Origin of the sequence: Lacinutrix sp. MedPE-SW (assembly GCF_001874145.1) — a bacterium.
Lineage (GTDB): Bacteria > Bacteroidota > Bacteroidia > Flavobacteriales > Flavobacteriaceae > Lacinutrix.
Window position 1 is genome coordinate 57,672 of record NZ_MPCX01000003.1, and the last position, 115,343, is coordinate 173,014.

Sequence of the window (115,343 nt, forward strand, 5' to 3'; positions counted from 1 at the left end):
TGGAAAATATTCTTTTAGATTATAGTGATTCAAGAATAAGTACTTTTTTTAGACCATTTGCAAATTCAAATTCAGAAGAATTTAATGGGCTAATTAATGGTATTGATGCCTCTTCAACCTCTATTGCTTTAGCCGATTATTCTTTAGCAGGAACAGCTTTTAGAGAAGATACTTCGGTTTTAGATGCTAATTTTATTACCGCCTGGGAAGTACAATTTGCACTTGCCGAAGCTGCCCAAAAAGGATTAATAACAGCCAACGCAGAAGAATTATATAATAACGGAGTCGCTCTTGCTTTTGAGTATTGGCAAACCGAAATGCCTACAGATTATTTAACAGGAAATGCTGCATTTAATGCTCCAGGAACAACGCCGCTACAACAAATTATTACTCAAAAATGGATTGCCAATTTAATAAATGGTTACGAAGGTTGGATAGAATATCGCCGTACAGGATTTCCAGAACTTAACCCAATTTCGGCAAGTTTAAACAACAATTTAATTCCGGTAAGAATGCCTTATCCTGCAGAGGAAGAAGCTTTAAATGCAGAAAACTACCAAGCAGCAGCAAGCGCAACAAACGACAACAGTATTAACTTCCCAGTTTGGTGGGACGAAAATTAAAATATGAGTACAGAAATATGGCAATGGGTTTTAGTAGTAGGATCAAGTTTAATCTTGTTCCTACTTTCGCCATTGGCAAAAACCAGCGACTCTTTTTTTAAAGCAAACCATAATAAAAAATCACCAAATGTATTAGTACTTACTGGAAGTTTAATTATCTCATGGATTTTTGCCAAAAGTATTACTAATGCTGCTAATTTAGGTTTAGACTTTGGTTTAGTTGGTGGTATTGCTTACGCTGGTTATTACTTAAGTTTTGCAGTTGCTGGTGTTTTAATTTATAAACTAAGAACTAAAGGTGGTTTTAATAGTATTCATGAATTTTTAACCAGTAAATATGGGCGTCGTGCAGTTGCATTATTTTCAATATTAATAATCATTCGTTTGTTTAATGAAGTTTGGAGTAATACTATGGTTATTGGCTCATACTTTGGTGTGCAAGGTTCTACACCTTACTTTACTGCTATTATTGTATTTACATTATTAACATTAGCCTATGCTATTAAAGGAGGTTTAAGCAGCTCTATTTTTACAGATGTTATACAAATGGTGTTGTTTTCAATTTTATTAATAATTATTTTATATAGTATTTTTTCTGTAGAAAATTTTTCGGCAAGCCAAGTAATTTCATCAGGAACTTGGAGTTTTGAGTTAGGCTTAAACCTCTTTTTTGCAGCCATTTTACAATCGTTTAGCTATCCTTTTCATGATCCTGTTTTAACAGATCGTGCATTTATAAGTACACCTAAAGTGACTTTAAAAAGTTTTCTTTGGGCAAGCGTTCTAGGTGGTTTGTGTATTATATTATTTAGCATTATTGGTATTTATGCGCAAACACAAGGTTTTAAAGGTCAAGCCGCTGTAGAGGTTGGCAAAGCTTTTGGTGTTGTTATTTTATTAGTTATTAATTTTATAATGATAACTTCTGCTGCATCAACATTAGACTCTACATTTTCATCATTTTCAAAATTATTAGCAGTAGATTTAGGCTTCGGAAAAAACATTTCTTTTGGTAGGCTAGCCATGGTAGCAATTGCTATTTTAGGTACTATTCCAATATTTTTTAATGCCGAAATCCTTTCAGCAACTACAATTTCAGGAACAATGGTTATTGGCTTAACTCCAATATTTCTGTTTTGGAATGTAAATGTTCCAAGGTTAAGCTTCTATTTAAGTGTGGTTTGTGGTCTTGTTTTTGGTTTTTTATTAGTATTTAATGCTTTTCCAGAATCTTTAATTTTTACAACAGGTAAATATGCACAATTATTGTGGGTAAATATTTGGGGTATTTTAAGTTGTATCGTATTATACTTTTTGCCAAAAGCTTTTTTAAAATAATAAACTTTCTGTTTTATAGCAGAATTATATATGAATAAAAAAATAAACAACATAGGAACATTAAAAGGTAAAGTATTACTTTTTGGTGGCGTTTACAGTAATCTTCAAGCACTTGAAGCATTAAAAGCAATTGCCGAAAAAGAAGAAATTCCTGCCGAAAACTGTATTTGCACAGGAGATATAGTTGGCTATTGCGCACAACCTGAAGAAACCGTACAGTTATTTAAACTTTGGAAAGCTAATAGTATTTTAGGTAATGTAGAAATACAATTAATTGAAAATGCTGAAGATTGTGGTTGCGATTTTACCGAAGGCTCTCGATGCGATGGCTTTTCAAAATTATGGTATCCTTACGCACAAAGTTTACTTTCTAAAAGTTCTATAAACCATCTTGAAACTTTCCCAGATCACATTGTTTTTGAATATGCTGGCAAAAAAATCAGCGTTGTACATGGTGATTACTTTAATGTTTCGGAATTTATATTTAAATCTACTTCTTGGCAAAAAAAAGAAGAGACCTTTAATGCAACCCAAAGCGATGTTATAGTTGCTGGACACTGTGGTTTGCCTTTTTATCATGAAGAAAACAATAAGTTATGGCTAAATCCAGGTGTTATTGGTATGCCTGCTAACGATGGTTCGCCTCAAGTTTGGTATGCTATTTTAGATGACACTAACGGAGATTTGAAATTTAAACACCATAACCTCGACTATAATTATAAGCTTACTAATAAGCTTATGCAAAACGGTTTATTACCAGAAGAATATGCCCGAACTATTGTTACAGGAATTTGGGATAATACCGAAATTTTACCAGCAGTAGAAAGTGGTTTGCAAGGTTTTGGCATCACACTTTAATTGATTAAATTACAGTACCATGAAACACGTTATACTTATACTAATTGCTTTATTTTCTGTAGAATTATCTGCACAAAAAACTATAGACGATTTGCTAAAACAGTACAACGATAATGGTGTACCATATATAAGTGTAGAAGAATTAGCAATGCCTAAAACCAATGCTATTATTTTTGATACACGTGAACCAAAAGAATATGAAGTCAGCCATTTAAAAAATGCTGTTTGCGTTGGTTACGATAATTTTGATTTGGCTTCAATTGAAAAAAAATACCCTAATAAATCCGAAAAAATAGTAGTCTATTGTTCGCTTGGTATTCGCTCTGAAACTATAGGCGAAAAACTAAAAAAAGCAGGATACACAAATGTTTATAATTTATACGGTGGTATTTTTGAATGGAAAAATAAAGATTTTACTGTTATAGATTCTCAAAATAACGAAACAGAAAACATACATACTTTTAGCAAAACGTGGAGTAAATGGCTTAAAAAAGGTAAAAAAGTGTTTAAAAAAGATGAAAAACAACCTAAAAACTCTAAAAAGCAATAAAAATGCGTAAGAATCTTATAATAACCTTTACACGTAATCCAGAGTTAGGAAAATGTAAAACACGTTTAGCAAAAACTATTGGAGACGAAGCAGCATTACGAGTTTACAAATATCTTTTACAGCATACAGAACAGGTTATTAAACAAGTTGATGCAGATAAAGCAGTCTATTATTCTGTAAAAATTAGAGAGAACGATTTATGGGATGCTTCAGTATTTCAAAAATACCAGCAAGTTGGAGACGATTTAGGTATTAGAATGCAAAACGCATTTAAAAATGGATTTGACAACAACTACCAAAAAATAGTAATTGTTGGTAGCGATTTATTTCATTTACAACCGCAACATATAGAAGACGCTTTTAAAGCCTTAGATAGTAATGATGTTGTAATTGGTCCAGCAGAAGATGGCGGTTATTATCTATTAGGCATGAAAACATTACACACTTCGGTTTTTAAAAATAAAAATTGGGGAACAGAAACTGTTTTTAGCGATACAATTTCTAACTTAACAAACCAAAAAATTCATTTATTAGAAACATTAAATGATATAGATTTATACGAAGATTTAGAACATATTAAACCACTACAAAATATTATAAAAAACAATGATTAAATACATAAAAAAAACAGTAGAATACTTAAAAGAGAAAGGTTTTAATAATCCTGAAGTTGGTATTATTCTAGGTACTGGTTTAAGTAAAATTACAGATGAGCTTGAGGTTATTGAAGAGGTAAGTTACAACCACATTCCACATTTTCCAACTGCTACTGTAGAGTTTCATAAAGGAAAACTTATTTATGGTAAACTAGAAGGTAAAACTGTAATTGTTATGCAAGGTAGGTTTCATATTTACGAAGGTTACACCTTACAAGATGTAACATATCCTGTGCGTGTAATGGAAAAACTTGGCATAAAAACGCTGTTAGTTTCAAACGCATCTGGTGCAATAAATTTAGACTTCAAAAAAGGTGAATTAATGTTAATTGACGACCATATTAACTTACAAGGTAGTTCGCCATTAGCATTTAAAGGTGTTGAAAAACTTGGAGAACGTTTTACAGATATGAGTGCGCCTTATGATGCAGAAATAAATTCAAAATTTGAAGCCATTGCAAAAGCCAATAATATTAAACTTCATAAAGGTGTTTATGCTAGTGTTGTTGGACCTCAACTTGAAACCAGAGCAGAATATAGAATGCTAAAAATTATTGGTGCAGATGCTGTGGGCATGAGTACGGTTCCCGAAATTATTGTTGCCAACCATTTAAACTTAAAAGTTGCTGCCGTTTCTGTATTAACAGACGAGTGCGACCCTGAAAACTTAAAGCCAGTAAATATTGAAGAGATTATTGCTATGGCAACAAAGGCAGAACCTAATATGATTACATTATTTAAAGAATTAATTAAAAGCTTGTAAGTAGATAGACATAAATGCGTCGAAACTAACACAGCTTAATTTGCTATGATCTTTAGTGATATATGAAAAGATATATAGATATAATAAAAAATGCGTATTCTGGTTATTGGAATTATCTTAAAAACGAGATTATAACCATTAACCATTGGGATAACTTTTTTTATGGCCTAATTGTAATTTCAATTCTAGTTTGGATATTAGAAATTGCATTTCCATGGCGTAAAGACCAATCTATTTTTAGAAAAGATTTTTGGTTAGATACGTTCTATATGTTCTTTAACTTTTTTCTTTTAAATTTAATAGTACTCATCGCATTAACAGATACTGCTGCAAACTTTTTTGATGATATTTTAGGCTTAGTTGGACTCTCTATTGCTAACTTTCAATTGTTTGATGTAGACGAGTTACCATTGTGGTTAGGCTTACTTATCTTTTTTATAGTTAGCGATTTCACACAATGGAATACGCATAGACTACTGCATCGTGTTCCGTTTTTATGGAACTTTCATAAAGTACATCATAGCGTAAAAGAAATGGGCTTTGCTGCACACTTACGCTACCACTGGATGGAGCCAATAGTTTATAAATCTTTACTCTACATACCAATTGCAATAATTGGTGGTTTTGACGCTAAACACGTGGCTATTGTTCACTTTTTTAGCATAACCATTGGACACTTAAACCATGCTAATCTAGGTTGGGATTATGGTGTTTTAAAATACGTATTTAATAACCCAAAAATGCACATTTGGCATCACGCAAGAGAATTGCCTAAAAAAGGAAGTTACGGTGTGAATTTTGGCTTAACTTTAAGTCTATGGGATTATTTATTTAACACAAATTACGTACCTTATAATGGTAAGGATATTGAGTTAGGATTTCATGGAGATGAAGACTTCCCAAAGGATTTTGTTAGTCAGGAATTGTATCCTATAAAATTTAAAAAATAAATCTATTTATGAAAAAGTTACTTTTTTTAGCTTGTGTTGCTTTAACCTTAAACAGTTGTTTTTCGGCTAAAGGTTTACCAGTAAAAACAGTGGATACTGTAAGTAAAAATTCACAAACAGAAAGCACAAAAACTACACAAACAGTAGATCATGCTCAGTTTGATGCTTTGCTAAAAAAATACGTCGCTAAAATTGGCGATGTAGATTACAAAGGTTTTAAAAATGATAGCGATAAATTAAACAGTTATATTAATTACCTGGAACAACAAACACCGTCTAAAGCTTGGAGTGTAGAAACACAACTAGCTTATTTTATTAATGTTTACAATGCCAATACCATAAAACTTATAATAGAAAACTATCCTACAGAAAGCATTAAGGATATTGACAAACCATGGTTAAAAAACAGATTTAAAATAGGTGATAATGAATTTTCTTTAGCGGGATTAGAAAATGGAATTTTACGTAAAATGAATGAACCTAGAATACATTTTGCTATTAATTGCGCATCAACCTCATGCCCAAAATTATTAGATGAAGCTTATACTGAAGCTAATGTCATGGCATTAATGGAGCGTGCCACAAAAGAATTTATAAACAACAATTCTAAAAACCAAATAGCTTCAGATAGCATTAAAATTTCTGAAATATTTAAATGGTATAAAAGTGATTTTACTGAAAATGGTTCTGTTATAGACTATATCAATAAATACAGTGATACCAAAATAAACGCCAATACCAAAGTAGAGTATTTAGATTATGATTGGAGTTTAAATGAACAAAACTAAACAGCTAATTATTTCGTAAATGATTCTATGATTAGCATAGTAATTCCTATTTTAAACGAAGCAGACAATATTGAAAATTTACTTTTTCATTTAATTGATAATGCTTCATTACAAAACATTCAAGAAATAATTGTTGTCGATGGTGGCAGTACAGATGGTTCTCAAGAAATTGTAAGAAACCTTGATTTAAAGGTAAAGCTTATAAACTCTGAAAAAGGAAGAGCCAAACAAATGAATACTGGAGCAAAAATGGCTTCTGGTGAGATTTTGTACTTTTTACATGCCGATTCTTTTCCGCCAACACATTACGATAAATATATTATAGAAGAAGTAAAACAGAATAACCAAGCTGGTTGTTTTCGCTTAACTTTTAACAACAACCATTGGTGGTTACGTTTAGCAAGTTGGCTTACACAATTTAAATGGCGTGCTTGTCGTGGTGGTGACCAAAGTCAATTTATAACAAAAGCCTTGTTTGAAGATATTGGTGGTTTTGATGAAAGCTATATTATTTATGAAGATAATATTTTAATTAATGAACTTTATAAACGCAACGAATTTGTTGTGATTAATAAAAAAATTGAGACATCAGATAGGTTATACAAACGTCACGGTATTTGGAAATTACAATACCACTTTTGGGCTATTTATGTAAAAAAATGGTTTGGTGCTAGTGCCGAAGATTTATGTGCGTATTATAAAAAACACATTGCTTAAATATTTAGCATAAAAAACTAGTGCGAATCGTTAAAAGATTTTGGGTTTCTTCCTTTTTCATTAGCATACATTTTTTGCACCTCATCACTTTGTATTACAGCTTTTGTATCTAAATTTATAGCAGAAACTTTTCCTGTAAAAGCAGCGCCTGTATCTACATTCCACACATTTATAGCTTGCATTGGTTCTGTAGAATTAAATCGGGTTGTTGGTGTATGCCCAATATAAATTTCTTTGTAGTGTTTTAATCTGTTTGGATAAAGTGCTGAGTCTTCTTTTATACGCTTATCCATAACTAAAGCCATTTCCCAAAGTGTTCTATCTGTATAAAAACTTTTTTCAAAAACTTCTTTTTCTACACCATGCATAGAAGTAAAACCAGCATGTAAAAATAAACGGTTGTTATGGTCTATAAAATAAATTTTCATGTCTTGAAAAAACTCAAGATGTTTCTGTTTTTCTTTTTCCGAAAAACCATTATAACTCTCCACAGTATCTTTTCCTCCATGCATTAACCAAGCGTCATTAGTAGCTCCAGATTTTAACCATTTTTCGCACCAAACATCATGATTTCCTTTTATAAAAACACAATTATATTTTTCAGAAAAATTAATTAAATATTGAATAACTTGAGCCGATTCGCTCCAACCATCTACATAATCTCCAAGAAAAATAAAGTGATCGTTCTCTTGTATTTCAATACGCTCTAATACTTGTTTTAAAGCTTTTAAACCGCCATGAATATCTCCAATGGCAAATGTTCTATGTAATTTCATAATTATAATTTATAACAAGTTATAAATATTATCATTCTAATACTAAAAACAAAAAATGAAAGATTAAGAAAATTTATAGAAAAGGTTAATTAAAAATATTGCCCAATGCCAAAAACCAAGCCTTGTGTATCTCCTTTAGTTACGCCATAACCGTAATCTATTCTAAAAATAGCATTAAAAATACGTTTATGTATAAATCGCAAACCAACGCCTGGATAAACTCTAATATTATCGGCTTGCCCAAAGTCACCTAAATCGCCTCCAGGATTTCGCCAAGATCCAGCGTCTAAAAAAGCATTGCCTTGCAAAGCAAACCAGTTTTTCTCGTATAACGTGTAACGGTATTCGGTATTTAAAACTATAGCTCCAGTACCTCTATCTATGGTATTACCTACACCACGAATATTAATATTATTATCTACCGAAAACGGAGCAAAAGGTGTGTCGCTATTAGTTGCAAAACCTATACGTAAACGCGATGCCCAATTGCCTTTACTTAGCACTTTTTTATAATAATTAAAATCGTTCCAGCCTATTACAAACTCTGGTAAATCTTCATTTCTAGATGTTACATATTGAAGGTTTAATATGCTTTTAAAACCTTCTACATATTGGTAATCGTAATCTAAATCACTAAACTCGTAAATGGCTTTATAAAGCAACTTTTTTACATTTAAATTTAATGGTACGTTGGGATTTGTAGCTCCAAATTTATATTCATAATCTTCAGTAAAATAGTTTACACCTAATTCTATCCTGTTATTAAAATTAATCTCATATAATCCTAAAATTTCAAAAGCTTTATTTCTGTATTTATAATCGGCAGTAGTATTATCGAAAAAAACAGGTTCTTGAGTTGTTAAATCTTGATGGTTTATTGCCAGACCAAATTGTCTACTAAATAAGTATGGTGCTCTAAAATTTATACCATAAGAACTGTAAATATCTTTTTGGTAAAATCCGCCAAAAGTTATATTTCTTCCTAATAAATTAAATTCGTACAAACCTATTCTATAGGCAAATTCATCATCATTAGTTGTATAAAAATTTACCGATGGTATGATTGTGAAATTTTCTTCAATATTATAAAACACATTATAGGTTTCGCCATGACTTTTAAATACTTGATAATAGGCATGTGCTACTGCTGGTAATCTTTTTAAACGTTTAATATCTTCTTCAAGTATTGTAGAATCTAACACTGTTCCTGCTTTTGCTCTAGAAATTTTTACAACAAATGAGCTTTTTATTTTTTTATTGCCTTGCACTTTAAGATCTAAAATGGTTTGACTTTGAGCTAAAAGTAAACCAGATAAAATAATACTTAATGTTAGTGCAAAGGTTTTCATTTGTGTGATTTAAAATGGTTTTTTATTATGGCTTCTACTGGTTTATTTTGAGGCGTAAATTGGCTGTCGTTTTCACCGCCAACCTCATCATGGGCGTGAAACCATTTCCAAATAAAACCACCAGCAAACCAATCTTCTTTCCAAAAGGTTTCAAACAAAGCTTTAGTGGTATTATTTTGTGCTTCTAAATTTACAGTGTTCATACTACGGTCTGAAACCCAAGGTTGTTTACCTGCATAATCAACACTTCTATAACCATATTCTGTAAACAAAATTGGTTTTTGGTAAGTATCATAAAACGATTTAATTGTTGTTTTATGTGTTTTCCAACCTTTTAAACATTCTTCAACTGTTGGTGTTTTACTATCGCTTACAGGAAAATAAGCATCAATACCAATATAGTCTAACTGTTTCCAAAATGGTGTACGTTTATACTCGTCCCAATTTGCGGCATAGGTTAATTTTCCCTTATATATTTTTTTAATTTCAGTAATTAAGTTACTCCAATATTCTGGTCTATTGGCTACAAATTGTTCTAGTTCTGTTCCAATACATAGAATTTCTGCGTTTATTTCTTGGGCAGCTTCAGCGTATTCTAAAATAAAACTGGAGTAAGAGGTTTCTAGAGTTTTCCAATCGGCTTCTGTTTTCATTTTCAAATAGCCTGTAAACTCACCATTTCTAATCCATATTTGTGGTTTTACCATAATTTTTATGCCTTTAGCCTGAAGACTTTTGCCATATTGCTTAACGCCAGCTCTGGTTTCACCAAACCATTGTCTATTAGAATTATGTATTATCTCTGGATTTTCCAGACTTTTTGTAAAACCAAATGGCATAATAGCTGCATAATTTGCATGTACATTTACTACTGGATTTGTATGAACATCTGTTACTGGTATGCCTGACGCTACAAAGCTTACACCATTAATTTTTTCTTGACCGTTACATGATTGTAACAGTACTATTAATGATAAAAAAAGGAGCTTAATATATTTCATTATTTCTACTTATAATTAAACTCCTAATTTACTATTAATTAATTTTAAAATAATGCTCTTAAACCTAAACTGTATGTATTACCTAAACCTTGAAAACTATGACCTCTTACTATTTTACCGTAAGACGCTTCAATATTTAATGTTTGCGAAAGTTGGTATTTACCACCAAATCCTAATTGTGTGTAGTTTTGAGAAAAATCGTTTCCTAAGTCTATTAAAAAGGCTTGTTGTGCATTTACAAATACTGTAGATTTTCCTGATGGAAAATAACTTAAAAAAGCACTTACTGGTAAAAACATACTGTTATTAGCAAAACGCTCACCAATATTTACTTCCTCTGGGTTAGCTTCGCTTGCCTTTTCTCCAAAATTAAAACCAAAATCGGCTTCTGTAAATATTTGCCAATCGCCACCACCAAATGTTTTGTCATAGAAAAATTTTGTCTCCCAAAACACACTTCGCTTGTCTAAATATCTTGCTCCAGGTTCGTCTTTAAATATTGGTAAATACACAGAACTTGTAAACGAAAAATTAGGAATATTTGCAAAAGGCTGCACTCTAATTGATGGTGCAATTGTTGTTAAACCACTTCTGGAATCTATGCCATTATTTTCGAAACTAAATACGCTAAACGCATCTTGACCATTAAATGTATTGGCTCTAACCTGCAAAATTAAACCAACATTTATTCTAGAATTATTACTAACTCCTGTATAAATCTCGGTCGTGTTTGTAAAAAAGTTTTCTCTTAATATATCCTGCGCATCACTACCAGCATCTGTTTGTTTGGTTTGCGTATATAGACTATTAAAAAACTTGATATCCCATTGTCCTTTGTTTAATAATTTTGATGGTGTATACGTTTGTATATTACTTTCTGTTTGTTCTTCTGTTTCTTGAGAAAAGCTCAAAAATCCTGTAGCTAAAGCTATAAATAGTAAGGTTGTTTTTTTCATTTAAAGGTGATTTTTAGTATTAGTTAGGGAATTTATGCGTTAGCAACATGTTGTTATTGCTTGTTTATATTCCAATTATATTCAAAATAAGAAAGCTTATAGTCTGTTGGAATTTTAGCAGTTCTAAAACTGTTTAGGTATTCTATTTCAGACTTGCCATTTACAGTAAAATCTTCTTTATACCATTCTAATATTTTAGAACCGTTTACCTGCTTTTTTTTATTATTTACCTTAATAAAATAATCGCCATTAATGGCTAATGTTGCTTGCTTTTGTAGTTGTGCTTCTAATGTAATTGGCAAATAAGCTTTATTAATTAATGGCGGACAACCAACAGCACCACACACTAAAACAAAATGAAAACGGGCATCTTTAAACTGGGCTCTTAACAAATCGTTTTCTATGCTATTTAAGGTTACTTTTTTTCCTGCTAAATTGTATTTTGTTTTATCAAAAAAACCTTTGTCGTTTAAAGGCGAGCTTGTTGGATAATTATCAACTAAACCTTTAATAACCGAAAGATTATAAGCATTTATCCAGAAGGCTTGATAGTTTTTAGCATCGGTTTTAGATACTGTAATACCTTCAGCTGTTTTTAAAACTTCATTTAATGTAGAAGGTTCTTTTTTTATTTCAGAATAAGCGACTCTTCCATTTTTTACATAAGTTTTAAAAAAAGAATCTGCTTGTTTAAAAAAGGTTTCTATAGTTTGCGCTTCCGCAGAAAAACCTCCCAAACTCATTAATATTATTACTATTATTTTTTTCATAAAACAAAATGTTAAAATGTTTACAATTAAAAATTAAGTCTGAAACATTTTTAAAAACTTTCAAAAACTGAAAAAAAATTCTTTTTAAACGTTATTCGCAATTTATATTTATTCTAAATACCACTTCACGATTAAGTTTTTATCTTTAGTCACGACCTAACAAAAAACAAAACTTAAAACATGGAGCATATTGTTATTATTGGCAACGGAATTTCTGGCGTCACTACTGCAAGACATATTCGAAAAAATTCCGACAAAAAAATTACAATTGTTTCTGCAGAGTCCGATTATTTTTTCTCGCGTACTGCACTAATGTATATTTATATGGGTCACATGACCTACGAGAATACTAAACCTTATGAGGATTGGTTTTGGAAAAAAAATAGAATCGAACTTAAAAACGGTTATGTTAAAAATGTAGATACGGCTGTTAAAACATTACATTTTAATAATGGTGATACTTTACAGTATGATAAACTAGTTCTAGCTACAGGAAGTAAACCAAATAAGTTTGGTTGGCCTGGACAAGACTTAGATGGTGTACAAGGCTTATATAGTAAACAGGATTTAGAAACTTTAGAAGCAAACGCACCAAATAATGAAGTATGCAATAGAGCAGTAATTGTTGGTGGTGGATTAATTGGTATTGAGTTAGCCGAAATGCTAATGACAAGAAATATTCCTGTTACTTTTTTAGTACGCGAAAGTAGTTTTTGGAACGGTGTTTTACCAAAAGGTGAAAGCGCTATGATTAATAGACATATTGAAAGTCACCACATAGATTTACGCTTATCTACAAATTTAAAAGAAATTAAAGCTGATGAAAATGGCCGTGTAAAGTCTATAATTATCGAAGAAACTGGAGAAGAAATCGCTTGTAATGTTGTAGGCTTAACTGCTGGTGTAACACCAAATATAGATTTTTTAAAAACCTCTAATATCGAAACTGATAAAGGTATTTTAGTAAACAAATATTTAGAAACAAATATACCAGATGTTTATGCTATTGGCGATTGTGCACAACAGCACGAAGCTATTGGGCAACGCAGACCAATTGAAGCAGTTTGGTATACAGGACGTATGATGGGAGAAGTTTTAGCACAAACAATTTGTGGTAATAAAATGGCATATAATCCAGGACACTGGTTTAATTCTGCAAAATTTTTAGATATCGAATACCAAACTTACGGTTGGGTTTTTAGCGAAAGAAATAAAAAAGATAACGAGTCTCATTTTCACTGGAAACATGAAGACGATACAAAGTGTATAACTGTAGCTTATAACAATACTACAAATACATTTTTAGGTATAAATACTTTTGGTATTAGAATGCGACATGAAGTTTTTAACCGTTGGCTTACCGAAGAAAGAGACATTGACTATGTGATTAAAAATTTAGCAACAGCTAATTTCGATCCAGAGTTTTTTAGTCATTTTGAGAAAGACATCATTAAAGCATATAACCAACAATTACAAACAGCCTAACCTAACAAGATGAGTAATAAATTAAATCACAATATGTCTTTAGCAAATGCAAAAGACTTATCTACAAAACAAAAAATAGCTTCTGGAATAGGTGTTCTAGGGCTTTTTATATTGGTTTTAGCCTTTTTAAATGTTGGTTTCACCAACAAAGTGTTATGGCTTTCTTTGTCTCTTGGACTTATAACTGCTGGTACCATTTGGTTTACAAACCTTGCTTATTTAGGTAAAAGTAAAGGCATAAAAAACGATGGTGTTTGGTTTAAATCTATATCGTCTCGAGGCATTATTGGCTGGATAACCGGTGTAGTAATGACTGCTTTTTATATAGTACTTTATTTTAAAGCTGGTTGGTTAGGTCTTGGTACAGATGGCGCTCCAAACACTGGTTTGGTTGCACTTTTCGATCCTTTAAGTAAAGTATTAAGTGGTAATCCTGCGAGCCAATGGTTTGTTTATGGAACACTTTATACCGTTGCTATTTTAGTTTTTGGTTATAAATTTTTAATGAAATACCGCCATAATCGTTACGAACAAATTAGAACAGGATCTGTCATGTTTTTTCAGCTTGCATTTGCCTTTTTAATTCCCGAATTTATGGCGAGATTAAATTCCGATAGTTTTAAATTACCTTACTACGACCTTAAAAATATCTGGCCACTTAATTATTATAATTTTGAGCAATATAGAGTAGACGGGTTTATTAGCGCAGGAACTGTTGGTACCGCGTTACTAATATTTGGTATACTTTCTATATTTGTAATAACTCCTATTTTAACTTTTAAATACGGTAAACGTTGGTATTGTTCATGGGTTTGTGGTTGTGGTGGTTTAGCTGAAACTGCTGGAGATCCTTTTAGACACTTAAGTAACAAAAAACAGTATGCTTGGAAGATAGAACGTTGGGTAATACATAGTGTTTTAGTATTTGTAGTGTTAATGACAACTGCTGTTGTGTACTCATACTTAGGTGATGATTCTAGCAAATATTGGCTTACAAAAAACGTGTTTTTATTTAGCGTTGCAGGAATACTAACATTAGTATTTGCATTAACCATGATTTTTAAACGCCAAGAACTTGGTAAAGACGCTAAGCTAGGAGCCATAGGTTACTTTGCAATAATTATGGCATTAATTGGTATGCACTTTTTTAGTGGTAACAGTAATGTGTTTTTATTTGAGGCCGAAACACTTCGAAGCACATATGGCTTTTTAATTGGCGCTATATTTTCTGGAGTTATTGGTACAGGCTTCTACCCTATTTTTGGAAACCGTGTGTGGTGTCGTTTTGGATGTCCAATGGCAGCAATACTAGGATTTCAGCAACGCCTTTTTTCAAAATTTAGAATTACAACTAATGGTGGACAATGCATCTCTTGCGGTAATTGTTCTACCTATTGCGAAATGGGAATAGACGTTCGTGCTTATGCACAAAAAGGGGAAAACATTGTACGTTCTAGCTGTGTTGGTTGTGGTGTTTGTAGTGCTGTTTGTCCACGTGGTGTTTTAAAATTAGAAAATGATAGTATGGATGGCAGAATTAATCCTAAAGAAATTCTATTAGGAAACGATGTTAATTTAATGGATTTGTTAAACAACAAATAAAATGAAACGCTAAGCTTTTTAAAAATGAAAGTCACCATTTACATATTTGTTTTTTTATTCAGTTTTAACGCTTCCGCAGAAAAAATATATAATAAAACTTTTTATGATAACGGAAACATTAAAGCTGAAGGTTGGACAGAAAATAATTTAAAAACAGATTATTGGAAATTTTACCACAGTAATGGTAACCTAGAAAGCGAAGGCCATTTTAAAAACAATAAACCCGTTAAATATTGGTACTTTTACACTTTTAACGGAAAGAAAAAAAGCGAAGGCCATTATTTAAAAGGCATAAAAGTTAATTGGTGGTTGTTTTACGATAAAAACGAAAACATAAACCATAAATGCCAATTAAAAAACAATGTAAAAAATGGCTACTGCTTAATGTACAAAAACAACAAGCTTATTGCTGCTGCAAAGTTTTCCGAAGGAAAAAAAATAAAAGAATGGAGAGACTTTTCATCCTTTAAAAAAGAAAATAAATTGAGCGATCTTAAATGACCAATATAAAAGTCATCATTCCTGCTTATAACGAGCAAGATTCTATTACAAACGTAATAAACGACATCCCTAACATAGTAAATGAAGTTATTGTAGTAAACAATAATTCTACAGACCTAACCGCTGCAAATGCAGAAAAGGCAGGAGCAACAGTACTTACCGAGAATAATCGTGGGTATGGTTATGCCTGTTTAAAAGGTATGGACTATATAGCAAAACTTCAAATTAAGCCAGATATAATTGTATTTCTTGATGGCGATTATAGTGATTACCCAGAAGAGTTAACCAAAGTTGTTGCACCAATATTAAATGATGATATCGATTTTGTAATAGGATCAAGAGTTAAACGACTTAGAGAAGGTAACTCCATGACACCACAACAAGTATTTGGTAATTGGTTAGCAACCTTTTTAATGCGATTATTTTTTGGAGCAAAATTTACAGATTTAGGACCGTTTAGAGCCATAAAATACAATAAGCTTGTAGCATTAAATATGGAAGACAAAACCTATGGTTGGACTGTAGAAATGCAGCTAAAAGCTTTAAAGCAAAAACTAACTTATGTAGAAATACCTGTGCGTTATAAACAAAGAATAGGTGTTTCTAAAGTGTCTGGAACCGTAAAAGGTACTATATTTGCTGGCTTTAAGATATTAGGTTGGATTTTTAAATACAGTTTTAAAAAGTGATTTATTTAAATACATTTATTATAATTATTTACTCTGTAGCATTAGTGCTTATTTTTATGTACGCATTAGCACAGTTAAATTTGTTGTTCAATTATATTTCTGCACAAAAGAAAAAAGTAAAAACACCTTATTTAGATTTTAATAATCCAGAGCAAGTACCACATGTAACCATACAACTTCCTGTGTATAACGAAGAGTATGTAATGGAGCGTTTATTAGAAAATATTGCTTTAATAGATTATCCAAAAAACAAATTAGAAATTCAGGTATTAGACGACTCTACAGACGAAACAGTAGAATCTACAGCCATAAGAGTACAAATGCTAAAAGACCAAGGTTTAGACATTGTACATATTTGCCGTACAAATCGTGAAGGCTTTAAAGCAGGAGCTTTAAAAGAAGGTTTAGAAGTTGCAAAAGGCGAATTTATTGCCATTTTTGATGCCGATTTTCTACCAAAAAAAGATTGGCTTAAAAAAACCATTCCACATTTTATAGACCGTAATATTGGTGTTGTACAAACACGTTGGGGACACATAAATAGAAACTATTCTACTCTAACAAAAATACAAGCATTCGCTTTAGATGCCCATTTTACATTAGAGCAAGTAGGCCGTAATTCTAAAGGACATTTTATTAATTTTAATGGTACCGCAGGCGTTTGGCGCAGACAATGTATTATAGATGCAGGAAATTGGGAAGGCGACACATTAACCGAAGATTTAGACTTAAGTTACCGCGCACAATTAAAAAACTGGAAATTTGAATACCTTGAAGATGTGGTAACTCCAGCCGAATTACCTGTTGTAATTAGTGCAGCGCGCTCACAACAATTTCGTTGGAACAAAGGTGGCGCAGAAAACTTTAGAAAAATGATGACTAGAGTTTTAAAAAGCAAAAACATTTCGCCAAAAACAAAACTGCACGGTTTACTTCACTTACTTAACAGTACCATGTTTTTAAACGTACTAGTAGTAGGTATTTTAAGCATACCAATGCTTTATATTAAAAACCAATATGCACACCTAAAACCATACTTTTATGTTATGAGTTTCTTTGTGTTAAGCACCATTATTTTCTTTGTTTGTTATTGGTTTATGTATAAACGATCTTATGGTGGTGGCTTTAAAAACTTTATTCGCTACATAGGTATGTTTTTCACCTTTTTCTCAATAGCAATGGGCTTTAGTTTACACAATTCTATAGCCGTATTAGAAGGTCATTTTGGAAAACGAAGCGAATTTGTACGCACACCAAAATTTAATATAAGTACTATAAAAGACAGCTGGCAAGGCAATAAATATTTAAGAAAAAACATCTCTAAAAACGTAATTTTCGAAGGGCTTTTAATGCTCTATTTCGCCTTTGGAATGTATAGCGCATTTGTAGTTGGCGATCAAGGTGGCGATTTTGGTTTATTTCCATTTCACCTTATGTTATTTTTAGGTTTCGGTTTTGTATTTTTTAAATCATTAACCTCAAAAGCATAGTATAAAAATATTTTGGGCGTTACCTAAAGGTCGCGCTTTCACTACTCGCTCTTTTTGTAAAAAAAACAAAAAGCAGCTTAAACAAACCGTTCAATCGCTAACGCATAGCCATGTTTAATTCTGCAGTATTTAAAGCTAACAAACTCCCAATTTTACTTACCATTGTTAGTGCTGTTTTATATTTTACATTTGCCTATAACTTAGAAAGAACAGCACACGTTAAGCTTGTTTCTATTTATGTAATACTATTTACAAGTTTTTATTTTTTAATAAAAAGCAATAAAGTAAATACTAATTTTCTAACAGCAATAGCCTTTTTATTTCGGGCTATATTTATACTATCCATACCTAATTTATCGCAAGATTTTTATCGTTTTATTTGGGACGGACGCTTAATACTGCAAGGTATAAATCCATATTTATACACACCAGAATCCTACATCTCTCAAGCACAATATCCTGTAGCACAAGCACAAGAACTCTACAATGGTATGAGACAACTAAATGCAAGCCATTTTACAAACTATCCACCAATAAACCAGTTATGCTTTATTATAGCAGGCGTATTTGCAGGAAAAAGTATTATTGGCTCTGCTATGGTATTAAGACTATTAATTATTGTTGCCGATTTTGGAATTCTCTATTATGGAAAAAAGCTTTTAAAACAATTAAAAATCCCAGCACGCAATATATTCTGGTATATATTAAATCCGTTTATAATAATAGAACTTACAGGCAATCTGCATTTTGAAGGTGTAATGATTTTCTTTTTAATTTGGAGTTTATATCTTTTACATGCTAGAAAATGGAAATGGGCAGCAGTTGTTTTTGCTTTATCTATTGCCACTAAATTAGTACCACTTATGTTTTTACCATTGTTTTTCTGGTGGTTTTTAAAAAAGCAAACAATTAAAAATTTTATAAAACTCATTACATTTTATACCATCGTTTTAGTTACAACACTATTGCTATTTGCTCCATTTTTCTCATCACAATTTATAGACAATTATGCCAAAACTGTTGGACTTTGGTTTAGTAATTTTGAGTTTAATGCTAGTATTTATTATATAGCAAGAGCTATTGGCTATTGGTTTAGAGGTTATAATGAGATTGCTGTAATTGGTAAAGTTTTACCAGTTATTACAGTACTTTTTATTCTTTACATATCGTTTTTCAAGAAAAACACAAGTTTAAAAAAACTAATTACCGCTATGCTTTTTAGTTTTACAATCTATTTGTTTTTAAGTACAACTGTACATCCATGGTACATTGCAACTATACTTATGCTAAGTGTATTTACAAATTACAAGTTTCCATTGGTGTGGAGTTTTATTGTAATTATAAGTTATCTCGCTTATGCAAATACAGATAACACCGAAAATCTCTGGATTATTGCTTTAGAATATGTAGTTGTTTTTAGCGTATTTATTTGGGAGCTATTAAAAAAAAGAAATAAAACAGTAATTGAAGCTGTTTAACTTTAAAACATATTATATAAATAAGTTACAATAACACCTTTACCTTCTTCAAGAGTAATACGTAACATCTCGGTTTTTTTCTCAATTTTTAAATTAAACGGAGAAGCTAATAAATCTATTCCGCTTTGTTTTTTTAATCTTGTGCCTTGACCAGAAATTATATCTTTATTTGGTACAAAAGCTTCATCTGGTAAATGCTCTGTAATAATTACATATTTATAATTGCTTAATTTATTTGCTATATTTTCAACTTCTTTATTAGATAAGTGCTGTAAAACCTGCCTAATTAAAACACAATCTCCTTTTGGTAAATTATCTTTTGCAATGTCTAAACACTTAAACTCTAGATTAGGTAATTTAAAATTATCTTTATTATAGTGTATAAGATCTTGTACAATATCTATAGCATAATATTTTTTTGAAAACGCTACTAATTGTCTACCAATATTAAAATCACCACATCCTAAATCGCAAATAACAAGTGGTGTTTTAAAAGCTTTTAAAAAAGCTGTAACAACTTTTATATAAGGTTCTATAATTTCTGGTTTATGCGAACCTTCACCAGAGTAAAAAGCAGAATTATTATTTCCCCAAAGATTCATTTTATACACTTGGTCCATTGCATCTTTAGTTGGCCAAGCTTTTTTATTTTTCTTTGGTTTTGGTGTTTTCACTTTCAATTAAAAATTAAAATCTATTTATACTTTAATTTGTAAAATTAACTAAAAGTCTATTACAAAAAAAAGCCACCTTAACGGTAGCTTTATCTCATTCTTCTTTTTCTTTTTCAATATATTTTAAGCACTTACTTGAACCGATTTTATTACAGCATGCGTACTCACTAATTCTGGGCGTTTAGCTGTTCTAATTTCAGAGAGTTGGTTCATTAACATTTCGTAAGCGATTTGAGAGTAAGATCCAGATCTAACAATTTGCATATAGTTATAATGATGATCTTGATCTATTTTTTTACTTTCTTCTAATAACATATTAGTATTATAATCTAAAACTGATGATTTAACATCAAACCATAATCTTGAAAGTCCACCATTTACAGTTCCTTTTTCTTGAGGTAAAACACCTATTTCCATAAGTAAATCTGATATATCCTCAGAAAATTGGTTAAACATACTAATACGCTCTTTAATAAAATCTTTTATAGCGGTATTATTAGATTTTTGTAATAATTGCTCGTATCCAAATTCTGCATCGTGGCAAGCTTTAAGTGCATTTTGTAATGACTCGGCTCCAACTTGATAGGTGATTGTATTACTCATAATAATCCTTTTTTGTTTAACTTAATATTATAAAGATATAAACAGTCATTTAACATTTTTCTTAAAAAAATTATAATTAGTACACCTTTAACATTTAAAGGTTTATTGAAAATCTAAATTTATTTTTATACTAAAAAAAAGCCACATAAAACTATGTGGCTAAAAAATATTTAAAATTTAAATTGTTATTTAATTTTCTCTAACTTAATGATTGTTAACACTTCAACCTCATCATCAAATCCATCTTCATCTGTTTCTGTTACTGTTGTAGATGTGTAAGTTACTTTAAAATTTTCTCCTATTAATTCATCAGACTCTAAATCGAAACTTGCTAACACATCGTCTTTTATTTCTTGAAAAATAATAGTTCGCTCATCTCCTTCACTATTTGTATGTATAAAATTATAACCATAATCTTCTACACCATCATACACTGCTTTAATTGTTAAAGTATCTTGTGTAATACTTTTAAAACTAGATAGAGTTAATAATAAAACACCTACCAATACTAACGTTATTTTGTTTTTTGCTTTCATTTTTTTTTGTTTTTATTATTTATTAATATTTAAATCACAGCACTTTACTGTTTGCTTTTGGCTATTTAATTATTTTTAGGAGCAACATATCAAACACTTCAATTACAATTAAGATTATAATAATCCACTCTAATCTACTGCTTTCTTTATGGTCCATTATGTCTTTAAAAAGCTCTAAGTTTTCTTTAATAATTTCTATGCGCTCCTGAATTAAGCGGTATCTATCTTTTAAATCGAATGTTTTTTTAAGTTCGATATTTAGCACATTTAACTCTTCTACTTCCCATGTAATTTCTGGAGAGTCGAATATGTAAAGGTTCTCTGAGATTCTATTTTTAATGTTAAGAGTCTTGCCTATAAATCGCTTAAGTTTATTTCCAGAAATATCTAACTTTCCTTTTTCTTCTAGGTATAATGTATGCTTGTTGGTTTCTACTAAAAGTGTTTCGGTAATTTCAGAATAACGGTTTAATGCTACAGATTGAGACGTGTTTAGCATTACTAAACGAATCATTTCTTCATTTAGCGCTGGTAACTCTACGTGACTAAACTGTACTTTTAATGTTTCTGGTTTTATAATTACTTCTGTTTCTTCAGAAAGTTTTTGAGAAAAATAATTTGTACAAAAAGGTTTAATTTTTGTTAAGCAGCTTTTTATTATTGTTTCTTCAACATTAAAAAAACTTACAATTCCATATTGAAATATATAGATAAAACTATCTTGAGATGTTTTATAATATAGCTCGTCACTATCTTGAAAAAGCAACTGCCATGACAGTTGCTTTTGGCTTTCTTTTATATTGATAGTACTTGCAACCTGGTAGGCTACGACGTTATACATTAGAAATCATTACTATTTTCGTCCATTTCTGGATCTTGTATCGCTTCTGGATCATTATCATCAAAATCTTCATAATCGTCTTCATCATAATTTTCCATTGTAGCCTCTAATTTGGTACTTACTTTTACTAAATACTTAGTGTCTTGGGTAATTAGTTCTACAGCTTCTACTAGCTCGTTTTTTGCATTTTTAAAAGCAACTATATGTCTATCGTCATAACCGTCTGGAAATTTCTCTACCAACATGGCTAAAATTTCTGGTGTTAATTTTTTAAAATCTACAATAACGCGTTTTAAATGTTCGTGTCTGTTTTTCATAATTATTGGTTTAATAAGTATGCAAAAATTAACGGTGCTACAATAGTAGCATCACTTTCTATTATAAATTTTGGTGTGTCTATATCTAGTTTTCCCCAAGTAATTTTCTCATTTGGTACTGCACCAGAGTATGAGCCATAACTTGTTGTAGAATCACTAATTTGACAGAAATAACTCCAAAATGGTGTTTCTGGTCTTTCCATGTCTTGATATAACATTGGTACTACGCAAATAGGAAAATCTCCTGCAATTCCGCCTCCAATTTGAAAAAAGCCTATTCCATTTTCTGAATTATCTGTATACCAATCTGCTAAAAAAGTCATGTACTCAATACCAGATTTCATTGTACTTGCTTTAAGCTCGCCTTTAAGCACGTAGCTTGCAAAAATGTTTCCCATTGTACTGTCTTCCCAACCTGGGCAAACTATTGGCAGGTTTTTTTGGGCCGCTGCATACATCCAAGAATCTTTTAAATCTATTTCGTAATACTGCTCTAAAACTCCAGATAATAACATTTTATACATATACTCATGCGGTAAATAACGTTCTCCATTAGCTTCGGCATCTTTCCAGATTTTTACAATATGTTGTTGTAGCCTCCTAAATGCTTCTTCTTCTGGAATACAAGTATCTGTTACACGATTTAAACCTTTTTCAAGTAAATCCCACTCATCTTGTGGTGTTAAATCGCGATAATTAGGTACACGTTTGTAATGAGAATGTGCTACTAAATTCATAATATCTTCCTCAAGGTTTGCACCTGTACAAGAGATTATTTGAACTTTGTCTTGTCTTATCATTTCGGCAAAACTTTTACCAAGTTCTGCCGTACTCATTGCACCTGCTAATGATACTAACATTTTAGCTCCACTTTCTAATTGTGCTTCGTAACCTTTTGCTGCATCAACTAATGCTGCTGCATTAAAATGCAAATAGTGTTTTTCTATAAATTGAGAAATTGGTCCTTTAGTATTCATCGTCTTCGTTGTATTTAGCACTATTATTTTTTTGTTTTACATTCTCGTAAGCATTGTCGTAATCTGCTTCGGCATCATCATTTTCAAATTTATAGCTTAGCATTTTGTAGTATAATTTTGCTGCTAAAAAATCTGAAGATTTATCAATTTTATTTGGGCATAACTCGACAATATCAAAACCTACTACATTTTTCTCTTCGAATACTTGCTTTAAAAATTCTAATGTTTCATACCATAATAAACCGCCAGGTTCTGGTGTTCCTGTACTTGGCATTATTGAAGGATCAAATGCGTCTAAATCTATAGTGATAAATACATTCTCTGTCATTTGATCTACTGCACTATCCATCCAAGTATCATCTATAGCCATTTCATGAGCAAAGTACGTTTTCTCTTTGTCCATTACTGTAGTTTCAATAACATCCATAGAACGAATACCTACTTGAATTAAGTTAGTCGTTTGGCTAGCTTCGTAAACAGCACAAGCGTGGTTACATGTTGAGCCTTCGTATTCTTTACGCAAATCTGCATGTGCATCAAGCTGTAATACAGTTAAGCTTGGATACATTTCATTAAAGGCACGAATAGTACCAATAGAGATTGAATGTTCTCCTCCAAATATGGTAACAAACTTATTTTTTTTAATGTATTTTTTAGTTTCTTTATGCACAGCATCTACCATTGCTTCTGGCGAGCTGTTTTCAGTCACAGCTTCTGCTAGATAAATACCTTGTTTGTAAACTTCGGTTTCTGTTTCAATGTCGTATAGCTCCATATTTTCTGAAGCATTTAAAAATGCATCTGGACCTTTATCTGCGCCTTTTTGCCAAGTACTTGTACCATCGTAAGGCACAGGAATTAAAACAATTTTTGATGTTTCTAGCTTAGAGAACTCTTCTCCAATACCAGCATAAGTTTTAGTTTGCATAACCTAAAATTTTAAGTAAGTCTTCACTTTTTTGTTGTTCGCTAAATAGTTTTGTTGTAATGTTTCCGTCTTTATCTTTATTTATTAAAATGTGTTTTGGCGACGGTATTAAGCAGTGTTGCAAACCTCCAAAACCGCCAATAGTTTCTTGGTAAGCACCTGTATTAAAAAACCCTATATATAAAGGTTTGTCTTTATTATATTTTGGTAAATAAATGGCATTCATGTGTTGTTCACTATTGTAATAATCATCACTATCGCAAGTTAAACCTCCAAGTAAAACACGCTCATAACTAGACTCCCATCTATTTATTGCTAGCATTACAAAACGCTTATTTATAGCCCATGTATCTGGAAGAGTTGTTATAAACGATGAATTTATCATGTTCCATTTCTCACGATCGTTTTGTTGCTTTTGGTATAACACCTCGTAAATTGCGCCACCACTTTCTCCTACTGTAAAACTTCCAAATTCTGTAAATATATTTGGTACATCTACTTCTTCTTCCTCACATGTAAGTTTAATTTGGTTTACAATCTCGTCTACCATATACTCATAGTCAAAGTCGAATGCTAATGAGTTTTTAATAGGAAATCCACCACCAATATTTAAGCTATTTAAGCTTGGACATATTTTTTTTAAGCTTGTATATACTTTTAAACATTTTTGTAATTCATTCCAGTAATAAGCATTATCACGAATACCTGTATTTATAAAAAAGTGTAACATTTTAAGGTTAACCTTTTCATTGTTTTGAATTTTATTTTTGTAAAAAGGAACAATGTTTTTGTAGCCAATTCCTAAACGTGATGTATAAAACTCGAACTTAGGTTCTTCTTCTGATGCTATACGAATACCAATGTTGTAATTACCTTTTATTTCTGCAGACAACAAATCTATTTCTTCGTAATTATCGATAATTGGAATACAGTTTTTTTGTCCGTTATTAATTAACCTTGCAATGTTTGTTACATACTGTGCACGTTTAAAACCGTTACTTATAACAAATGTTTCGTTTGTTATTTTGCCTTCTGCTTTTAGGTTCTCTACAATATCAATATCGAAAGCAGATGATGTTTCTATATGAATATTATTAGTTAATGCCTCGTTTAAAACATGCTTAAAGTGTGAGCTTTTTGTACAATAGCAATAATTGTAAGTTCCTTTATAATCATGTTTTTCTATAGCATTTGCAAACCATTGTTTTGCTCGCTGTATATTATTTGATATTTGTGGCAAATAGGTAAACTTTAAAGGCGCACCATATTCTTCTACCAATTTCATAAGATCAATATCATGAAACTGAAGTTGATTTTTTTCAAGTTTGAATTCTTCTTGAGGAAAATCAAAAGTTTGATTGATTAAATCAATATATTTTGTATTCATTATAATTTTTAAAAAACGTTAAGATTTAGTTTAAAAAACAACATTTAATGCTGTTGAAAATAAATTAAAACGTTCCTCTCAAACTTGTATAATTAAGTCTGTTGTAGGTACAAAGCCATAGTAGTGTTGGCTTGCAACTATTGAAGTAAAAGCGGAAGTTAGCTCTAAAATTCGGTTACTTAAACGATAAGCTGCTTTTGAGAATGACTTCCTATTGCTCAAAAACCCGAACATATAAACACGGTTCAATTTGTTCAGCTATATTATATACTTGTTAAAGTAATAATATTATAACGATGCAAATGAAATACTTTTTTTTGAATTTCAAATTAATTTTATATTATTTTTTAATTTATTTCTTAATTACTTGATTTACTGATTGTTTAAGCCGTAATAATTTGTAGATTTAAGGTTAAAACAACACTATGAAGCCATATTATTTTATCATTTTTTTTATTTTTTTTCAATGTAAAAGCGACATTGAAAATAATTCTATACAAGATAATACTGTTGAAAATTCGGTGAATACAATGTGGAATAATTTTACTAAAGCAAATCCTGAATATAAAACTGAAGCTGTTCCAGATTCTTGGTTTTTTCATGACAATAAAAGTGATGCAAATAGGTTAGCACAGCTTACTTTAAATGGAAAAAAAAGAGCCAGTTCTGGTTTATATTTATGGTACAAAGAGGCAAATGCAAGTTTACCTAAGGTTGGAACAAAACAAATAGTTACCAATTATAACGGGCGTGCCATTGCTATAATTGAAACTAAAAAAGTAGATACTATACCATTTAGTAATATCACTAAAGCTTATGCTGCGTTAGATATGGGAACTACTATAGAGCCACTTAAAAAGTGGAAAAATGCACATTGGGCATTTTTTACAAATGCACTAAAAGAAAGTGGCAAGCACCCTACACAAAATATGCTAGTGGTTTGTGAGGTTTTTGAAACTATTTGGCCAATAAAAAAGTAATTATATAAAGAGAAAGCTTTACATCATCATAAGCGTTTGCACTTCTTGCTCTGTTAAAATTTTCCAATTTCCTCTTGGAATATCTTTTTTAGTTAAATGAGCAATTTGTACGCAGTCGATTTTTACTAATTCGTATTTAAAATAATCGAAAATAGTATGTAAAATAGTATTTCCTGTATTTTTAATTTTAATACCTATTTCGTTTTTTCTATTATCTACGTAATCTATTTCTTCAACATTTATTTGTTTGCCTTCAATACGTAAACCTTCACGAATTTTCTTTAAATCTTCTAATCTTAAATTTTTGTCTAATTCTAAATGAAATAAACGCACAACACCTTTATTAGAGTTTGTAAACCTATCTACAACTTTATCGTCGTTTGTAAATAATAAAAGACCAGTAGAGTTTCTACCTAAACGACCAATTGGCTTTATACGAGAACTTGTTGCATTTGCAACCAAATCCATAACCGTTTTACCTTTGTACTCACTTGTTGTTGTAGCAAAGCCTTTAGGTTTGTTTAATAAAACATAAGCCTTTTTTTCTGGATTTATTCGAGCACCATCGTAACGTACCTCATCTTCTAACTTTACTTTATAACCCATTTCTGTAACTACTTTACCGTTTACAGTTACTAGGCCTGTTGCAATATGAACATCTGCATCTCGACGAGAACAAATACCGGCATTAGCTACATATTTATTTAAACGAATCTCGTTAGAGTTACTCGCTTTTTTTGGTGAAGATTGCTTTTTAATTGGAGCATTACCACGAGCAAAACTTTTACTTTTAACATTTCCTGCACCTCTACCAGAAGATTTGCTATTTCCAGATGCTTTAGATTTTCCTTGACGTTGTCCGCTTTGTTTACTCATGACTTAATAATTTAATACTCAACAATTTTTGAGGATGCAAAGATAGTTTATAATTTGAGAAATTTATATAAATTCTCATGAGATTACAAGACTGCTTTACAAGCTAAAGTTAAGCAATATTAATCTTTATATTCTACTGTAGATTGCCTTTCTCTATTTACAGTTAATTTGGTAACGTCTGGCCTTGAATAATGACCAACAGGATCGAAATTTTGGCGTTCTTCGTATACACGATTAAAATCTATAGTTTGTATAATTAACGCTTCAGTATTAATAACTGGTTCTATAATCCATTCGCCATCTGGTCCTGCAATACAACTACCACCATTAGCCAATGTTTCTGGGCAATTTTCTAATATTTTATCTCGATGTGGTATTTGTTTTGGAAATCTATCTTTGGTCATTATACTAGATACCGAAACTACAAATGAGCGCGATTCTCTAGCAATAAAACGCGTAATATCTCTAGTATTATGGTCACTTCCAGGCCAAACTGCTATATGTAAATTTTCTCCTAAACCATATAATGCCGTACGTGGCAATGGCATCCAGTTTTCCCAACAGTTTAAACCTCCAACTGTAAATTGTTTTAGTTTATGTACTTTTAAGCCATTGCCATCGCCTGGAGACCATGTTAATCTCTCATCGTAAGTTGGTTGTAGTTTTCTGTGTACAGACTGTATTTCTCCATGTTCGTTAATGTAAACCAAAGAGGCGTAAATTGAATGCCCGCCACGGTTTTTAGCACGCTCCATAATACCTAGGTATACTGCTATTTTATGTTGTTTTGCTAACTTGCAAATGGTATCTAATTCGCCATCTTCAATTTGAACAGCGTTTCTAACATACTCTGCATGTAATTCTTTATTCACTTTTGTATTCCATTCTGCTCCACCAGTTAATGCCAACCAAAACGGATAACCTGGTACTAAAGCTTCACCAAAAACTATAAGTTCGCATTTTAATTTTGCAGATTCTAATATTCTACTTTCTACTTTTTTAAGTGTTTCAACTTTATTTAATAGCACAGGAGAAATTTGTGCCATCGCTATTTTTAAAGTGTTTTTCATACTACAAAATACGTTTTAAAACTAAATCTATATCTATTAATAAAATACTAAAAACTCCTGCAACAATGATAATTTTTAAAATATTATGTAGAATCACATAATGTATTTTAGTTGAAGATTTCCATAGAAAAATTAAAAAAATTACTAGTAAACTAATTGCCAAATAAAAGTAATAATACATAAAACCAATTTCATATTTATTAATTAATAAATACAATGGAATTAAAGATATTAAGATTAAAAAAGTTATCATTTTTTTAGAAACACCTTCGCCATAGACAACCGGTATAGTACGGTAATTTAATGCTAAATCACCTTTCATATTCTCCAAATCTTTGGCTAATTCCCTTATAGCAACAATTAAAAATAAAAATGATGCGTGTACAAAAATTACAGTATCGAAGTTTTTGTAATAGATAAAAATGGCAAAAAAAGGAGCTATTGTTAATATTGCTGAAACTAAATTACCAATTATAGGTCTTCTTTTTAATTTGTGAGAGTAAAACCAAATAGCAAATATATAAACAGAAAAAAACACAACTGCTCTAAAAGACACATAACTAGCCATTACTATAGCAGAAAAATTAAGAACGAAATAAAAAGATAATTTGGTGTTTTGACTCACCAATTTATCTAACATTGTTTTATTGGGTCTATTAATTAAATCTTTCTCTGAATCGTAAAAATTATTAATTATATAACCCGCAGCTACTACTGCTGCAGATGCTAAAACAAGCATAAGTAAGTTTATATCTAATAAAACTTTTTTTGCTGGAATATCGTGGGCAAAAATATATACAGATGTTAGGTATTGAGCAATTACAATAATTAGAATATTATAACCTCGAACCACAGAAAACATACTAAAAAACTTAAGTAAAATGTGTTTCTGTTTTCTTGTTAACATGAAGTAATTTAAATTACATTTTTAAATATTATTTAAATAGGGTTTAAATCGTTTAAATGATTTAAAACAAAAAATAAGATAAATTAAAAATTATAAACAACCTCTAATTTATAATCTTTAAGAGATTTTTGCGCTTTAGTAAAGTCTTGAGTAAAACCTAAAATATAGCCACCACCACCAGAGCCACATAGTTTAAGGTAGTAATCGTTAGTTTCAATTCCTTTTTTCCAAAGTTCATGAAATTGTTTAGGTATCATTGGTTTAAAATTATTCAGAACTATTTTAGATAATTGCTTGGTATTATTAAAAAGCGACTTTATATCTCCTTTTAAAAAATCTTCAACGCAAGCATCTGTATGTTTTATAAATTGGTTTTTTAGCATACTACGAAAACCGTCTTGTTTCATATTTTCCATAAATATACTTACCATTGGTGCTGTTTCTCCAATAATACCACTATCTAATAAAAATACGGCTCCTTTTCCAGAAGTACTTTGTGTTGGAATTCCAGTAGCTTCTATATTATCTTTAGAATTAATTAAAATAGGTAAACTTAAGTAACTGTTTAAAGGGTCTAAACCTGAAGACTTACCGTGAAAAAAAGACTCCATTTTAGAAAATATAGCTTTAAGCTGAAGTAATTTTTCTCTTGTTAGATTTTCTAAAACTGTAATTTTATTTAGAGCATATTTATCGTAAATAGCTGCAACTAAAGCACCGCTACTTCCAACACCGTAACCTTGTGGTATTGAAGAGTCAAAATACATACCTTTATTTACATCTTCTTTAAGCTTATCTATCTCGAAGGTTACAATTTCACTACTAATATTTTCTAAATAGTCTGTGAACTTCTTTAAACTTTCGTTAGATTTTTTTGCTTCAGCAGAAGTAATGTCTTCGGTTTTTAAAGCTCCATTATAGAAATTGTAAGGAATTGATAATCCTTTAGAATCTTTAATAATACCGTATTCACCGAAAAGTAAGATTTTTGAGTAAAAAAGTGGGCCTTTCATAACAATAGATTTGAGTATTTAGTCGCTATACATTTGTTAAAGTTACATTTTTTTTGCTCCTAAACCTACACTATCACAAATATAGTGACCGTTTTGGCAATATGCAACTAACTGAGTCTTAATAAACTCTAAAATTTGTTCTTTTTCATTTTCTGGATATAATATGTGAACATTTGCACCAGCATCTAGAGTAAAACAAATATTTAATTTAGTTTCTTTTCTAAAACCCCATATTTTATTAATGATTTCTAATGTGTTTGGTTTCATTAAAATAAAGTATGGCATACTTGTCATCATCATAGCATGCAATGTTAAAGCTTCACTTTCTACTAAAGCAATGAAAGCTTCTAAATCTCCAGACTCTAAAATATTTTTAATAACAGAGATATTACTATTTGCTTGGTCAAATCTTTGTTTAGCATATGGGTGACCATACATTAAATTGTGACCAACCGTACTGCTTACTTGTTTCTCTCCTTTATCTACAAGAAGTATAGTGTCTTGAAAATTTTTAAAATTTTCATGAACTTTATATGGATATTTTATACCGTATAAATCACTACTACCTTCGATATCGTTATGTTTTCCCCAAACAACCAAATCTCCTTCTATGCTTCTAGATGCACTTCCAGAACCTAATCGCGCTAAAAAAGATGCTTTTTTATTAAAAAAAGACTTACTAATTTTAGGGTTTAATTGCTTTTCAATACTCATTAAACATAGTGCTAAAGCACTCATTCCTGAAGCTGATGATGCTATACCAGAACTATGTGGAAATGTATTTTTTGTTTCTATTTTAAATTTATAATTTTTAAGAAATGGAACATAATTATAAATTCTATTAAAAAAGGTTTTGATTTTAGGCTCAAAATCTAATTTTCTTTCGCCGTCTAAATATACTTGAAAATCAAAATCATCTGTTTTATTATCTTTTAATATATAACTAAGTTTTGTAATTGTTTTACATTCATTAAGTGTAAAACTTATAGATTGGTTTTCTGGAATTTGATTTTCTTTTTTTCCCCAATACTTTACAAGAGCAATATTACTTGGTGATGCCCATTCAATTTCTCCGTTTTCAACTGTATTTTCAAATGTTAAAGGGATAAATTTTTCTACAATCATTTATTAAAATTTTCACAAATATAGCTTATAATTCTATGAATTATCTTTATTTTCGCCACGAAACAAAATTATCATTCGGTTTAGTGATGTTTATCGATGTTTTGTTGTAAATAATCGTAAAAAATTTTATTTTTACCCTTTAACTAACATTAGCTTTCTCGAGATCCCTTAAATCCCTCATCTTGAAGTTATAAAAGCTCTATATACAAATTGCACTGTAAATGGACAAAAAACAAAGAATTATTCTTACCATGCTAGAACTAGTAGTTGAGCAAGGTGTTCACGCAACACCAATGTCTCAAGTTGCTAAGGAAGCTGGAGTTGCCGTAGGCACAATTTATCATTATTTTAAAAATAAAGAACAAATTATTGAAGAAATTTACTCAATGATTTGTCAGGATTTTGGCATTGTTTTAATGGCCAATGTGCCAGAAGACGAGTCTTTTGAAAAGCAATACCGAATAATGTGGCTTAATTTATATAACTATTTTTTAGGAAATCCTTTAGCTTTTAAGTTTATGGAATTTGTAGGTGTACCGCCTATAATTACTTCTGAAATACGTTTAAAAAATGTTGTTCATTTTGTAAATATTAAAAATAAGTTTTTAACTGCTATTTTAAAGAAAGACATTAGAGATGTACATCTTCGCTTAGTTTTACAAATGACAATGGGCAATGTTATTTCTGCTACAAGATTAAAATTTAAAAAAGAATTACCTATGAGTAGCAACCAAATTGATGATGCCATAAAAATGTCATGGGATTCTATTAAGGTTTAATTTGATATATTTTGAGACACAATGTATGCGCTTGTCCATGCATTTTGAAAATTAAAACCGCCGGTTACAGCATCAACATTTATTACTTCGCCTGCAAAGTAGAGGTTTTTATGCTGTTTGCTTTCAAACGATTTAAAGTTAATTTCTTTTAAATCTACACCACCGGCTGTAACAAATTCTTCTTTAAAAGTACTTTTTCCAGATACTGAAAAAACAGCTTTTGTTAATTGATTAGTTAATTCTGCTAATTGATCTTTATTAACATCTGCCCAACGTAGTTGCTCATTTATATTTGAAGCAATTACAAGTTTTTGCCAAAGTCGTCTTGGTAAATTAAATTGAGAGTAATTATATACAGCTTTTTTTGAAGCCTCTTTTTTAATTTGTTTTAAATCGTTAATTGTTTCTTCGCTTGTTTGATTTATAAAGTTAATTTCTATATCAAAATTATAATTACGTTTTGCTAACTCTAACGCACCAAAAGCAGATAGTTTTAAAATTGCCGGTGCACTAAACCCCCAATGAGTAATTAACAACGGACCATGAGACTCTAATAAGGTATCTAAAACCTTTACTGTAACATTTTGTGCTACAACACCAGGAATATCGTTTATTCTAGAATCTTTAATATTAAAAGTAAATAATGAAGGTACTGGATTAATAATATTATGATTAAGATCTTCTATAAGTTTCCAAATCTTAGGGTTACTACCTGTAGCTATTATTAGTTTTGAACATTGATACTCGTTTGTTTTTGTTGTAACTGCCCAAGTATCATTCTCTTTTTTTATAGTATTTACAGATTGATTTTTTAAAACCTCAACATTGAACTTTTTTGCTTGGCTTACAAAACAATCTATAATTGTTTGAGATGAGTTTGATGTTGGAAACATACGGCCATCATCTTCAATTTTTAACTCAACACCACGCTCTTCGAACCAAGTTATAGTATCTCCAGTCATAAACGTATGAAACGGACCTAATAATTCTTTTTCACCTCTAGGATAATTAGCTACTAAATCTTGTGGTATAAACTCTGCATGTGTAACATTACAACGCCCGCCACCAGATACTTTTACTTTAGTTAGCACTTCTTTACCTCTTTCTAATATGGTAACAGATAAATTTGGGTTTTGTTCTGCTATATTTATCGCTGCAAAAAAACCTGCTGCTCCACCACCTATTATAATAACATCTTTAAAAATCATACTCTATCTGGATAATCACTAATTATAGCATTCACTTTATATTTTTTCATTCTTGCAATGGCTTTAGGCGTATTAACAGTCCATGTATTTATTATATACCCATTGCTTTGAGCTCGCTTTACGTTGCTTTCACTTAATAATGCAAAGTTAGGATGTAATATTTTAGTATTTATTGTTTTTGCAAAAGTAATTGCCTCTTCTAAATTAGCTTTTGTAAGTACTGCTAATGGAATTTTATTATTTAAACTATAAACTTCTTTTAACTCTTGGTGCTGAAAACTTGACACAATAAAATCACTATACTCCCAATTTTCATTTAGCACATAATACTCTATAATATCTACAGTTTTTGCTGCTGTATTTTTCCCTTTTAATTCTATATTTAAAAAACAACTTCTATTTATTGTTTTTAAAACCTCTTGTAGTGTTGGTATTTGGTATTGACCATCTACTTTCAAGCTTTTTAATTCTTGTAAAGTAAACTTAGAAACCTCATCTACACCATTAGTTATACGGTCTAGAGTAAAGTCGTGAAAAACAACAAGCTCTCCACTTTTACATTTATGAACATCTATTTCTATACCATCGACCTTTAATGCTAAAGCTTTATTTATAGACTCTAAAGTGTTTTCTGCTACGTAACCTTTTGCGCCTCTGTGACCTATTTTAAGTGGTTGCATGATGTTTTGATTTTTATAAAAACGGAAAACCATCATATTTATTGAATTGAACAAAAATATGATGGTTTTTTATATTTTTTATGGTTTTAAAATGCTAAACCAAAGCCAAATGTGAAACGTAGTCCTTCATTACTATTAAAAAAATTAAAAGTACCTTGTATAGAATCTGCTGCAGACACCCAAAAACCTCCACCGTAATCACTATGCCATTTGTTTGAGTAGTCTTCTGGAAACCAAACTCTACCAACATCTCCACCAGCAAATACTCCAATTTGTAATGGTAATGTTGCGGTTCTAAAAGAGTTAAACGCATATCTTAAATCTGCACTACCTACTAAAGAACTTCTACCAGTGAATCGTTCATTTCTGTAACCTCTTAAACCATTTGCACCTCCTATATTAGCAGCTTGATAAAAGACTAAATCATCACCAATTCTTACTTGTGCTCTAAGGTCTGTTTTTAAAACTAATTTTCGGTTTTGAGAAATTGCATTGTAAAAACCTAAATCTGTATTTAAATAACCATAAGTATTTTTAGTTTCTTCTGGTTCTGTTTTTGCTCCAACATTTAATCTAAAAGTCATACCTCTTGTAGGAACAATTTTATTATCGAAACTTTCATAATTATAGTTTCCTTCTAAAGCAACAAAAAAGCGTCTAGAGTAAAAATCTGTTGCAGATGTTGTTGGTGAAAATGTTGAAATAAAACGGCCTGGTGTATTTCCTATTTCTATGCCTTCAGCTAAAATTTTATATCCATAATCACTACCAAAATTACCTTTTTTAAGAATACCAATACTAGCTTGATAGATACTTTTCTTTACTCTGTTATAATCTAAATCTAACTCGTCGTCTAGGTTTATTGTTTCGTTTCCATAACCAAAAAAGTTATTTGCAAAATTTTCGGTTGTAATTTTACCTGAAACATGTAAATTCCATTCTCCAAATAAATTTGCAAATTCTCCATCGTAATCTAAGCTAAATCCACTAGTTGCAAAAAAGTAACCTAATTTAAATCTATGTTGCTGCGAAAAAGGGTTTCTTTGAAAACCTTTTTTAGTAAAAATTGTTGAAATACCTAATAAAACTCCGTCGTCTGGATTAAATCCTGCATTAGGAATAATAGTACTTGTTTTTACTATATTTTTATTAAAATCGAATAAATTGTGATTATAAATATCTGTTAATTTTACAACTGCTCCCTTATTCTCTTCAATTGTATTTGGCTTAGATTTATGATCGTAAATTTTTATTCTGCGTCCGTTTTTTATTCTATAAATGTCGTTATTTTGACCACCAATAATTCGTGTGTATATAAGGTTATTTGCTTTACCTGTAACCTCAAAAACGTCATCATCATCAAGTCCATAAATCCATAATTCTTTGGTTACATCTCTATTGAATGTTCTATCAATTAAAACTTCACCTTTTTCACCATCTATAATTCTAGAGATTTTTACGTTTGTTTCTTTATTTGCTGTTCTAGTAATTTCGAAAAAATCATCTTTATCTGTTCCTGTTATTATTACTAACTCATTTAGGTAGTTATAATAGCGTTCTGCAATATCTAACAAGTTTTCACGACGTCCTTTTAAATAGGTTTGAACCTCAACTAACGACTCGTCTCTTACTGCCTCTGGTATATTTTTAAATGCTTTTTCTATTACAGCATCTGTAACGTTTTCTTGTAAAAATTTGGCTTGAGTGATCCATGCTTCTTTGTCTGAGTCTTGAATTAAAACTTTATCAAGTTTTATTCCTGCACTATTCATCCATTTAATATCTTTTAATTCTGCATCATAGACTTGTAATTGTTTTGTAGAACCAGAAAGAAATTTCATTATATCTAAAAGTGCTCCATCAAAATTTGAAAACACTTGATCTCTATCTCGCGGTATAGGCTTAAATAATTTATCTCCATTTTCTTGATCAAATTGTGCCCAACGCCACTGGTCTTGGTGTCTATCCCAATCGCCAATAAGCATATCAAAAAGTCTTGCTCTTATATATGCGTTTTCATCTATTTTATATTTTTCGTCTTCTCGAACTTTTTCTATAATATCGTGTGTGCTTTCTATATCATCTGCATAACCAAAGTTTCTTTCGTTAGTATAGTTTTCTTCTGGACGTTCTTCTATCATATATAATTCTCCTCCATAGTCTGCATTAAAATCTCCTAAATGTTTGTGTTTAGGTATAAAATACAATTTTGGATTTGTATGATAAAGTTGCGCAGCATTAGATAGGTCTGGAACAACAAGAAATGCGTATGGATGTGCTGCAGTGTAAAAATCTAGTATTAAGTCTTCAACTAAAGTTTTTTCAAATTCATCTTGTATATATGTTTCTTTAAACAAAACTGCTTGTAAATATTGTGTAGCACTTTTTCTAAGTGCTCTCATATTTAATTCTTTACCATCTTTAGTTTTTAATCTAAGTGATTTAGTTTGGTGTCCTCCACCAGCTCTAACAACTTCTAAGCCTCCATAAAGCGTATCTAATGTTGCTACTTTAGCTGTAATATTTGTACTGTAAAGTTTTCTATAACGGTCACCTAAAAGCGTTTTATATACACCAGATTTTTCTGTTTCTTCATTTGTATAAATTGATGTTTCTACGGTTTGGGGAAAGGTGTCTTTTAATGTTTCAATATTAAATACATCTTTTGTTTTTGGCATCACTTCTCTTTGAAACATTAATTTAGGCTTTCCGTTTTCTTGAATATATATGCTTACCCAAGCGCTACCATCTTTAAAATAAGTTAACTCTGCAAAACCTTGTTCTCCTGAAGAAAATAATCCATTATTACTTAATCCAGCAAAAGATGCTTTAGATCCGCTTCCAGAAACTATTTGTTTTATACCATTATTTTCTATGTATTGCATGGTGTGCTCATGACCCGATGCAAATATTATATTATCATACTCTAAAGCCATTGTTTCTATCCTGTTCATTAACTCATTATAACGTTCGTTATAACGGTCTTGTATAGAAACTCCTCCTTGTGTTCTTATTTGAGCTAATAATGAAGCTACAATTGGTAATGGAATATTACTTTGTGTTGGGAACAAATGTTTTTTTGCTGCGTATTGCCCGCCATGAATAGCATTTGTATACATAGGATGATGCATTGCAAATACGACTCGTTTTCCTTGGGCTTTTTTAAGTTCGCCTTCTAACTCTTCAAAAAAGCGATCACGCGTTTTTATTTCGCACTCGTCATTAATTGTTGGGCTTTTGTTCCAATTTTCTAAATACCATTGTGTATCAATTACAATTAATTGAATTTTCTCGCTAATATCAATACTTTCTAAAGGGCATCCATTTTCTGGTTGAAAAGTATTTTTACCCAATTTATCTTCAATATACTTTTCTTCTCTTTTCAATCCCTTAACACCATCTGCATACCAATCATGGTTTCCTGGTATAAAAACAACATCACCTTTAAAATTATCTAAAGATTTTACTTGAGCATTTAATGCGTTTTCGCCTTCGGCTCTTCCTTTTTCATCTTTTGCAGGTAATCCATCTGGATAGATATTGTCTCCTAGAAATACAGCAACATCTTTTTTGGTGTTTTTATTAGATATATGAGCTTTAAAAGCCTGTAAACCAAGAGACATTCCGCCCATAGGAGATTTACCAGCATCACCAATTAAATAAAATTTTCTATCAACTTCTTTATTAGGTAAAGTTGCATTTTTATCACTTTCATCTCTATACTTAGCTTTATACGTCGCACAACTAGAAATAAAAAGCAGAGTAAAAATTGTTAGAATTATGTTATTTTTAGTCATATGGGAAATTGATGGTTATTTTTTTAGTAATTTGGTTTTCTTAAATCCTAAAAGTTATATGTCTGAAATTGTAAAAAAAGCCGAGAAGTTTGTTTTAAATCTTTTTAAAGAACAGCTTCCTAACACTTTTATTTATCACGATTTTACTCATACAAAACGAGTGCTTAAAAGTACAAAAGAATTAATTGAAAACTCTCAAATAAATGTTAATGAGGAAGAAATATTACTTTTAGCAGCACTGTTTCATGATACCGGCTATATTAAAACTAGAGAAGGACACGAGGAAGAAAGTGTTATTATAGCAACAGATTTTTTAGAAAAAGAAAAGGTTTCTAAAAATATTATTGATGGTGTAAATAAGTGTATAATGGCGACAAAATTTAAAGATTCGCCAAATGGAAAACTTGAAGAAATTATTCGTGATGCAGATGCATCTCACTTTGCAAAAGACTATTTTGAAGAAGCGAGTGAGTTTTTAAGAAAAGAATATGAAGTACAAGGCATTAAAAACTACACAACAAAAGAATGGCTTAAAGAAAATATTACTGTTTTAACTGAAAAACACCGTTTTTATACACCATATGCTATAAAAAATTGGCAACCAAAAAAAGATGAAAATTTAGCTAAATTAATTAAACGAAGAAAAAAGAAAAAAGCTAAAGAGAATAAAGAAAAATTAAAGGCTAAATACAAAGCGCAATATAAAAACGAAAGCCCTGAAAGAGGCATCCAAACTTTTTATAGAGTAGCATTAAGAAACCATATAAAACTTAGTGATATTGCAGATACTAAAGCCAATATTTTGCTATCGGTAAATGCTATTATCATATCTGTAGTTTTAGGTAACTTAATCTCAAAATTAGATACTAATCCTTATTTAACTTATCCTACAGCAGTTTTTACACTTTTTTGTGTAATCTCTATGATCATGTCTATAATCGCAACTAGGCCAAATGTTACTAGTGGTGAGTTTACCAAAGAAGATGTTGAAAACAAAGAGGTTAACTTAACATTTTTTGGAAATTTTCATAAAATGGAATTGAAAGAATACGAATGGGCTATCACAGAGTTACTTAAAGACAAAAACTACGTTTATAATTCACTTACTAAAGATTTATATTACTTGGGTAAAGTTTTAGAAAGAAAGTACAGAATACTACGTATAACCTATACAGTATTTATGACTGGTATAATTGTGTCTGTAATTTTCTTTGCTTATGCAATAAAATCTAATCCTGGTGTAGATATTCAAGATGTATTAGAAGAAGAACCAGCAGCAGCTAAAATTATAAAACCACAACTTGAAGCTACAAATTGTGGTAATAATTTTTATGTTTAAAAAGTTAAGATTGTAACTCGTTCATTAAGTCATTATAAGTATAAAAATCTTTTTTACTAGACTCTGTTTGGTATAAAATATTAACTCTAATTGCCTTTAAACCTGTTACGCCTTGTAAATCTTCCAATTCTAAAATTTCTACTTCATTACCAAGTTTATGCTTAGATTGTAAAAACTTTACATATTTTAAATACTCAAACTCGTCTTCTTGCTGTGAGTAAACTATAGTTAACTTACCTTTTGCTGTAATACGCTCTTCTGTGCCTTTTATATTTGCTTTATCAACACGTTTTTTTACAACTTCGTATCTAGCATTATATGTACCATCTACATCAAAGTGCTTTTCGTCTGTTCTAAACCTAATCGATAATGGTTGATTAAAAACTAATATCATAGAAGCAACATCTAATGCTATTGGATATTTGTGTTGCTTATTATAAAAAGCCGTTTCCATATCTATCATTACCTGCATTTGCCATAAACGTAAATTGTAAAGGTAAATTTCGTTAAAAGAATCTTCTTTAGTTATAGATTCACCAATGTACATATTATGCTCTACACCATCGGTTTTAAAACGCTCAAAAAAGTGTGGATACATTGCTTGAGCTTCCACTTGCTTTTTATCTAATAATGATGACATATTTTTGTTTATTAAACTAATAGTATCATCATAGTTTTTACGGTAATAATATATAACATCTAAACCAACATCAACTTTATTAAAATAATCTTCAACATCTGCTGTTAAATATGGTTTTGTTTTAAGCTGAAATTTAAATAGCGGTTCAATTTCATATTTAAAAAACTGAGTTATTTTTTGTTCACTATCTACCTTAAAATTATTTTTTAAATCTTTTTGATAGCTTTTAATTTGAAATAATAATTGCTCAAAAATTGGAAGCTTCTCTTTTTTAAAAGCCGCTTTTACAATTTTATCTACCATTTTAAGCTGAAGTACTAAATCTTTTTGGGTAGCAGTATTTCTTGCATCAGATGAACCTTTGACATCTATTTGACCAAATAAAGGATACACATTATTAAAACTAATTTTTTTAAAAGCTGGATTTTCATTTCCATTATATTCTTCTTGCATAAACTGCCTTGCAGCACTTTCAAACTTCCACTTAACACTTGGGTGAATAGATGTACACTCTCGTTGTATAATGGCTTGAATAAGGTTTTCTTCGTCTAGTTTAGAACGCTTTACTGCAGATAAAATAAACGGCATAACATCAACCAGTTTATTAGAGTTTATACTGTTTAAAGCCTTTGGTGTTTTAGAAACTAGCTCTAAAACTGCTAATAACTCACCGTTTTCTGCAATTGGAGCAAAAATGGCACTTTTAAAACCTTGCTCTTTTAAAACATTTATTTGAGGCGAATCACCATCTGAACATTTAAAACTTTTATCTACATCTGAAATTGCGAATGTAGTTTTGTCTTTTAAAACTTTTTCATAACTATAATGACAAAACAAATTTTCACAATTATATTCTTCTTTAGCCTTTAAAAGAAAACTACTAATGCTAGAATCATGCACTTTCATTAACGTATTATCTTCTTTATTAAAAACCGAGAAACCAACTTCTAAATCTGTGATACCTAAAAGCGATCTAAAAACATTTTGAAAGTCGCCCATAAAACTTTCTGTTTTACGCTTGTTACTTCCTATTAATGTTGTTTTAATATTTGAAATGGATTGATCGTCTGTGACATCAAAAATATTAGAGATTACAAATCCTTTTGACAAATAACTATTTGGAGGAAATTTTTCTTTCCATAATTCTATATTTTCAAAATTATCTAACAACTCATCAAAATCGTCATGAGTTAATTTTGGTGCATCTTCTGTTGGAATAATCTCCATAAAATCTGCATTATATAAAATTTTATATATTCTAATTATACCGTTTTCGTCTGGAATTTCATAATACAACGGTCGTTTAAAATTGGTATCATAATTATAACAAAAACTCATAATTATGGTACAACTTAAAATATACCAATCATTTTCTGGCATATTTTTTATAACCAACTCAAAATCTGGGCCTGCTTCTTTTATAATTTTTTTAAAACGCTTTGAAGCATTAAAAATAAAATTATGATAAGGAACACTTGCTGTTTTAATTTCGTTTAGACTTAATACTTCGCTAAAAGAATCTTGTAATAAAACTTGAATTTCCTTTTCATGCTTTTTTAAAACCGAAGTTTTACTAAAACCATCTCTAAGTACAGGATATGGCTCTTGAGTTTTAAGTATACGACGTGCCTTGGCAGCAATAAACTCATCATCGCTATTTGCCAATTCCTCATAACGCTCAATAAGTTTATTGAAACTTATCTCTAACGTAAAGGGTAAATTAATATTGTCGTTAAGGTCTAAAATCATTGTGTTAAATAATGCAAAAGTACGTATTTTAAGGTTTAGTCGTACTTTCTTTAACAAAATGACAATAAACAAAACAAGAAAAGTGCCTTACAGCACTTTTCTACATTTTTAATACTATTTGTTATTAATTCTATTAGTTTTTAACTAAAACCTTGTATTCATTTTTAGCTAAAGGAATTGCGTCTCCATTTAATTCTACTGTTTCGTTAGACATATAGTCTACGTAAGTTCCTTTTTGAGGCAAGCTTACCTTTACGTTTTCTTCGGAAACATTTCCAATAAATACCACTTCATCATTTCCTTTGGTTCTTGAAAAAGAAATTACATTTTCACCATTATCAATAGCGTTGTATTTAGCTGAAGTTTTTCCTCCATGTAAAGCAGCATTGTTTTGCTTTAGTGTTGCTAATTTTTCTAATACTTTCCATGTTTTTCCTTTGGTATGCGGAAAACTATCTTTTTCAAAAAACAGTAATCTATGATCTAAATCGTATTCTTGACCAGAATAAATTAATGGTATTCCTGGTGTTACATAAGCCAAAGCAGTCATCATTTCACCAGCTTCTCCCATACGTTCTTTAATGGTACCATTCCAAGAATTTTCATCGTGATTGGTTACAAAATTCATTAAAATATCATCTGCTTCATAACGATCAAAATCGGTTTGTAAAGCATTAGTAAATTCGGTTGCATCTTTTTCACCTTTAGCAATAGCATTCATAGCATGGTGTCTATCCCAACCATAAGCCATATCAAACAAACCGTCTTTTAATAATTCTGGCTCCCAAGCTTCTGCTAGCATAAAAATGTCTTTTTTAGCGCGTAATTTTGGTATTGCTTGTTCCCAAAAATCTGTTGGTACAGATCCTGCAACATCACATCTAAAACCATCTACATTTTCCTTTGTTAACCAATAGCTCATATCTGCAATCATCGCTTTACGCATCTCTTGGTTATCGTAATTTAAGTCGGCAACATCTGTCCAATCTGTATCTACAGGATGTACAACTTCGCCTTTATCATTTTGCGTGTAATATTCTGGATTGGTTTTTAACCAAGTATGATCCCAACCTGTGTGATTTGGTACCCAATCTAAAATAACATAGATTCCATTATCGTGAGCAGTACTTACCAAGTTTCTAAAATCTTCTATAGTTCCGAATTCTGGATTGATTTTAGTAAAATCTGACACTGCATAATAACTACCTAAATATTTGTCTTGTTCTGCTTCTGGAAAATCGGTTGCAAACTTGCTATCTTCTCCTCCTGTAGCTTTACGTTTTGTTTCTGAAATAGGAAATACTGGCATTAACCAAATTACTTTTACACCTAATTGTTTTAACTGCGGAATGTCTTTTGTGAAAGCTTCAAAAGTGCCTTCAGGTGAATATTGCCTAATGTTAGCTTCATAGATAACAGCCGTTTCTAAATCGGAAGCCGAAATAGGTTGTATTGCTACTTTTTCTTCTGTAACAACTTTAGTTTCTTCTTGTTTTTTCTCTTCTTTACAAGCAAAAACACTAAGTATTGCAAGGGATAAGATTAGTTTTTTCATGTGAATTTTTATTTAATATTTTCTAATAATAGGATGTTAGATTCTGTTTCTATTGTAATTTTTCCGTTTGTAACTTCTAGAATTTCTCCAGAATAGAAGTCCTTAATTTGAGAGGCTTCGTTAAATACTGAAGACACATCGATAGTATGTTTTCCTTTAGGAATATCGATACCAATAATGACCTCATCTTTAAAACCTCCTTTGGTATAGCTTCTACTAAAAAAGTAAGGTGCATTGCTTAGCATCGTATGTTTTCCTGCTCCAACGGAAGGATGATTACGTCTAAATTGTCCTAATTTTTGCCAGTGGATTAACAAGTCTTGTTGCTGTGCTATTTCACTCCAATTCATAAAACTTCTTAAAGTAGCATCTCCAACCGTACCTTCTATAGTTAAATCTCTTGCAGATTCGTCTCCATAATATACTTGTGAAGCTCCAGGAGATAGTAATAATCGCGTAGCTGTTTCGTAGGTTTTCTCTCTGTTTTTATCGAAAGGTTGTCCGTCGTCATGAGACGTTAAATAGTTTAAAACACCATAACCTTTAAGGTTGGTATGCAAAAGACTATCGTATGTTTTAAATTGCTCTTCGTAGGTTTGCTGTGCAGCATTCCATTTAAATTCAAAATTGATTAAGCTGTTAAATGCATCATCAAAATAATTTACTTTTTTATCTCCAAAATCGAAAGTGGTTCCTGCCGAAATTCCGTAGTTATACACTTCTCCAACCAAGTAAAACGCATTATCGTCCAGCACTTTGTTTGGGTTTTGCTGCTTAAATTCCGTGAAAGCGTTATCACAAACGTCTTTAAACTCTTGCCATACAAAAGCTTCGGTATGTTTAACGGTATCTACTCGGTAACCATCAATACCAAAATCTGTAATGTAGTCGCTTAACCATTTCATGATGTAAAAACGAGGTGCACGAGGATGACCTGTTTTTTTGAAAAAGGCATCTAATTCTGCAACCTCTTCTTCATAACGACCTTCAGTTTTCCATTTTTCTACCAATTGTAGTGGTAATTCAACTGCTTCATTACTTTCGGTTTTAATGTCTGGAAGGTTTTTTACCAAGGTACACGTTACGGTGTTTTCGTAATTATCGTATTGACATTGCGGTTCTGTTCTAACCCAATCACTTGGCCAAACAGGATCTTGATTTGTAACAGGACCTGTGTGATTTATTACAGCATCTAATAGAATACGAATGCCTTTTTTGTGGGCTGCATCAACAAGTTGTTTTAAATCTTCTTTGGTTCCTAAATTAGCATCGATATTCGTCCAATCTTTAGTCCAATAGCCATGAAATCCATACGTGTTTCCTGTTCCTTCGTCTGTTGCACCATGAATTTGCTCTACAATTGGCGACATCCAAATGGCATTGACACCTAAATTTGTAAAATAACCGTCTTCTATTTTTTGCGTGACTCCTTGTAAATCGCCACCTTCAAAACCACGCAACACACCGGTTTCTTTAGTTCTTCCATAATTTACGTCATTGGCTTTATCGCCATTATTAAAACGATCTGTCAATAAAAAATAAACGTTTGCAGCATCCCAAACAAAAGGTGTTGTAGCTGCTTCTTTTTTCTGGTCTTCAGTAATATCTTGATTTGCTTTTTTTTCGATTTTACAACTGAAAGCAAGCAAAGTTAATGCGATTAAAAGTATGTTCTTTTTCATCTTATACTTAGTATTTTATTTGTGTTTCAATGCTTTTTGAAGTATTCCACTTTAGATTAAAATGCAACGTTTTTGAGTTTGCATCGTAATGGAAATCTAATTTTTTTCCATTGCTTTTTATACGTTTTGGTGCTTTAGGAAAATGATGAATTACAACATCTATATTTTTAGTAGTTGTAATGTATTTAGCTCCTATCTCTGCTTCAAATTCTAATTCTAAATTGTTGTTTGATGTTTCTGCTTCAAACTCTAACATTTCATATTGACCTTTTTCAAAAGCGTTTTTTGTTGCTCCATCATCGTTATATAATGTGCGTTCGCTTTCTTCAACAGATGCATCAAAATAGTAATGTAAGTTGAAAGTGTTTCCGTTATATTCTGCAGTACTTTGCATTGGTTTTGCTAAAGGAATAAATGCACCACCACGTACATACGTTGGTATGTAGTTGACTTCAGTTTTCACAGATAACGATTGTCCACCATTAACTTTTTCATCTGTGTAAAAATTATACCAATTACTGTTTTTCGGAAAGTAAACCTCAGCTTCTTTTTGTTCTGAATGTACAATTGGTGTCACTAAAAAGTCATTTCCCCAAAGGTATGTTGACGCATTGGTTTGTAACTTTTTATTGTCTTCTTCTTCAAAAAACAAGGTTCGCATTAAAGGCGCACCAGTTTGGTTATTTTCAAATACCAAATTGTAATTATATGGAAGTAATTGATAACGTAATTCGATAGACGCTTTAGCCAAAGCTTTTGCTTTATCACTTCTAAAAACAGGTTCTGCAGGAACTTCTTCTTGTGCATGTGGTCTGTAAATTGGTTGAAATACACCATACTGTAACCATCGTGCATACAACTCATCATCTAAATTATTACCTGCAAAACCACCTAAATCACTATGCATATAAGCTAATCCTTGCATTCCCATTTGTAATGCAATTTCTGGTTGAGATTGTAATCCTCCCCAAGTTCTGTTGACATCACCAGACCAAGGTATCATACCAAATCGTTGCGATCCAGAACTTCCTGCACGCATTAAAATAAACGGTCTTGTATTTGGAAAGTTTTTGGTGTACATGTCTTGTACTAATTCTGCCCAATGGTGACCATAAATATTATGTACTTCGTCTGCTGTTCCTGTTGCATGAAGTAATCCTTTAGGATGCACTTCTGGCTCGCCTAAATCTCCCCAAACTCCTGAGACACCTAAATCGGTTAAGTCTTTATAAATATTCTGAAACCATTGTTTTCCTTTTGGATTGAAAATATCTATCAATCCTGTGTTACCAAAATAGAAATCGTAAGTAAACGGATTTCCTATAGAATCTTTAGCTAAAACATCTGCTTTTACCGCCTCGTCCCAACGATTAGAAGTGGTTAATAAAAACGGTTCTGTTACCAAAACAGTTTTGACATTTTGGTCTTTTAAACCCTTAATCATTTGTTTAGGATTTGGGAAGGAATCTCTGTAAAATTCTAAATTTCCCATAGTACCTTGAATGGTTTTTCCGAACCAAAAAATATCGATAATAATAGCATCTAAAGGAATGTTTTCGTATTTAAATTTTTGTACTGTTGTTTCTACTTCTTCTTGCGAATGGTACCCAAATCGGCTTGAAAAATTACCCAAAGCCCAACGTGGTGGCATGGGTTGTGTTCCTGTAAGTTTAGTATAGTTTTTAGTAAGGTCTAACCAAGAATCACCAACTACGATTTGATAGGTTTTTCTACCTGAAATAGTTTCGTAGGTTATTGTGTTATCTGCTTTGCTATCTAAATCTAAAAAGCCAATAGGTGCATTATCAAAATGAATTAAATACTTGTTTGAAGACACCACAATTGGCATGGTGTAATTCATTAATTCGCTTCGGTCTTCGTAACCATAATGAGCTTTATTGTATAATTCTAAACGATTGCCACGTCTATTCATCCCTAACGCTCTTGCGCCTCCACCATACAATACTTCCTCTGGTTTTAAATTAAAACTAATGGTTTCAAAATCGTCTGTTTTTTGAAAACTATTTTTTACAGAAGTCACTTCTTTTCCATCTTTCCAATACGAAATATGAAAAGGAGACTTGGTGATTTTTACTGTTAATTTTTCAGATTGAAAAGTAATTTCATTTTCTGTTTCATTAAATTTCACATCAGAAAGTACTTTATCTATAACAACAGTGTGTGACTCTTTATCAAATGTTTCACCTTTAGGCAAAAATGTAGTTTCGATAATTTCAGGATGGTAAAAACGCATTTTATAATTTCCATCTGAAACCTGAATATGTAATTGATTGTCTTGAAAGTTCGCTATCTTGAACTCTCTTTTTTTAATAGCATCTGCAAACAACCACGTTATAGCTTCAGCAAAATTGTTTTCCCATAAAGCTTCATTATGTTTGCCTTCTGGAACGACTTTAGATTGTATGTTTTTTTTTGAAAATCCGTTATCTTTTAAAATAGAAATGATACTATTCATATCTGTAACGGTTTGGCTAATCTCATTATAACCTGCGTTTTCACCTTCTTTTCCTCCAGCTAAAAAGTACATTTTAGTATCCTTGATATTAGCATGAGATTTTGTAAAAGGGTGCACTTCTGGAGCAAACCAAAATGCAGGAGAATACACACCAACTTTACCAAAAACTGTTGGATGTTTTAAAGCTGCATAATGCGAAATTAATCCTCCCATAGAGCTACCAAAAATGGCTGTATTAGCTCTGTCTTTTTTGGTATTATAGTTAGCATCAATGTACGGTTTTAGTGTATTGACAATAAACTTGACGTAAGCTTCACCTTCGCCACCACCATATTTAGCATTGGTCCATGGAGAATATTCGTCTAAGCGTTTGGACTCACCATTATCGACACCAACAACGATAAGTTTTAAGTTATCTTTAAATAGCTTATCTAAAGTTTCATCGACATTCCACTCACCATAACCAGAGGTTTTAGCATCAAAAATATTCTGTCCATCGTGCATATACACCACAGGATAATCTTGCTTTGAAGTCTGATAATCTGGTGGTAAATAAATCCAAACACGACGCTCTCTGTCTAACTGTGGGATTTGAAACGCTTCAGAAATTATTGACACGTTTTTTGAAGCAGTAGAAACTTCCTTAGTATCAAACATATGGCTCCAACCAGCTATTTTCACATGTATTGTATCGTTTGATTTTTCAAATTTATGAATACGATTATCTATAGTTTCACCTGTATTGGTACTTTCTGAAGTATCCCAATTACCCAAAGTGAATTTGAATAAAATACGTTGTTCTGTTTTTGGAAGTGTTATTTGATGCTTACCATTTACGAATTGTAATTGGTAGTCTTTGTGTCCGCCAGACCAACCTTCAAAATCTCCAGAAATAAATAGGGATGCGTCTTTTGGTGTGTCTTCTGGAAGTGCTTCTACAATAATCGTAACCTGAGAATAGGTAACTTGAGCTAGTAAAAGGCATAGTATGTATATAATATTTTTCATTACGATGGAGACCTCTCGACTGCGCTCGAGGTGACATTTAGGTTATAACTTGGTGGTTAATATTAGGCTTCCTCTTTCATTTAAGATAATTTCATCTTCCCAAACAAAAGTTTCATTCGTTATTATGTTTTTTAATGTTTTACCATTTAAACCAACTTCTTCATAGCGTTTTAAGTCTATGGTAATTGGCTCATCATTTTTATTAATAATATGGACAACGGTTTCATTATCGCTAACTCTAAATAAGAAATACGTTCCCATAAATGGTGCAAAATGAATGGTTTTACCTTCATGAATGGCTGCACTTTCTTTTCTGTAATTAAGCAGCTTTTTCAGGTAATTCTGCATGTCTTTTTGGTCGTCTGTTAAGCCTTCACCTGTAAACGCATTAACAGCATCTCCTTGCCAACCACCCGGAAAATCAGTACGAATAAGTCCATGATCGCCTGGTTTTGCAAAGTCATTCATTAAAATTTCTGTTCCGTAATATAATTGCGGAATTCTAGGTAAGGTTAACAAATAACTCAATGCCATTTTGGTATTTGGAATATCACCTTTTAGCTGCGTAAAAATGCGACTCATATCATGGTTATCTGGAAAAATCATGATGTCTTTGGGTGAGGTGTAAGCAAAATCGTTAGCCAAACCTTCGTATATTTTCACCAATCCTGTATCCCACTGTTCTACTTCGTTTAGAGCTTCAACAGTGTTTCTTTGCATCGCAAAATCCATAGTGGATTTTAGATTAGATTGGTAACCATCCTTATTTTTATGTCCATCTTGCCAATACGCAATAAGTAATGGATTATAACTCCATTCCTCTCCAACTATTGAAAAATTTGGGTACTCGCTCATAATAGCTCCTGCCCAATTAGACATAAACGTTTTATCTGGATAAGGATAGGTATCTTGTCTTATTCCGCTTAGGTTTAGCGTTTCAATCCACCAAATACTATTTTGGATAATATAGTTTGCCATAAACGGATTGCGCTGATTTAAATCTGGCATTGTTGGCACAAACCAACCTTCTGCCATTTCTTTTTTATCGCGTTTAGAAGCATACAAATCTTGATTGCTGGTACGTCTGTGGTTAGAATTGTTTAAAGGTTTGTTATTCTCAAAACTCTCTTGCTGATTGACCCAATCTTTAAACGGTAAATCTTGCATCCACCAATGTGCACTTCCGCAATGATTAGCCACTTGGTCCATGATTAAACCTATACCTTTTTCTTTCGCTTTTGCAGCTAATTCTTGGTATTCTTCTAAGCTTCCATAACGTGGATCTACTTGGTAAAAATCGGTCATGGCATAACCATGATACGACGACCTTGACATGTCGTTAGTTAATAAAGGACACGACCAAATTTGAGTAAAACCCATTTCTTGGATATAATCTAAATGCTGAATAATGCCTCGTAAATCACCACCATGACGCGCATAATCATCTTCTCTATTGATGGTTTTTTCCTTTAAACTTTCGTTTATATCATTAGAAGTATCACCATTTGCAAAACGATCTGGAGTGATTAGATAAATGGCATCTGTACTATCAAAACCTTGATAATCGGAAGCATCTTTTACACGTGCTTTTACTTCGTAGGTTTGAACCAGTTCTTTTTCTTCATTAAATTTAAAATGAATATTAAATTGTCCTGCTTTAGCACTTTCTGAAATATTTAGATCTAAAAACAGGTAGTTAGGACTATCTGCTTTATGCACTTTTTCAATGGAAACTCCTGCATAATTTATACTAGGTGTTGCTTCCGAAATGTTAGGATGCTTCACCAATAATTGTACTTGTGTATTATTAAAACCTGTCCACCAATGAGGTGGTTCGATACGCTCGATATCGTTTTTAACTTCGGTTACAACTTCAGAAGTTGTTGTTTTTTCGGTTTCCTTTTGACAGGAAAAACTAACACTAATTAAAATTACTAATGCTAGTGGAATTAATTTTTTCATCTTAATTAGTGTATTTAGTTTTAAATTTTTACCAAGTTATTTGGCGAAACTGTTATTGGATTATTATTTACAAGAATGTTTAAATCTGTATTTCCTTCTAACTCGAAAGTCGTTTCTGCTTGAGATACATTCACTTTTAAAATTTGATCTCTAAAGTTTACTTTAAACGAATACGCATCCCATTCTTTAGGAATTCTAGGTTCAAAATTCAGCATATCATTTTTAACACGCATACCACCAAAACCTTCCACAATACTCATCCAGGTTCCAGCCATACTTGTAATATGCAAACCTTCTTCTACCTCTTTATTATAATCGTCTAAATCTAAACGAGACGTACGTAAATAAAAGGTATACGCTTGTTCCATTTGGTCTAATTTAGCAGCTTGAATACTGTGTACACAAGGTGACAACGAGCTTTCATGTACTGTAAATGGTTCGTAAAAATCGAAATGACGTTTTAATTCTTCGGTAGAAAATTGATCTTCAAAGAAATAGAACCCTTGTAACGTATCTGCTTGTTTGATGTATGGCGAACGTAAGATTCTATCCCAACTCCACTTTTGGTTTATTGGTCTATCTTCTTTTGGTAAATCTGCAACCGTAATTAATTCTTTATCTAAAAAGCCATCTTGTTGTAGGTACACTTGGTGTTTTTCAGAATAAGGGAAAAACATATTATCTGCTACTTTTTTCCATGCTTCTAGTTCGCTATCAGTAATTTTTGTTTTACCAGAAATACGTAAATAATCGTCGTTATACCCTTCTTTTACTTTTTCAATTTGCTCTAAAGCATAATCGATACACCATTTAGCTAAATAGTTGGTGTAAAAGTTATTATTGATATTGTTTTCGTACTCATTAGGACCAGTAACACCTAAAATAACATACTTGTTTTTATCTGTAGAAAAAGTAGCACGTTGTTGCCAGAATCTAGCAATACCAATAAGAACTTCTAATCCCATTTCTGGAATATAGCTGTAATCTCCTGTATAACGATAGTAGTTAAAAATGGCAAAAGCAATAGCTCCATTTCTGTGTATTTCTTCAAAGGTAATTTCCCATTCGTTATGGCATTCTTCGCCATTCATGGTTACCATTGGGTACAATGCTGCTCCATTATTGAAACCTAGTTTCTCTGCATTTTCAATCGCTTTTTCTAAATGATTGTAACGATATTGCAGTAAGTTTCTTGCTACTTTTTGATCTTTGGTAGCCATATAAAAAGGAATGCAATACGCTTCAGTATCCCAATACGTACTTCCACCATACTTTTCTCCTGTAAATCCTTTTGGACCAATATTTAAAGTAGAATCTTTTCCTAAATAGGTTTGGTTTAATTGAAAAATATTAAAACGAATACCTTGTTGTGCTTTTACGTCTCCATCGATTGTGATATCTGACATTTCCCAAATTTTTGACCAAGCCTCTTTTTGATTATTTAAAAGTGCTTGAAAACCTAAATTTGATGCAGTATCTAATGCTTTTTTAGCTGCTGAAACTAACTGATTTTTATCGTGATTTCTATCTACTGTATAACCACCAAACTTTTGGATGCTTGCAGTTTCACCTGAATTCACAGAAACTGTATAGGTAAATGCAATAGCATTTGCTTGTTTATCTATTTCTGGTGTTTGCTCTTGTTTTGCATTATTTACAAAAACCGAAGACTGCATAAATGTGCAAGTATGGAAAGCCGTTTTCATTGTTTTTGCTTCAATAAACGCTTGCTCGTTTTCTGAACTTACATTTAAAGTGTCCCAAAATTGGTCGTCCCAATTGGTATCTTCATTGGTAATACCTGAATCTAGATACGGTTGAAACTTAATAGTCGCTTTTTCGTTTAAAGGTGTTATTTGGTAATTAATAGCACCAACTTCATCTAAATCTAAGCTTAAAAAACGAAGTACTTTTACCTCAATTTCTAATTTATTTTGAAGCGTTGCAGTAAACGATCTAGATAACCAACCTTCTTGCATGTTAAGCTCCCTTCTAAAATTTGAAACCGAAACACAAGTATTTAAATCTAGTTGTTCTCCATTAATTTCTACATTAATACCTATCCAATTTGGAGCATTTAAAACTTTTGCAAAATACTCTGGATAGCCATTTTTCCACCAACCAACTCTGGTTTTGTCAGGATAATAAACGCCTGCAATGTAGCTACCTTGAAAGGTTGGACCTGTATATTGTTCTTCAAAATTTGCACGTTGACCCATTGCACCATTTCCGATGCTGAATAAACTTTCTGAAGACTTAACGCGATCTGCATCAAAACCTTCTTCAATAATAGACCAATTGTCTGGTTGTATATAATCTTGATTCATTTTTTATATTTATTTATTATTGCGAAGCATAAAATGAAGGGTTGTTTTTTTGATAAGATTTCTTCAATAACTTCGGAATAACGTGATTTTATCTGTTTATTAATTCTTGAATGAAGCTGTTTTCAATTTCGGTGAAATCTGAAAAAATATAATCTGCTTCATGTAATACGTCTTTTTCGCCTATACCAATAGAAATCATGTTTGCAGTATTTGCAGCTTGAACACCAGCTACAGAATCTTCAAACACAATACAATCTTCTGGTTTCATATTTAAATGTTGAGCTGCTATTAAAAACACTTCTGGATTTGGTTTAGCTTTGCTAACATCGTTACCATCAACAATAGCATCAAATTTTGAAAGCAAATGGACTTTTTCTAAAATTGGACGTGCATTTTTACTAGCAGAACCTAATGATATTGGCTGTTGGTTTTCGATTAAATAATCTAATATTTTTGGTACATCTGGTAAAATTTCTTCCTCAGTCATTTTAGCAATAAAGCTTAAATACTCTTCATTTTTTTTACCCATTAAAGATGTAAATAGTTCTTCTGAAATGGTTTTATTTCCCCATTCCAGTATTTTTTCTAATGATTTTACACGACTTACACCTTTAAGTTGTTCGTTTTGCTCGTGTGTAAAATCTATATCAATACTCTTTGCAAGGTTTTTCCATGCTAGAAAGTGATATTTTGCAGTGTCTACAATGACACCATCTAAATCGAATATGAATCCTTTTTTATTCATTTTTTAAATGTCTTCAGCTTGATAAGTAATTGCGTTTTTGTTTGTGATTAATAAGTTGCAAAGTCCTGCAATTATTAAACTTATTCCTGCAACTGTCATTGCATTTATGGCTTCGTCACCTAATAAATTAGAGACAAAGTTAATTCCGCCTAAGGCAGCAATAATTTGTGGGATTACTATAAACATGTTAAATATTCCCATGATTACTCCCATTTTTTTAGGATCTACAGAACTTGATAACATAGCGTATGGCATAGATAAAATACTTCCCCAAGCAAAGCCAATAAGTACAAAACAATACTTAAGATGTTCTGGTGAAGTATAATTCATGGCTAAAAAACCAACACCTCCTAAAATTAGAGATCCCATATGCACTAGCTTACGGTTGATGCGTCTTTTTGAAGTGTACAACACTAATAGCAATGCAAATGCCATAGAAGACAAACCGTAAATTCCCATTGCTGATCCAACTAAATTTGATGATTTTTGGAAGGCAGTATTTTGTGTGTCAAACGCTGCTTTTTGTACTGTGTCTGCCATATTAAAAGCACTTTCTACTGGAGCTGGCGTATTAAACACGTGCTCTGTAAGTGCAGGATTGGCCATACTCCACATAGTAAAAAAGGCAAACCAAGAAAAGAATTGGATAACTCCTAATTTTTTCATGGTTAATGGCATATTACCAATGTTATTTAATATGTCTGGAATGAAGTTATTCTTTTTAGCTTTTTCACGTTCGAACTCTTCCATGTCTTCTGGAGGATATTCGGTTGTTGTAAATACTGTATAAAGAATACTAATTAAAAACACGAATGCTCCAATGGCGAATGCAATTTTTACAGAATCTGGTATCACACCAGAATCTGCAGCATCACTAACTCCAAATTGAGACACCATCCAAGGTAAATTACTGGCGACCCAAGTACCTATACCAATAATTAGCGTTTGAACCACAAACCCATAAGAGCGTTGAGATTCGGGAAGTTTGTCTGCAACAAGTGCTCTAAATGGCTCCATAGACACGTTAATTGATGCATCTAGAATCCATAAAAATCCTGCTGCAACCCAAAGTGCTGGCGAATAAGGCACAAAAAATAAAGCTAGAGAACTTAAAACTGCTCCTATTAAAAAATAAGGACGTCGTCTTCCCCATTTATTACTCCAAGTACGATCACTCATGTAACCAATAATGGGTTGGACTAGTAAACCTGTTAAAGGTGCTGCTATCCATAGTAATGGAATTTCGTCTTTACTTGCTCCTAATGTTTGAAATATTCGAGACATGAAGCCTCCTTGTAGTGCAAAACCAAATTGAATTCCTAAGAAACCAAAACTCATGTTCCAGATTTCCCAAAAACCAAGGGTACGCTTTTTCATAAATAGTAAGTTTAAATTATTACTATTTTGACAAGCATTTACTTATCAAAACTATATTACCTGAGAAGTAAAAATATATGTTTTGAATGCCGTAAAGATATAAAAGATTTTAATTGTGCAATGTTAAATTTTTATTTTGTGGAGTCACGCTCAATTAATTCGGTTTCAATAACTACGGTTTGATAATGTTCTTCCTCTTCTTCAATTTCAAGATTGTCGATTAATAAATCGGCAGCTTTTTCGCCCATTTGCTGTGCGTGCTGGCTTACAGTTGTTAAAGTTGGTGTTGCATGTTTAGACAGCACACCATCTGTAAAACCAATAAACTGCACATCTTCTGGCACTCTTAAGTTTAATTTTCTAGCAACTTTCATTGCTGTTATTGCATAAATCTCATTAACCGCAAAAACGCCATCTATATTTTTATTTGCAGTAAAAAGTGTTTCAATATCTTTTTCTAAAACTTCTAAATGATCGTCTGAAACCAAAGCATCATCAACCTTTAATATAAGACTTCCTTTGGCTTTTATTTGTTTTTCTTCAAGCGCCTCTAGATAACCTTGTGTTCGAAGTTTACCAACACTTACATAATCTTTAGTAGTAATGATTGCGATATTTTTACAACCTTTTTCAATTAACTTAAATACTGCTTTTTTACTACCATTTAAATCGTCTACTATAACCTTATCACATTGTATTTCATTTACAACACGATCGAACATTACAATTGGCATTCCTTGGTTAATTGTTTCGGTAAAATGATGATAATCTTGCTGCTGTAAGGTTTCTTTAGATATGGATAATATAAAACCATCTATACTTCCATTAGCCAGCATTTCCATATTTATAACCTCTTTAGAAAATGATTCGTTAGACAGCCCTACAATTACATTGTAACCACGTTTGTTTGCTACAAGCTCAATACCTCTAATAACCTTAGAAAAGAAATGATGTACAATTTCAGGAATAATAATTCCAATAGTTTTTGTCTTTCTATTCTTTAAACTTAATGCAATATTATTAGGTCTATAATTATAGAGCTTTGCAAAAGCTTGAACTTTTTGTCGGGTATCTTCACTTATTTCATTACTATTTCTAAGTGCTTTTGAAACCGTAGAAATAGATACATCTAATTCTCGAGCAATCTGTTTTAGTGTAATTTTTCGTTTCATTTTTATGAATTGTGGTTACAATAATCTCAAAAATACGAGGATTTATTGTTCATTTATTAAAATTGTTTAGATAAATGCGCAAAAAAAGAAAAAACGATGCTTTTTATTGCAAAATTATCAGACTAAAAAAAAAGTTGTCAACACGAAAACGTTTTCGTAACCCATAAAATATAGGGTTACCGATTAATTAACATAAAATTTACATAGTTTTAACGACGAGAAGTGAAAATATAAGTTAAAAATTAAACAACTAACTTAATAATATTGTATGAAAACAATTTTTAAAAGTGTACTATTCGTGTTATGTTTTATACCATTATTGGGTATTGCTCAAACAACGATTACAGGAACAGTAACAGAACAATCATCTTCACTACCGCTTCCTGGAGTGAATGTTATTGTAAAAGGTACAAACAATGGTACTGCTACAGACTTTGATGGTAAATATCAATTATCTGTTTCTAATGGAGATGTTTTAGAATTCTCTTTTTTAGGCTACATAAATCAGGAAGTAACATTCACAGGACAAACAACAATTAATATCGCTTTAGCCGAAGATGCTTCACAGTTAGATGAAGTAGTAATTATTGGTTATGGTAGTGTTAAAAAGGAAGATTTAACAGGATCTGTTGATTTAATTAGTGAAAAAGATTTTAACGATGGTCCAATCGTTTCTGCACAGCAACTTATTTCTGGTAAAATTGCCGGAGTTAATGTAAGTTCTGGCGGTGGTGCACCTGGTGAAGGACAAAACATTACAATTCGTGGTATTGGTTCTTTATCATTAAATAGTTCTCCACTATATGTAATTGATGGATTACCAATTGACAATGGAGGAGTTGGTGGAAGCCGAAATCCTTTAAATCTTTTAAATCCAAATGACATAGAAAGTATTACTGTGCTAAAAGATGCTTCAGCCACTTCTATTTATGGTTCAAGAGGAGCAAATGGAGTAATCCTTGTAACTACAAAAAAAGGAAAAGACAGAGATTTTAAATTTAATTTAAGTACTAAAACTACTGTATACAATCCAGTAGACTATGTAGATGTTTTATCTGCACAGCAATTTAGAAATATTGTGCCTTTAGACTCTAATGCAGATGCAGAGAGTATTGCTCTGTTAGGGAATTCTAATACAGACTGGCAAGATCAAATATATCAAACAGCCTACGGTAAAGATCACAATTTTAGTGCATTAGGCAATGCTTTAGGTGTGCCAATGAGAGTTTCATTAGGTTACTCAGATCATGATGGTGTTTTAAAAGGTGACAATTTCGAGCGTTTAAATGCCTCACTTAGTCTTACTCCAAGTTTTTTAGATGAAAGTTTAAAAATTCAAATAAACGCGAAAGGTAGTTATACCGAAAATCAATTCGCTAATAGAGGTGCTATTGGATCAGCTGTTGCTTTTGATCCAACACAATCCGTTTTTGATGAAACCTCTCCTTTTGGTGGTTATTTTACTTGGATAGATCAAAGTACAGGACAACAAGCTGCATTAGCACCAACAAATCCTGTTGCATTATTGGATTTAGTTGAAGACTCTGCGGAAGTAAGACGTTTTTTAGGAAACTTTAAAGCAGATTATACTCTGCCATTTTTTAAAGATATTACTGCAACAGTTAATGTTGGTTTAGACAAATCTAATAGTCATGGAAGAAATTCAACTTCTGAATTTATCCCAACTACTGACCCAACTTGGAATGGTTCATTCTCAAATTACAGACAAGAAGCAACTAACAAATTACTAGATGCTTATCTAACTTACAATAACACTTTTAAAGACCTTCATAACTTAACAGCTGTTGTAGGTCACTCATACCAATCTTTCGAATACGATAACTTTAGTTATAACAGTGAAAATGAAGAAGATGGTCAACAGTTTGAATTTATCGACAAATCTAAAAACGTATTACTATCATACTTTGGTAGAGTAAACTATGATTTCGATAGTCGTTATCTTTTAACAGCAACAGTTAGAGCAGATGCTTCATCAAAATTAAACCCAGACGATAGATGGGGAATTTTTCCTTCTGTTGCTTTAGCTTGGAACATTAGTAACGAAGAATTCATGGAAAACTCTGTATTCAATGACTTAAAATTTAGAGTTGGTTATGGTGAAGTTGGTAACGTTAATGGATTAGGAGACTATTTATTCCTTACCCGTTATACAGCAAGTACAGATACTGCTGGTTATCAATTTGGGTATAATAATGGAGTTCCTGCATTTTTTCAAACGTATAGACCTGAAGCTGTAAACGATAATTTGAAGTGGGAAATAGGTCGTACTTTAAATGTTGGTTTAGATTTTAGTATATTAGATAGAAGAATAACTGGTCTATTTAACGCATATGTTAGAGAAACTCAAGATTTAATAGCCACATCTACTGTAGATCCATTTACGAATTTCTCTAACACGATTCAAGCTAACCTAGGAGATATGGAGAACAAAGGGATTGAAATTGGTTTAAACGTAATACCTGTTGAAACAGACAACTTTACATGGTCATTTAACTACAATGTAGCTATAAACGACAATACGGTTACTAGCTTACCAGGAGACCAACCAGTTGGTGGTATTTCTACAGGTGTAGGTACAAATGTACAAGTGCACAAAGAAGGTGAAACGCCATTTAGCTATTTAGTTTTTAAACAAGTGTATGATGCTAGTGGTCGACCAATAGAAGGAGCATATGCAGATTTAAATGGAGATAATGTAATTAATGACGACGACAAATATTTGTACAAAGATGCCTTAGCAGATGTAACAATGGGTTTCAATACAAATTTTAATTATAAAAAGTGGGATTTAGCTGTTGTAACAAGAGCTAGTATTGGTAATTATGTTTATAACGATGTTAACTCTTCTAGAGGTGCGCTTAATAACGTAGTACCAACAACCAATAATTATCTAACTAATTTAAGTTCAGATTTTTTAAATACTGGTTTCCTAGATACAACTAATACAAATGCACTAAGTGACCACTTTGTTGAAGATGGCTCTTTCTTTAAAATTGATAATATAACTTTAGGCTACAATGCTAAAGGAATTTTAGAAGGCATTGATGCTAGATTTTATGGATCTGTACAAAATGTAGCTACTTTCACTAAATACGATGGTATTGATCCTGAGATTAGTGGTGGTATAGACAATAATTTTTATCCTAGACCACGATCTTTCGTATTAGGACTTAATGTTGATTTTTAAAAAAATAAACTATGAAAAATTTATTTAAACAATTCAATTATGTTTTTGCTTTACTATTTTTAGTAACTGCATGTCATGATGATTTAGATCAATCACCAATTGATCCAGACAGTTTCACCGAAGAAAACGTTTTTGCGAATGCAAACGAAGCAAAAGGAGCATTAGCGAAAGTATATGCCAGTTTAGCCTTAACAGGTCAAGCAGGTCCAGCTGGACAACCAGATTTAGCTAATATTGATGAAGGATTTTCTCAATATTCTAGAATGTTATTTAATCTTAATGAGTTAACAACAGATAATGCTGTAGTTGCTTGGGGAGATGCTGGCTTGCAAGATTTACACGGTTTATACTGGACATCTAGTAATGATTTTACAGATGCTATGTATAATAGGTTAGCGCAATCTGTTTCTTTTTCTAATTCATTTATAGAAAATGCAACAGGCTTGAGCGATGACATTGTAACTCAATACATTGCCGAAGCTCGTTTTATAAGAGCATTTGCCTATTACAACTTGATAGATTTGTTTGGAGATGTTCCTTTAGTAACAGAAATCGCAACTACATTACCAGTTCAAAATTCAAGACAGGAAATTTTCAATTTTGTTGAAGCTGAATTGTTAGAGATTCAAAATCAATTAGCACCATCAGGATCAAATGAATATGGTAGAGTAGACGAAGTTGCTGCTTGGGCATTATTATCTAAACTATATTTAAATGCAGAAGTTTGGATAGGAGAATCATTATATGATGAATCCGTAACATTTTCAAACAACGTAATTACATCTTCCTATAGTATTAACACTACAGATGCTAATAATAATGGATCAGCATACGATGAATTATTTTTAGCTGATAACGATGTAAACGGAGCTCAAAACGAATTTATTTTCACACTTAATTTTGATGGACTAAATAGTCAAACGTATGGAGGTACAACTTTTTTAGTTCATGCATCTATTGGAGGAAGTATGGATCCAACAATTTACGGAGTAAATGGTGGTTGGGGAGGATTAAGAACCACCAGCGCACTAGTAAACAAAATGGAACCTGGTGATTCTAGAGCTTTATTTTTTACAGATGATCAAAATTTAGAAATTCAAGATATCACTTCGTTTAGCGATGGTTATGCAGTTACTAAATTTAAAAATATAAAATCAGATGGTACACAAGGTAGTGATGCTTCAGGAGAATTTGTTGATACAGACCTTCCTTTAATAAGGCTATCTGAAATATATTTAAATTATGCCGAAGCTACCTTAAGAGGCGGAAACGGAAGTCCATCTATAGCATTAGATGTAGTAAACAAATTAAGAGAGAGAGCTTATGGCGACACCTCTGGAAATATTACAACTGGAGATTTAACTTTAGACTTCATTCTTGACGAAAGAGCTAGAGAACTTTATTGGGAAGGACAACGTCGTACAGATTTAGTAAGGTATAATTACTTTACTACTAACAGTTATTTATGGCCTTTTAAAGGTGATGTATCACAAGGAACATCTGTAGGTGATTTTAGAAACTTGTTTCCTATTCCTACTAATACAATTTTGTCTAATCCTAACCTACAACAAAATCCAGGTTATTAATTAATAAAAAATTAAAATAATGAAAAATTTTATAAAAATATCCGCTTTATTTATTGCTATCTTAGTTGGATTTACTTCGTGTGAAGACGATGAAAAACTAGAATTCATTGCAGCTCCTCAAGGTGAATTTGAATTAACAAATACTTTTTTATCTGAGTATGTTTTACCAGCAGAAAGTACTACAGACAACAACATAGGAGCTGTATTTGCTTTTAATCCTGCAGATTTTGACATACAAACAAATATTTCTTATGAATTACAATCTTCTATAAATGGAGATTTTTCAGATGCTACTGTTGTTAATACTTTATCAAGTGATAACAACCAAATAGATGTTTCTATAGGCACATTAAAAACATTAGCAGAAGAGTACGGAATAATTGCTCCAGATTCTGGTGTTTTAAACTTTAGAGTACGTGCTTTCCCAGGTGATAGTTCTTCTTCTACAGAAGTATTTACACCAATACAACAGATATTAGTCACTCTATTAGAAGAGCAAGCTGGTGGATCAGGTTCAGGAATAGAACCTGTAAGCTGGGGAATTGTAGGTTCTGGTTACAATAACTGGGGAGCTTATGAAGATCAAACTTTTTATTCTACTTCAGAGTCTAACGTTTTTGTAACATATGCAACATTATTAGATGGAGAAATTAAATTTAGAGAAAATGACGATTGGGCTAGTGATTTTGGAGACGATGGAGCAGATGGAACTTTAGATGCTGGTGGAGCAAATATTGTAGTAACTGCTGGTACATATAAAATTACAATGAATTTAAATGACAATACGTACACTATCGAACCATTTTCATGGGGAGTTGTAGGTTCTGGATACAATGATTGGGGAGCATCACCTGATGCAAAATTTTACTATGATTATGTAACAGATACATTTAAAGTTGGTGTGAGATTAGTTGATGGAGAAATAAAATTCAGACAAAACAACGAATGGACTACAGATTTTGGAGACTCTGGAGCAGATGGAACTTTAGATGCTGGCGGAGATAACATTGTTGTAACTGCAGGACATTATACTATTACTTTAGATTTTAATGCTAGTACATATACTATTGAAGCTGCAGATTTATACGGTATTGTTGGTTCTGGATATAATGATTGGGGAGCAACACAAGATTTTACTTTAACACCTTTAAGTAATGATATTTGGGTTGGAGATATAGTAAACCTTGTAAATGGAGAAATTAAATTTAGAGTTAATGATGCTTGGGATACAGATTTTGGAGATACTGGAGCAGATGGAACTTTAGATGCTGGCGGTGATAATATTGCTGTAACAGCAGGAAGCTATAGAGTAAAATTAGATATCGCTAATGGCACTTATGCTATAAACTAACAATACACATTATTCCTTAAACAAAAGGCTGCATTTATACGCTAATTGCAGCCTTTTTTATAAACTATTATTATGAAAAACAAATTACTTTTATTTTTTACACTTCTTAGTTACAGCGTTTTAGCTCAGCAACAGAATGTAAACTATACTATTTCTCCTAATGTTTTTGAAGAAAATGAAACCATAACAATTACAATAGAAGGCAACAGTATTAATGAAGCAACATGGAATATAACAAACAACTCCTTATACTTATGGGCTTGGTCTTTCGATTTAAATCTCGATAATATTCAAAACTGTCCTACAAATGGAGATTGGACAAATTCAAACGAAACAAATAAATTAACCTATAATAGCGGTAACGATACCTACACTATTTCTTTTGTACCAAGTACATTTTATAATAGAACAAGCATAGGTAGAATTGGTTTTCTAATTAAAGCAAAAGATGGTACTGGAGACAAAAAATCTCAAGACATATTAGCAGATGTAGGAGCTTTTCAAGTAATACAAAACGCACCAGAATCAAATTCAACTACAATTCTAAACTCTGGAGACAACTTAACTATAGATGCTCAAAATACTGGTGGCAACGCAAATTATACTTTAAGAGCAAATGGTATTGTTATAAATACTCAAACAAACATATCAACATACAATTATACAGATACAAATATTACTGAAAACAAAAATTACGAATTAGAAGTAAATCAAAATGGTAATATCGTTATTAACACTTTCCAAACTATGGTAGATCCTGGAAATAATATTGCCGTGATGCCAACAGACTATCAAGATGGTATCACCTATTTAAGCGACACAGAAGCCGTTTTAGTTTTATATGCTACAGGGAAAGACTTCGTTTACGTTGCTGGTAGTTTTAATAATTGGCAGCCAGATTCTTCTTACGCCATGAAAAAGGATCCAACTAGAAATAATAAATTTTGGTTAGAGCTTACAGGTTTAACACCTGGACAAATAGAAACATATCAATATTGGGTTGTAGACAAAACACCTATAGCAAATTCACCAGTATTAGTTAAAACTGCAGATCCTTATTCTACTTTAGTATTATCGCCTTTTGATGATCCATATATTCCAGCTAACACGTATCCAAACTTACCTGCATATCCTGCTGGCCAAGAAAGAGAAGTAACTGTATTACAAACAGGGCAAACACCATACGCTTGGCAGGTAACAAATTTTCAAAAACCTAAAAAAGAAGATTTAGTAATCTACGAGGTCTTAATAAGAGATTTTGATGCCGATAGGAACTTTCAAGATTTAATAGATAAAATAGATTATTTCAAAAACCTAAATATTAATGCTATTCAACTTATGCCTGTAATGGAATTTGAAGGAAACGAAAGTTGGGGATATAATACGTCTTTTCACATGGCATTAGATAAGTATTATGGCACAGAAGACAAGTTTAAAGAACTTGTAGATGTTTTTCACCAAAACGGAATTGCAGTTATTTTAGATGTCGCTTTAAATCATGCCTTTGGTAGAAACCCAATGGTTCGTATGTGGATGAATGATCCAGATAATGATGGTTGGGGAGAACCAAGTAGTGAAAATCCGTATTTTAATGAGGTAGCATTACACAGCTATAACGTTGGTTCAGATTTTGACCATTCTAACCCAAGAACTCAAGATTATGTAAAACGTGTAATTGAACACTGGATAAACAATTTTAATATAGATGGTTTCCGTTGGGATTTAACAAAAGGATTTACTCAACAATGTACTGCCAGTGACGAAGCCTGCACAAACGCATACCAGTCAGATCGTGTTGCTGTACTAAAAAGCTATGCAGATCATTCTTGGGTACAAGATGACACGCACTATGTAATTTTCGAACATTTAGGTGGTAATCAAGAAGAGAAAGAATGGGCAGACTATAGAGTTAATGAAAACAAAGGCATCATGCTATGGGGAAAAATGACCAATAATTATAACCAATTAACAATGGGTTATAACTCAGATAATGATATTAGTGGCATTGGTCACGAAAGTAGAAACTTTAACGAACCAAGATTAGTGGGTTATGCCGAAAGTCATGACGAAGAACGTTTAATGTACAAAAACTTACAATTTGGTAACCAAACTAATACTGCTCACGATGTGCAAGATTTAAACACAGCATTATCAAGAATGTCTGCTTTAGGAGCTGTAACTTTAACTATTCCAGGACCAAAAATGATATGGCATTTTGGTGCTTTAGGAATGGAAAATTCCATTTTCACTTGTAATAATGGCACTGTAAACGAACCTGGAGATGCAGATGGAAGCGGAGATTGTAAATTAGACACAAAACCTCAACCACAGTGGACAAATAATTGGCTTGCAGATGCTAATAGAAATAAAATTTATAACGATTGGGCAAGAATAAATATTTTAAAAACCGAAGAAGCTGTTTTTGAAGGCGACTATTCTATAAACCAAACAGATAATAGTTTAACGCCAAAAATTTATATTTGGGATGATACATTACCAACTACAGAACTTAAAAACGTTGTAATTTTAGCAAATTTTGATGTAAGCAATCAAAATATTACACCTAACTTCCCATACACAGGAATTTGGTACGATTTAATGGATCCTACAGGAAACACAACCATTAATGTAACAAACGTTAATACACCAATACCTGTTGATGCTGGACAATTTAAAATGTACGGAAACCAAAATTCTCAAACACTATCTACAATAGATTATAATTTGAATAATGAATTAACACTATACCCTAATCCTGCAAACAACACATTTGCAATTAGTAAAAAAGCAACTGTTTTAGAAATTTATAATATTTCTGGTAAACTTATAAAACGCTTTAAAGGTGATTTTATTGAGAACACATCATTTAGTATTAGTGATATTACTCAAGGTATTTACATTGTAAAAACCCAAAATAATTTAGGAGCAACTTCTACCACTAAACTTATAAAGTTGTAAACTATTTTATTTCAGATAACCTCTGAAACTTTAAAAGCCACTCAAATGAGTGGCTTTTTTTATAGAAAAAAAAACAAGATTAACAACCTCTATTTCAATAATATAATCGCATAAAACAAAAAATCCCAATACAATTAAGTATCAGGATTTTGTTGTTGGCCCACTAGGGCTCGAACCTAGACTCTTCGGTACCAAAAACCGACGTGTTGCCAGTTACACCATAGGCCAGTGTTTCTAACAGGTTGCAAATTTAAAACAAAGTTTTATTTGAGCAAACATTTTATAGAAAAAAAATATAAAAAATATAATCTTTGTTTTAAAACACCGTTAATGGTAATGATATTAAGTAACAAATAGAATATTAACTTTCCCTTTGTATTATTATATATTTATTGTTTTAATATTACATCTAAAATTTAATAGCTACTATTTAAGCTGCTATAGGCTTAATTGTTATGCTCATTTCATATTTATTAGTAAATTCGCCATAGTATATAATTTATCTTGTTTATGACATCAATTAACTTTAAAAAATGGAACAACATATTAGGTTGGTTCGCTTTTTTTATTGCACTTCTAACATATAGCTTAACAGTAGAACCTACAGTAAGTTATTGGGATGCCGGAGAATACATTTTAACTTCAGCTAAATTACAAGTTGGACACCCACCAGGAGCACCATTATTTCAAATGCTTGGTGCATTTTTCTCAACTTTTGCTATAGAACCACAATATGTAGGTTTAATGCTTAATATGGTTAGTGCTGTTTCTAGTGCATTTACCATATTATTTATGTTTTGGAGTATTTCGCTATTACTACAAAAAATCGTTGGAGAGCAAGATTTAACAAATAGCAAAATTCAAGGTATTCTTGCTAGTGCTTTTGTTGGTAGTTTAGCATTTACTTTTACAGATTCATTTTGGTTTAATGCTGTAGAAACAGAAGTATATGCCATGGCAACCCTAATAATGGCCATACTTTTTTATCTAGGCTTACGTTGGGAAAGAGACATGAATAATCCTCGAGGAAATCGCTGGCTTATTTTAATTGCATTTGTAATTGGTCTATCTTTTGGTGTACACTTCATGGGATTACTTACCATTCCTGCATTAGGTCTTATATACTATTTTAAAAATTACAAAAAAGTAACAATTGTAAACTTTATCGTTGCCAACGTTGTTTCGGTAGCTATATTATTATTTATATTTAAACTGTTAGCTCCAAATATTCTTAGGTTTTTTAGTGCTCTAGAAATTTTCTTTGTAAACACTATTGGCTTACCGTTTAACTCTGGATCTATAATTGCTGGTTTAATTCTAATTGCTGCAATATATTTTAGCCTTAACTATACACAAAAGAAAGGCTATAAACATTTAAATACAGGTATACTTTGTATAACATTTGTAGTAATAGGTTTCTCTTCTTGGTTAATGCTTCCTATTAGAGCTAATGCCAACGTAGTTATTAATGAAAATAACCCTTCTAGTGCAAGAGAACTTCTTGCATACTACAATTTAGAGCAATATCCAGAGACACATTTATTTTATGGCCCGCTATTTACAGACCAATACTCTGGTTTAGATGAAGATAAACCATATGTAGATGATAAACCTAAATACGAAAAAGATGAAGCCTTAGGCAAATATGTTATTGTTAACGATTATAAAAACGCTAAACAAAACTATAATAGTGACCAAGCAGCAATATTACCTAGAATGTGGAGTGGCGAAAACGCCGAAAACTACATGCTATTTTCTGGTTTTTTAGATTTTAGCTTAAAAGAAGAATATATTGTAGACCCATTTACTGAAAATAAAATTGCCGATTTTATTTCTAAATACCAAAACAACCAACTCACAGAAAGTGAATATGATGGTTTTATGGCACAGTATGGTGATAAATTAAACTTATATTTAAATCAAGGAACTCAAAAAGATATTGCTTTAATAAATCAATTTAAAAATGAAGTTGTTAAAGGTAATGTAGATTATGAAGGCTATCATAATTTCCTAAAAACTTACGGGCAACAATATTTAGATATTAAAAAACCATCATTAGGAAGTAATATTGCATACTTACTTGAATACCAATTAGGCTATATGTATTGGCGTTATTTTATGTGGAATTTTACAGGACGCCAAGACGATATTCAAGGAGAATATAACAACCATGGTAATTGGATAAGCGGTATAAAAGCTTTTGATGCATGGCATTTAGGACAGTCTCAAGATAATTTACCTAGCGATGTAGAAAATAATAAAGCAAGAAACACCTATTACTTTTTGCCTTTAATTTTAGGACTAATAGGCTTATTCTTTATTTTTAATAAAGACAAAAAACTCTTTTGGGTATTACTTGTATTTTTCTTGTTTACAGGTTTAGCAATACAAGTTTATACCAATGTTAGACCTTTTGAGCCTCGTGAAAGAGATTACTCTGTCGTAGGTTCATTTTATGTATTTGCAATTTGGATTGGTTTTGGTGTTTATGCAATTTTCGACATGCTTAAAACCAAAATAAAAAACAGCATGCTCGCGCCTGCTGTTGGTTTAGTATGCTTAATTCTAGTACCTGGAATTTTAGCAGCAAATAACTGGGACGACCATGATAGGTCTAACAAGTACACAGCATTATCTATGGCAAAAAAATATTTAGATTCTTGTGCAGAAAATGCCATACTATTTTCAATAGGAGATAACGATACATTTGCACTTTGGTATGCACAGGAAATTGAAAATTATAGAACCGATGTGCGTGTAGTTAATACCAGTTTATTTCAAACCGATTGGTATATAGACCAAATGAAACGTAAAGCCTATGAAAGCGACCCAGTACCTTCTCAATTAACTCATGACCAATACAAGTACGGTACACGAGATTATATCATGAAACGTACTAATTATTACGACCCTAAAACTGAAGAGTACAAACCTACTTTTAGCAGAGACACGCTTTCTATTAAAGAATTTTTAGATTTTGTTTCAAGCGACAACCCTAAAACTAAATTTAAACGTATAATTCAATTGCAAGGCGAAGATCCAAAACAATACCCATCGCAATTACTAAACACAAACTATTTTCCGGTAGAAAATATTCGAGTTCCGGTTAATAAAAATGAAGTTTTAAGTAATGGCCTTGTAAAAGAAAAGGATGCAGATCAAATTGTAGATTATATAGACATTAAAATTAAAGAAAGTGCCATATACAAGCAACGTTTATTAATGTTAGACATTGTTGGTAACAATAACTGGGAAAGACCAATTTACTTTACTGGTGGAGCTTTTGGAGATGATGATTACATCTGGATGAAAGACTATTTACAACTAGATGGTATGTGTTATAAATTAGTACCTATTAAAACACCTGTTGAACGTGCAAATCCATTTGATATGGGTCGTGTAGACAGTGATTTAATGTATAATAAAGTTAAAAATTGGGATTGGGGAAATAGCGGTAGCGATAAAATTTACCATGATCCTGAAACGCGTAAAAACGCTATAACATATAGAGGTAACTTAGCACGTTTAATGGAAACTTTAATAAACGAAAAACAGTTAGAAAAGGCTGAAGAAATAGCAGATATAGCTATGGAAAATATGCCTGTAAACTACTACGGTTACTACACGCTTTTAGAACCTTATATTAGTGGTTATTATGAAGTTGATGCAAAAGAAAAAGCCAGACAACTTTTTAAAGATGTTGCTGTTAAATATCAAGAAAACTTAAAGTATTATAGCGAGTTAACCAGAGAGAATCAGCTTAAAAACGGTGAAAATATCATTACAGACTTAGAACGCTATAGAGCTTTAATTATAGTATTAGTAGAGTATGATGAAGACTTTGCAGAAGAAGAATTTAAAACGTTTCAATATCACGAAGAATTATTTAGCGATTTAATGCCTAGTGAACAGCCAATAAGACAGCCACAAATTAGAGAAGAACGCGATATTAATAGAGATAGTAGCATTCCTAACTTAACTCCACAAACAACCGAAGAGTAGTTTATGAGATTTGTTCCTGTAAAAATACCAAGAGTAATAAAACGAATTTTCCCAAACTATGTTTGGGATTTTTCGTCTAATAACAAAACGCTATACCTTACTTTTGATGATGGACCAACACCAGAAATCACAAAGTGGACATTAAACATTCTCGAAAAATACAATGCAAAAGCCACCTTTTTTTGCATAGGAAATAATGTTGCAAAACATCCAGAGATTTTTCAATCGGTTTTAAATAAAGGCCACGCTGTTGGCAACCATACCCAGGATCATGTTAAAGGATGGAAAACAGATACTAATACCTATATAAATAATACGTTACAAGCCGAAACTATTATTAATAATGCATTAAAAACAAGTGGTAAAAAAGTAAAACTATTTCGCCCGCCTTTTGGACAAATAAAAAAAAGTCAAGGCAAAAAAATAATTAATCTTGGCTATAAAATTATAATGTGGAGCGTTATAACTTTTGATTGGGAAAAGGAAATAAGTAAAGAAACGTGTTTAAAAAATGCCATTTCTAAAACTAAAAACGGAAACATTATAGTATTTCACGACAGCATAAAAGCATCAAAAAACATGATGTACGCTTTACCAAAGTTTTTAGAGCACTTTAGCAAACAAGGCTATCAATTTAAAGCTATTAATTTTTAGAAATAAGATTGTACAAGTGCTATTAAAGTATTTGCATCTTGTTCTCCACTCTGTCTCCATTTCATTTCACCATCTTTATAAATAATAAGTGTTGGTAAACCTTTTACACGTAAAGCTTCAGAAAGTTCTTTGTTTTTTTCAACATCAATTTTAATAACTTTTGCTTTGTCGCCAAGTGCAGCTGCTACATCTCTTAACACTGGATGCATTGCTGTTGACTGCTCATTCCATTCTGTAAAAAAGTCTAATAAGACTGGAATATTTACATCTATTAATTCTCCAAATTTTGACATTTCTTAAACCTTCTATTTAAAGTTTGTTATACAAATATAACATTTCCACTAAATTAAGCATTATTTACACCCTTTTTAAGCTCGATTACAGTAATTTCTGGCCAAATCCCTATTCTACCAGGAAAGGCAAGATAACCAAAGCCTCTGTTTACGTTTAAATACTTACCTGCTACCTCGTACATTCCTGCCCATTTTGGGTAACGGTATTTTACAGGACTCCATTTTATACCTAAAGAAGGTACTTCTATACCAAACTGCATACCATGTGTATGGCCTGCTAAGGTTAAATGAATGTGCTTTTCAAAATTAACTATATTAGTTTCGTTTGTTACAATATCATGATTATTTATATCGTCTTTATTTACTTCCATTTTATCAAAATCAAAATGCGAAGGATCATGAGACATTAATATATTAAATTCATTGTCTCCAATGGTTTTAGTCGTTTCTTTTAAGCTTCCGCGTTTTGGAAAATGACGAGATGCTCCCCAGTTTTCAACACCAAGTAAATTTATTTTTTGACCATTTCGCTCTATCTGGCGGTTGTCATTCATTAGTAAATCGAAGCCAATTTTTCTATGAATCTCTTCTAATTCCCTTTGGTTTTTCGCATTTAAATCTGCATCTCCACCATAGGCGTAATATCCATAATCATGATTACCTAAAACTGCATATTTTCCATCTTTTGCTTTTAATTTTGCAAAAACATCTACCCATTTATTCATTTCTGCAGCTTTAGTATTTACAATATCTCCAGTAAATAAAATAGTATCACTTTCTTGCTCATTAATTAAATCAATACCATATTCTATTTTCTCTCTGTTTTCTAAACTTCCAGAATGCACATCACTTATTTGTGTTATTTTATAACCATCAAACGCTTCTGGCAAATCTTCAAAATAGAGTACATGTTTAACAACTTGGTAATTATACTTTCCTCTGTAAATCCCATAAATAAAAGAACTTAATGGAATTGCTGCTAAGCCTAAAGCTATTTTAGAAACAAAACCTCTTCTACTAGTAGAATAAGCAATAGTATCTGCATCAGACTTTGCTGTTTTATTAAGTATAGTAAGAACAAAACGCACAATATCTTCACCAAACATAAATAGTACTAAAATTAGTTTTGGTACAAATAAAGTAACTAAAAAAGCAACTGCATAACCATGGCCATGAGTAAAACTTTCGCCTCTAACAAAATTGGCATAGTAATAAATAAAGTTACCTACAACATAAGTACTCGCTAACCAATATATAACATAAATCCAATAACTTTTTGTAAGTGTTCTAATGGTTTGAAATGCATACAAATCGAACGCAAATACCAGTAAAACAAGAATAATCCAACGGAGCATAAACTTAATTTTAACACAAATATATTAATAGTTACTACTAGTTTTTCTTACTAAATTGTTAAACGTTTTGATTTTTAATTCTTTAAACAGCATTTAATGTAAAACACTGTACAAAAACAACTTGTTTTAGGAGTTTTAACAATAAAAGCAACAGCCTGCTCTATCCTATTAGTAATTCCTATTAATACATTTCACTATATTTAGACCTATTAAATTATCCAACCCATTTTAATGAAATATAATATCATATTCCTATTTAGCTTTTTACTTCTACTTACGCAATGCAAAGAAGATAACAAACAAGAAAAATCTATAAAAAACAAACCTTTAATTGCTTACGTAAACCCATTTATTGGTACTGGTGGTCATGGCCACACTTATCCTGGTGCTACAATGCCTTTTGGCATGATGCAACTTAGTCCAGATACACGTTTAGATGGTTGGGATGGTTGCTCTGGCTACCACTATAGCGATAATGAAATTTATGGTTTTTCACACACGCATTTAAGTGGTACAGGTGTTAGCGATTATGGCGATGTTTTAATAATGCCTACTAACGAGCAGGTTTTTAATAATGGTGCAGATGGCAAAAAAGGATATAAATCTAAATTTTCTCACGATAATGAAATAGCAGAACCAGGATATTACAAAGTACATTTAGACGATACAGATATAAATGTTGAACTCACCGTTTCTAAACGCAGCGGCATACATAAATATCAATTTCCATCTCCTAATAACCAATACGCTATTGTAGATTTAACACATAGAGATAAAGTTTTAGACGCGAAAATTGAAAAAATATCTGATACCGAAATTGTAGGCTATCGTTTTTCTGAAGCTTGGGCAACAGACCAACGTTTATACTTTGTAATAAAAACATCTCATGCATTTAATGATGTTTTACAATCGCCTCCAAAAACAGGAATGCCTGGAGCGCAAAAAATCGCACTAAACTTTATAAACCCAAACAATGAGCCTGTTTATGTAAAAGTTGGAATTTCGGCAGTAGATATTGAAGGTGCAAAAGAAAATCTAAAAGCCGAAATAGGAAACCAATCTTTTAATCAAGTAAAAAAAACAGCTCAAGATTTCTGGGAAAAACAATTACAAAAAATAGTTGTAGAAAGTGATAATAAAGACTATAAAACTAACTTTTACACGTCTAGGTATCATGTTGCTTTAGCGCCAAATTTATATCAAGATGTTACAGGCAAATACCGTGGCATGGATATGGAAATTCACAAATCTGTAGGTTTCGATTATTACACTGTGTTCTCTCTTTGGGATACCTATCGTGCTGCACATCCATTATACACTATAATTGAACAGGATAAAACTAACGACTTTATAAACACCTTTTTAGCAAAACATAACGAAGGCGGCATTATGCCTATTTGGGATTTAAGCGCCAATTATACCGGTTGCATGATTGGCTATCATGCGGTTCCTGTAATTGCAGACGCTTACCTAAAAGGTATTCGTGATTACGACCATAACTTAGCTTTAGAAGCCATGCTACATAGTGCCACACGTGATAAATTAGGTTTAAAAAGCTACAAAACGTTTGGGTATATTCCTGTAGAAGAAGAAAGCGAATCGGTATCAAAAACCTTAGAATATGCTTACGATGACTGGTCTATTGCACAAATGGCAAAAGCCATGAATAAAACCGAAGTTTTTAAAAACTATACCCAAAGAGCTCAAAACTATAAAAACGTTTTCGATCCAGAAACGCAATTCATGCGTGGTCGTTTTCGTAACACTTGGTTCGGTCCTTTCGATCCCTACGAAGTAAACTTTAATTATACCGAAGCTAACGCATGGCAATATAGTTTTTATGTACCACAAGATATTTCTGGCTTCATAAATTTATTAGGCGGCAAGCAAAACCTAGAAAAAAATCTTGATAAATTATTTGTTGCTACAAACAAAACTTCTGGCAGGCATCAAAAAGATATTACAGGATTAATTGGTCAATACGCTCATGGTAACGAGCCTAGTCATCACATGGCTTACCTTTATAATTTTGTAAATAAACCACATAAAACACAAGAAAAAGTCCACCAAATATTAACCGAGTTATATACCAATACTCCAGATGGTATTTCTGGCAACGAAGATTGCGGTCAAATGAGCGCTTGGTACATATTTAGTTCAATAGGTTTCTATCCAGTTACTCCAGGAAGCAATCAATACATAATAGGAACACCCTTATTTAAAAACGCAACTTTTAATTTAGAAAATGGAAAAACCTTTACGGTTTCAGCTACTAATTTAAGCGACACCAATAAATACATAGCATCAGCCAGTTTAAACGGAAAACCTTTACAGCAATCATTTATTACACATCAAGATATAATGAATGGCGGAACGCTTCATTTTAAAATGACAAACTCACCGTCAAATTGGGCAACAAAAGATTCCGAAATTCCAGAAACAAAAATCGAAGAACACCTTATTGTAACACCACCATTTATTGCGAAAGGCGATACTGCTTTTAAAGGTGAAACCGAAGTTGTTCTTAACAGTAACACTAAAAATGCTGTTATTTATTATTCTGAAAACAATTCAGAATTTAAAAAATACACAAAACCATTTAGTATTTCTGAAGCATTAAAACTAAATGTTTATGCAGAATTAAACGGAAAGAAAAGCAAAACAATTACTACCCATTTTTTTAAAATAGATCCTAATCTTTCAGTAACCTTAAAAACCAAATATGCTAACCAGTATAATGGCGGCGGAAACAATGCGTTAATAGATGGTATACTAGGAACTCAAGATTTTAGAACAGGTACTTGGCAAGGCTATTTTAACGAAGACTTAGTGGCTATAGTTAATTTAGGCTCAGAAAAATTGGTAAACTTAGTTAAGATTAATTTTTTACAAGACCAACGCTCTTGGATTTTTTATCCTACAAAAGTAGAATGTTATGGCTCTAAAGATGGTATTAACTTTACTAAAATTGATGATATTAGAGAGCCATTAGAGTTAATACCTCAAGAAGAGGTTTCTTTGTGGACTGCATATTTTAAACTAGTGCCAAAAAAGTACCAATACATAAAAATTGTAGCTAAGAAATTAGGCGATCTTCCTAAGTGGCATTTAGGCAGCAAACACGATGGCAAAAGCTGGTTATTTGCAGACGAGATAATAATAAAATAACCATACATAAACTATACAACACAAATAATTAGCACTTTTAAAAGCTAATTTTAATTACATTTAGGCAACTAATTAACTAAACCATGACAAATCAAAACAACAAATCTGCTTTAACTACTTTGGTTACAGTCTTCTTTTTTTGGGGATTTATAGCAGCATCTAACGGTGTGTTTATTCCGTTTTGTAAAACGTATTTTAATATCGATCAATTTCAATCTCAGTTAGTAGATTTTGCATTTTATGGTGCCTATTATATTGGTGCATTATCCTTATTTATTATCTCAAGTGCAGTTAAAAAAGACATCCTAAATAAATGGGGCTATAAAAACGGAATTATTTATGGCTTGTTACTTTCTGCTGTTGGCGCATTTGTAATGTATCCTGCAACTGCTGGTGCAGAACAAGGTCAAACTGCTGTTTTCTACCTTGTTCTTATTGCTTTATTTATAGTAGGCTTAGGGTTTTCTTTACAGCAAACTACAGCAAATCCTTTCGCTATTGCTCTTGGTGATCCTGCAACAGGATCGCATAGGCTAAATCTTGCTGGAGGAATTAACTCGTTTGGAACAACCATTGGACCTGTAGTTGTTGCTCTTGTAATTTTTGGTACCGCATCAGTAAGTCCAGAAGAACTGGTTAACATGATTAAAAATAATGAAATCACATTAAGTACTGTGCAAATGCTATACTTAGGCGTTGGTGTTTTATTTTTATTAGCTGCAGCATTATTCTATTTTTCAAAAAAATTACCTGCTTTAAAATCAGACACTGTATTTGAACCTGCTAACAAAGCAAGAAATTTACTTATAGTTTTAACCGTAGTTATAGTAGCTTGTTTTGGCTATATTTTTAGCACCTATTCTGGTGAAACAGTAGCTTCAGAAACTTTAGAAAACACACGTTTAATATTATTATTTGTTGCCTTATTTGCTGTAGTTGCTTCTGTATTTATAGCAAATTCTAGTGCTAGTAAAAATGCTGTTGGTTGGGGAGCAATGAAGTATCCGCAATTGGTATTAGGTATGTTAGCTATCTTTTGTTACGTTGGTGTAGAAGTAACAATTCAAAGTAATCTAGGCGAGCTTTTAAAGCAAGTTGCAGATAAAGTTGCAAACTTAAATCCTTTAGGATTACCAGTTTTAAACGATGCACAAATCGCTCCATTTATTTCACTTTATTGGGGTGGATTAATGATTGGGCGTTGGGTTGGTGCTATTACTGTATTTAACCCAAGTAAAGGCTTAAAAAAATGGTTATTAATAATTGTACCTTACGTAGCTTTTGGTGTAATACTATTGGTTAATTATGGTAAATATTCTAGTGACCAAATTTTATTTTTCTGTGTATGTATAGCAGTACAAATTGTAGGTTTCTTTATGGCAAAAGACAATCCTGTAAACACATTAAAAATCTTTGCCTCATTAGGTGTTTTAGGTATGCTAATTGGCTTATTTACAACTGGTAATTTAGCCTTATTTGCCTTTTTATCTGGTGGTTTATTTTGTTCAATTATGTGGCCTTGTATATTTACTTTAAGTATTGCTGGTTTAGGAAAATACACTTCTCAAGGTTCTGCCTTTTTAATTATGATGATTCTTGGCGGAGCAATTATTCCTCCTTTACAAGGTAAAATAGCCGATGTATTTACTATTCAATCATCATATTGGATTGCTGTAATGTGTTTTGGCTACTTGCTATTTTATGCCTTTAGAACAAAATCAGTATTAGACAAACAAGGTGTGGAATATTAATATATCTTTTTAAAATATAAATTTAAGACTCACATTTTTGTGAGTCTTTTTTTTTCATTTTGTTATTTAAAGCCTCAGAATATTTATATTGTGATTAAAAGAAAAAAAACCTTCATAATCTAAACTAAAAATCATGCTTTAATGAAACGTAGAAAATTTCTTAAAAACGCAACTTTATCCACTGCTAGTTTAGCTGTTGGAGCCACAATAGTAAATTGTACCAACGATAAAAAAACGCCAACACCAATACTAAAAAAAACACCAAAAGCGTCTTTACCTCTTGTAGTTGCAACATGGAATTATCCTAATGCAACAGCAGCTGCTTACAAGGTTTTAAAAAATGGAGGCACAGCGTTAGACGCTGTTGAAGCTGGATGCAAAGTTGAAGAAGCAGATATTAAAAATCAAACCGTTGGAAAAGGTGGATTGCCAGATCGCGACGGCAATGTAACTTTAGATGCCTGCATTATGGATAAAAATGGCAATTGTGGTGCTGTAGTCTATCTTCAAAACATTACTCACGCTATTACTGTTGCACGACATGTAATGGAAAACACGCCACATGTAATGCTTGCAGGAGTTGGCGCAGAACAATATGCTTACGAAATAGGTTTGAAAAAAGAAAATTTACTTACCGAAGCTTCGAAAAAAGCTTGGGAAAAATGGAAAATAAAATCTAAGTATAAACCAATTATTAACATCGAAAATCACGATACTATTGGCATGCTTGCTATAGATAAAAATGGTGATATTTCTGGAGCTTGTAGCACAAGTGGACTCGCATATAAAATGGCAGGTCGTGTTGGCGATTCGCCTATTATTGGCGCAGGACTCTTTATAGACAACGAAATTGGTGGCTGTGTCGCAACAGGTTTAGGTGAAGAAGTTGTAAAAACCGTTGGTAGCTTTTTAGTAGTAGAACTTATGCGACAAGGCAAATCGCCACAAGACGCTTGCGAAGAAGCTATAAAACGTATTGTAAATAAACCAAATAGCGATTTTAAAAATTTTCAAGTTGGTTATATTGCTGTAAATAAGCAAGGTGAAACAGGCAGTTTCTCTATACATCAATGGTTTAGCATGACTAAATTTCAAGATGGAAAGAATGAAAATATCCAATCTCAATTTATTGTAAAAGCATAAAATACTATTGTTGACAAGTTATTCTGTTTAAAAACGATAAGTTTCGTAGTTTTATACTTTATAAATTCACTTCAATGTCAGACAATAAACGCGTCTTTTTAGTAGACGCATACGCCTTAATATTTCGTGGCTATTACGCCTTTATAAAAAACCCAAGAATTAACAGCAAAGGTCAAGATACCTCAGCTATTATGGGTTTTATGAACTCACTTTTAGACGTTATTAAACGTGAACGACCTAACCTTCTGGCTGTTTGTTTTGACAAAGGTGGCAGTACAGATCGCGTAGAAATGTTCGAAGAATATAAAGCCAATAGAGATGAAACGCCCGAAGGTATAAAAACAGCCATTCCATACATTTGTCAAATTTTAGAAGCCATGCATATTCCAATCATGGTAAAAGAAGGTTTTGAAGCAGATGATGTTATTGGAACTTTAGCAAAACAAGCCGAAAAAGAAGGCTACCAAACCTTTATGGTAACACCAGATAAAGATTTTGCGCAATTAGTAAGCGACAATATTTTTATGTACAGACCTGTTTTTGGTGGTGGCTATGAAACTTGGGGAATACCAGAAGTACAGAAAAAATTTGAAGTAAAAGATCCTTTGCAAGTTATCGACTATTTAGGAATGATGGGAGATGCAAGTGATAATATTCCAGGATTACCAGGTGTTGGCGATAAAACAGCAAAAAAGTTTTTAGCGCAATTTGGCAGTATGGAAAACCTACTGGCAAACACAGACCAGTTAAAAGGTAAAATGAAAGAAAAAGTAGAAGCCAATGCAGAGCTTGGTTTACTGTCTAAAAAACTAGCCACTATTATGCTTGACGTTCCTGTAGAATTTCATGCTAAAGATTTCGAGTTAGATGCACCAGATATAGATAAAGTAAAAGACATTTTTCAAGAATTAGAGTTTAGACGTCTTACAGATAATTTTATAAAAACTTTTGCTGAAGATGCGCCTGCAACAGGAAATAGCACTTCAAATACTTCAGAAAAACCAAGTTCAAAAACAAGCACAGCACCAACCGCTAATGCTGGAGCTGGACAATTTAATTTATTTGGTGGCGATCCAAATGAAACAAAAGGTGGAACCTCTAATATAGACACTGCTTTTACAAGAAGAACGATTGCAAACACGTCTCATTTTTACCAAAGCGTCGCTCCAGGAATGGCTACCAAACTATTCATTAAAAATTTAATGAATCAAACTAGTGTGTGTTTTGATACAGAAACTACAGGCTTAAATCCATTAACTGCAGAGTTAGTTGGCATCGCTTTTTCTTGGGAAACAGGAAAAGGATTTTATTTACCTTTCCCAGAAGATAAGCAGGAAGCACAAGCCATTATCGAAGCATTACGATGCTTTTTTGAGGCAGAAAACATTCAGAAAATTGGTCAGAATTTAAAATACGACATTAAAGTATTAGCAAAATATAATGTAGAAGTTAAAGGTCCATTGTTTGATACCATGTTAGCGCATTATTTAATTAATCCAGACATGCGTCATAATATGGATGTGTTAGCAGAAACCTATTTAAATTACACACCAGTTTCTATAACAGAACTCATTGGTAAAAAAGGCAAAAATCAATTGTCTATGCGCGATGTTCCGTTAGATAAACAAACGGAATATGCCGTTGAAGATGCAGATATTACCTTACAACTTAAAGAGCATTTTGAAAAAGAATTAGGCGAAGCCAATACACAAAAGCTATTTGATGATATCGAAGTGCCTTTACTGCGTGTATTAGCCGCAATGGAACTAGAAGGTATTAACTTAGACAAAGACTTTTTACAATCATTATCTAACGATTTAAACAGAGACATTGAAGCTTTAGTAACCAAAATTTACGATGTTGCTGGCGAAGAATTTAATATTGCTTCACCAAAGCAATTAGGAATCATTTTATTTGAAAAATTAAAGCTTGTCGATAAACCTAAAAAAACCAAAACAGGACAATACAAAACAGGCGAAGATATCCTGTCTGTATTAGCCAAAGAGCACGAAATTATCCGTAATATTTTAGAATATCGTGGTTTAGCAAAATTAAAAAGCACGTATGTAGACGCCTTACCACTTCAAGTTGAAGAAGCCACAGGACGTGTACATACAGATTATATGCAAACCGTTGCTGCAACAGGACGTTTAAGTAGTAATAATCCTAACTTACAAAATATTCCAATTCGTACAGAACGTGGCCGCCAAGTTCGTAAAGCGTTTATTCCTAGAAATGACGATTACACTTTACTTGCTGCCGATTATAGCCAAATAGAACTGCGTATTATTGCAGCTTTAAGTAAAGAGGAAACCATGATTGAAGCCTTTAAAAATGGTGAAGATATTCACGCGTCTACAGCCTCTAAAGTTTTTGGCGTACCAATTGAAGAAGTGACTAGAGCACAACGTAGTAATGCCAAAACCGTAAACTTTGGTATTGTATATGGTGTATCTGCTTTTGGGCTAAGTAACCAAACCGATTTATCGCGTGGTGAAGCCAAAGAATTGATTGATACCTATTACGAAACCTATCCAAAGCTTAAAAAATACATGAGCGAACAAGTAGATTTTGCTCGCGATAATGGTTATGTAAAAACCATTTTAGACAGACGTCGTTACCTAAAAGATATTAATAGCCGAAACGCAGTAGTTCGCGGTGCAGCAGAGCGTAATGCGGTAAATGCACCAATACAAGGTAGTGCAGCCGATATTATAAAAATTGCCATGATTAATATTTATAATAAATTGGAAGCTGGTAATTATAAAACCAAAATGCTACTACAAGTACATGATGAATTGGTTTTTGATGTCTACAAACCTGAATTAGAAGAGATGACAACCTTAATTAAAACCGAAATGGAAAACGCCTTTAAAATGGAGGTTCCTTTGGATGTTGAGGTGGATACTGGTTTGAATTGGTTGGAGGCGCATTAAGATGAAAACTATTCTTGTTGCATGTGCAATCATTAAATTTGATGATAAAATTTTAGCAGTTCAAAGAAGTGAAACGATGAAACTCCCTTTGAAATGGGAATTTGCAGGTGGAAAAATTGAAGATGGAGAAACAGAAGTTGAATGTATAAAAAGAGAAATTTTTGAGGAATTAAATATCAAAATTGAAATCAAAGATAAGTTAACTCCTGTAACTCATGAATATCCTGATTTTAAAATTAAATTAATTCCTTTTACTGCTGAATATATTTCAGGTGATTTAATACTTAACGAACATGTTAACTCCGTTTTAGTTAATAAAAAAGAATTGATTAATTTAGATTGGGCTGAAGCAGATTTGCCAATTTTACAAGAATATTTATCACTATGAATCAAGGAATTTACGAAGAATTGATAACCCAATTAGTATCTGAAAATTTAAATAAACTTGATAAAGATAAATTCTATTTAAAGAAAACTATAATCGATAAAGAAGAAGCTTCAAATGTTTTGTCTAAACATTTAGCTAAGACTTTAAAACACGCTTTTCAACTTATAAAAGGTAAAGCAGAATTACAAATTGAAATTGCTAACAAAATAATTAAATTACTTAAAGATGAATTAAACAAACAAGAGTTTAATGATGATTTAGTAAGTATTGAAGGAGAAATATTAAAGGCAGTATTTTCTAAAACTGATGCTCACTTTTCAAATTTAGATTTAAGATTAAAAGAAATTACTCCTTATACAAGATTAACACAAAGTGAATTATTTACTGGTGGAAATGGTGGTTTATCTTTAGAAAGTGAACTTAAAAAAGAGATTCTTTCCTCAAACGAGATATATCTTCTAGTTTCCTTTATAAAATTTAAAGGCATCATTATTCTTGAAAAAGAGTTACGAGAATTTACAGAACGTGGTGGAAAACTAAAAGTAATTACCACAACATATATCGGAGCAACAGATTACAAAGCAATTCAACTACTTTCTAAGCTTCCAAATACTGAAGTTAAAATATCTTACAATACAAGTAACGAAAGGTTACATGCTAAAGCATATCTTTTTTATAGAAGCACTGGATTTCATACAGCATATATTGGCTCTTCAAACTTCTCAAGGTCAGCTTTAACTGATGGTTTAGAGTGGAATTTAAAAGTTACAACCAAAGAAGTAAATCACATAATCGATAAATTCAATAAGACATTTGACTCTTATTGGAAAAGTGATGATTTTGAATTATTTGATGATTCTAAGCACAAAGAGAAATTGCAAAGCGCCTTAAAGCAGAGTAAGTTTAGTAAACCTTATGAAAACGCAACAGCTTTGTTTGATATTAAGCCTTTTCCGTATCAAAAAGAAGTATTAGAAAAACTAGAAGTAGAAAGAACGGTTCATAAAAGATTTAGAAATCTTGTAGTTGCAGCTACTGGGACAGGAAAAACTGTTATTTCTGCATTTGATTATAAACGCTTCAAACAAAATAACAAATCTGCAAAATTACTATTTCTAGCACATAGAAAGGAAATCATACAAAAATCATTGTCTACTTTTCAAGGTGTTTTAAGAAATAATAATATTGGTGAATTATGGGTTGACGGTATGACTCCTAATAACTTCGAGTTTGTATTTGCTTCGGTACAATCTGTTAAAAACAAATTTAAAGAATACAACTTAACTCCTGATTATTATGATTACATCATAATAGATGAATGTCATCATCAAACAGCTAATAGTTATAGAGAAATAATAAATTATTTTAAACCAAAGGTTTTACTTGGCTTAACTGCTACTCCAGAACGAATGGATGGTGGAGACATTTTAGAAGATTTTGAGAATAAGATTGCTGCAGAAATTAGACTTACAGAGGCAATGAATAGAAAATTGCTTTGTCCTTTTCAATATTTTGGAATTACCGATAGTATTGATTTAACCAATGTAAGTTGGTCAAGAGGGAAATATGCACCAAGTGAATTAACAGATTTGTATACAGGGAATGACAGAAGAGTTAGAGAAATCATAGATGCATTAGACAAATACACAAAAGATATAAATGAAGTTAGGTCTTTAGGTTATTGTGTTACAATGGAACATGCAAAATTCATGGCTAAAAAATTTACTTTAGCTGGATTAAAAGCTGACTATTTAACTAGCGAAAACAGTAAAGACAGAGTTTATATTCGTCAGAAATTAGAAAAAAAAGAAATCAATTATCTATTTGTTGTCGACATGTTTAACGAAGGAATCGATATTCCAGAAATCGATACGGTTTTATTTTTAAGACCGACGGAAAGCTTAACAGTCTTTTTACAACAATTAGGAAGAGGATTAAGACTTCATGAAGAGAAAGACTGCTTGACAGTTTTAGATTTTGTTGGAAACTCAAAACCTGAATACAACTTTGAAAGCAAGTTTAGAGCTTTAATAGGTAAAACAAATACAACTGTTTTAAAAGAAATTGAGGACGATTTCCCTCATCTACCTTTAGGTTGCTCTATCATTTTAGAGAAAAAGACAAAAGAAACAATACTTAAAAATATTTCAGCTGCAACCTCATTAAATAAGAATAAGTTAATTCAAAGAATACAGCAATTTCAACATGACACTAATCTACCTTTAACAATCGGCAACTTTAGTAAGTTTTATAATATACCATTACAATCAATATATAAAAGAGATAGTTGGAAAAGACTGTGTCAATTAGCAGGAAAAATTAATGATTTTGATTCAAAAAATGAGAAAGAAATAGTCTCTGCCATATCAAATAAATGGCTTTCAACAAATTCGTTAAGCTATTTTACATTCATTTTTAAAATTGCCAAACAAAATTTTAATATAAATATTTCAGATTTAAATCAAAATGAAAAAATCATGCTTTTAATGTTACATTATGATGTTTGGCAAAAAGAAGGTGGATTTGATTCATTAAAAGAAAGTATAAAAACGATTGGTTTAAATAAAATTTTAGTTGAAGAAATCAAAGAAGTTCTCGAATTATTAATTGAAAACATCGATTTTAAGGAATTACCTATTCAGCTACCGTACGAACAACCATTGAAATTACATAGTCGTTATACTAGAGACCAAATTTTATCAGCATTTAAATTTAGTAGTTTCACCAAAAAATCATCAAATAGAGAAGGTACCGCATTAAATAAAGATTTGAATACCGAATTACTATTTATCAACCTTATTAAGTCAGAAGAAAACTTTTCACCAACCACAATGTATGATGATTATGCTGTAAATGAATTACTATTTCATTGGCAAACTCAAAATTCTGCAAGACCTGACAAAGGAAAGGGTTTGTCATATATAAAACACCAAGAAGAAAATAAACGAATTTTACTTTTTATTCGTGAAAAAGCAAAAGATGAATTTGGTAATACGAAAGGTTACGTTTTTATAGGAGAAGGAAATATAAAAGACCATTACGGTTCAAAACCAATGAGTATTAATTGGGAGTTAAACGAACCATTGCCCAATTATTTGTGGAAAGAAGCGGCAAAACTTTCCGTAGGCTAACCAATCAAGTCAAAAGATTTTCCATTCAAGTTAAACCGTAAATAAGTAAAGTATTAATTTGTATGTACTAAAAATACATACTATGATAATTACAAAAATATTAGGACTTACCAGTACATTAACAAAAAGTAAAAAAGCCAAAATTGCTATTCTGGTTTTAGAAATTGGCATTTTAGCTTATGCTATTGCAACAAGTAACGAAGAGCAATCCAATAATAAAAGATTAGAAAAATAAGTCTAACTAGTTTTTCCTTCAAAAAACTCCATACATTTAATAGCAGGATTCGTTTTTCGGTTTTTAAAAGCATGAATAGAGCTGCTAATTATTAGTATTACAGCTAAACCAATTGCAGTGTAAGCAATAACTGTGTTATCATTTTTATTAGCAATATAAATAGCAATTAAAGCCCAAGCACCAACAAGAGCAAACTCTCGCATGTTTCTTAACCAAGTGACTATTATATTTATTAATGCAGCTATAATTAACATTAAAACGGTCCATACAGTTGGCGATATACCAAAACCATCCCAATTGTACTTTACTAAAACTGCTGAGACATTTGCAATACTTGCTACTGTAACCCAACCACTATAAAACACAAACGGCCACCATAAAAAGGCGATAACTGTTATTGGCGCATCAAACAATTCCATTTTATTATTTAATACAATTTTTAGTAATGAAAATAACAGTAAAAATATAAACACACTAGACAATAATGTGTAATTGTATATCCAGGCCACAATCCATAAACAATTTGCTACACACGAAATTACAAACCACCAACCTGTGGTAAGTATAAAACCATCATCGCGAACGCTTACAAACAAACTACGGCTTTGATAAAATATAAACCCAAATACTAATAGATATATAATTCCCCAAATAGAAAATGCATAACCTGCTGGTGTAAATAAAGTATTGTATTGTGAAGAAACTTCGCCAATGGTTGTATTATTTAACAAACCGGTATTGGCTAAAAAGTTCATTATTAATACAAAAACAAATGCAATAGCGTTAAGTAGTTGTAGACTTTTTTTCATTGTAGTAATATAATTAAAATATTACGACAAAGAAATACTGTTTAAAAAAATGTAAGACTAAGTTTAACGACGTTTCTTTTTCTTTCCTTTATATTTCACCTTATTCTTTCGTTGATTAAAAGGAACAGCATCGTTAAAGGTGTTTTTAGCTTCGCCTTTTGGTTTATTTTTACGCCACTTTTCAGACTTTTCTGGCAATAAAACTTTTAATAAATCTTGACGCCCAACTTTATTCAAGGTCTTTTTAATCCACGCTTTATTTTCTTCTTTATACCAAAAGAAAAAACGGTGTTGTTCGTCCTTTTCTTTTCTAGTTTTAGGCGTATTTACTTTTTTAAGCGTATACGGATGGTAACCAGAATAATAAATTACAGTAGCCACCGTCATTGGTGTTGGTGTAAAACCTTGTACTTGCTCTAACTGGAAGCCCATATCTTTAGTTTCGGCAGCTAGGTTAGCCATATCTTCAACTTCACACGCTGGATGATTAGATATAAAATAAGGAATTAATTGAAGCTTTAAATTCTTCTTAATATTAATTTTATCAAAACGCTCTTTAAATTTATGGAAGTATGTAAACGATGGTTTACGCATTAATTTTAAAACAGGATCACTGGTATGTTCTGGTGCAACTTTAAGTCGTCCAGACACGTGCTTGGTCATCACCTCTTCTGTATAATCATCCAGCTCTTTTGGATCTGCATTTTTATTAAATTCTGGCACTAACATATCATGCCTAATTCCAGAACCAATAAACGATTTTTTAACCTTCGGGTGACTATCAACAGCCTTGTATAAATCGGTTAATGGTTTGTGAGACGTATCTAAATTACTACATATTACGGGCGAAATACAACTTGGTGCCACACATTTGTCGCAAATAGATTGCACCTTACCTTTCATTTGATACATATTGGCACTTGGTCCTCCAATATCACTTAAATAGCCTTTAAAATCTGGCATATTAGCCACTTTATCAACTTCTTTTAAAATTGATTCTTGACTACGAGATGCAATAAATTTTCCTTGATGTGCCGATATAGTACAGAAACTACAACCACCAAAACATCCTCTGTGAATGTTTATAGAGGTCTTAATCATCTCATAAGCTGGAATTGGTCCACGCTTATTATATTTTGGGTGTGGTAATCGTGTATAAGGTAAATCGAAAGAGGCATCAATTTCAGCCTCTGTCATGGTTGGATACGGCGGATTTATCATCAAGGTCTTATCGCCCACTTTTTGAAAAATACGTCTTGCTGCCAACTTGTTAGACTCCTGCTCTATTATTTTAAAGTTAGAGGCGTATTTCTTTTTATCCTTTAAACACACTTCATGCGAAGCAATTTCAACATCTATCCAATTGCTGTTTTTTGGTATGCTTTCATTTTTATCTAAAAGTACAGCTGTTTGTAAAACGGTATTAATACTATTAAATGGCACGCCTTTTTCTAACAAACGTACTATTTCACGCAATGGTTGTTCTCCCATACCATAAACCAACATATCTGCTTTAGAGGTTTCTAAAATAGTTGGTAATAATTTATCGCTCCAATAATCGTAATGCGTTACACGACGTAGAGAACCTTCAATACCACCAATTAAAACTGGAGTATCTGGCCATTTTTCTTTTAAAATTTTAGAATATACAGACGATGCATAATCTGGTCTAAACCCAATATCACCATTTGGTGTATAAGCATCTTTATCACGCTTCTTTTTATTAGCATTATAATTGCTAATCATAGGATCCATACAACCACCAGTAACACCAAAAAACAATCTTGGCTTACCAAGTTTTACAAAATCCTGCAAGTTATCATTAACATTAGGCTGTGGCACAATGGCAACACGTAAACCCATACTTTCTAACAAACGGCCAATTACTGCAGGCCCAAATGTTGGATGATCTACATAAGCATCTCCACTAAAAAGGATAACATCAAGTGTTTCCCATCCGCGAATTTTCACCTCTTTATTAGTGGTAGGCAACCAGCTAGATAATTTTAATTCTTGCATAACGCTGCAAAAATAGATAAAAAAAGAGTCTTATCCATTATTATAAAAGGGTTTAGCATTTAATTTAACATGCAAAAAAGAAATTATACAACTATAAAACAAGACCTTTTAATTTAATTTATAAAATTTGAGGGAGAAATAAACAATCTTAAAGATTTATAAACATCTGATTTATAAAAAACAAAGGGTAATTAACAATGTTTGGAAACATATTAACAAAGTTATCAAATAAAATACGCCATACTATTTGGTAATCAAGAAGATTGTCGTAAATTTGCAAACTCTTTTTGAGAGAGGAATGTTTAATAATAAAATTTAAAAATTGTGGATACACTAAGCTACAAAACCATTTCAGCAAACAAAGCTACTGCAGATAAGCAGTGGGTTTTAGTGGACGCTGATGGTCAAACTTTAGGGCGTATGTGCACTCAAATCGCAAGATTATTAAGAGGAAAGCACAAGCCAAGCTTCACACCACACGTTGACTGTGGAGATAACGTAATTGTTATCAATGCAGAAAAAATCAACTTAACAGGAAACAAGTGGACAGATAAATCTTATATCCGTCACACAGGTTACCCAGGTGGTCAAAGAAGTTTAACTGCTACTGAATTGTTCGGAAAAGATCCAGCAAGATTAGTAGAGAAATCTGTAAAAGGAATGTTACCTAAAAACAAATTAGGAGCAGCTCTTTTTAGAAACTTAACTGTTGTTACAGGAACTGAGCACGCTCACGAAGCTCAAAAACCTAAAACAATTAACTTAAACGAATTCAAGTAATGGAAGTATTACACAAAATTGGTCGTCGTAAAACGGCTGTTGCTCGTGTTTACCTTAAAGAAGGTAAAGGAAACATCACGATTAACAAAAAAGATTTAAAAGACTACTTCGATACAGCAACGTTACAGTACAAAGTAAACCAACCGTTAGCATTAACTAACAACGAAGGTAACTTTGATATTTCTGTAAATGTATTTGGAGGTGGTATTACTGGTCAAGCAGAAGCTATCCGTTTAGCAATCTCTCGCGCAATGTGTGAGTTAAATGATGAAAACAGAGGCATCCTTAAACCAGAAGGTTTATTAACTAGAGACCCAAGAATGGTTGAGCGTAAAAAATTCGGACAGAAGAAAGCGCGTAAAAAATTCCAATTCTCGAAACGTTAATATTATCCTTCAACAGTATTGTATATTATCAATACTGTTGAGACAAAACAAAAAATTAAAACAGTTATTGTTGTCCTAGCCTAAAAGCAGGATTTAGTTTAGCATCTAAATGAAGCCATAAGCTTTCTAGCCCATTGGAACATTGCTAATTCAACAGAACGTAAACTATTACAAAATGGCAGTAGAAGTAAAAGAATTACTTGAAGCAGGTGTACACTTTGGTCACCTTACACGTAAGTGGGATCCAAACATGGCGCCTTACGTATATATGGAACGTAACGGAATCCATATTATAAACTTATACAAAACAGCAGCTAAGATTGACGAAGCTGGAGAAGCTTTAGCAAAAATTGCAGCCTCTGGTCGTAAAATCTTATTTGTTGCTACAAAAAAACAAGCAAAAGACATCGTTGCTGAAAAAGCAGGTAGCATTAACATGCCTTACATCACAGAAAGATGGCCAGGTGGAATGTTAACTAACTTCGTAACTATTAGAAAAGCTATTAAAAAAATGGCTACTATTGATAGAATGAAGAAAGATGGAACATTTTTAACTTTATCTAAAAAAGAACGTTTACAAGTTGACCGTTTAAGAGCGAAGTTAGAAAAAAACTTAGGTTCTATTGTTGATATGACACGTCTTCCAGGAGCTTTGTTTGTTGTAGATATTAAACGTGAGCATATCGCGATTAAAGAAGCACAAAAATTAAACATTCCTATTTTTGCAATGGTAGATACTAACTCAGATCCACGTCAAGTAGATTACGTTATACCAGCAAATGATGATGCTTCTAAATCAATCGATAAAATATTAACGCATGTTACTGAAGCTATTACTGGTGGATTAAACGAGCGTAAAGCTGAAAAAGCTGAAAAAGCTGAAGGTAAAGCCGAGAAAAAGGCTGCTCCAGCTAAAAAAGCGACTGCAGTTAAAGAAGAAGAAGAATAAATAACAATTTCGAAACATTTATAAGTCGTTTAATTCTTTTCTTTACAGAAATAAATTGAACGACTTTTTTTTAAATTAACTTATATTATGAGTGATGTAAAAATTTCAGCAGCAGAAGTAAACAAATTAAGAAAAGCTACTGGTGCAGGTATGATGGATTGTAAAAAAGCCTTAGTTGAAGCTAAAGGTGATTTTGATGCTGCTATCGACGTATTACGTAAAAAAGGACAAAAAGTAGCTGAAAAAAGAGCTGACAGAGATTCTTCTGAAGGTGCTGCTGCAATTAAAATAAATGATGACAATACTGTTGGTGTTGCTATTGTATTAGGATGTGAAACAGATTTCGTTGGTAAAAACGAAAACTTCTTAGCATTAGCTAACGAATTAGCAGACAAAGCAATCAACTTTGATAATAAAGAAGATTTCTTAGCATCAGATTTTGGTGGTATGACTGTATCTGAAAAACTAGTTGAGCAAACAGGTGTTATTGGTGAGAAATTAGAAATCAACGCTTTCGAGAAGCTAGAAGCTCCTTACGTTGGTTCTTACGTGCACATTAACAAAATTGGTGCATTAGTAGGTTTATCTCAAGAAAATGCAGAAGTAGCTAAAGATGTAGCTATGCAAGTAGCTTCTATGGGAGCAACAACTTTATCTTACAAAGATTTTGATCCAGCATACATTGCTAGCGAAACAGAAGCAAGAATTGCTGTTATAGAAAAAGATAATATTGAATTAGGTCGTTTAGGTAAAACTTTAAAAAACGTACCTCAATACATCTCTATGGCGCAATTAACTCCAGAAGTTATGGCACAAGCCGAAGCTGATGCAAAAGAGCAATTAAAAGCTGAAGGTAAACCAGAACAAATTTGGGATAAAATTTTACCAGGAAAAATGGATCGTTTTGTTAGCGATAACACAACTTTAGATCAAGAACAATGTTTACTTGACCAAAGGTTTATTAAAGACGAAAAGCAAACAGTTGCAGATTACGTAGCGTCTAAAAACGTTGAAGTAACTGCTTTTAAACGTGTTTCTTTAGGATAATAAATTCCTGTTTTGTCATTCCGCACTTGATGCGGAATTCACAAAATATTAAATAATAAAAAACCACTACTCTATTTTTTTAGAGCTAGTGGTTTTTTTATACTTTAAAAATTACAACTAAAAAAAGTAATATTTCTACTGCAATAGCAATTTTAAAAATAAAAAAATTATGTAGCTTTGCTAAACTCTTATTCTCACATGAAATACAAAAGAATCCTCCTAAAACTATCTGGTGAAGCCTTAATGGGAAATCGCCAATATGGTATTGATCCAGAACGTCTTGCAGAATATGCACAAGACATAAAAGCAGTAACAGAAAAAGGAATAGAAGTTGCCATAGTTATTGGTGGCGGAAACATTTTTAGAGGTGTTGCCGGAGCCATGAATGGTATGGACAGAGTTCAAGGTGACCACATGGGAATGCTTGCTACTGTAATTAACGGTTTAGCATTACAACAAGCTTTAGAAGATGCCGAGGTTAAAACAAGATTGCAAACAGCTATAAAAATTAACGAAGTGGCAGAGCCATTTATACGCCGTAAAGCCATGAGCCATTTACGAAAAGGACGTGTAGTTATTTTTGGTGGCGGAACAGGAAACCCATATTTCACCACAGATTCTGCAGCCGTATTAAGAGCAATAGAAATTGAAGCCGATGTAATTTTAAAAGGAACACGTGTAGATGGTATTTATAATGCAGATCCAGAAAAAGATGCCGAAGCTATAAAATTTGATCATATTACTTTTGACGATGTTTTACGTAAAGGTTTAAAAGTAATGGACACAACAGCATTTACCTTAAGCCAAGAAAACGATTTACCAATAATAGTTTTCGATATGAATACAAGAGGTAATTTAATGAAAGTAGTCTCTGGAGAAAACATAGGAACACAAGTAAGTTTATAAAAAAATTCTAACCTTTTTCTAAAAAGTATTACTTTAGTATTAATTATTAGAAAAAACCATAAACTTTAAAATTCTTTATTAAGGTTTAAAACTCTAGTAAACAACAAAATATATTTTGGCTTAATTCTTGAAATAAGCTAATTAGTAATAAATATTTTAACAATGAACGAAGACATTCAATTTATAATTGATAGCGCTAAAGAGTCTATGGACGCTGCTATCGAGCATTTAAAAAAGCAATTTTTAAACATACGTGCAGGAAAGGCAAGTCCAGCAATGTTAGGTAGTGTAGTTGTAGATTATTATGGCTCTAAAACACCGTTAAGCCAAGTAGCAAATGTAAACACACCAGATGGTAGAACCATTACAATACAACCTTGGGAAAAAGGAATGATTCAAGAAATTGAAAAGGCAATAATGATTGCTAATTTAGGTTTTAACCCAATGAATAATGGTGAATCATTAATAATTAATGTACCACCATTAACCGAAGAACGTAGATTGCAACTTGGAAAACAAGCAAAAGCAGAAGCAGAAGACGCAAAAGTAGGTGTTAGAAATGCACGAAAAGATGCAAATAACGATATTAAAAAAGTTGATGACGCCTCTGAGGATTTGCAAAAAAACGCAGAAGCAGACATACAAGAACTTACAAACAAATCTGTTAAAAAAATTGATGAGCTCTTAGCAAATAAAGATGCCGAAATCATGACAGTATAAACGTTAAAAGCGACTTAATTGTCGCTTTTTTTTTGCCAAAAAAATGTAACTTTATAGCTTATTTAAAAGCATGCGCTTAACAAAACTTATATTGTTCTTTTTTATTCTTACGCTATCTACAGTTTGTATAGCACAAGACTATAAGTTTATTCCTAAAAATCAACATTTATTAACAGAAGCGCAAATAAAAACTACCGAGATAATTATCACTCCAGATGTTAACCTTTTTAATGAAAAAGGTCAATTATTACCAATGTCTCAAATGGAGCTTATGGCAAATCCAGAGTATAAACCACTTTTTTACGTGGGTGATAATGGTAAAATAAAATCGGTAGTATTTCAAAAAAGAAACAATAATCCTGTTTTAATAGAAAAAAATCCTGAAAGCTATTTCGAACCAGGAGAAAAAGCATTAGATTTTTTAGTTACAGATTTAAAAGGCAATAAAATTAAGCTCTCTAACCTTAAAGGTCATGTAGTTGTATTAAATTTTTGGTTTACTAAATGCCCACCATGTATTCAAGAAATGCCAGATTTAAATAAACTTAATCAAGAATTTAAAGGTGAAAAGGTGAAGTTTATTGCCATTACTTTTAATACAAAAGAAGAAATTAAAACCTTTTTAAATACAAAAAAGTTTAATTATACTTTAGCTCACAATGCTAACCATGTAATAGATAGTTATGGTGTAAATAGCTTTCCTACAAATATGGTAATAAATCAAAAAGGAGAAATAGTTTTAAAAGAGCTTGGTTATAGAACAAATATAAAAACTGTACTATCAAACTCTATAAATACGTTACTTAAATAGTTTATGGGTAAACATTTGATCTTTATACTATTTTTTAGTTTATGCATAAACCTAACTGCGCAAACACCAAAGGAAGAAACCCTAAAAGTTAGTGACACTACAAAGTCTACAGAATTATTAAAACAATTAGGAAACGGTTTTTTTCCAACAAAAATCTGGAATTTCGATTTACGTTATTTAGTTAAGTTTAATCAATATGAAGGTTTTAGAACTGGTTTAGGTGGTGTAACTAACGATTCTTTTTCTAAACGATTTAGAATAGATTCGTATGTGGTTTATGGTTTTGCAGACGATAGATTTAAATACAAAATTGGTGGTGGCGTATTATTAAATCCAGAAACAAAAACTTGGCTAAATCTTTATTATAACGATGATTTGCAAGAAACTGGAAGTAGTACTTTTTTAACAGACGGTAGAATGTTTTCGTTTTTTGAGCCCAGACTTCTTAATATCGAGTTGTTTCATAAACACATAACATCTACGGTAAGTATTGAGCACGAAATAAACCCTAGATTATATACAGAAACACAGTTTGCTGTTAGCAATGTAGAACCTACATATAATTATTCGTATGTACTAAATGGTGAAAATTTTGAGCAGTTTGAAATGAGTACCGCAACTGTATCAGTACAATGGGATCCATTTACAGAATTTGAAACTATAGATGGTAAAAACGAAATAACAAAAGATGCTTTTCCAAAGTTTTCGTTTCAGTATACCAAAAATTTAAAAAATGTTTTCGATGCAAATTTCAACTTTTCAAAAGTAGATTTTAAGGCCATTCATAAAATTAAACACAATAAAGATTCTTATTCAACCTTTAGACTTTCTGCTGGAATAGCTAGAGGCGATACACCATTAACGCATTTATATCACGCATACCCAAACAATAATAACAAAGAAACTATTTTACAGCGTTTTTCTGTTGCTGGTATAAACAGTTTTGAAACCATGTATTTTAATGAGTTTTTTTCTGATAGGTTTACAACTTTAATTGCCAAACATTATGTGAAGCCTTTTAAAATTTTTAAAGGTTTTAATCCGCAACTTGTATTAATTACAAGGTATGCCATTGGTGATATGAAAAATATAGACAGACATCAAAATATTACTTTTGGCACACTAGATAAAGGCTATACAGAATCTGGTTTTGAACTTAACAAACTTCTTTTTGGTTTTGGTGTAAGTTTTGCTTACAGGTATGGCGGTTATCACTTACCAAAAAATGAAGATAATATTGCTTTTAAATTTACATTTAATATTACGTTATAATTTTATTTTTTGACTCGCATAATCCTATGGTTTTCCATACCTTTGCGCCTACTTTAAAGATGACATGTCAAAACTAAAAAAATCTAAATTTTGGGATATTGTTGCAAGACTTATTTTGCGCAATAAAATTGGTATTCTTCTAAGTGTTATTATAATTACTGTTTTACTAAGTACGCAATGGAAACATATGCGTTTTACTTATACAGAAGCTAATTTACTTCCAGATGATCATGAAGTAAATATAGAGTACAACAAGTTTTTAGACATTTTTGGAGAAGAAGGTAACTTAATTGTACTTGGTGTTAAAGATTCTACACTTTTTACAATAGAAAAACTAAATGCATGGAATGCATTATCTGAAACTTTTAGAGATGACAGCTTAATTGAAACAGTTGTTTCTATTAAAGACTTACAAAAACTAGTTAAAAACCAAGAGGCTAAAACGTTTGAATTAGAACCGTTTATTAAAGATACTATTTCATCTATTAAACAGATAGATGCACTTCAAGAAGACCTTTTTAACAAGTATCCTTTTTACGATAATTTTCTTTATAACAAAAACACTAAAACAATTAGAACTGCACTTTATCTTAAAAAAGATATAGTAAACACACCTAAGCGTAAAGATTTTGTTGTAAACAATTTAATGTCTAAAGTTAAAACTTTTGAAGACACCTATAAACTAGATGTTAGAGTTTCTGGTATGCCATATATTAGAACCCTAAATGCACAAAACATTGTAGATGAAATTGGAATGTTTGTTTTGGCAGCTCTATTAGTAACCTCACTTATATTCTTTTTATTTTTTAGATCTTTTAGAGCCACATTTATCTCTTTAATTGTTGTTTGTATTGGTGTAATGTGGACATTAGGTATTATAGGCTTATTACGTTATGAAATCACTGTACTAACAGCACTAATTCCGCCATTAATTATTGTTATTGGAATACCAAATTGTATTTTTTTAATAAATAAATACCAACACGAAGTTAAACTTCATGGTAATAAAGTAAAATCATTACAACGCGTTATTACAAAAATTGGTAATGCAACCTTAATGACTAATGTAACAACTGCTTCCGGTTTTGCTACATTTATTATCACAGAAAGCAAGTTACTTAAAGAGTTTGGTGTAGTAGCATCGCTTAGTATTATTGCCATATTTATACTATGTATTTTAATAATACCAATAATTTATACTTTTTTACCTTACCCTAAAGAGCGCCATTTAGAGCATTTAAATAAACGCTGGATTGGTGGTTTTGTAGACTGGATGGAGCGTATGGTAAAAGAAAAACGTATTACAATTTATATTACTTCTATTGGTTTATTAGTAGCATGTATTATAGGAATTTACCAAATAAAAATTTCTGGAAGCTTAATAGAAGACATGCCTAAAAAAACAGAATTCTTTCAAGATATTAGGTTTTTTGAAAGTGAGTTTAACGGCATTATGCCAATGGAAATTCTAGTAAATACCAAACGTAAAAAAGGCGTAATGAAGTCTACTACTTTAAAACGCATGAATGATTTAGAAGACTTAATAATAGAAACGCCAGAATTATCAAGACCAATTTCTATTGTTAGTTTAGTAAAATATTCTAAACAAGCCTTTTATAATGGTAATCCAAAATACTACCAATTACCAACAAAACAAGAAGAAACTTTTATACTACCCTATATAAAAAACTCCAGTTCTGGTGATGTAGATTTACTAAAAAACTTTGTAGACTCTACAGGACAATATGCACGAATAACAACCTTTATGAAAGATATTGGTACAGATAGAATGGAGCGTATTGAAGATAATTTACTAACCAAAATTGATAGGCTTTTTCCAGAAGAAAAATACGAAGTTACCATGACAGGTAAAGCCTTAGTTTTTCAAAAAGGAACAAAATACCTCGTAAAAAACCTCGCGCTATCCTTATCGCTAGCGATTGTTCTTATATCGTTGTTTATGGCATACATGTTTCGTTCGTTTAGAATGATAATTGTATCGTTAATTCCTAATTTATTACCACTTGTTGTAACAGCGGGATTAATGGGATATCTAGGTGTACCAATCAAACCATCAACAATATTAGTATTTAGTATAGCTTTTGGTATTTCGGTAGATGATACCATTCACTTTTTGGCAAAATACCGCCAAGAGCTACAAGCAAATAACTGGAAAATAAAAAAATCTGTATACGCTGCTTTACGCGAAACAGGAGTAAGTATGTTTTACACATCTATAGTATTATTCTTCGGTTTTTCGGTATTTATAATTTCAAGTTTTGGTGGTACGGTAGCATTAGGCGCATTAGTTTCTGTAACTTTACTTTTTGCAATGCTATCAAATTTACTGCTATTACCATCGCTATTATTATCGTTAGAACGTAATATTGCAAATAAAGAAATACTAAAAAAACCAAGTATAAATATTATTCCTGTTGAAAATGATGATGAAATTATAGGCGATTCAGAAGAATAAAATGAGTTAAAAAATTATATTTGTTATTAAAATTAAGCACAAATGACATCAAAAACAGTTGCACAATTATTAAAAGAAACACCACTACAAGAAGTAGAAATAAAAGGCTGGGTTAGAACCTTTAGAGCCAAAAGGTTTATTGCTTTAAACGATGGCTCTACACTTAATAATATACAATGTGTAGTTGATTTCGAAAACACTCCTGAAGACACTTTAAAACGTATTACTACTGGAGCTGCTGTTGCCATTAAAGGTGAATTAGTAGAGAGTCAAGGTAAAGGACAAAGTGTTGAAATAGTTGTTTCTGCTATAGAAATTTTAGGAGATAGTGACCCAGAAACCTACCCTATTCAACCTAAAAAACACTCTTTTGAGTTTTTAAGAGAAAATGCGCATTTACGTACACGTACTAATACATTTAGTGCGGTTATGCGTTTGCGTTCGGCGTTATCTTTTGCTATACACAAATATTTTAACGACAACGGTTTCTATTACATGCATACACCAATTATTACTGGTAGTGATGCAGAAGGCGCAGGTGAAATGTTTAGAGTAAGTACATTAGATCAAAAAAATCCACCACTTACAGAAGCAGGTGAAATAGACCACTCTAAAAACTTTTTTGGAAAAGACACAAACCTTACCGTTTCTGGACAATTAGAAGCAGAGACGTATGCTATGTCTCTAGGTAAAGTATATACTTTTGGACCAACTTTTAGAGCAGAAAACTCTAATACATCTAGACACTTATCTGAGTTCTGGATGATTGAACCAGAAGTCGCTTTTATGGACTTAGCAGGAAATATGGATTTAGCTGAAGACTTTATGAAGTCTGTTATTTCTTATATTCTTGAACATAATGCTGAAGATTTAGAGTTTTTAGACAAGCGTTTAGCTGACGAAGAAAAAACAAAACCTCAAGCACAAAGAAGTGATATGAGTTTAATTGAAAAATTAAAATTCGTAACCGAAAACAACTTTAAACGCGTAAGCTATACAGAAGCAATAGACATTCTTAAAAACTCTAAACCAAATAAAAAGAAAAAATTCAATTATATAATTGAAGAATGGGGAGCAGACTTACAGTCTGAACACGAACGTTTCTTAGTAGAAAAACACTTTAAATGTCCAGTAATTTTATTTGATTATCCTGCAAATATAAAAGCATTTTACATGCGTTTAAACGAAGACGGAAAAACCGTTCGTGCAATGGATATTTTATTTCCAGGTATTGGAGAAATGGTTGGAGGTTCTCAAAGAGAAGAACGATTAGACGTTTTAAAAGAAAAAATGGCTGTTTTAAACATTCCAGAAGAAGAACTTTGGTGGTATTTAGATTTACGTAAATATGGTACAGCCGTACACTCTGGTTTTGGTTTAGGTTTCGAGCGCTTAGTTATGTTCGCAACAGGTATGAGTAACATTCGCGATGTAATACCTTATCCAAGAACACCACAAAACGCAGAGTTTTAAACGCATTATAAAACTTAAATAATTACTAAAACAATCTACTAAAATCAAATTTGTAGATTGTTTTTTTTATTTTTATAATAAATACTATTTATCTTACGCAATAGTATAATTAACAAACCTATATGCTTAAACAATACCTACAGTTCAAATTATCGCAAAAGTTGTCTCCGCAACAAATTCAATTAATGAAATTGATACAGTTGCCAACACAAGCTTTCGAACAACGTTTAAAGCAAGAACTAGAAGAAAATCCAGCTTTAGACACTGGTAAAGAAGAAAAAAGCGATGAGTTTGACGACTTTGATAATAGTAATGATGATTTTGATGAAAGTGAAACTATTGGTGAAGACATTAATGTTGACGACTATTTAAGCGATGACGAAATTCCAGATTATAGAACAAGTGCTAATAATTATAGCGCAGATGATGACGAAAAAAGTATACCATATGCCTCTGGAACATCGTTTACACAGCATTTAAAAAACCAACTTAACACCTATAGATTAGATGATGAGGAACGTGATATAGCAGAATTTTTAGTAGGTAGTGTAGACGAAAGTGGTTACATACGTCGTGAATTAAGCGATATCATGGATGATCTTGCATTTACACAAAATGTATACACCACAGAAGATAAAATTGAAAAAGTATTAAGCATTGTACATCAATTAGATCCAGCCGGTGTTGGTGCAAGAAGCCTACAAGAATGTTTAAGCATACAACTTAATAGAAAAGAACAAAATCCTGATGTTGCACTAGCTTTAAATATTATCGATAATGCTTTTGAGCAGTTTACTAAAAAGCATTACAAAAAGTTAATGGCAAAATTTGATGTAAGCGAAATACAACTTAAAGACGCTATACATGAAATAGAAAGGTTAAACCCTAAACCTGGTGGAAGTTATTCTGGAAACACTAGAATGATTGAACATGTTGTACCAGATTTTGCCATAAAAATTGTTGACGGTGAATTAGAGCTAACATTAAATGGACGAAACGCTCCAGAATTACATGTATCTAGAGAATATAATAATATGCTTAAAGGGTATAAGGAGTCTAAAGATAAATCTAAATCGCAAAAAGATGCCGTTTTATTTATTAAGCAGAAACTTGATGCCGCAAAATGGTTTATAGAAGCTATTAAGCAACGTCAACAAACGTTATTTGTAACCATGAGTGCAATTATGCATTACCAAAAAGAATACTTTTTAACTGGTGATGAGCGTAATTTAAAACCAATGATTTTAAAAGATATTGCAGACGAAATTGAAATGGATGTTTCAACCGTTTCTCGTGTTGCAAATAGTAAATACGTAGATACGCCATATGGCACAAAACTTATAAAAGAATTCTTTTCTGAATCTATGACAAACGATCAAGGAGAAGAAGTATCTACAAGAGAAATTAAAAAAATTCTAGAAACCGTTATAGATGAAGAGCCTAAAAAGAAACCTTTAACAGATGAAGCTTTAGCTAAAATTTTAAAAGAAAAAGGCTACCCTATTGCGCGTAGAACAGTTGCCAAGTATCGTGAACAGTTAGATATTCCTGTAGCAAGATTAAGAAAAGAATTATAATGCCTAAAAACACAAATAGCATTATAGATTGGTTTTTAAAAAGCATTTCTTTTGTCTTTCATCCTATAATAATGCCTGTATTAGGCACAATTTTTTATTTCTCAAAGTCACCTCGATTTTTGCCTGATGAAGTAAGAAATGCTAAACTTTTATCACTTTCAATACTAACTATACTTTTACCAATTTTAGTTTACTTTTTACTTAAAACCTTAGGTAAAACAAATACAATATATCTTAAAACAACTAAAGAAAGGATTATACCATTATTTTTAAATAGTGTAATTATTTTACTTATTATTTTAAGAGTTGTACCTTCTACACAAATAATAGAATTGTATTTTTTCTTTATAGGAATATTAATATCAAACATAGTGTGTTTAATACTTGCGCTTTTGAAGTTTAAAGCCAGTATACATATGATTGCGATTTCGGGAATATTTATGTTTGCTATTGGTTTGTCACTACATTTTGGTAAAAATATAAATGGATCATTAGCAATATTTGCCATTATAATAGGTGCAATTGCAACTTCTAGATTACACTTAAAAGCTCATACACCAATAGAACTAATTTTTGGTTTTTTTATAGGCTTATTACCTCAATTAATTATATTAAAATATTGGTTATAAAATAAAGAAAATTAAACCCACTTTAAGCGCATTCGCATCTATTGTTTTACCATCAATTTTTGCATCGCTTTTAAATATTGGATTTAAAGAATAATAAAAATAAAAATTCCAAGTATTATATCCTGCACTTAAAGATAAACCGTATTGAAACTTATTAAACACATCTAAATTAGCTAATTTTATATTACTAGGTTCTCCTTCATATTTAGTTTTATTGGCAAATAAATAACCAAATTTTAAACCCGTATAAATACGCCAAAATTTATAATCTACCGCTGTAGATGTTCGCCACCTAAACTCTAAAGGCACTTCTAACATATAAGTAGAAAACTTATTTTTACTATAATCTGTATCATCTATAATACTAAATTCAAGATTATTACTATCTGTTTTAGCTATTTGCAAGTTTTGATTAAACGAATTTAAAGATAAACCAAATCCTAGGCCAATTGCAATGTTACGTTTTTTATTAATTGGCATATCTTTAGTGAAACCAAAATGAAAACCGCTTGAAAAGCCACTTTGCGATAGTCCTTCTGGCTTTTTACCAATTAGATTATAAGTTACTCCAACATAAAATTGATCCTCCTTATAGAGCGAATCTATAACCTTTATACTATTAGTGTTTTCTTCTACTTGTGCCCAACTAAATGATAAACAAAAAAAATAAGTATATAGAAATATTAATAAGCGCATAAACAATAATTTCGATTTTATATAATATAGTTAACAAGATAAATAAACTAAAGTTTATATAAAATAAAAGGCGTTTTGAAAAAATCAAAACGCCTTTTTATAATATAACAATTAAAGATTATTGTGATGACACGGCATCACCTTTTCTTGTTGTATAGTTAATTTTAAGTGCGTTAGTTTTACGTAACTCTTGCTTAACATCTGTTAAAACTCCCATTTTAGCTTCTCTATCTACTTTTAAAGATACAGTTAATTTAGGTATTAACTCTTCTCTTAAAGCAGCTCTTTCTGCAGCAATAAATGCTTGTACATCATCAACACTTCTTAAAGCGTCATTTAACTGTACACGATCTTCACTACCATAAGTATCTATGTAATTTGGATTTGGTTTTCCAATATAGATGTAGCTAATAGGATATTTTTTATCCAGCTTTTCTATTTGATCTGCAGAAGGTAATTTATTTTCAATCTTTAAATTATCTTCCTTGATAACTGTAGCTACCATAAAAAAGAATAGTAACATAAATACGATATCTGGTAAAGATGCTGTTGAAATTGGTGGTAAACCACCATCTTTTTTCTTTTTAAATTTAGACATAATTTAGATTGATCTATATATTTTTAGTTTCTGCTTCAGAGAATTTTTGAGGTACTAATAATTTAATAGCCTCTAATTTCTCTTTTAAATCTTCCTTCTCTTTAGGTTTTGTTTGAGCATCTTGATACTTTTCATTTGCTTCAACAAAGTTCATACCTAATTTAGGATATTCTCTTTTAAACTCACGATTACGTAATTCGTTATAAGCTGCTAAAATTTCATTTTGTACAGCTATGTACGTTTTATATTTAGTTAATCTATCGTTACTCAAAGAGATAATTGCCTTTTGAAAATTATCTGATGATTTAGGATCTTTAGCACCTCTACAACGCTTACAGGCATCTTTACCTGTTCCTCCACCATTATCTAAAAATTTAACGGCTAATGCACGTAAATCTTTAAGTTCAATAAGTTTTTCGTCTTCTCCAGCTTTTAAGAATAATTGATTGTTTGCGTTAACATTTAAAGCAAAGATATTTTTTTGCTTTATAACAATATCATCTTGATTCTCTTCAATAGGAGGTAACTTTCTACTTAAACCAGAATCTACTGCGATATCTGTAGTTACTAGAAAGAAAATTAATAATAAGAAAGCAATGTCAGCCATAGAGCCTGCATTAACTTCTGGTGCTGATCTTTTTGCCATAATTACTTAATCATTTTTTTAATTCCTGTTCCTAACATTACTACTACAGATACTATTGCTAGTATGTAGAAAGCGTATAATCCAGTTCCAACCCATCTAGAGCCAGACTCAGATAATATTTTTCCATCTTGCATTGGTGTTTCTACTCCTTCTGCTAAAACGTAAGCTATAACAGCAACTAGTAAAAAAGCTCCAACACTCATTAAAGTTTTCTTTAAAGTCTCTCCGCTTGAGAAAAGGTTTACAACTACAAATATTAATACTAGAGCAACAATTACTGCTAATACTAAGTATGCAATCCAAGCCATTGGCTCAATCAAAGAAGTATCTCCTGCAGCGGCAGATGCTTTTACAGCTTCATCTCCTGCAGCAACGATTCGTGCTAAGAAAATGATACCTGCAACACCAAGTACTGCTAAAACTATTTTTAAAATCTTATGCATATTCTTTCAGTTTTTAAAATTAGTTAATATTATTTTTTATGCTTCGATAACATATCCATTAAGGTGATAGAAGCATCTTCCATATCGTTAACGATATTATCAATTTTTGCTACGATATAGTTGTAAAAGATTTGTAATATAATTGCAACAATTAAACCAAATACAGTAGTTAATAAGGCTACTTTAATACCTCCTGCTACTAATGTAGCATCCATTCCACCTGCAGACTGGATTTTATCGAAAGCTTGAATCATACCTATTACTGTACCCATGAAACCAAGCATTGGTGCTAAGGCGATGAATAAAGAAATCCAAGATACGTTTTTTTCTAATTGTCCCATTTGAACTCCACCATAAGCTACAACAGCTTTTTCTGCAGATTCTAAACCATCATCTGCTCTATCTAAACCTTGATAGTAAATAGAAGCAACAGGTCCTTTTGTATTACGGCAAACTTCTTTAGCAGCTTCAATACCTCCAGACTGTAAAGCCTCTTCAACATTTTGAGCTAATTTTTTAGAGTTACCTGTAGAAAGGTTTAAAAAGATAATTCTCTCTATAGCGATTGCTAAACCAAGAATTAAACATAATAATACGATGCCCATAAATGCTGGCCCACCTTCAATAAAACGCTTTTTAAGTTCTTGGTGAAAACCTAAATCTTCTTCAGCACCATCTTCTGCTACTGTTTCTTGTGTGGTTGTAACAACTGTAGCTGCAACAGTAGCTGCATTTGTAGTTGCGTTAGCTGTACCAAATGCCATTAAAAATACTATGGCTAGGATTGAAAATAATCTTTTCATTGTCGTGATCTTATTTTTATTAGTTAAAGTGTTAAAGATATAAAAAAAATGTAATTAAAAAATTAAAAACCAAAATAACGGCTCTAAAATATGAGAAACCGTTTAACTATAACTTTTAATTAAAGTTTAAATTGTTTGGTAGGCCCAAATTAATAAAGTGATATTATTCTTATTTTTAATAACTTAATTGGTTCCAAAAATAAAGAAGTCTAATTGAATTAAAAATTTTTAGCTCCTAAATTTATGACATTTCTCCTCGTAAAGCTGTTTCATATATGGTTTTGAACAACTTAGGGGAAACATTTTGACCCAATAAATACATTAATTTGCTAATTGCAGCCTCTGTTGTAATGTCTTTTCCTGAAATTATGCCTATTTTTTTTAGTTTTTCGCTAGTTTCATATTGTCCCATCATCACACTTCCGCCAGAACATTGTGTTACATTTATTATATGTATACCTTTTTGTATTGTCTCTTTTAATAGATTAATAAACCAATCTTCTGTCGTACAATTTCCTGCGCCATAGGTTTCTAATATTACACCTTTTAAATCGGCAGTATTAAATATACAGGTTAACAATTGTTTAGATATTCCTGGAAATAACTTTACTAAAGCTATGTTTTTTTCTAATTCTTTATGAACAACTAGTTGTTTTCTGGCATTTGGTTTAAACAAATACTCGTTATTTATTTTTAAATGTACTCCCGATTCTGCAAGATCTGGATAATTTAAGCTTGTAAAGGCTTCAAAATGTTCTGCATTTATTTTTGTTGTTCTGTTTGCTCTATATAATTTATATTCAAAATATAGGCAGACTTCCTTTATTATTGGTTTATTATAATGTTGTAATGATGCTATTTGTATTGATGTTATTAAATTCTCTTTTGCATCTGTACGTAAATCTCCTATAGGTAATTGTGATCCTGTAAATATTACTGGTTTTGCCAGATGCTCTAACATAAAACTTAATGCTGAGGCTGTATAACTCATAGTATCGCTACCGTGCAAAACAACAAAACCATCACAGCTATCGTAATTCTCTTCAATGATTTCTGCTATATCAACCCAATATTTAGGTTCCATATTACTAGAGTCTATAGGCTCATTAAATGTTGTTGTTGAAATATTACAGTCTAATAGTTTTAGTTCTGGAATTCTTATTAATAAATTATCAAAATCAAATGCTCTAAGCGCTCCTGTTTCTGGGTCTTTTATCATACCTATAGTTCCGCCTGTATATATAAGGAGTATGTTTGGAATACTTTTAGTCATAAATTTTTAGCTTTTACTTTTAGGTTTTTATTAAACACCAAATACTGCTTTTGAGTTTTGAGTTGTTATTTGTGCAATTTCTTCTTCACTTATATTATAAATTTCAGATAGTTTTTCTACAACCTGTAATATATAGCTACTTTCATTTCGTTTACCACGGTATGGTTTTGGTGCCAAATATGGCGCATCTGTCTCTAAAACAATATGTTTTAAATCTATTTTATTTAAAAATTTATCTATTTTTCCGTTTTTAAAAGTAGCGACTCCACCAATTCCTAATTTCATATTATATGAAATGGCTTGATGTGCTTGTTCTAATGTTCCTGTAAAACAATGAAATATTCCAAAAAGGTCTTCGGCTTTTTCTTCTTCTAAAATTTCAAATATTTCATTAAATGCTTCACGGCAGTGAATTACAATTGGTAATTTATATTTTTTTGCTAGTTTTATTTGATGCCTAAAGGCTTCTTGTTGTATTGCTAATGTGCTTTTATCCCAATATAAATCTATCCCTATTTCTCCAACGGCATAAAATTTATGTTGTTCAAGCATTTGCTCTACATGTGCTAATTCTTTTTTGTAATTTTCTTTTACATGTGTTGGGTGTAAACCCATCATTAAAAAAACATGTTCTGGATAGTCTTTTTCTAGTTGCAGCATAGATGCTGTGTATGTAGAATCTATGGCTGGAATAAACAATCTAGAAACGTTAGCGTCTAATGTGCGCTGCATCATTTCTGCTCTATCCTCATCGAAAGCTTCACTGTATAAATGCGTGTGTGTGTCTGTAATAATCATGGCGTAAAAATAGAAAAGTCATCTTGATTAGATGACTTTTCTATTGTTAATTTCTGTTTGTATTTACTCTAATTTATCTAATAAACGCTGTGCTTCTTTATAATCGTCTGCTCCTTCTGGAATTTGTTTTAATAACATAATTGATACATCATTACTATTTTGTTTTAATTTACTTAAAGCCGCATACCATAATGCTCTGTTTTTATAGGCAGATTGTCCATTTATTAATGCTTTTAATTGCATATCTGCAATTGTAAAATTATCTAATTCTATATTTGTAATAGCATAATATAATTGTAGCTCACTGTTTTCTGGATCTTTTTCTAGTACTTGCTTTAATAAGGTGTTGGCTTTTTTATAGTCTTTATTATTAAATGCTTTTGTAGCTTCTATTAATGTTTTTACATTACCTCTAACTACCGTCATTGGTTCATGCGTGTTGTAATCTGTATATCCTGGTTTACTAAATACTTGATTGTATATAAATAAGCCTAAAAACACAGCAACACTTGCTGCTATAGCCAACTGTCCTAATCTAAAGAATTTAGAGTGCTTTGGTCTTTCGGTTTTAGTTTTTGTTGTTTTAAAATGTGTGTTTGAAATGCTTTTTAAATTATTTTTAAATGCAGATGTTTCAGCTTCATTTTCAAATTTATTTTTTAAGAATAGGTTTGCTTCTTTGTAAAGGTTAAAATTTTCGGCAAACACTTTATCTGTCTTCAAACGGTTTTTAAAAGCTAAAATTTCTGTTTCAGATAATTCATTATTTATATAGCTATCGAATAAAATATAGTCTTGATCTTCCATTTTAATTAATAATTAAGTTGTTTAAATTTAGGCGACTCTTGAACCAGTTTTGTTAACTGCCCAATACATAAAGATTTCTTTTTTCGAGCATAAGCATAAGTTACACCTAAACTGGCTGCAACTTCTTCCATAGATTTTATTTTAAAAGTTGCTTTAATTAAATCTTTACATGCAGTACCTAATTTTTGAAACATCTCGTTAAATAAGGCCTGTTTTTCACTAAATAAAGCAGTTTCTATTGCTAATTCATGAGCGCTATCTCCTTTAGATAAAACTTCTTCATTTATTGTTACCTCCTTTTTATTGTTTTTTTTAAGAGTATTTAACCACTTACGCTTACAAAGCAGAAAAAAATAAGCATCAAAAGGACAGGTAAGTTGTAGTCCTTTATTTTTTGCCTGATTGTATATGGTAACTATAGTGTCTTGAACAATATCTTGAGCTTGGTCGCTGTCTCCACTATTTTGCTTTACATAATTAATCACTTTTGGCACAAATTTATTATAGATAGCTTGTATAATAAATGAGTTATTTTCTAATAAACCTTCTATATATTTTTGGTCTTCGTGAATTTTTTTATCACTCATAATGCCTTATTTCTCGGTTAGTTTCACACCAATTTAAAAAAACTTTAGAAAATAGAGGTAACAATTTTTAAATGGTTTTGATATAAGGTTGTAAAAGGCAAAAAGCCAGAAACAATAAAACAAACTTTTAATCAATAAACATTTAGAAATTATGAGAAATTCAATTTTAATTATCGCAACAGTAGTCTTTAGTTTTTTAACTGTAAATGCTACAAACTTAAAATCACAAGCTAACACAGTAACACGTGTAAACATTCACAAAGATGAAATTATAGAGGTTTTCGATTGGACTGTAAAAACTACAACCGGTGAGTTTTCTGGAACCGCAAGTTCTTTATTTGATGCTAAAAGAAGAGCAAATATAGTAGGACAAAATGCCATAGTAATAGAACAGAAAATTACAAACTACTTTATTTTAAAAAGTGAAATGCAATCTAATAACAATCGTGTTTTCTTTTGGGAAGTTAACACTGAAAAAGGATATGCAAAAGGATTTTCAAGCAATGAATTTAATGCAAAAAAAATGATGCATTTAGTTGCCAAAGGAGACATTACATCTTATCGAATAATTGAAAACAAGAAAAAATAAAACCCATTAACAAAATTATATAACTATAAAAATTAGAAATCATGAAAATTTTAAAAACAGTATTAGCGAGTTTATGTATAACAGCATTTACATTATTTACAAGTTGTGATACAGACGATAAATTTGAAAACTCAACAACAGATCCAATTGTTGCAACTGCAGCAGCATTTAAAAACATAAAGCTACAAGCTTTAGAAAACCAAACACAGTATTTTCAATTTGATGCAAACGATGGTAACATTAGTTTAACCTCTAATAATGGAGTACAAATTAATATAAATACAAATTGTTTAACCTTAAACGGAAACGCAACAACAGGAACAATAGATTTAGAATATGTAGAATTATTTGAAAAAGGAAATATGCTTACCACAAATAAACCTACAATGGGAACATTACCAAACGGCGACAAAGCCTTACTTATTTCTGGCGGAGAGTTTTTTATTGAAGCTACACAAAACGGTCAAGTTTTAGACACCAGTTGTAACATACAATTAGTCGTTCCTTCTAGTTTAACTGGTGGCGCAGATAATGCTATGACACTTTGGGAAGGCAATATAGACCTAGACGATAATCTAACTTGGGATGAAAATGAAGACCCAACAGGTCAAGATGGTGTTTTTGTTGAAGGTGGAGAATACTATGCTTTTTTAGGACAATTTGGTTGGTCTAATATTGATAGGTTTTATAATGACCCAAGACCAAAAACACTAATTCAAGCTCAAGCGCCTTTAGGTTATAACTTTGACAATAGTGCTATTTATTTATCTTATGATGGTGAAGACACTGGCTTAGCACAATTAGATACTTACGATGAAAACTTAAACCTATTTAGTGAGCATTATGGACAAATACCAATTGGTTTAGAATGCCATGTAATATTTGCAACCGAAGATAATGGTGTATGGAGATATGCCGTAAAACAAGTAACCATAGTAGATAATCATATAATTACATTTAATTATAACGAAACAACTACTGCTACTGAAGCACAATTTATAAACATAATTAATGCGCTACCATAATAATTAACACCTACTTAAGCGCAAAAGGTCAGGATTTAAAATCCTGGCCTTTTTTAATATAGTAAAAAAATAGGGTAACAAAATAGAAACTGTATTGATATAAAGGTGTAGCACATTAAAACACACTATTATGAATACTACAAAAAACATAAATAAACAGGAAGAAATAAAGGAGCAAATAATCTATTTTGCAATTAGAGTTGCCGTATTACTAACATTATTAGCATCGCTTGCATAAGTTTAAGAGTTATAAAATTTCAGTTTTGTATATTTATTTATCTATAACCAACGCTATTATGAAAAATTTCTACCTAAATTATATATTCTTTTTTATAAGCGTTCTAGCTTTCAGTCAAGAAAAAACAACGCAAGATACTTTACAACGTATAGCAACAATACAATACGAAATTAAAAACGACAGCGTACAGTTTTCATCTAAAACACCACCTTTAAACCAAATAGCTGGAGCACCAAAAGCTTATTATAAACATTTTTGGGAATTTGGAGATGGCGATTATAGTAAAGAAGAAACACCTAGTAAACAATATAAAAAAAGTGGCGAATATGAAATTAAATATTGGGCAACAAATATTTACGACACAGGAAAACCACCAACCACAAGACCCAAAAAAATAAAAGTAAATCAAGATAACCCAACCGCAAAAGCATCTGCTTCTATGAGTGAGGATTTAGAACTAATTAGAAATCGAGAAGCAGTACCAAACCAAGAAATGGTTATTGTAATGCGCTATAAAAATTATAAAGATTATACTACAAACGGAACTTTACATCTGTTTTTTAATGAAACAAAATACAAAGCAGATAATTTTAAACTTATTGACACCAGACTTTATAATGCCGAAAAAATAATTAATAACGAAGATTATGTGTTTTCAAATAAAATAAATAACGAAAAAACCTTTTATGCTTCTACACAAAACAATATAAATTTACTTAAAACGAAGTATAACGATTCTACCGAAAAAGAAAACCTAGAACTAACGCTAACCGAAGCTAAAACTACGTATAAAAAATCCAGTACTATTGCGTTTAATAACATGGAACCAAACGAAGAACGCAACATATTTTATACCTTTAAAACCACACCCGAAATGCTAAAAGACACAAGTGCCATAATTTCGGTTAGAAGTATTTATATTCCAGACAACAATTATAAAACACACAAGGTAAAAGACATGGAAATGGAGATTGTTACTTCACACGATCCTAATAAAATGTCCACTAATGCAACCTTTTTAAATTACCGTTTAGTTCGTTTTAAAAGACCAAAATTTAAAATAAAATTTCAAAATAATGGCGAAGGTCCTGCAACTACAATTAAATTGGAAACCGATGTTCCCGATATGTTTGACAAAACAACAATTAAAGTAGAAGACACCTATCCCAAAGTTCCAATTTGCCCAAAAAACGAAGTACAGTACAGTTGTATCGACACAACTTACACCAAAACCCAAGCTATTTTTACATTTAAAAACATTTATTTACCTGGAAGCGAGCAAAAAAACGTAAAGGATTATGACTCTACTAAAGGCTTTGTAAAATACAGCCTAAAATTTGCTGATAATTTTCACAAGAAAAAAACAAAATCTAGAACAGCAATAATATTCGATAAAAACGAACCTATAATTACCAACTACTCCACTACTAGGTTTTTACCAGGCATATCAATTGGTGCAAAAGTCGGATATAATTTTTATAACGAATTAGAAAACTCTAAAGCATATTTTATTGGTGCTACATTATCCCCATTTAAATCTTACCGTTGGTACTGGCAAATAGAGCTATTAAACAGCTTTCATAGTTATACAGGAGAAACAACAATTACAGAAACACTTGGCGATTTTGGAGCAGCTGGAGAACAGTTTATTAGAAGAACCACAACTACAAATACATTTGATAATATAGATTGGGCAATACCAGTTTTAGTAAGATATAATATTAACAACTACATAGGTTTAGGTGCAGGATTACAAGGCACAATTTCATTATCTGAAAAAAAAGAAAGCAATATATTAATACAAGATTTTGAGAATACGCAACCACCACAATTTATATTTAACGAAGAGCAAAATATAGAAAGCTCCTCTACTGCTTTTACTAATTTTAGAACCGGACTTTTATTTGAAGCAACAGTTGGTGCAGCGAGAATAGGCCCAAGTGCAGGCGCACGATATGTATTAAATTTTAAAGAGAATTTTAATTACTTACAGCTTTATGCTATTTGGAAGTTTTAATTAAAAATGTATTCTATATATGAAAAACTTCTTAGTTGTTATTTGTTTCCTTTTTATTGTAAGTGGCTTTTCTCAAAATTTAGAAAACAATATTTACAATGCTACAGAGCTATTTAATAGTAAAAAAAATAACGAAGCTTTAAAAAATTTAAATGATGAAATTTCAATATTTGAAGCCAAACTTAGTACTGAAGATGAGTACATGGCATTTATATTTTTACTAGTTAATAAAGCCTATTATTTAAAAAGTAAAAGCCAAAACAGTGTTGCAATAACTACATACGAAAAAGCCTGGAAGCTCTACAAAAACAAAAATATAGCATCTTTTTTTGAGTATGATATTATAGAAAATTGTTTAAAACCTTTAGGTATTTTATACAATAAAGTTGGCGATTACACTAGTTGCGAAAACATAACAAAAAACTATATCGCATTAGCTAAAAAAACAAATAACACGACTCAGCAAATAGCAGGAACTATAAATTTATCTAGACTTTACCAAACAACCAATAGACACCAACAAGCAATAGATATTGCAACCTATGGTCTAAATATAAATGGTATTAGCAAACAACAAAAAAGTAATTTAAAAAGACTAATTTCAAGAAGCCAGATTAGATTAAATAAAAAAGTTACAAGAATAGACCGCATTATTTTTAACTCAGATTTTTTAGATAAACTAGAGGATAAAGAACTAGCATATGAGTTAGCAATGCAAAATCAAGATTACAAAGCTGCGCTAAAAGCCTTTAAAAGCATAAAGCACTTAAAAACAAGTAATTTATCTTCTGCAAGTGAATTGGCAAAACTATATTTAGAAGAGGCTCAAATTCATTATAAATTAAACAATTTTAACGCGGCAGAAAAAACCTTAAACTATGCATTAAAAACCTTATTAAAAAACTACAATCGATATTCAATACCTACAGAAACAGAACTTTACCCAGAAAATGCATTCATTGGAGTTTTCGATTTATTAGCGACATTAGAAAGTAATCCTAAAAAAGCATTAGACTATTATAAACTAAGTTTTTATGTAAGCGATTTATTAGCAAAAAACACAACAACACAAGATGGTAAACTTATTTTACTAAATGAAAAAAGAAGCCGAAGCGAGAAATGTTTAAACTTACTATATAAACTTCAAAATAAAAGCGAAGACACTTACTTTACTACAGAAGCTTTAAAAATTTCCGAACGTTATAAAGCATCTGTTTTAAATGATATTCTTGACAAAAAAGATTTATTAAAAAAACATCCTAAAGACTCTCTATTGTTAAAGCAACAATCGCTTTTACAAAAACAAGAACAACTTACTAATAGGTTAATTAAGTCGCCTTACAATTCAAACCCAAACCAAAAAAATAAAATTAGAGAACAACTCTCTTTTATAAATATTGATTTAAAAAAAGTAAATCAAGACATTGAAAACAAATTTACTACGCAAAACAAACCTTTAAATATCTCAAAATTAATTACAAAATTAGAGCAGGATAAAGCAAGTCTAGTAAACTTTTTTTATGGGAAAAAAGCAATTTATCAAATTATAATTTCTAATAAAGTAACGGTTTTTAACAAAATAGAGCTTAGTGAAAATAATACAAATCTCATTAAAGAATTTATTTCATATTTCGATAATTCTTCAGTTATAAATAACAATATACAAGCTTACACTAAAAAAGCACACGAGCTTTATACCTTGTTAAATTTAAACTCTGTTAGCAACCTAAATAACATATTAATAATTCCAGATGGCTTGTTAAATTTCATTCCGTTTGATGCTTTAATTACTAATAAAACCGAAAGTAAATCGTTTAACCAAATTCCTTTTTTTGTAAAGTCACACACTACAGTTTACAATGCTAACTGCGCGCTATACCTTAATAATAATCCTAATATTATAAAACCTAAAGTTTTGGGCGTATTTCCGGTTTACAAAAGCACCAAATTCGAACTTCTAAATTCTGTAACCGAAGCTAAAAAAATTCAAAACACAATTGAAACTAAAATTTTAATTAATGAAGAAGCTACAAAAAACGCCTTTATAAATAACGCAAATGCATTTTCAATTTTACATCTTTCAACGCATGGCACATCTGGAGATTTTTATACACCTGCTCAAATTTCTTTTATAGATACTGCATTTTCAACTAACGAATTGTACAAACTAAGTTTAACAGCCAATCTTGTTGTTTTAAGTGCTTGCGAAACTGGAGTTGGTATGTTGCACCGCGGTGAAGGTGCTATGAGTATTGCTCGTGGCTTTCAATATGCTGGTGTAGAGAATACAGTTTACTCTTTATGGCAAATTAGCGATTTATCTACATCGCAAATTATGGCTTCATTTTACAAAAATTTAAGTAAAACCAATGCTATAAATTACGCTAATAGGCAATCTAAAATAGATTACTTAAATAACAATAAAATTACAAATATTAAAAAATCTCCATTTTATTGGAGTGCTTTTAATTACTATGGCAGTTTTAATAGTGTTAAAAAAGATTATACATATATATGGAGTATAGTAGTTATCTCTATTGTAATTATAGTACTTTTACTATTCCTATTTAAAAAGAAAAATGGAAAACGCACTTTGGGAATTCTTACTAGAAAAAGGATATAAAAAAATAAAACTTAAGCTTACAAAAACCAATCACTTTGAAATTAAAGCTAAAGTTAATGGTGTAAAAGGATTGTTTATTTTAGATACTGGTGCATCTAGTAGCTGTATTGGTTTTAAAGACATTGAACGCTTTAAACTTGCCGCAAAAGACTCAGACATTAAGGCTGCTGGAGCTGGAGCTACAGATATGCTTACTCAAATTTCTAGTAAAAATACTATAATGATTGGTAGGTGGAAAAAAACTAAAGTGAATCTTGTATTGTTTGATTTAACACATGTAAACACCGCTTTAACAACTCATAATGCCAAACCTGTAAATGGAATAATTGGAGCAGATATATTAAAAAAAGGCAAGGCTATTATAGATTATAATAAGAAATACTTGTATTTAAAGCCAATTTAAAGTGTATTTTCTTACTTTTATATCACTACTTAAAATAAAAACTCCCTAAAAATGAAAACTACAATTGTCATTGCAGACGATCATCCATTGATGCTTAGAGGTTTGAGCGATTTTATTGCTTCAAAAGGATATGAGATTCTAGGAAAAGCAGAAGATGGCCGCGCTGCGTATGCATTAATTGTTAAGCACAAACCAGATATTGCTATTCTTGACATTAGAATGCCTTACATGACAGGTCTTGATGTTGCTGAAGCTTGTAAAAAATATAACTTAGACACCAAGGTTATCCTTATTACTTTTGATAATGAAGAAGAGCTTTTTGATAAAGCAAAAGAGTTTAATGTTTATGGCTATATTTTAAAAGAATTTGCAATTGAAGAAATTGAAAACTGTATAGAACATGTTAAAAAAGGGGAGGCTTATTTTAGTGAAGAAATAGCTTCATACTTAAACTCTAAATTAAAATATTCTAAATCTCATATTACAGACTTACTTACAAAAACTGAGCTTAAAGTAGTACAACTACTATCTCAAAATAAAACAAACCAAGAAATATCTGAAACACTACAAAGCTCAATTAGAACCATAGAAAAGCATAGAAGTAACATAACTAAAAAACTAAAACTTCAAAAATCTCACAATGCGCTAATGTTATGGGCTATTTTAAATAAAGACCTTTTATAATTTTATTAAAGTTTCTAACAGAATTTTACAAAACAAGCTTTTTATTATTGGTAATTATTATTCAAAACATTTTTGTTTTAATAATAACAACATAGAGATTTATAACAATAACAAGGCTTAAGCGCTATTTTTTATTTTTACAATAAGCTAAAAAGATACGTAGTTATACGTATTTTTTATTTCAATAATAGCACTTATCTTTATATTGCTATTAATCAATTTATGGAGAGAACCTATTAAGCTTTACATTGCTAACACCAATGTAAAGCTTCTCTTTTTTTAATACGTCTTCAAATTTAAAATTCTCACTTACCAAGAATCATTTTTTTTAAATAAATTTTGCGTTTTTATTAATATTAGCGTTTTTAATTAAATATTTAAAAGGCCTATTGTTTTATAAATTCATATTTAATTTAGTAAAAAAGTAGTGAAGGCAGGACCTACAAGAATAATTGAATATAAAAAGTACTTAAAAAAAATACGTAGTTCTACGTATTTTTTTTAAGATAGATACTACTTACCTTTATAATGCTATTAATTAGTTCTTAGGGAGAATTATTTAGAGAACTCTGCATTGTAATGGTGCAGAGTTTCTTTTACCAAAAAAAACCTACATATCATGATAGAAGAAACAGAAACTCAAAACAAAGCATTTATAATAGCTATAATTGTTTTTGCTATTATAATTATTTCAATAAACATTTTTGTAACCTTTTTTAGTTAGTGACCGTTTACAAATGTTTTTAAACGAAAAAAGCGCAACTTAATACGTTGCGCTTTTTTTGTTATATAAAGTTAATGATTTACAACTCTAATGCTCTTTTAATATCGTTATCCATTAAAAGTTCTGTTGGGTTTTCTAATGCTTCTTTTACTGCAACTAAGAATCCTACACTTTCTTTACCATCAATTATTCTATGGTCGTAAGATAATGCAACATACATTATAGGTCTAATTTCTACATGACCATCAATTGCAACTGGTCGCTCTACAATATTATGCATACCTAAAATACCACTTTGAGGTGGAT

The 115,343-nt window shown here is 31.3% G+C and carries 93 protein-coding genes and 1 tRNA gene (2 of these 94 cut by a window edge); 49 read left to right on the top strand and 45 right to left on the bottom strand.

What is annotated here, in order from left to right; genetic code table 11:
* From BM549_RS03905 to BM549_RS03945, 9 genes are all read left to right on the top strand, one after another.
* Positions 1-623, top strand: partial view of a SusD/RagB family nutrient-binding outer membrane lipoprotein gene (locus tag BM549_RS03905; protein WP_290469067.1) — the end only. It extends 823 nt beyond the left edge of the window; only the last 623 of its 1,446 coding nucleotides appear in the window; its start codon lies beyond the left edge, outside the window; it ends in the stop codon at positions 621-623.
* A gap of 3 nt (positions 624-626) precedes the next feature.
* Complete coding sequence (locus BM549_RS03910) at positions 627-1,961, top strand: sodium:solute symporter (RefSeq protein ID WP_290469068.1); 1,335 nt, start codon at positions 627-629, stop codon at positions 1,959-1,961.
* Between the two features lie 30 nt (positions 1,962-1,991).
* Entirely contained in the window at positions 1,992-2,819 is an 828-nt protein-coding gene (locus tag BM549_RS03915; protein ID WP_290469069.1) for a metallophosphoesterase family protein, read from the top strand.
* A 19-nt stretch (positions 2,820-2,838) separates the two neighbouring features.
* On the top strand, positions 2,839-3,369 hold the full coding sequence (locus BM549_RS03920; RefSeq protein ID WP_290469070.1) for a rhodanese-like domain-containing protein: 531 nt from the start codon (positions 2,839-2,841) through the stop codon (positions 3,367-3,369).
* A 2-nt stretch (positions 3,370-3,371) separates the two neighbouring features.
* Complete coding sequence (locus BM549_RS03925; protein ID WP_290469071.1) at positions 3,372-3,983, top strand: TIGR04282 family arsenosugar biosynthesis glycosyltransferase; 612 nt, start codon at positions 3,372-3,374, stop codon at positions 3,981-3,983.
* Positions 3,976-4,788 carry a purine-nucleoside phosphorylase gene (locus BM549_RS03930; RefSeq protein ID WP_290469072.1) on the top strand — a complete coding sequence of 271 codons (813 nt, stop codon included), beginning with the start codon at positions 3,976-3,978 and terminating at the stop codon, positions 4,786-4,788. The genes BM549_RS03925 and BM549_RS03930 overlap by 8 nt, the downstream gene beginning before the upstream one ends.
* 62 nt (positions 4,789-4,850) lie before the next feature.
* A complete protein-coding gene (locus tag BM549_RS03935; RefSeq protein WP_290469073.1) occupies positions 4,851-5,738 on the top strand; it encodes a sterol desaturase family protein in 888 nt (295 codons plus the stop codon).
* An 8-nt stretch (positions 5,739-5,746) separates the two neighbouring features.
* Positions 5,747-6,526, top strand: a complete 780-nt coding sequence (locus BM549_RS03940; RefSeq protein ID WP_290469074.1) for a DUF547 domain-containing protein — start codon at positions 5,747-5,749, stop codon at positions 6,524-6,526.
* Between the two features lie 27 nt (positions 6,527-6,553).
* A complete protein-coding gene (locus BM549_RS03945) occupies positions 6,554-7,243 on the top strand; it encodes a TIGR04283 family arsenosugar biosynthesis glycosyltransferase (protein WP_290469075.1) in 690 nt (229 codons plus the stop codon).
* 17 nt (positions 7,244-7,260) lie between these two features.
* On the opposite strand, the gene BM549_RS03950 is transcribed toward BM549_RS03945, so the two are convergent.
* From BM549_RS03950 to BM549_RS03970, 5 genes are all read right to left on the bottom strand, one after another.
* On the bottom strand, positions 7,261-8,019 hold the full coding sequence (locus tag BM549_RS03950; RefSeq protein WP_290469076.1) for a metallophosphoesterase family protein: 759 nt from the start codon (positions 8,017-8,019) through the stop codon (positions 7,261-7,263).
* 89 nt (positions 8,020-8,108) lie between these two features.
* On the bottom strand, positions 8,109-9,368 hold the full coding sequence (locus BM549_RS03955) for an outer membrane protein assembly factor (RefSeq protein ID WP_290469077.1): 1,260 nt from the start codon (positions 9,366-9,368) through the stop codon (positions 8,109-8,111).
* The gene (locus BM549_RS03960; RefSeq protein WP_290469078.1) at positions 9,365-10,369 is read right to left on the bottom strand and encodes a glycoside hydrolase; all 1,005 of its coding nucleotides are present in this window, start codon (positions 10,367-10,369) and stop codon (positions 9,365-9,367) included. Before BM549_RS03960 ends, BM549_RS03955 begins: the two co-directional genes overlap by 4 nt.
* Before the next feature lie 44 nt (positions 10,370-10,413).
* The gene (locus BM549_RS03965) at positions 10,414-11,325 is read right to left on the bottom strand and encodes a hypothetical protein (protein ID WP_290469079.1); all 912 of its coding nucleotides are present in this window, start codon (positions 11,323-11,325) and stop codon (positions 10,414-10,416) included.
* Between the two features lie 53 nt (positions 11,326-11,378).
* Positions 11,379-12,095, bottom strand: a complete 717-nt coding sequence (locus BM549_RS03970) for a DUF547 domain-containing protein (RefSeq protein ID WP_290469080.1) — start codon at positions 12,093-12,095, stop codon at positions 11,379-11,381.
* 180 nt (positions 12,096-12,275) lie between these two features.
* Here BM549_RS03970 and BM549_RS03975 point away from each other — a divergent pair, with 180 nt between their 5' ends.
* The 6 genes from BM549_RS03975 to BM549_RS04000 all read left to right on the top strand — a co-directional run bounded on the left by BM549_RS03975 (position 12,276) and on the right by BM549_RS04000 (position 19,340).
* Positions 12,276-13,580 (top strand): FAD-dependent oxidoreductase, encoded by a 1,305-nt coding sequence (locus tag BM549_RS03975; protein ID WP_290469081.1) that lies wholly within the window; start codon positions 12,276-12,278, stop codon positions 13,578-13,580.
* A gap of 9 nt (positions 13,581-13,589) precedes the next feature.
* Complete coding sequence (locus BM549_RS03980) at positions 13,590-15,182, top strand: 4Fe-4S dicluster domain-containing protein (protein ID WP_290469082.1); 1,593 nt, start codon at positions 13,590-13,592, stop codon at positions 15,180-15,182.
* A gap of 24 nt (positions 15,183-15,206) precedes the next feature.
* Complete coding sequence (locus BM549_RS03985; RefSeq protein WP_290469083.1) at positions 15,207-15,683, top strand: hypothetical protein; 477 nt, start codon at positions 15,207-15,209, stop codon at positions 15,681-15,683.
* Positions 15,680-16,372 (top strand): glycosyltransferase family 2 protein, encoded by a 693-nt coding sequence (locus BM549_RS03990; protein WP_290469084.1) that lies wholly within the window; start codon positions 15,680-15,682, stop codon positions 16,370-16,372. Before BM549_RS03985 ends, BM549_RS03990 begins: the two co-directional genes overlap by 4 nt.
* 56 nt (positions 16,373-16,428) lie before the next feature.
* On the top strand, positions 16,429-17,862 hold the full coding sequence (locus BM549_RS03995) for a cellulose synthase family protein (RefSeq protein WP_290469251.1): 1,434 nt from the start codon (positions 16,429-16,431) through the stop codon (positions 17,860-17,862).
* A gap of 110 nt (positions 17,863-17,972) precedes the next feature.
* Positions 17,973-19,340, top strand: coding sequence for a glycosyltransferase 87 family protein (locus BM549_RS04000; RefSeq protein ID WP_290469085.1), 1,368 nt, complete (start codon positions 17,973-17,975; stop codon positions 19,338-19,340).
* Positions 19,341-19,342: 2 nt separating this feature from the next.
* Here the strand turns inward: BM549_RS04000 and BM549_RS04005 are convergent, their stop codons facing one another.
* The 8 genes from BM549_RS04005 to BM549_RS04040 all read right to left on the bottom strand — a co-directional run bounded on the left by BM549_RS04005 (position 19,343) and on the right by BM549_RS04040 (position 25,603).
* Positions 19,343-20,014: a class I SAM-dependent methyltransferase gene (locus tag BM549_RS04005; RefSeq protein ID WP_290469086.1), complete on the bottom strand. Its 672-nt coding sequence runs from the start codon at positions 20,012-20,014 to the stop codon at positions 19,343-19,345.
* 123 nt (positions 20,015-20,137) lie between these two features.
* Complete coding sequence (locus BM549_RS04010; RefSeq protein WP_290469087.1) at positions 20,138-20,617, bottom strand: DUF2383 domain-containing protein; 480 nt, start codon at positions 20,615-20,617, stop codon at positions 20,138-20,140.
* Between the two features lie 185 nt (positions 20,618-20,802).
* Complete coding sequence (locus tag BM549_RS04015; protein ID WP_290469088.1) at positions 20,803-21,153, bottom strand: hypothetical protein; 351 nt, start codon at positions 21,151-21,153, stop codon at positions 20,803-20,805.
* A 61-nt stretch (positions 21,154-21,214) separates the two neighbouring features.
* The gene (locus tag BM549_RS04020) at positions 21,215-21,994 is read right to left on the bottom strand and encodes an RMD1 family protein (RefSeq protein ID WP_290469089.1); all 780 of its coding nucleotides are present in this window, start codon (positions 21,992-21,994) and stop codon (positions 21,215-21,217) included.
* Positions 21,994-22,311 (bottom strand): hypothetical protein, encoded by a 318-nt coding sequence (locus BM549_RS04025; RefSeq protein ID WP_290469090.1) that lies wholly within the window; start codon positions 22,309-22,311, stop codon positions 21,994-21,996. The genes BM549_RS04020 and BM549_RS04025 overlap by 1 nt, the downstream gene beginning before the upstream one ends.
* 2 nt (positions 22,312-22,313) lie before the next feature.
* Positions 22,314-23,288: a deoxyhypusine synthase family protein gene (locus BM549_RS04030; RefSeq protein ID WP_013869282.1), complete on the bottom strand. Its 975-nt coding sequence runs from the start codon at positions 23,286-23,288 to the stop codon at positions 22,314-22,316.
* Positions 23,278-24,216 (bottom strand): agmatinase, encoded by a 939-nt coding sequence (gene speB, locus BM549_RS04035; protein ID WP_290469091.1) that lies wholly within the window; start codon positions 24,214-24,216, stop codon positions 23,278-23,280. Before speB ends, BM549_RS04030 begins: the two co-directional genes overlap by 11 nt.
* On the bottom strand, positions 24,206-25,603 hold the full coding sequence (locus BM549_RS04040) for an arginine decarboxylase (RefSeq protein WP_290469092.1): 1,398 nt from the start codon (positions 25,601-25,603) through the stop codon (positions 24,206-24,208). The genes speB and BM549_RS04040 overlap by 11 nt, the downstream gene beginning before the upstream one ends.
* 425 nt (positions 25,604-26,028) lie before the next feature.
* On the opposite strand from BM549_RS04040, the gene BM549_RS04045 reads away from it, so the two are divergent.
* Entirely contained in the window at positions 26,029-26,583 is a 555-nt protein-coding gene (locus BM549_RS04045) for an ASCH domain-containing protein (protein WP_290469093.1), read from the top strand.
* An 18-nt stretch (positions 26,584-26,601) separates the two neighbouring features.
* On the opposite strand, the gene BM549_RS04050 is transcribed toward BM549_RS04045, so the two are convergent.
* The 5 genes from BM549_RS04050 to BM549_RS04070 form a co-directional block, all read right to left on the bottom strand.
* Positions 26,602-27,459, bottom strand: a complete 858-nt coding sequence (locus BM549_RS04050; protein WP_290469094.1) for a pseudouridine synthase — start codon at positions 27,457-27,459, stop codon at positions 26,602-26,604.
* Between the two features lie 119 nt (positions 27,460-27,578).
* Positions 27,579-28,529, bottom strand: coding sequence for a carbon-nitrogen hydrolase family protein (locus tag BM549_RS04055; RefSeq protein ID WP_290469095.1), 951 nt, complete (start codon positions 28,527-28,529; stop codon positions 27,579-27,581).
* 1 nt (position 28,530) lies between these two features.
* Complete coding sequence (locus tag BM549_RS04060) at positions 28,531-29,436, bottom strand: geranylgeranylglycerol-phosphate geranylgeranyltransferase (RefSeq protein WP_290469096.1); 906 nt, start codon at positions 29,434-29,436, stop codon at positions 28,531-28,533.
* An 83-nt stretch (positions 29,437-29,519) separates the two neighbouring features.
* Positions 29,520-30,449, bottom strand: a complete 930-nt coding sequence (locus tag BM549_RS04065) for a mevalonate kinase (protein ID WP_290469097.1) — start codon at positions 30,447-30,449, stop codon at positions 29,520-29,522.
* A 42-nt stretch (positions 30,450-30,491) separates the two neighbouring features.
* Positions 30,492-31,574, bottom strand: a complete 1,083-nt coding sequence (locus BM549_RS04070; protein WP_290469098.1) for a diphosphomevalonate decarboxylase — start codon at positions 31,572-31,574, stop codon at positions 30,492-30,494.
* Between the two features lie 221 nt (positions 31,575-31,795).
* Between BM549_RS04070 and BM549_RS04075 the strand changes: the two genes are divergently transcribed.
* Entirely contained in the window at positions 31,796-32,353 is a 558-nt protein-coding gene (locus BM549_RS04075; protein ID WP_290469099.1) for a TetR/AcrR family transcriptional regulator, read from the top strand.
* Here the strand turns inward: BM549_RS04075 and BM549_RS04080 are convergent.
* The 3 genes from BM549_RS04080 to BM549_RS04090 all read right to left on the bottom strand — a co-directional run bounded on the left by BM549_RS04080 (position 32,350) and on the right by BM549_RS04090 (position 38,038).
* A complete protein-coding gene (locus tag BM549_RS04080) occupies positions 32,350-33,561 on the bottom strand; it encodes an NAD(P)/FAD-dependent oxidoreductase (protein WP_290469100.1) in 1,212 nt (403 codons plus the stop codon). The two genes, BM549_RS04075 and BM549_RS04080, sit on opposite strands and share 4 nt — an antisense overlap.
* On the bottom strand, positions 33,558-34,241 hold the full coding sequence (locus BM549_RS04085) for a glycerophosphodiester phosphodiesterase family protein (RefSeq protein WP_290469101.1): 684 nt from the start codon (positions 34,239-34,241) through the stop codon (positions 33,558-33,560). Before BM549_RS04085 ends, BM549_RS04080 begins: the two co-directional genes overlap by 4 nt.
* An 86-nt stretch (positions 34,242-34,327) precedes the next feature.
* The gene (locus tag BM549_RS04090; RefSeq protein WP_290469102.1) at positions 34,328-38,038 is read right to left on the bottom strand and encodes a metallophosphoesterase; all 3,711 of its coding nucleotides are present in this window, start codon (positions 38,036-38,038) and stop codon (positions 34,328-34,330) included.
* 58 nt (positions 38,039-38,096) lie between these two features.
* Here BM549_RS04090 and BM549_RS04095 point away from each other — a divergent pair, with 58 nt between their 5' ends.
* The gene (locus tag BM549_RS04095) at positions 38,097-39,377 is read left to right on the top strand and encodes a Pycsar system effector family protein (RefSeq protein ID WP_290469252.1); all 1,281 of its coding nucleotides are present in this window, start codon (positions 38,097-38,099) and stop codon (positions 39,375-39,377) included.
* A 4-nt stretch (positions 39,378-39,381) separates the two neighbouring features.
* Here BM549_RS04095 and BM549_RS04100 read toward each other — a convergent pair whose 3' ends face one another.
* The 9 genes from BM549_RS04100 to BM549_RS04140 form a co-directional block, all read right to left on the bottom strand.
* Complete coding sequence (locus tag BM549_RS04100; RefSeq protein WP_290469103.1) at positions 39,382-41,766, bottom strand: GAF domain-containing protein; 2,385 nt, start codon at positions 41,764-41,766, stop codon at positions 39,382-39,384.
* A 133-nt stretch (positions 41,767-41,899) separates the two neighbouring features.
* Positions 41,900-43,321, bottom strand: a complete 1,422-nt coding sequence (locus tag BM549_RS04105) for an alpha-amylase family glycosyl hydrolase (RefSeq protein ID WP_290469104.1) — start codon at positions 43,319-43,321, stop codon at positions 41,900-41,902.
* An 8-nt stretch (positions 43,322-43,329) separates the two neighbouring features.
* Positions 43,330-45,003, bottom strand: a complete 1,674-nt coding sequence (locus tag BM549_RS04110; protein ID WP_290469105.1) for an alpha-amylase family glycosyl hydrolase — start codon at positions 45,001-45,003, stop codon at positions 43,330-43,332.
* A gap of 7 nt (positions 45,004-45,010) precedes the next feature.
* Entirely contained in the window at positions 45,011-48,487 is a 3,477-nt protein-coding gene (locus tag BM549_RS04115) for a TIM-barrel domain-containing protein (RefSeq protein WP_290469106.1), read from the bottom strand.
* A 42-nt stretch (positions 48,488-48,529) separates the two neighbouring features.
* Positions 48,530-50,449 carry a glycoside hydrolase family 13 protein gene (locus tag BM549_RS04120; RefSeq protein ID WP_290469107.1) on the bottom strand — a complete coding sequence of 640 codons (1,920 nt, stop codon included), beginning with the start codon at positions 50,447-50,449 and terminating at the stop codon, positions 48,530-48,532.
* A 20-nt stretch (positions 50,450-50,469) separates the two neighbouring features.
* Positions 50,470-52,776: a glycoside hydrolase family 65 protein gene (locus tag BM549_RS04125; RefSeq protein ID WP_290469108.1), complete on the bottom strand. Its 2,307-nt coding sequence runs from the start codon at positions 52,774-52,776 to the stop codon at positions 50,470-50,472.
* Positions 52,777-52,864: 88 nt separating this feature from the next.
* Positions 52,865-53,521, bottom strand: a complete 657-nt coding sequence (pgmB, locus tag BM549_RS04130; RefSeq protein ID WP_290469109.1) for a beta-phosphoglucomutase — start codon at positions 53,519-53,521, stop codon at positions 52,865-52,867.
* Positions 53,522-53,524: 3 nt separating this feature from the next.
* Complete coding sequence (locus tag BM549_RS04135) at positions 53,525-54,898, bottom strand: MFS transporter (protein WP_290469110.1); 1,374 nt, start codon at positions 54,896-54,898, stop codon at positions 53,525-53,527.
* A 131-nt stretch (positions 54,899-55,029) separates the two neighbouring features.
* Positions 55,030-56,070, bottom strand: a complete 1,041-nt coding sequence (locus BM549_RS04140) for a LacI family DNA-binding transcriptional regulator (protein WP_013869304.1) — start codon at positions 56,068-56,070, stop codon at positions 55,030-55,032.
* A gap of 268 nt (positions 56,071-56,338) precedes the next feature.
* Between BM549_RS04140 and BM549_RS04145 the strand changes: the two genes are divergently transcribed.
* From BM549_RS04145 to BM549_RS04160, 4 genes are all read left to right on the top strand, one after another.
* Positions 56,339-59,278, top strand: coding sequence for a TonB-dependent receptor (locus BM549_RS04145; RefSeq protein WP_290469111.1), 2,940 nt, complete (start codon positions 56,339-56,341; stop codon positions 59,276-59,278).
* An 11-nt stretch (positions 59,279-59,289) separates the two neighbouring features.
* A complete protein-coding gene (locus tag BM549_RS04150; RefSeq protein WP_290469112.1) occupies positions 59,290-60,864 on the top strand; it encodes a RagB/SusD family nutrient uptake outer membrane protein in 1,575 nt (524 codons plus the stop codon).
* Positions 60,865-60,883: 19 nt separating this feature from the next.
* Positions 60,884-62,215, top strand: coding sequence for a SusE domain-containing protein (locus BM549_RS04155; protein WP_290469113.1), 1,332 nt, complete (start codon positions 60,884-60,886; stop codon positions 62,213-62,215).
* Between the two features lie 72 nt (positions 62,216-62,287).
* On the top strand, positions 62,288-65,173 hold the full coding sequence (locus BM549_RS04160) for an alpha-amylase family glycosyl hydrolase (protein ID WP_290469114.1): 2,886 nt from the start codon (positions 62,288-62,290) through the stop codon (positions 65,171-65,173).
* 155 nt (positions 65,174-65,328) lie between these two features.
* Here BM549_RS04160 and BM549_RS04165 read toward each other — a convergent pair.
* A tRNA-Gln gene (locus BM549_RS04165) sits at positions 65,329-65,401 on the bottom strand.
* A gap of 282 nt (positions 65,402-65,683) precedes the next feature.
* Here BM549_RS04165 and BM549_RS04170 point away from each other — a divergent pair.
* Both BM549_RS04170 and BM549_RS04175 read left to right on the top strand, forming a co-directional pair.
* On the top strand, positions 65,684-69,175 hold the full coding sequence (locus BM549_RS04170; RefSeq protein WP_290469115.1) for a DUF2723 domain-containing protein: 3,492 nt from the start codon (positions 65,684-65,686) through the stop codon (positions 69,173-69,175).
* Positions 69,176-69,178: 3 nt separating this feature from the next.
* On the top strand, positions 69,179-69,829 hold the full coding sequence (locus BM549_RS04175; RefSeq protein WP_290469116.1) for a polysaccharide deacetylase family protein: 651 nt from the start codon (positions 69,179-69,181) through the stop codon (positions 69,827-69,829).
* On the opposite strand, the gene BM549_RS04180 is transcribed toward BM549_RS04175, so the two are convergent.
* Complete coding sequence (locus BM549_RS04180) at positions 69,826-70,122, bottom strand: co-chaperone YbbN (protein ID WP_013869311.1); 297 nt, start codon at positions 70,120-70,122, stop codon at positions 69,826-69,828. The genes BM549_RS04175 and BM549_RS04180 overlap by 4 nt on opposite strands.
* A gap of 53 nt (positions 70,123-70,175) precedes the next feature.
* Positions 70,176-71,477, bottom strand: a complete 1,302-nt coding sequence (locus tag BM549_RS04185; protein ID WP_290469117.1) for a metallophosphoesterase — start codon at positions 71,475-71,477, stop codon at positions 70,176-70,178.
* 231 nt (positions 71,478-71,708) lie between these two features.
* Here BM549_RS04185 and BM549_RS04190 point away from each other — a divergent pair, with 231 nt between their 5' ends.
* From BM549_RS04190 to BM549_RS04220, 7 genes are all read left to right on the top strand, one after another.
* On the top strand, positions 71,709-74,645 hold the full coding sequence (locus tag BM549_RS04190; protein ID WP_290469118.1) for a GH92 family glycosyl hydrolase: 2,937 nt from the start codon (positions 71,709-71,711) through the stop codon (positions 74,643-74,645).
* Between the two features lie 83 nt (positions 74,646-74,728).
* Positions 74,729-76,396 carry an MFS transporter gene (locus tag BM549_RS04195; RefSeq protein ID WP_290469119.1) on the top strand — a complete coding sequence of 556 codons (1,668 nt, stop codon included), beginning with the start codon at positions 74,729-74,731 and terminating at the stop codon, positions 76,394-76,396.
* 141 nt (positions 76,397-76,537) lie between these two features.
* Positions 76,538-77,539: an isoaspartyl peptidase/L-asparaginase family protein gene (locus tag BM549_RS04200; RefSeq protein WP_290469120.1), complete on the top strand. Its 1,002-nt coding sequence runs from the start codon at positions 76,538-76,540 to the stop codon at positions 77,537-77,539.
* Positions 77,540-77,613: 74 nt separating this feature from the next.
* Positions 77,614-80,475: a DNA polymerase I gene (gene polA, locus BM549_RS04205; RefSeq protein WP_290469121.1), complete on the top strand. Its 2,862-nt coding sequence runs from the start codon at positions 77,614-77,616 to the stop codon at positions 80,473-80,475.
* A 1-nt stretch (position 80,476) separates the two neighbouring features.
* Positions 80,477-80,863: a (deoxy)nucleoside triphosphate pyrophosphohydrolase gene (locus BM549_RS04210; RefSeq protein WP_290469122.1), complete on the top strand. Its 387-nt coding sequence runs from the start codon at positions 80,477-80,479 to the stop codon at positions 80,861-80,863.
* A 20-nt stretch (positions 80,864-80,883) separates the two neighbouring features.
* On the top strand, positions 80,884-83,994 hold the full coding sequence (locus BM549_RS04215) for a DEAD/DEAH box helicase (RefSeq protein WP_290469123.1): 3,111 nt from the start codon (positions 80,884-80,886) through the stop codon (positions 83,992-83,994).
* Between the two features lie 82 nt (positions 83,995-84,076).
* Positions 84,077-84,229 (top strand): hypothetical protein, encoded by a 153-nt coding sequence (locus BM549_RS04220; protein WP_290469124.1) that lies wholly within the window; start codon positions 84,077-84,079, stop codon positions 84,227-84,229.
* A 2-nt stretch (positions 84,230-84,231) separates the two neighbouring features.
* On the opposite strand, the gene BM549_RS04225 is transcribed toward BM549_RS04220, so the two are convergent.
* Together BM549_RS04225 and BM549_RS04230 are read right to left on the bottom strand one after the other, a co-directional pair.
* Complete coding sequence (locus tag BM549_RS04225) at positions 84,232-85,038, bottom strand: tryptophan-rich sensory protein (RefSeq protein ID WP_290469125.1); 807 nt, start codon at positions 85,036-85,038, stop codon at positions 84,232-84,234.
* A 63-nt stretch (positions 85,039-85,101) separates the two neighbouring features.
* Entirely contained in the window at positions 85,102-87,057 is a 1,956-nt protein-coding gene (locus tag BM549_RS04230; protein ID WP_290469126.1) for a YgiQ family radical SAM protein, read from the bottom strand.
* Between the two features lie 324 nt (positions 87,058-87,381).
* On the opposite strand from BM549_RS04230, the gene rplM reads away from it, so the two are divergent.
* From rplM to BM549_RS04290, 12 genes are all read left to right on the top strand, one after another.
* Positions 87,382-87,837: a 50S ribosomal protein L13 gene (gene rplM, locus BM549_RS04235; RefSeq protein ID WP_290469127.1), complete on the top strand. Its 456-nt coding sequence runs from the start codon at positions 87,382-87,384 to the stop codon at positions 87,835-87,837.
* Entirely contained in the window at positions 87,837-88,223 is a 387-nt protein-coding gene (rpsI, locus tag BM549_RS04240) for a 30S ribosomal protein S9 (RefSeq protein ID WP_076734291.1), read from the top strand. Before rplM ends, rpsI begins: the two co-directional genes overlap by 1 nt.
* Before the next feature lie 175 nt (positions 88,224-88,398).
* Positions 88,399-89,172: a 30S ribosomal protein S2 gene (gene rpsB, locus BM549_RS04245; protein WP_013869324.1), complete on the top strand. Its 774-nt coding sequence runs from the start codon at positions 88,399-88,401 to the stop codon at positions 89,170-89,172.
* A gap of 87 nt (positions 89,173-89,259) precedes the next feature.
* Positions 89,260-90,219, top strand: coding sequence for a translation elongation factor Ts (gene tsf, locus BM549_RS04250; protein ID WP_290469128.1), 960 nt, complete (start codon positions 89,260-89,262; stop codon positions 90,217-90,219).
* Between the two features lie 198 nt (positions 90,220-90,417).
* Positions 90,418-91,125: a UMP kinase gene (pyrH, locus tag BM549_RS04255; protein WP_041301278.1), complete on the top strand. Its 708-nt coding sequence runs from the start codon at positions 90,418-90,420 to the stop codon at positions 91,123-91,125.
* A 162-nt stretch (positions 91,126-91,287) separates the two neighbouring features.
* On the top strand, positions 91,288-91,845 hold the full coding sequence (frr, locus tag BM549_RS04260; RefSeq protein ID WP_013869327.1) for a ribosome recycling factor: 558 nt from the start codon (positions 91,288-91,290) through the stop codon (positions 91,843-91,845).
* Between the two features lie 70 nt (positions 91,846-91,915).
* Positions 91,916-92,656, top strand: coding sequence for a peroxiredoxin (locus tag BM549_RS04265; RefSeq protein WP_290469129.1), 741 nt, complete (start codon positions 91,916-91,918; stop codon positions 92,654-92,656).
* Between the two features lie 3 nt (positions 92,657-92,659).
* Positions 92,660-93,928: a DUF5686 family protein gene (locus BM549_RS04270; RefSeq protein WP_290469130.1), complete on the top strand. Its 1,269-nt coding sequence runs from the start codon at positions 92,660-92,662 to the stop codon at positions 93,926-93,928.
* A gap of 64 nt (positions 93,929-93,992) precedes the next feature.
* Entirely contained in the window at positions 93,993-96,404 is a 2,412-nt protein-coding gene (locus tag BM549_RS04275) for an efflux RND transporter permease subunit (RefSeq protein ID WP_290469131.1), read from the top strand.
* A gap of 42 nt (positions 96,405-96,446) precedes the next feature.
* Positions 96,447-97,877: an asparagine--tRNA ligase gene (gene asnS, locus BM549_RS04280; RefSeq protein WP_290469132.1), complete on the top strand. Its 1,431-nt coding sequence runs from the start codon at positions 96,447-96,449 to the stop codon at positions 97,875-97,877.
* A gap of 122 nt (positions 97,878-97,999) precedes the next feature.
* Positions 98,000-99,454, top strand: a complete 1,455-nt coding sequence (gene rpoN / locus BM549_RS04285) for an RNA polymerase factor sigma-54 (protein ID WP_290469133.1) — start codon at positions 98,000-98,002, stop codon at positions 99,452-99,454.
* The gene (locus BM549_RS04290) at positions 99,454-100,083 is read left to right on the top strand and encodes a hypothetical protein (protein ID WP_290469134.1); all 630 of its coding nucleotides are present in this window, start codon (positions 99,454-99,456) and stop codon (positions 100,081-100,083) included. Before rpoN ends, BM549_RS04290 begins: the two co-directional genes overlap by 1 nt.
* Here BM549_RS04290 and BM549_RS04295 read toward each other — a convergent pair.
* From BM549_RS04295 to BM549_RS04335, 9 genes are all read right to left on the bottom strand, one after another.
* Positions 100,078-100,779, bottom strand: a complete 702-nt coding sequence (locus BM549_RS04295; RefSeq protein WP_290469135.1) for a porin family protein — start codon at positions 100,777-100,779, stop codon at positions 100,078-100,080. The genes BM549_RS04290 and BM549_RS04295 overlap by 6 nt on opposite strands.
* Positions 100,780-100,897: 118 nt before the next feature.
* The gene (locus tag BM549_RS04300) at positions 100,898-101,377 is read right to left on the bottom strand and encodes a biopolymer transporter ExbD (RefSeq protein ID WP_290469136.1); all 480 of its coding nucleotides are present in this window, start codon (positions 101,375-101,377) and stop codon (positions 100,898-100,900) included.
* A gap of 13 nt (positions 101,378-101,390) precedes the next feature.
* Complete coding sequence (locus BM549_RS04305; RefSeq protein WP_290469137.1) at positions 101,391-102,023, bottom strand: biopolymer transporter ExbD; 633 nt, start codon at positions 102,021-102,023, stop codon at positions 101,391-101,393.
* Between the two features lie 2 nt (positions 102,024-102,025).
* On the bottom strand, positions 102,026-102,466 hold the full coding sequence (locus BM549_RS04310; RefSeq protein ID WP_290469138.1) for a hypothetical protein: 441 nt from the start codon (positions 102,464-102,466) through the stop codon (positions 102,026-102,028).
* A gap of 29 nt (positions 102,467-102,495) precedes the next feature.
* Entirely contained in the window at positions 102,496-103,269 is a 774-nt protein-coding gene (locus tag BM549_RS04315; RefSeq protein WP_290469139.1) for a MotA/TolQ/ExbB proton channel family protein, read from the bottom strand.
* A 241-nt stretch (positions 103,270-103,510) separates the two neighbouring features.
* Positions 103,511-104,542 carry an asparaginase gene (locus BM549_RS04320; protein WP_290469140.1) on the bottom strand — a complete coding sequence of 344 codons (1,032 nt, stop codon included), beginning with the start codon at positions 104,540-104,542 and terminating at the stop codon, positions 103,511-103,513.
* A gap of 30 nt (positions 104,543-104,572) precedes the next feature.
* Positions 104,573-105,340, bottom strand: a complete 768-nt coding sequence (locus tag BM549_RS04325; protein WP_290469141.1) for a TatD family hydrolase — start codon at positions 105,338-105,340, stop codon at positions 104,573-104,575.
* Between the two features lie 63 nt (positions 105,341-105,403).
* Positions 105,404-106,147 carry a tol-pal system YbgF family protein gene (locus BM549_RS04330; protein WP_290469142.1) on the bottom strand — a complete coding sequence of 248 codons (744 nt, stop codon included), beginning with the start codon at positions 106,145-106,147 and terminating at the stop codon, positions 105,404-105,406.
* A 5-nt stretch (positions 106,148-106,152) separates the two neighbouring features.
* On the bottom strand, positions 106,153-106,734 hold the full coding sequence (locus BM549_RS04335; RefSeq protein WP_290469143.1) for a sigma-70 family RNA polymerase sigma factor: 582 nt from the start codon (positions 106,732-106,734) through the stop codon (positions 106,153-106,155).
* Positions 106,735-106,885: 151 nt separating this feature from the next.
* Between BM549_RS04335 and BM549_RS04340 the strand changes: the two genes are divergently transcribed.
* The 6 genes from BM549_RS04340 to BM549_RS04365 all read left to right on the top strand — a co-directional run bounded on the left by BM549_RS04340 (position 106,886) and on the right by BM549_RS04365 (position 114,313).
* On the top strand, positions 106,886-107,323 hold the full coding sequence (locus BM549_RS04340; protein ID WP_013869343.1) for a hypothetical protein: 438 nt from the start codon (positions 106,886-106,888) through the stop codon (positions 107,321-107,323).
* A gap of 41 nt (positions 107,324-107,364) precedes the next feature.
* Positions 107,365-108,348: a hypothetical protein gene (locus BM549_RS04345; RefSeq protein ID WP_290469144.1), complete on the top strand. Its 984-nt coding sequence runs from the start codon at positions 107,365-107,367 to the stop codon at positions 108,346-108,348.
* A gap of 296 nt (positions 108,349-108,644) precedes the next feature.
* Positions 108,645-110,603: a PKD domain-containing protein gene (locus BM549_RS04350; RefSeq protein ID WP_290469145.1), complete on the top strand. Its 1,959-nt coding sequence runs from the start codon at positions 108,645-108,647 to the stop codon at positions 110,601-110,603.
* 19 nt (positions 110,604-110,622) lie between these two features.
* Positions 110,623-113,226, top strand: a complete 2,604-nt coding sequence (locus BM549_RS04355; protein ID WP_290469146.1) for a CHAT domain-containing protein — start codon at positions 110,623-110,625, stop codon at positions 113,224-113,226.
* Positions 113,183-113,629, top strand: a complete 447-nt coding sequence (locus BM549_RS04360; RefSeq protein WP_290469147.1) for a retropepsin-like aspartic protease — start codon at positions 113,183-113,185, stop codon at positions 113,627-113,629. The genes BM549_RS04355 and BM549_RS04360 overlap by 44 nt, the downstream gene beginning before the upstream one ends.
* A gap of 51 nt (positions 113,630-113,680) precedes the next feature.
* The gene (locus tag BM549_RS04365) at positions 113,681-114,313 is read left to right on the top strand and encodes a response regulator transcription factor (protein WP_290469148.1); all 633 of its coding nucleotides are present in this window, start codon (positions 113,681-113,683) and stop codon (positions 114,311-114,313) included.
* Between the two features lie 803 nt (positions 114,314-115,116).
* On the opposite strand, the gene odhB is transcribed toward BM549_RS04365, so the two are convergent.
* A protein-coding gene (gene odhB, locus BM549_RS04370; protein WP_290469149.1) for a 2-oxoglutarate dehydrogenase complex dihydrolipoyllysine-residue succinyltransferase crosses the window boundary here: on the bottom strand, positions 115,117-115,343 show its end. 1,027 nt of this gene lie beyond the right edge of the window; only the last 227 of its 1,254 coding nucleotides appear in the window; its start codon lies off the right edge, out of view; the stop codon is at positions 115,117-115,119.

Coding starts and splice junctions, on each gene's coding strand:
- BM549_RS04345 (WP_290469144.1), top strand. CDS start 107,365: ATGAAAATTTTAAAAACAGTATTAGCGAGTTTATGTATAACAGCATTT.
- BM549_RS03935 (WP_290469073.1), top strand. CDS start 4,851: ATGAAAAGATATATAGATATAATAAAAAATGCGTATTCTGGTTATTGG.
- BM549_RS04195 (WP_290469119.1), top strand. CDS start 74,729: ATGACAAATCAAAACAACAAATCTGCTTTAACTACTTTGGTTACAGTC.
- BM549_RS04025 (WP_290469090.1), bottom strand. CDS start 22,311: ATGAAAAACAGACACGAACATTTAAAACGCGTTATTGTAGATTTTAAA.
- BM549_RS03970 (WP_290469080.1), bottom strand. CDS start 12,095: ATGAAAAAAATAATAGTAATAATATTAATGAGTTTGGGAGGTTTTTCT.
- BM549_RS04135 (WP_290469110.1), bottom strand. CDS start 54,898: ATGAAAAAGCGTACCCTTGGTTTTTGGGAAATCTGGAACATGAGTTTT.
- asnS (WP_290469132.1), top strand. CDS start 96,447: ATGACATCAAAAACAGTTGCACAATTATTAAAAGAAACACCACTACAA.
- BM549_RS04305 (WP_290469137.1), bottom strand. CDS start 102,023: ATGGCAAAAAGATCAGCACCAGAAGTTAATGCAGGCTCTATGGCTGAC.
- BM549_RS04340 (WP_013869343.1), top strand. CDS start 106,886: ATGAGAAATTCAATTTTAATTATCGCAACAGTAGTCTTTAGTTTTTTA.
- rpsI (WP_076734291.1), top strand. CDS start 87,837: ATGGAAGTATTACACAAAATTGGTCGTCGTAAAACGGCTGTTGCTCGT.
- BM549_RS04085 (WP_290469101.1), bottom strand. CDS start 34,241: ATGCAACCACTTAAAATAGGTCACAGAGGCGCAAAAGGTTACGTAGCA.
- BM549_RS03965 (WP_290469079.1), bottom strand. CDS start 11,325: ATGAAAAAAACAACCTTACTATTTATAGCTTTAGCTACAGGATTTTTG.
- BM549_RS04155 (WP_290469113.1), top strand. CDS start 60,884: ATGAAAAATTTTATAAAAATATCCGCTTTATTTATTGCTATCTTAGTT.
- BM549_RS04140 (WP_013869304.1), bottom strand. CDS start 56,070: ATGAAACGAAAAATTACACTAAAACAGATTGCTCGAGAATTAGATGTA.
- pgmB (WP_290469109.1), bottom strand. CDS start 53,521: ATGAATAAAAAAGGATTCATATTCGATTTAGATGGTGTCATTGTAGAC.
- BM549_RS03910 (WP_290469068.1), top strand. CDS start 627: ATGAGTACAGAAATATGGCAATGGGTTTTAGTAGTAGGATCAAGTTTA.
- BM549_RS03915 (WP_290469069.1), top strand. CDS start 1,992: ATGAATAAAAAAATAAACAACATAGGAACATTAAAAGGTAAAGTATTA.
- BM549_RS03990 (WP_290469084.1), top strand. CDS start 15,680: ATGACCAATATAAAAGTCATCATTCCTGCTTATAACGAGCAAGATTCT.
- BM549_RS03955 (WP_290469077.1), bottom strand. CDS start 9,368: ATGAAAACCTTTGCACTAACATTAAGTATTATTTTATCTGGTTTACTT.
- BM549_RS04150 (WP_290469112.1), top strand. CDS start 59,290: ATGAAAAATTTATTTAAACAATTCAATTATGTTTTTGCTTTACTATTT.
- BM549_RS04180 (WP_013869311.1), bottom strand. CDS start 70,122: ATGTCAAAATTTGGAGAATTAATAGATGTAAATATTCCAGTCTTATTA.
- BM549_RS04200 (WP_290469120.1), top strand. CDS start 76,538: ATGAAACGTAGAAAATTTCTTAAAAACGCAACTTTATCCACTGCTAGT.
- BM549_RS04325 (WP_290469141.1), bottom strand. CDS start 105,340: ATGATTATTACAGACACACACACGCATTTATACAGTGAAGCTTTCGAT.
- BM549_RS04275 (WP_290469131.1), top strand. CDS start 93,993: ATGTCAAAACTAAAAAAATCTAAATTTTGGGATATTGTTGCAAGACTT.
- BM549_RS04000 (WP_290469085.1), top strand. CDS start 17,973: ATGTTTAATTCTGCAGTATTTAAAGCTAACAAACTCCCAATTTTACTT.
- BM549_RS04065 (WP_290469097.1), bottom strand. CDS start 30,449: ATGAAAGGCCCACTTTTTTACTCAAAAATCTTACTTTTCGGTGAATAC.
- BM549_RS04220 (WP_290469124.1), top strand. CDS start 84,077: ATGATAATTACAAAAATATTAGGACTTACCAGTACATTAACAAAAAGT.
- BM549_RS04040 (WP_290469092.1), bottom strand. CDS start 25,603: ATGAATACAAAATATATTGATTTAATCAATCAAACTTTTGATTTTCCT.
- BM549_RS04350 (WP_290469145.1), top strand. CDS start 108,645: ATGAAAAATTTCTACCTAAATTATATATTCTTTTTTATAAGCGTTCTA.
- BM549_RS04185 (WP_290469117.1), bottom strand. CDS start 71,477: ATGCTCCGTTGGATTATTCTTGTTTTACTGGTATTTGCGTTCGATTTG.
- BM549_RS04055 (WP_290469095.1), bottom strand. CDS start 28,529: ATGAAAAACACTTTAAAAATAGCGATGGCACAAATTTCTCCTGTGCTA.
- BM549_RS04295 (WP_290469135.1), bottom strand. CDS start 100,779: ATGCGCTTATTAATATTTCTATATACTTATTTTTTTTGTTTATCATTT.
- BM549_RS04015 (WP_290469088.1), bottom strand. CDS start 21,153: ATGAAAGCAAAAAACAAAATAACGTTAGTATTGGTAGGTGTTTTATTA.
- BM549_RS03985 (WP_290469083.1), top strand. CDS start 15,207: ATGAAAGTCACCATTTACATATTTGTTTTTTTATTCAGTTTTAACGCT.
- BM549_RS04365 (WP_290469148.1), top strand. CDS start 113,681: ATGAAAACTACAATTGTCATTGCAGACGATCATCCATTGATGCTTAGA.
- BM549_RS03995 (WP_290469251.1), top strand. CDS start 16,429: ATGTACGCATTAGCACAGTTAAATTTGTTGTTCAATTATATTTCTGCA.
- BM549_RS04045 (WP_290469093.1), top strand. CDS start 26,029: ATGAAGCCATATTATTTTATCATTTTTTTTATTTTTTTTCAATGTAAA.
- BM549_RS04265 (WP_290469129.1), top strand. CDS start 91,916: ATGCGCTTAACAAAACTTATATTGTTCTTTTTTATTCTTACGCTATCT.
- BM549_RS04270 (WP_290469130.1), top strand. CDS start 92,660: ATGGGTAAACATTTGATCTTTATACTATTTTTTAGTTTATGCATAAAC.
- BM549_RS03930 (WP_290469072.1), top strand. CDS start 3,976: ATGATTAAATACATAAAAAAAACAGTAGAATACTTAAAAGAGAAAGGT.
- BM549_RS04175 (WP_290469116.1), top strand. CDS start 69,179: ATGAGATTTGTTCCTGTAAAAATACCAAGAGTAATAAAACGAATTTTC.
- pyrH (WP_041301278.1), top strand. CDS start 90,418: ATGAAATACAAAAGAATCCTCCTAAAACTATCTGGTGAAGCCTTAATG.
- speB (WP_290469091.1), bottom strand. CDS start 24,216: ATGCAAACTAAAACTTATGCTGGTATTGGAGAAGAGTTCTCTAAGCTA.
- BM549_RS04070 (WP_290469098.1), bottom strand. CDS start 31,574: ATGATTGTAGAAAAATTTATCCCTTTAACATTTGAAAATACAGTTGAA.
- BM549_RS03925 (WP_290469071.1), top strand. CDS start 3,372: ATGCGTAAGAATCTTATAATAACCTTTACACGTAATCCAGAGTTAGGA.
- BM549_RS03920 (WP_290469070.1), top strand. CDS start 2,839: ATGAAACACGTTATACTTATACTAATTGCTTTATTTTCTGTAGAATTA.
- BM549_RS04335 (WP_290469143.1), bottom strand. CDS start 106,734: ATGAGTGATAAAAAAATTCACGAAGACCAAAAATATATAGAAGGTTTA.
- BM549_RS04360 (WP_290469147.1), top strand. CDS start 113,183: ATGGAAAACGCACTTTGGGAATTCTTACTAGAAAAAGGATATAAAAAA.
- BM549_RS04300 (WP_290469136.1), bottom strand. CDS start 101,377: ATGTCTAAATTTAAAAAGAAAAAAGATGGTGGTTTACCACCAATTTCA.
- BM549_RS04030 (WP_013869282.1), bottom strand. CDS start 23,288: ATGAATACTAAAGGACCAATTTCTCAATTTATAGAAAAACACTATTTG.
- BM549_RS04120 (WP_290469107.1), bottom strand. CDS start 50,449: ATGAAAAAATTAATTCCACTAGCATTAGTAATTTTAATTAGTGTTAGT.
- BM549_RS04190 (WP_290469118.1), top strand. CDS start 71,709: ATGAAATATAATATCATATTCCTATTTAGCTTTTTACTTCTACTTACG.
- BM549_RS04105 (WP_290469104.1), bottom strand. CDS start 43,321: ATGAAAAAACTAATCTTATCCCTTGCAATACTTAGTGTTTTTGCTTGT.
- BM549_RS04050 (WP_290469094.1), bottom strand. CDS start 27,459: ATGAGTAAACAAAGCGGACAACGTCAAGGAAAATCTAAAGCATCTGGA.
- BM549_RS04010 (WP_290469087.1), bottom strand. CDS start 20,617: ATGAGTAATACAATCACCTATCAAGTTGGAGCCGAGTCATTACAAAAT.
- BM549_RS04170 (WP_290469115.1), top strand. CDS start 65,684: ATGACATCAATTAACTTTAAAAAATGGAACAACATATTAGGTTGGTTC.
- BM549_RS04095 (WP_290469252.1), top strand. CDS start 38,097: ATGTCTGAAATTGTAAAAAAAGCCGAGAAGTTTGTTTTAAATCTTTTT.
- BM549_RS04315 (WP_290469139.1), bottom strand. CDS start 103,269: ATGAAAAGATTATTTTCAATCCTAGCCATAGTATTTTTAATGGCATTT.
- BM549_RS04100 (WP_290469103.1), bottom strand. CDS start 41,766: ATGATTTTAGACCTTAACGACAATATTAATTTACCCTTTACGTTAGAG.
- BM549_RS04230 (WP_290469126.1), bottom strand. CDS start 87,057: ATGCAAGAATTAAAATTATCTAGCTGGTTGCCTACCACTAATAAAGAG.
- tsf (WP_290469128.1), top strand. CDS start 89,260: ATGAGTGATGTAAAAATTTCAGCAGCAGAAGTAAACAAATTAAGAAAA.
- BM549_RS04290 (WP_290469134.1), top strand. CDS start 99,454: ATGCCTAAAAACACAAATAGCATTATAGATTGGTTTTTAAAAAGCATT.
- BM549_RS04355 (WP_290469146.1), top strand. CDS start 110,623: ATGAAAAACTTCTTAGTTGTTATTTGTTTCCTTTTTATTGTAAGTGGC.
- BM549_RS04225 (WP_290469125.1), bottom strand. CDS start 85,038: ATGAAAAAAAGTCTACAACTACTTAACGCTATTGCATTTGTTTTTGTA.
- BM549_RS04080 (WP_290469100.1), bottom strand. CDS start 33,561: ATGATTTTTAAAGATGTTATTATAATAGGTGGTGGAGCAGCAGGTTTT.
- BM549_RS04020 (WP_290469089.1), bottom strand. CDS start 21,994: ATGTATAACGTCGTAGCCTACCAGGTTGCAAGTACTATCAATATAAAA.
- BM549_RS04125 (WP_290469108.1), bottom strand. CDS start 52,776: ATGAATCAAGATTATATACAACCAGACAATTGGTCTATTATTGAAGAA.
- polA (WP_290469121.1), top strand. CDS start 77,614: ATGTCAGACAATAAACGCGTCTTTTTAGTAGACGCATACGCCTTAATA.
- BM549_RS03945 (WP_290469075.1), top strand. CDS start 6,554: ATGATTAGCATAGTAATTCCTATTTTAAACGAAGCAGACAATATTGAA.
- BM549_RS03975 (WP_290469081.1), top strand. CDS start 12,276: ATGGAGCATATTGTTATTATTGGCAACGGAATTTCTGGCGTCACTACT.
- BM549_RS04310 (WP_290469138.1), bottom strand. CDS start 102,466: ATGCATAAGATTTTAAAAATAGTTTTAGCAGTACTTGGTGTTGCAGGT.
- BM549_RS03980 (WP_290469082.1), top strand. CDS start 13,590: ATGAGTAATAAATTAAATCACAATATGTCTTTAGCAAATGCAAAAGAC.
- BM549_RS03960 (WP_290469078.1), bottom strand. CDS start 10,369: ATGAAATATATTAAGCTCCTTTTTTTATCATTAATAGTACTGTTACAA.
- frr (WP_013869327.1), top strand. CDS start 91,288: ATGAACGAAGACATTCAATTTATAATTGATAGCGCTAAAGAGTCTATG.
- BM549_RS04110 (WP_290469105.1), bottom strand. CDS start 45,003: ATGAAAAAGAACATACTTTTAATCGCATTAACTTTGCTTGCTTTCAGT.
- rpoN (WP_290469133.1), top strand. CDS start 98,000: ATGCTTAAACAATACCTACAGTTCAAATTATCGCAAAAGTTGTCTCCG.
- rpsB (WP_013869324.1), top strand. CDS start 88,399: ATGGCAGTAGAAGTAAAAGAATTACTTGAAGCAGGTGTACACTTTGGT.
- BM549_RS04330 (WP_290469142.1), bottom strand. CDS start 106,147: ATGGAAGATCAAGACTATATTTTATTCGATAGCTATATAAATAATGAA.
- BM549_RS04160 (WP_290469114.1), top strand. CDS start 62,288: ATGAAAAACAAATTACTTTTATTTTTTACACTTCTTAGTTACAGCGTT.
- BM549_RS04320 (WP_290469140.1), bottom strand. CDS start 104,542: ATGACTAAAAGTATTCCAAACATACTCCTTATATATACAGGCGGAACT.
- BM549_RS04090 (WP_290469102.1), bottom strand. CDS start 38,038: ATGACTAAAAATAACATAATTCTAACAATTTTTACTCTGCTTTTTATT.
- BM549_RS04115 (WP_290469106.1), bottom strand. CDS start 48,487: ATGAAAAATATTATATACATACTATGCCTTTTACTAGCTCAAGTTACC.
- BM549_RS04145 (WP_290469111.1), top strand. CDS start 56,339: ATGAAAACAATTTTTAAAAGTGTACTATTCGTGTTATGTTTTATACCA.
- BM549_RS03940 (WP_290469074.1), top strand. CDS start 5,747: ATGAAAAAGTTACTTTTTTTAGCTTGTGTTGCTTTAACCTTAAACAGT.
- BM549_RS04075 (WP_290469099.1), top strand. CDS start 31,796: ATGGACAAAAAACAAAGAATTATTCTTACCATGCTAGAACTAGTAGTT.
- BM549_RS04060 (WP_290469096.1), bottom strand. CDS start 29,436: ATGTTAACAAGAAAACAGAAACACATTTTACTTAAGTTTTTTAGTATG.
- BM549_RS04210 (WP_290469122.1), top strand. CDS start 80,477: ATGAAAACTATTCTTGTTGCATGTGCAATCATTAAATTTGATGATAAA.
- BM549_RS03950 (WP_290469076.1), bottom strand. CDS start 8,019: ATGAAATTACATAGAACATTTGCCATTGGAGATATTCATGGCGGTTTA.